The 103,434-nt window shown below is 34.2% G+C and carries 86 protein-coding genes and 1 tRNA gene (1 of these 87 cut by a window edge); 38 read left to right on the top strand and 49 right to left on the bottom strand.

Features of this window, described 5'->3' with window-relative positions:
• Positions 1–191 precede the first annotated feature (191 nt).
• Positions 192–2,321, bottom strand: a complete 2,130-nt coding sequence (gene scpA / locus HNP25_RS09115; protein WP_184133505.1) for a methylmalonyl-CoA mutase — start codon at positions 2,319–2,321, stop codon at positions 192–194.
• 11 nt (positions 2,322–2,332) lie between these two features.
• Positions 2,333–3,715 (bottom strand): methylmalonyl-CoA mutase family protein, encoded by a 1,383-nt coding sequence (locus tag HNP25_RS09110; protein WP_184133503.1) that lies wholly within the window; start codon positions 3,713–3,715, stop codon positions 2,333–2,335.
• A gap of 317 nt (positions 3,716–4,032) precedes the next feature.
• On the opposite strand from HNP25_RS09110, the gene dnaA reads away from it, so the two are divergent.
• Complete coding sequence (gene dnaA / locus HNP25_RS09105; protein WP_184133501.1) at positions 4,033–5,478, top strand: chromosomal replication initiator protein DnaA; 1,446 nt, start codon at positions 4,033–4,035, stop codon at positions 5,476–5,478.
• A 122-nt stretch (positions 5,479–5,600) separates the two neighbouring features.
• On the top strand, positions 5,601–5,894 hold the full coding sequence (locus HNP25_RS09100) for a hypothetical protein (protein ID WP_184133500.1): 294 nt from the start codon (positions 5,601–5,603) through the stop codon (positions 5,892–5,894).
• 36 nt (positions 5,895–5,930) lie between these two features.
• Here HNP25_RS09100 and HNP25_RS09095 read toward each other — a convergent pair whose 3' ends face one another.
• Both HNP25_RS09095 and recA read right to left on the bottom strand, forming a co-directional pair.
• Positions 5,931–7,544 (bottom strand): DUF3667 domain-containing protein, encoded by a 1,614-nt coding sequence (locus HNP25_RS09095; RefSeq protein ID WP_184133499.1) that lies wholly within the window; start codon positions 7,542–7,544, stop codon positions 5,931–5,933.
• 131 nt (positions 7,545–7,675) lie between these two features.
• Positions 7,676–8,752: a recombinase RecA gene (recA, locus tag HNP25_RS09090; RefSeq protein WP_184133498.1), complete on the bottom strand. Its 1,077-nt coding sequence runs from the start codon at positions 8,750–8,752 to the stop codon at positions 7,676–7,678.
• Between the two features lie 151 nt (positions 8,753–8,903).
• On the opposite strand from recA, the gene HNP25_RS09085 reads away from it, so the two are divergent.
• Together HNP25_RS09085 and HNP25_RS09080 are read left to right on the top strand one after the other, a co-directional pair.
• A complete protein-coding gene (locus HNP25_RS09085; protein ID WP_184133497.1) occupies positions 8,904–10,073 on the top strand; it encodes a hypothetical protein in 1,170 nt (389 codons plus the stop codon).
• Positions 10,074–10,118: 45 nt separating this feature from the next.
• Entirely contained in the window at positions 10,119–10,562 is a 444-nt protein-coding gene (locus HNP25_RS09080; protein ID WP_184133496.1) for a DUF4920 domain-containing protein, read from the top strand.
• A 62-nt stretch (positions 10,563–10,624) separates the two neighbouring features.
• Here the strand turns inward: HNP25_RS09080 and HNP25_RS09075 are convergent, their stop codons facing one another.
• Positions 10,625–11,398: an O-methyltransferase gene (locus tag HNP25_RS09075; RefSeq protein WP_184133495.1), complete on the bottom strand. Its 774-nt coding sequence runs from the start codon at positions 11,396–11,398 to the stop codon at positions 10,625–10,627.
• A 241-nt stretch (positions 11,399–11,639) separates the two neighbouring features.
• The gene (gene apaG / locus HNP25_RS09070) at positions 11,640–12,026 is read right to left on the bottom strand and encodes a Co2+/Mg2+ efflux protein ApaG (protein WP_184133494.1); all 387 of its coding nucleotides are present in this window, start codon (positions 12,024–12,026) and stop codon (positions 11,640–11,642) included.
• 98 nt (positions 12,027–12,124) lie between these two features.
• Here apaG and ung point away from each other — a divergent pair, with 98 nt between their 5' ends.
• The 4 genes from ung (at position 12,125) to HNP25_RS09050 (ending at position 16,140) form a co-directional block, all read left to right on the top strand.
• Positions 12,125–12,790, top strand: a complete 666-nt coding sequence (gene ung, locus HNP25_RS09065) for a uracil-DNA glycosylase (protein WP_184133493.1) — start codon at positions 12,125–12,127, stop codon at positions 12,788–12,790.
• 17 nt (positions 12,791–12,807) lie between these two features.
• Complete coding sequence (locus tag HNP25_RS09060; protein ID WP_184133491.1) at positions 12,808–13,461, top strand: GDSL-type esterase/lipase family protein; 654 nt, start codon at positions 12,808–12,810, stop codon at positions 13,459–13,461.
• A 4-nt stretch (positions 13,462–13,465) separates the two neighbouring features.
• A complete protein-coding gene (locus HNP25_RS09055; RefSeq protein ID WP_184133489.1) occupies positions 13,466–14,911 on the top strand; it encodes a TlpA disulfide reductase family protein in 1,446 nt (481 codons plus the stop codon).
• Positions 14,912–15,126: 215 nt separating this feature from the next.
• Positions 15,127–16,140, top strand: coding sequence for a nucleoside hydrolase (locus HNP25_RS09050; protein ID WP_184133487.1), 1,014 nt, complete (start codon positions 15,127–15,129; stop codon positions 16,138–16,140).
• A gap of 118 nt (positions 16,141–16,258) precedes the next feature.
• On the opposite strand, the gene HNP25_RS09045 is transcribed toward HNP25_RS09050, so the two are convergent.
• Entirely contained in the window at positions 16,259–16,621 is a 363-nt protein-coding gene (locus HNP25_RS09045) for a RagB/SusD family nutrient uptake outer membrane protein (RefSeq protein ID WP_229202825.1), read from the bottom strand.
• A 93-nt stretch (positions 16,622–16,714) separates the two neighbouring features.
• A complete protein-coding gene (locus HNP25_RS09040; protein WP_184133485.1) occupies positions 16,715–18,544 on the bottom strand; it encodes a DEAD/DEAH box helicase in 1,830 nt (609 codons plus the stop codon).
• Positions 18,545–19,174: 630 nt separating this feature from the next.
• Between HNP25_RS09040 and HNP25_RS09035 the strand changes: the two genes are divergently transcribed.
• Positions 19,175–20,398, top strand: a complete 1,224-nt coding sequence (locus HNP25_RS09035) for a hypothetical protein (protein WP_184133483.1) — start codon at positions 19,175–19,177, stop codon at positions 20,396–20,398.
• 96 nt (positions 20,399–20,494) lie between these two features.
• Positions 20,495–21,448 (top strand): MBL fold metallo-hydrolase, encoded by a 954-nt coding sequence (locus tag HNP25_RS09030; protein WP_184133481.1) that lies wholly within the window; start codon positions 20,495–20,497, stop codon positions 21,446–21,448.
• Between the two features lie 66 nt (positions 21,449–21,514).
• Here the strand turns inward: HNP25_RS09030 and HNP25_RS09025 are convergent, their stop codons facing one another.
• From HNP25_RS09025 to HNP25_RS09015, 3 genes are all read right to left on the bottom strand, one after another.
• Positions 21,515–22,195 carry a response regulator transcription factor gene (locus HNP25_RS09025; protein ID WP_184133479.1) on the bottom strand — a complete coding sequence of 227 codons (681 nt, stop codon included), beginning with the start codon at positions 22,193–22,195 and terminating at the stop codon, positions 21,515–21,517.
• Between the two features lie 51 nt (positions 22,196–22,246).
• The gene (locus HNP25_RS09020) at positions 22,247–23,065 is read right to left on the bottom strand and encodes a sensor histidine kinase (protein ID WP_184133477.1); all 819 of its coding nucleotides are present in this window, start codon (positions 23,063–23,065) and stop codon (positions 22,247–22,249) included.
• Positions 23,066–23,700: 635 nt separating this feature from the next.
• Entirely contained in the window at positions 23,701–24,258 is a 558-nt protein-coding gene (locus tag HNP25_RS09015) for a hypothetical protein (RefSeq protein ID WP_184133475.1), read from the bottom strand.
• Between the two features lie 375 nt (positions 24,259–24,633).
• Here HNP25_RS09015 and HNP25_RS09010 point away from each other — a divergent pair, with 375 nt between their 5' ends.
• Positions 24,634–25,155 (top strand): inclusion body family protein, encoded by a 522-nt coding sequence (locus HNP25_RS09010; protein WP_184133473.1) that lies wholly within the window; start codon positions 24,634–24,636, stop codon positions 25,153–25,155.
• 169 nt (positions 25,156–25,324) lie between these two features.
• Positions 25,325–25,846, top strand: a complete 522-nt coding sequence (locus HNP25_RS09005) for an AidA/PixA family protein (RefSeq protein WP_184133471.1) — start codon at positions 25,325–25,327, stop codon at positions 25,844–25,846.
• Positions 25,847–25,890: 44 nt separating this feature from the next.
• On the opposite strand, the gene HNP25_RS09000 is transcribed toward HNP25_RS09005, so the two are convergent.
• The 3 genes from HNP25_RS09000 to HNP25_RS08990 all read right to left on the bottom strand — a co-directional run bounded on the left by HNP25_RS09000 (position 25,891) and on the right by HNP25_RS08990 (position 28,398).
• Positions 25,891–26,502 (bottom strand): hypothetical protein, encoded by a 612-nt coding sequence (locus HNP25_RS09000; protein ID WP_184133469.1) that lies wholly within the window; start codon positions 26,500–26,502, stop codon positions 25,891–25,893.
• 231 nt (positions 26,503–26,733) lie between these two features.
• The gene (locus tag HNP25_RS08995) at positions 26,734–27,420 is read right to left on the bottom strand and encodes a hypothetical protein (RefSeq protein WP_184133467.1); all 687 of its coding nucleotides are present in this window, start codon (positions 27,418–27,420) and stop codon (positions 26,734–26,736) included.
• A 552-nt stretch (positions 27,421–27,972) separates the two neighbouring features.
• A complete protein-coding gene (locus HNP25_RS08990; RefSeq protein ID WP_184133465.1) occupies positions 27,973–28,398 on the bottom strand; it encodes a response regulator in 426 nt (141 codons plus the stop codon).
• A 198-nt stretch (positions 28,399–28,596) separates the two neighbouring features.
• On the opposite strand from HNP25_RS08990, the gene HNP25_RS08985 reads away from it, so the two are divergent.
• Together HNP25_RS08985 and HNP25_RS08980 are read left to right on the top strand one after the other, a co-directional pair.
• Complete coding sequence (locus HNP25_RS08985; protein WP_229202824.1) at positions 28,597–29,214, top strand: pseudouridine synthase; 618 nt, start codon at positions 28,597–28,599, stop codon at positions 29,212–29,214.
• A 265-nt stretch (positions 29,215–29,479) separates the two neighbouring features.
• Positions 29,480–31,654, top strand: a complete 2,175-nt coding sequence (locus tag HNP25_RS08980; protein ID WP_184133461.1) for a S9 family peptidase — start codon at positions 29,480–29,482, stop codon at positions 31,652–31,654.
• 335 nt (positions 31,655–31,989) lie between these two features.
• Here HNP25_RS08980 and HNP25_RS08975 read toward each other — a convergent pair whose 3' ends face one another.
• Positions 31,990–32,202 (bottom strand): hypothetical protein, encoded by a 213-nt coding sequence (locus tag HNP25_RS08975; protein WP_184133459.1) that lies wholly within the window; start codon positions 32,200–32,202, stop codon positions 31,990–31,992.
• A gap of 101 nt (positions 32,203–32,303) precedes the next feature.
• Positions 32,304–33,968, bottom strand: a complete 1,665-nt coding sequence (locus HNP25_RS08970; RefSeq protein WP_184133457.1) for a hypothetical protein — start codon at positions 33,966–33,968, stop codon at positions 32,304–32,306.
• 59 nt (positions 33,969–34,027) lie between these two features.
• On the opposite strand from HNP25_RS08970, the gene HNP25_RS08965 reads away from it, so the two are divergent.
• Together HNP25_RS08965 and ggt are read left to right on the top strand one after the other, a co-directional pair.
• Positions 34,028–34,186: a hypothetical protein gene (locus HNP25_RS08965; protein WP_184133455.1), complete on the top strand. Its 159-nt coding sequence runs from the start codon at positions 34,028–34,030 to the stop codon at positions 34,184–34,186.
• A 42-nt stretch (positions 34,187–34,228) separates the two neighbouring features.
• Entirely contained in the window at positions 34,229–36,025 is a 1,797-nt protein-coding gene (gene ggt / locus HNP25_RS08960) for a gamma-glutamyltransferase (RefSeq protein WP_184133453.1), read from the top strand.
• A 101-nt stretch (positions 36,026–36,126) separates the two neighbouring features.
• Here the strand turns inward: ggt and HNP25_RS08955 are convergent, their stop codons facing one another.
• The 7 genes from HNP25_RS08955 to HNP25_RS08925 all read right to left on the bottom strand — a co-directional run bounded on the left by HNP25_RS08955 (position 36,127) and on the right by HNP25_RS08925 (position 43,045).
• Complete coding sequence (locus tag HNP25_RS08955) at positions 36,127–36,603, bottom strand: hypothetical protein (RefSeq protein WP_184133451.1); 477 nt, start codon at positions 36,601–36,603, stop codon at positions 36,127–36,129.
• A gap of 86 nt (positions 36,604–36,689) precedes the next feature.
• Positions 36,690–38,063 carry a sensor histidine kinase gene (locus tag HNP25_RS08950; RefSeq protein ID WP_184133449.1) on the bottom strand — a complete coding sequence of 458 codons (1,374 nt, stop codon included), beginning with the start codon at positions 38,061–38,063 and terminating at the stop codon, positions 36,690–36,692.
• A complete protein-coding gene (locus tag HNP25_RS08945; protein WP_184133447.1) occupies positions 38,060–38,758 on the bottom strand; it encodes a response regulator transcription factor in 699 nt (232 codons plus the stop codon). Before HNP25_RS08945 ends, HNP25_RS08950 begins: the two co-directional genes overlap by 4 nt.
• A 49-nt stretch (positions 38,759–38,807) precedes the next feature.
• Complete coding sequence (locus tag HNP25_RS08940; protein ID WP_184133445.1) at positions 38,808–39,902, bottom strand: FUSC family protein; 1,095 nt, start codon at positions 39,900–39,902, stop codon at positions 38,808–38,810.
• 46 nt (positions 39,903–39,948) lie between these two features.
• Positions 39,949–40,692 (bottom strand): Dph6-related ATP pyrophosphatase, encoded by a 744-nt coding sequence (locus HNP25_RS08935; RefSeq protein WP_184133443.1) that lies wholly within the window; start codon positions 40,690–40,692, stop codon positions 39,949–39,951.
• 104 nt (positions 40,693–40,796) lie between these two features.
• Complete coding sequence (locus HNP25_RS08930; protein ID WP_184133441.1) at positions 40,797–41,480, bottom strand: VIT1/CCC1 transporter family protein; 684 nt, start codon at positions 41,478–41,480, stop codon at positions 40,797–40,799.
• Between the two features lie 119 nt (positions 41,481–41,599).
• Positions 41,600–43,045 (bottom strand): POT-type proton-dependent oligopeptide transporter, encoded by a 1,446-nt coding sequence (locus HNP25_RS08925; protein WP_184133439.1) that lies wholly within the window; start codon positions 43,043–43,045, stop codon positions 41,600–41,602.
• 506 nt (positions 43,046–43,551) lie between these two features.
• Between HNP25_RS08925 and HNP25_RS08920 the strand changes: the two genes are divergently transcribed.
• The 6 genes from HNP25_RS08920 to HNP25_RS08895 all read left to right on the top strand — a co-directional run bounded on the left by HNP25_RS08920 (position 43,552) and on the right by HNP25_RS08895 (position 49,961).
• Positions 43,552–44,331 (top strand): ParA family protein, encoded by a 780-nt coding sequence (locus tag HNP25_RS08920; protein WP_184133437.1) that lies wholly within the window; start codon positions 43,552–43,554, stop codon positions 44,329–44,331.
• A 58-nt stretch (positions 44,332–44,389) separates the two neighbouring features.
• Complete coding sequence (locus HNP25_RS08915; protein ID WP_184133435.1) at positions 44,390–45,331, top strand: ParB/RepB/Spo0J family partition protein; 942 nt, start codon at positions 44,390–44,392, stop codon at positions 45,329–45,331.
• Positions 45,332–45,449: 118 nt separating this feature from the next.
• The gene (locus tag HNP25_RS08910) at positions 45,450–46,079 is read left to right on the top strand and encodes a DUF5683 domain-containing protein (RefSeq protein ID WP_184133433.1); all 630 of its coding nucleotides are present in this window, start codon (positions 45,450–45,452) and stop codon (positions 46,077–46,079) included.
• 57 nt (positions 46,080–46,136) lie between these two features.
• The gene (dapB, locus tag HNP25_RS08905) at positions 46,137–46,853 is read left to right on the top strand and encodes a 4-hydroxy-tetrahydrodipicolinate reductase (RefSeq protein ID WP_184133431.1); all 717 of its coding nucleotides are present in this window, start codon (positions 46,137–46,139) and stop codon (positions 46,851–46,853) included.
• A gap of 153 nt (positions 46,854–47,006) precedes the next feature.
• Positions 47,007–48,212, top strand: a complete 1,206-nt coding sequence (gene lepB / locus HNP25_RS08900) for a signal peptidase I (RefSeq protein ID WP_184133430.1) — start codon at positions 47,007–47,009, stop codon at positions 48,210–48,212.
• A gap of 465 nt (positions 48,213–48,677) precedes the next feature.
• Positions 48,678–49,961 (top strand): M28 family metallopeptidase, encoded by a 1,284-nt coding sequence (locus HNP25_RS08895; protein ID WP_184133429.1) that lies wholly within the window; start codon positions 48,678–48,680, stop codon positions 49,959–49,961.
• 69 nt (positions 49,962–50,030) lie between these two features.
• On the opposite strand, the gene HNP25_RS08890 is transcribed toward HNP25_RS08895, so the two are convergent.
• The 14 genes from HNP25_RS08890 to HNP25_RS08825 all read right to left on the bottom strand — a co-directional run bounded on the left by HNP25_RS08890 (position 50,031) and on the right by HNP25_RS08825 (position 69,333).
• Positions 50,031–51,500, bottom strand: a complete 1,470-nt coding sequence (locus HNP25_RS08890; protein ID WP_184133428.1) for a Gfo/Idh/MocA family protein — start codon at positions 51,498–51,500, stop codon at positions 50,031–50,033.
• A gap of 86 nt (positions 51,501–51,586) precedes the next feature.
• Complete coding sequence (locus tag HNP25_RS08885; protein WP_184133427.1) at positions 51,587–52,462, bottom strand: hypothetical protein; 876 nt, start codon at positions 52,460–52,462, stop codon at positions 51,587–51,589.
• Between the two features lie 33 nt (positions 52,463–52,495).
• Complete coding sequence (locus HNP25_RS08880; RefSeq protein WP_184133426.1) at positions 52,496–52,801, bottom strand: DUF4286 family protein; 306 nt, start codon at positions 52,799–52,801, stop codon at positions 52,496–52,498.
• 228 nt (positions 52,802–53,029) lie between these two features.
• Positions 53,030–53,755, bottom strand: a complete 726-nt coding sequence (gene gldF, locus HNP25_RS08875) for a gliding motility-associated ABC transporter permease subunit GldF (RefSeq protein ID WP_184133425.1) — start codon at positions 53,753–53,755, stop codon at positions 53,030–53,032.
• Positions 53,756–53,820: 65 nt separating this feature from the next.
• Entirely contained in the window at positions 53,821–54,354 is a 534-nt protein-coding gene (locus tag HNP25_RS08870) for a DUF4199 domain-containing protein (RefSeq protein WP_184133423.1), read from the bottom strand.
• A 10-nt stretch (positions 54,355–54,364) separates the two neighbouring features.
• On the bottom strand, positions 54,365–54,916 hold the full coding sequence (locus HNP25_RS08865; protein ID WP_184133421.1) for a DUF4199 domain-containing protein: 552 nt from the start codon (positions 54,914–54,916) through the stop codon (positions 54,365–54,367).
• A gap of 100 nt (positions 54,917–55,016) precedes the next feature.
• Positions 55,017–56,285, bottom strand: coding sequence for a dihydroorotase (locus tag HNP25_RS08860; RefSeq protein ID WP_184133419.1), 1,269 nt, complete (start codon positions 56,283–56,285; stop codon positions 55,017–55,019).
• A gap of 106 nt (positions 56,286–56,391) precedes the next feature.
• On the bottom strand, positions 56,392–56,772 hold the full coding sequence (gene gcvH / locus HNP25_RS08855; protein WP_184133417.1) for a glycine cleavage system protein GcvH: 381 nt from the start codon (positions 56,770–56,772) through the stop codon (positions 56,392–56,394).
• Between the two features lie 93 nt (positions 56,773–56,865).
• Positions 56,866–64,050, bottom strand: a complete 7,185-nt coding sequence (gene sov / locus HNP25_RS08850) for a T9SS outer membrane translocon Sov/SprA (protein WP_221432434.1) — start codon at positions 64,048–64,050, stop codon at positions 56,866–56,868.
• A gap of 342 nt (positions 64,051–64,392) precedes the next feature.
• Positions 64,393–64,986, bottom strand: coding sequence for a Holliday junction branch migration protein RuvA (gene ruvA / locus HNP25_RS08845; protein ID WP_184133414.1), 594 nt, complete (start codon positions 64,984–64,986; stop codon positions 64,393–64,395).
• Positions 64,987–65,141: 155 nt separating this feature from the next.
• Positions 65,142–66,683 (bottom strand): lytic transglycosylase domain-containing protein, encoded by a 1,542-nt coding sequence (locus tag HNP25_RS08840; protein WP_184133412.1) that lies wholly within the window; start codon positions 66,681–66,683, stop codon positions 65,142–65,144.
• Between the two features lie 306 nt (positions 66,684–66,989).
• Positions 66,990–68,408, bottom strand: coding sequence for an Asp-tRNA(Asn)/Glu-tRNA(Gln) amidotransferase subunit GatA (gene gatA, locus HNP25_RS08835; protein ID WP_184133410.1), 1,419 nt, complete (start codon positions 68,406–68,408; stop codon positions 66,990–66,992).
• A 165-nt stretch (positions 68,409–68,573) separates the two neighbouring features.
• On the bottom strand, positions 68,574–68,789 hold the full coding sequence (locus tag HNP25_RS08830; RefSeq protein WP_184133408.1) for a Sec-independent protein translocase subunit TatA/TatB: 216 nt from the start codon (positions 68,787–68,789) through the stop codon (positions 68,574–68,576).
• Positions 68,790–68,898: 109 nt separating this feature from the next.
• On the bottom strand, positions 68,899–69,333 hold the full coding sequence (locus tag HNP25_RS08825; protein ID WP_184133406.1) for a YkvA family protein: 435 nt from the start codon (positions 69,331–69,333) through the stop codon (positions 68,899–68,901).
• Between the two features lie 193 nt (positions 69,334–69,526).
• On the opposite strand from HNP25_RS08825, the gene mdh reads away from it, so the two are divergent.
• The gene (mdh, locus tag HNP25_RS08820; protein WP_184133404.1) at positions 69,527–70,465 is read left to right on the top strand and encodes a malate dehydrogenase; all 939 of its coding nucleotides are present in this window, start codon (positions 69,527–69,529) and stop codon (positions 70,463–70,465) included.
• A 53-nt stretch (positions 70,466–70,518) separates the two neighbouring features.
• On the opposite strand, the gene HNP25_RS08815 is transcribed toward mdh, so the two are convergent.
• The 3 genes from HNP25_RS08815 to HNP25_RS08805 all read right to left on the bottom strand — a co-directional run bounded on the left by HNP25_RS08815 (position 70,519) and on the right by HNP25_RS08805 (position 73,340).
• Positions 70,519–70,944, bottom strand: coding sequence for a hypothetical protein (locus tag HNP25_RS08815; RefSeq protein WP_184133402.1), 426 nt, complete (start codon positions 70,942–70,944; stop codon positions 70,519–70,521).
• 31 nt (positions 70,945–70,975) lie between these two features.
• Positions 70,976–71,998: an acyltransferase family protein gene (locus HNP25_RS08810; protein ID WP_184133400.1), complete on the bottom strand. Its 1,023-nt coding sequence runs from the start codon at positions 71,996–71,998 to the stop codon at positions 70,976–70,978.
• A gap of 100 nt (positions 71,999–72,098) precedes the next feature.
• On the bottom strand, positions 72,099–73,340 hold the full coding sequence (locus tag HNP25_RS08805) for an ABC transporter permease (protein WP_184133398.1): 1,242 nt from the start codon (positions 73,338–73,340) through the stop codon (positions 72,099–72,101).
• A gap of 188 nt (positions 73,341–73,528) precedes the next feature.
• On the opposite strand from HNP25_RS08805, the gene HNP25_RS08800 reads away from it, so the two are divergent.
• The 5 genes from HNP25_RS08800 to HNP25_RS08780 all read left to right on the top strand — a co-directional run bounded on the left by HNP25_RS08800 (position 73,529) and on the right by HNP25_RS08780 (position 78,579).
• A complete protein-coding gene (locus HNP25_RS08800; protein ID WP_184133396.1) occupies positions 73,529–76,474 on the top strand; it encodes an FAD-binding and (Fe-S)-binding domain-containing protein in 2,946 nt (981 codons plus the stop codon).
• A gap of 243 nt (positions 76,475–76,717) precedes the next feature.
• Positions 76,718–76,948, top strand: coding sequence for a hypothetical protein (locus HNP25_RS08795; protein ID WP_184133394.1), 231 nt, complete (start codon positions 76,718–76,720; stop codon positions 76,946–76,948).
• A 31-nt stretch (positions 76,949–76,979) separates the two neighbouring features.
• Positions 76,980–77,174, top strand: coding sequence for a hypothetical protein (locus HNP25_RS08790; RefSeq protein ID WP_184133392.1), 195 nt, complete (start codon positions 76,980–76,982; stop codon positions 77,172–77,174).
• 86 nt (positions 77,175–77,260) lie between these two features.
• A complete protein-coding gene (locus HNP25_RS08785) occupies positions 77,261–77,764 on the top strand; it encodes a PA2169 family four-helix-bundle protein (RefSeq protein WP_184133390.1) in 504 nt (167 codons plus the stop codon).
• 98 nt (positions 77,765–77,862) lie between these two features.
• Complete coding sequence (locus tag HNP25_RS08780) at positions 77,863–78,579, top strand: YiaD family glycine zipper/OmpA-like lipoprotein (RefSeq protein ID WP_184133388.1); 717 nt, start codon at positions 77,863–77,865, stop codon at positions 78,577–78,579.
• A 106-nt stretch (positions 78,580–78,685) separates the two neighbouring features.
• On the opposite strand, the gene HNP25_RS08775 is transcribed toward HNP25_RS08780, so the two are convergent.
• From HNP25_RS08775 to HNP25_RS08765, 3 genes are all read right to left on the bottom strand, one after another.
• Positions 78,686–79,750 carry a TlpA disulfide reductase family protein gene (locus HNP25_RS08775; RefSeq protein WP_184133386.1) on the bottom strand — a complete coding sequence of 355 codons (1,065 nt, stop codon included), beginning with the start codon at positions 79,748–79,750 and terminating at the stop codon, positions 78,686–78,688.
• A gap of 133 nt (positions 79,751–79,883) precedes the next feature.
• Complete coding sequence (locus HNP25_RS08770) at positions 79,884–80,285, bottom strand: hypothetical protein (protein ID WP_184133384.1); 402 nt, start codon at positions 80,283–80,285, stop codon at positions 79,884–79,886.
• A complete protein-coding gene (locus HNP25_RS08765) occupies positions 80,260–83,550 on the bottom strand; it encodes a UvrD-helicase domain-containing protein (RefSeq protein ID WP_184133382.1) in 3,291 nt (1,096 codons plus the stop codon). The genes HNP25_RS08770 and HNP25_RS08765 overlap by 26 nt, the downstream gene beginning before the upstream one ends.
• A 434-nt stretch (positions 83,551–83,984) precedes the next feature.
• Between HNP25_RS08765 and HNP25_RS08760 the strand changes: the two genes are divergently transcribed.
• Positions 83,985–85,220 carry a DUF819 family protein gene (locus HNP25_RS08760; protein ID WP_184133380.1) on the top strand — a complete coding sequence of 412 codons (1,236 nt, stop codon included), beginning with the start codon at positions 83,985–83,987 and terminating at the stop codon, positions 85,218–85,220.
• A gap of 372 nt (positions 85,221–85,592) precedes the next feature.
• Here the strand turns inward: HNP25_RS08760 and HNP25_RS08755 are convergent, their stop codons facing one another.
• The gene (locus tag HNP25_RS08755) at positions 85,593–86,177 is read right to left on the bottom strand and encodes a Crp/Fnr family transcriptional regulator (RefSeq protein WP_184133378.1); all 585 of its coding nucleotides are present in this window, start codon (positions 86,175–86,177) and stop codon (positions 85,593–85,595) included.
• 204 nt (positions 86,178–86,381) lie between these two features.
• On the opposite strand from HNP25_RS08755, the gene lepA reads away from it, so the two are divergent.
• Positions 86,382–88,169 carry a translation elongation factor 4 gene (gene lepA / locus HNP25_RS08750; RefSeq protein ID WP_184133376.1) on the top strand — a complete coding sequence of 596 codons (1,788 nt, stop codon included), beginning with the start codon at positions 86,382–86,384 and terminating at the stop codon, positions 88,167–88,169.
• A gap of 135 nt (positions 88,170–88,304) precedes the next feature.
• Here the strand turns inward: lepA and dacB are convergent, their stop codons facing one another.
• The 4 genes from dacB to HNP25_RS08730 form a co-directional block, all read right to left on the bottom strand.
• Complete coding sequence (gene dacB, locus HNP25_RS08745) at positions 88,305–89,786, bottom strand: D-alanyl-D-alanine carboxypeptidase/D-alanyl-D-alanine endopeptidase (protein WP_184133374.1); 1,482 nt, start codon at positions 89,784–89,786, stop codon at positions 88,305–88,307.
• 198 nt (positions 89,787–89,984) lie between these two features.
• The gene (gene sufB, locus HNP25_RS08740; RefSeq protein WP_184133372.1) at positions 89,985–91,433 is read right to left on the bottom strand and encodes a Fe-S cluster assembly protein SufB; all 1,449 of its coding nucleotides are present in this window, start codon (positions 91,431–91,433) and stop codon (positions 89,985–89,987) included.
• A gap of 103 nt (positions 91,434–91,536) precedes the next feature.
• Complete coding sequence (locus HNP25_RS08735) at positions 91,537–92,010, bottom strand: Lrp/AsnC ligand binding domain-containing protein (RefSeq protein WP_184133370.1); 474 nt, start codon at positions 92,008–92,010, stop codon at positions 91,537–91,539.
• Positions 92,011–92,636: 626 nt separating this feature from the next.
• Entirely contained in the window at positions 92,637–94,520 is a 1,884-nt protein-coding gene (locus tag HNP25_RS08730; RefSeq protein WP_184133368.1) for a CocE/NonD family hydrolase, read from the bottom strand.
• A 181-nt stretch (positions 94,521–94,701) separates the two neighbouring features.
• Here HNP25_RS08730 and hisG point away from each other — a divergent pair, with 181 nt between their 5' ends.
• The 7 genes from hisG to HNP25_RS08695 all read left to right on the top strand — a co-directional run bounded on the left by hisG (position 94,702) and on the right by HNP25_RS08695 (position 101,687).
• Positions 94,702–95,562, top strand: a complete 861-nt coding sequence (gene hisG, locus HNP25_RS08725) for an ATP phosphoribosyltransferase (protein WP_184133366.1) — start codon at positions 94,702–94,704, stop codon at positions 95,560–95,562.
• A 5-nt stretch (positions 95,563–95,567) separates the two neighbouring features.
• Positions 95,568–96,824 carry a histidinol dehydrogenase gene (gene hisD, locus HNP25_RS08720; RefSeq protein ID WP_184133364.1) on the top strand — a complete coding sequence of 419 codons (1,257 nt, stop codon included), beginning with the start codon at positions 95,568–95,570 and terminating at the stop codon, positions 96,822–96,824.
• An 11-nt stretch (positions 96,825–96,835) separates the two neighbouring features.
• Positions 96,836–97,891, top strand: coding sequence for a histidinol-phosphate transaminase (hisC, locus tag HNP25_RS08715; RefSeq protein ID WP_184133362.1), 1,056 nt, complete (start codon positions 96,836–96,838; stop codon positions 97,889–97,891).
• 11 nt (positions 97,892–97,902) lie between these two features.
• Positions 97,903–98,409: a hypothetical protein gene (locus HNP25_RS08710; RefSeq protein WP_184133360.1), complete on the top strand. Its 507-nt coding sequence runs from the start codon at positions 97,903–97,905 to the stop codon at positions 98,407–98,409.
• A gap of 59 nt (positions 98,410–98,468) precedes the next feature.
• A tRNA-Ala gene (locus HNP25_RS08705) sits at positions 98,469–98,542 on the top strand.
• Positions 98,543–98,711: 169 nt separating this feature from the next.
• Positions 98,712–99,728, top strand: a complete 1,017-nt coding sequence (locus HNP25_RS08700) for a sensor histidine kinase (RefSeq protein WP_184133358.1) — start codon at positions 98,712–98,714, stop codon at positions 99,726–99,728.
• 72 nt (positions 99,729–99,800) lie between these two features.
• Positions 99,801–101,687 (top strand): CocE/NonD family hydrolase, encoded by a 1,887-nt coding sequence (locus tag HNP25_RS08695; protein WP_184133356.1) that lies wholly within the window; start codon positions 99,801–99,803, stop codon positions 101,685–101,687.
• Between the two features lie 94 nt (positions 101,688–101,781).
• Here HNP25_RS08695 and HNP25_RS08690 read toward each other — a convergent pair whose 3' ends face one another.
• Positions 101,782–102,960 (bottom strand): TlpA disulfide reductase family protein, encoded by a 1,179-nt coding sequence (locus HNP25_RS08690; RefSeq protein ID WP_184133355.1) that lies wholly within the window; start codon positions 102,958–102,960, stop codon positions 101,782–101,784.
• Between the two features lie 418 nt (positions 102,961–103,378).
• On the opposite strand from HNP25_RS08690, the gene HNP25_RS08685 reads away from it, so the two are divergent.
• Positions 103,379–103,434 carry the 5' end (the start) of an alpha/beta fold hydrolase gene (locus HNP25_RS08685; RefSeq protein WP_184133354.1) on the top strand. 724 nt of this gene lie beyond the right edge of the window, so only the first 56 of its 780 coding nucleotides appear in the window; its start codon is at positions 103,379–103,381; its stop codon lies off the right edge, out of view.

Below are 103,434 nucleotides of genomic sequence, written 5' to 3'. Positions count from 1 at the left end.
AGTAAATCACCTCAAATAAAATGAAAAATCCACCCAGAATATGAGTGGATTTTATTATGAATGAATATTGAAAAACAATTTTCAAGGAAAGCCAATATTGAGTGAGGAGTTTTGAGATGTTAAGTACTGAACAATTTGGAATTTAAAATACTATTTTTCAAACAAACTCCTCACTCAACATTCATCATTCATCACTCAATTAGTTCTTTTAAAATTTTCTGAGCAGCGATAGAAATTACAGTTCCTGGACCAAAAACACCTGAAACACCTGCATCGTACAAAAATTGATAATCTTGTGCAGGAATAACTCCGCCAGCAATTACCATAATATCTTCTCGACCGTATTTTTTTAGTTCTTCAATCAATTGAGGAATTAAAGTTTTATGTCCAGCCGCTAAACTTGAAGCTCCAACTACATGTACATCATTTTCAACGGCTTGTTTGGCTACTTCTTCAGGCGTTTGAAAGAGTGGTGTAATATCTACATCAAAACCTAAATCGGCAAAACTCGTTGCAATTACCTTTGCACCACGGTCATGACCGTCTTGTCCCATTTTAGCGACCATTATTCTAGGTCTTCTTCCTTCTAGATTAGCAAATTCATTTGCCATTTCTCGGGCAATTCTGAAATTTTCGTCGTCTGTCACTTCTGCTGAATAGACTCCTGAAATGGAGCGGATGATAGCTTTATGTCTGCTAAATACAATTTCCAAGGCATCTGAAATTTCACCTAAAGTAGCTCTTAATCGTGCAGCCTCAACAGCCAATTGAAGTAAATTACCTTCTCCAGTTTTAGCTGATTGAGTCAATTTTTCTAAAGCATTCTGAACTGCAATCGTATTTCTGCTTGCTTTTATATTATTTAATCTTTCAATTTGTGAAAGTCTCACCGCTTGGTTATCAACATCACGTACTTCTAAAGCTGTTTCTGTATCAATTTTAAAGCGATTTACGCCTACAATAATATCTTTCCCAGAATCGATTCTAGCTTGTTTTCTTGCTGCTGCTTCTTCGATTCTCATTTTAGGTAAACCTGTTTCAATCGCTTTTGCCATTCCGCCCAATTCTTCTACTTCTTCAATGAGTTTCCAAGCTTTTTTAACTAATTCTTGGGTCAAATATTCAACATAATATGAACCACCCCAAGGGTCAATTACTTTGGTGATATTGGTTTCATACTGAATATATAATTGCGTATTACGGGCAATTCTGGCAGAAAAATCTGTCGGTAAAGCGATGGCTTCATCCAAAGAATTAGTATGCAAACTTTGAGTATGCCCTAAAGTTGCCGCCATGGCTTCTATACAAGTACGAGTAACGTTATTGAATGGGTCTTGTTCAGTAAGCGACCAGCCAGAAGTTTGACAATGCGTTCTTAGCATCAAAGATTTATCGTTTTTAGGGTTAAACTTCTTGACAATTTTCGCCCATAATAATCTTCCAGCACGCATTTTAGCAATTTCCATGAAGTGATTCATACCAATTGCCCAGAAAAATGATAATCTTGGAGCAAAATTATCAATATCCAAACCCGCTTTAATCCCCGTTCTTAAATATTCTAATCCGTCGGCTAATGTGTAGGCTAATTCTAAATCTGCGGTTGCACCAGCTTCTTGCATGTGGTAGCCCGATATGGAAATAGAATTGAATTTAGGCATATTTTTAGCCGTGTAAGCAAAAATATCAGCAATGATTCGCATCGAAGGAATTGGCGGATAGATATAAGTATTCCGAACCATAAATTCCTTTAAAATATCATTCTGAATTGTTCCAGATAGTTTTTCAGGCGATACTCCTTGTTCTTCAGCCGCAACAATATAAAATGCCATAATGGGCAAAACAGCGCCATTCATCGTCATCGAAACCGACATTTCATCTAATGGAATCTGGTCGAAAAGTATTTTCATATCTTCAACAGAATCAATGGCTACTCCCGCTTTTCCGACATCGCCAGTTACTCTTGGATGGTCAGAATCATAACCTCTGTGCGTTGCCAAATCGAAAGCGACAGACAGTCCTTTTTGTCCAGCAGCTAAATTTTTTTGATAAAAAGCATTTGATTCTTCTGCTGTAGAAAACCCAGCATACTGGCGAATCGTCCAAGGTTGTTGCGTGTACATTGTGGCATAAGGCCCTCGGAGAAAAGGAGACAAGCCAGCTCCAAAACCAAGATGTTCTGCTTCTTTTATATCATCGAAAGTAAAGTATGATTTAACAGAAATTCCTTCAGGTGAACGCCAATTTTGTTTAGCTGAGGATGTTTTACTTTCCTCTTCTTTACTTGCTTTAGTTAGTTTTATCTTGGATATGTTTGGTCTCATGGTTTTGGCTTTTAAACTTCAAAGCTTTCAGATAAACGTAAGTTTGGTAATAATTCCAAATCAGAATGTTTTATTGGAGTACTTTCAAGTGTTTTAAGAAACGGTTTTTCATCTAATCTGAATTTATTCACCCCAACCATGATGTATTTATTTGCCTGTAAATCGTCCTGTTTTTGGCTATTTTCAGCACGGATTTCTTTTTGAATAAAACCTTGCTTGAAGGCTTCTATTATTCCTCCAATTGCTTCTACTTCTTCTAATATTTTTAAAGCTTCTTCCGCAATTTCTAGTGTCAGACTTTCTATAAAATAGCTACCTGCTGATGGATCAGTTACTTTATCGAAATAGCTTTCTTCTTTTAAAATGATAGAAATATTTCGGGCAATTCGCTGTCCAAAATCATCATTATTTTTATCGAAAGGTAGAATACTGATAGCATCACAGCCTCCAATAATGGCAGACATTGCTTCAGTAGTTGTTCTCAGTAAATTGCAATGTGGTGTAATCTCTGAATGATAATATGAGGATGTTTGACAATGAAATGAAGTAGTATTTGTCAAAGAAATATCAAAACCATAAGCCTCTAAAAGTATTTTTTCCCAGAGAAATTTTAAGGCTCTTAACTTTGCGATTTCAACAAAATAATTGGTGCCAATCGAAATAGAAAATTCAATATTTTTGAGAATGTCTTTTACTTCTATTCCTTCTTGACTCAATTTGTCAATCGTTTCAATGGCTTGTGCTAATACAAAAGCTAATTCTTGAGCCACATTTGCTCCTGAATTATGGAAGTGATGGCTAGAAAAATGGAGTACTTTGAATTGAGGTGAATTTTGTACTTTTCTAATAAGTTCGGCACTGTCTTGCCAATGGTTTTCGTCCCAATTTCCAGTGTTCATCCATCTTCCAAAAGCATCGTTAATGATTCCTCCTTTCCATTGATAAGGTGCAAAATTTTGTAACTCATTTACTAAATCTAAAGCTTGATTTTCTACTTTAAAAAAAAAGGGTGTATCAGATAGTTTGAAATTGTGCAACAATTTCTTAATTTCAACATTATAAAATAACACGTCGCTTAAGTCAATCAGAAAAGAATCAACACCCTGTCTTAATAGTTTGTAAATCAATGAATTAGTCTCTTTTTCTGATGAATATCTAACAATTTCTCGATAGTTCCAATTAGAGTTAACTCTTTGGTTTTGAGCTTGTTGTATGTTTTTCGTAGATTGTAAATCAATCTCTTCAGAAGCATAGTATGGTTCAATCTGGATATTCTTGTCAATATTCCAGACCATCATTTCGTCAAAGTTTTTACCTTTTAATTCTTTGACGGCCTGTTGTTTCCATTGCTCTTTTGTATGAGCATGAAATTCATTAAAAAGTTGATTCGCCATAATAGTATTTTCTGAAATATTTAACTTTTCAAAGTTAGTCAAATTTATGAATTTAGATTTTTCAAAACAAAAAAACAAGGAAAGTTACCAAATAGGCTTATCTTGTTGGATTATCCCAAGAAAAAAGCTGATATATTATTTTTTAAATTATTTTAATTGAGAATGAAACGAAATTGGTTTTTCTCTCCAATAAAATTCACTATTTTTGCCATCCTTTTGGGGAAATGAAATATAGATTTTCAGCTAAATAGCTAATCGTTTGAAAATCAAATATTTAGTAAAAGTGCTTTTCTTGAGCCGCCAATATAGATTATAACATGCATTCAACATCTCAACTTCAAGCAAGGCAAGTTTGGTCAAAGTGCCTTGAGATTATACATAACGATATCAACGAACAAAGTTTTAAAACTTGGTTTGAACCTATCATACCCCTGAATGTAAGTAATCAAACTCTTTCTATACAGGTGCCAAGCCAATTCTTTTATGAATGGCTTGAGGAAAACTATATCCATGTGCTTCGTAAAGCAATTGATTTTACTTTAGGAAAAAATGGAATGCTAGAGTACTCAATTATAGTTGATAAAGGAGACAAGAAAAACCCACCGATAACTTATAATATTCCAAATCAAAAATCATCCGTTCCAGTAGCAGCTCAACAACGCAAACCAGAACCAACTTTATACGAAAGTCCATTTCAATTAAAAGATTTGGATTCTTTGGATTTGGATTCTTATTTAAACGCACATTATACCTTCGATAATTTTGTAGAAGGAGATTGTAATCGTTTAGGACGTTCAGCGGGTTTAGCGGTAGCACAAAGACCAGGTGTTACTTCATTCAACCCTTTGATGATTTACGGAAGTGTAGGTTTGGGTAAAACGCACTTGATTCAAGCTATTGGAAACTATATCAAAAATACGCAAGCCAATAAGTTTGTTTTATACGTTACTTCTGAAAAATTCTGTAATCAATTTATCAACGCTATCAAAAATAATACGCTACAGGCATTTACCAATTTTTATATGCAAGTAGATTGTTTAATTATTGATGATGTACAGTTTTTAGCAGGAAAAGAAAAAACGCAAGAATCATTCTTCCATATTTTTAACCATTTACATCAGTCGGGTAAGCAAATTATTATGTCGTCTGATAGAGCACCAAGAGAATTGGCAGGTATGCAAGATCGTTTACTTTCACGTTTTAAATGGGGATTAACTGCTGACGTTCAGCAACCAGATTTTGAAACAAGAATTGCTATCTTACAGAAGAAACTTCAAGCTGATGGTATTTATATTGAAGATAAAGTAATTGAATATTTAGCCCACAGTATTGATACCAACGTGCGTGAAATGGAAGGTGTTATTGTTTCATTAATGGCACACGCTTCGCTGAACCGAAAGGAAATTGATATGGATTTGGCTAGAACTACTTTGAAAAATATCGTTGTCGATAATGAAAAAGAAGTAACGGTTGATTCTATTTTAGATGCAGTAACAAGCCATTTTGACGTAAATATGTCGGATTTGAAAAGTAAAAGTCGTAAAAAAGAAACGGTTTTCCCACGTCAAATTGCGATGTACTTAATGAAAGAATTTACCAATTTGCCTTTAAAATCAATTGGTTATCATTTCGGTGGGAGAGACCACAGTACGGTAATTCATGCGGTACAAACAATCAGTATCATGCTTGAGACTGACAAAGAAGTAGAGAAAACGATGCAGAAGTTATATAAATATTTTAACAGAGTGAGAGTTAAAAACTAAAAATATAACAAAAAAGCCCGAAGATTTTTTCAATTTCTTCGGGCTTTTTTGTTGGATTACCTTGTAAAATAGTCTTCAAATCGTATTTTTGTTTTACTATTCAGCTCTTCAACTTCAGTTTTATGAAAAGAAATATACTCTTGGCTTTATTGTTTATAATTTCGTTTTGTACAAGTACTTTGGCAGATGATATTAATCCTATTGAACTGATGCCTCTGAAACAAAAAAATTTGATGTTAGATAATCCAAAAGGAAAACTGAAAATCAAATTTGTGATGAATGATTTCAAATCTTCTGGCGATACTACTAAACCCAAAAGTCTTTTTGCAAAAATTAAGAATGTTGTAAATTCTTTGCTAGATGCTTCTGATAATCCACCGTTTAAATTACAAGTGGTTCGAGAGAAGAAAAACTAAAAGGGTTGAGATTCAAAATCTCAACCCTTTTAGTTTTTATGATAAGGCAAATTTAATTGCTCCAGTAATACTCAGAATTGTAAAGAATGAAATGATATAAAGAACGAATAAAATGAAAGATTTAAAAATTGTTTTGATGATTCTTTGTCGATAAACCACTTTCAGTGCTACAATAAAGTAAATAAAGAAGCCGAGCATTGTGGCTGATAAAGCTTCTTTCCAATATCCGAAAAATACGCCCCCACCTACAAAAATAACAATCATTAAAAATAGCACGCTGTGAATGTGAATCGAAAAAATGAGATGTTCATAATAATAGCGAGTGTGTCCTTCTAAAATATTGGGAATCTTTTGATACCTTCTTATTTTTCTGAAACTAATTAAATACAGTACAAAATCCAATAAGTAACGCAAAAGTCTAAATGGATAAGTGAAAAAACTATGCGAACGTTTGCTGTAAAGAAACTTTAATAGAATTGCTACAATTGGCATTAAAATAAACATCATTAATGAGAATACTCCAATCCCAAAATGAGTAATCTCTTGAATTGCTGCTTCAGCATCTTCTTCAAAAGCTAATTCATAATGTGTTACATTTCTCAAAAAACCTCTTTCTAGTGCAATCAAACCAAAAAAGTTGTTGTTTTCTCTTCCTGCTTTTTTTCTATGAGTAATCAGACTATCTAATTCAGTGTCTGACATTTTTAAGATTCTTTGTTTATACGCTTTATTTTCCACGCCACCATCACTTCCTTTTATGGTAATAATAGTATCCTGAAAATATTGGACTTTCAGCAAAGCATTATTTTTCAAAGAATGAAGCCTCAATACGTACTTTAATTGACTTTTAGTACCAATCGTTTCTGTGAAATATTGACTCATTTCGTTAGTAACATCACTCAATTCTACTGTATTTACAGTATCCAGAACAATTTGCTTTTGAATGGCAATCAATCTTTGGCGTTGTTTATTTTCTGGTAACTTTTCTATTAACTTTCTTAAAGTATCGTCATTTTGAATGTTCATTTCATCCAAAATTTCATCAGCATCAATATCCACAAAGTCTATCCAACCATTTGTTTTCTTTTGTATATCTTTAGTTTGTTCATCCAGATCCTCCAAATCTTTTATATCACTTCTTACATCTTTTAATTCTTGTTCAGCATTATATAAACCATTGGTATCGGCTGATGATTTTATATCTTTTAAGGCTTTTTTAGCTTTCTTCAATCTTTTTTGACTTTCTTTTTCACCCTTACTTTTTGATTCAGAAACGCCATCAATTACACCATCAAAAAAGCCATTTTGCCCTTTTTCAATAGCAGTATCAATCATAAAACCTAAGAGTAAGAAAAAAAGAAATGAAGCCAAAAAGTAAAGGCGGATAGGAGGAATGTATCTTCCTCTTCTTCCTTCAAGAAAATCTTTTGTAATTTTTCCCGGATGAAGAAAGATAGCATGTAAGGTATTAAATAGTTTTGTATCAAGATGAGTGAAGCCTTCAACTACTTCAAAAATTAAATGACCAACTGGTACTTTCAAATCATGATTTTCTTGCCCACAATTGGGACAAAAATTGTCTTCAGGTTTTAAAATTGTATGGCAGTTATGGCAAATTTCTACTTTTCTACGTTTTTTGTGTTCAGACATTCTAATGGTTAGTGTTAAATAATGAAGTGCGATTTAGAATTTCTAATGAAAGTAATAAAAAAAAGGAGAAAATCAGCTGATTTTCTCCTTTTTAATGCAAAACAATGATTGTTTTAGCTGAAAAATGAAATTTATTCTAATTCGCCATCATCAGCGATATTAGGTTCTTGGGTATCGAGTAATGCTTTTTCGTCGCCTTTGATTTTTTCCTTGATTTTGTTTTCAAGTTCTTCCAATAAATCTGGATTATCTTTTAGCATTTCTTTCACGCCGTCACGACCTTGTCCTAAACGGTTTGTGCCATAGCTAAACCATGAACCTGATTTTTTCACCACTTCCATGTCAACCGCTAAATCAAGTACTTCACCAGCTTTAGAAATTCCTTCGCCATACATGATGTCGAATTCAACTACTTTGAACGGAGGAGCAACTTTGTTTTTAACAACTTTTACACGAGTACGGTTACCGATTACGTTGTCACCGTCTTTGATTTGACCAATTCTACGAATATCCAAACGAACAGAAGCATAGAATTTCAAAGCGTTACCACCTGTAGTTGTTTCTGGGCTACCAAACATTACGCCGATTTTATCACGCAATTGGTTGATAAAAATACAGCAACAGCCAGTTCTGTTAATAACCCCAGTTAATTTACGAAGTGCTTGTGACATTAAACGAGCTTGCAGACCCATTTTAGAATCGCCCATGTCGCCTTCTAGTTCAGCTTTTGGAACAAGTGCAGCCACAGAGTCAATCACACAAATATCAATCGCACCTGATGAAATTAATTGTTCAGCAATTTCCAAAGCTTGTTCACCACTATCAGGTTGTGAAATCAATAAATTCGCCGTATCAATGCCTAATTTTTCAGCATAACCTTTATCAAAAGCATGTTCCGCATCAATAAAAGCAGCTAAACCACCTGCTTTTTGTGCTTCGGCGATGCAGTGCATCGTTAAAGTAGTTTTACCAGAAGATTCTGGGCCGTAGATTTCGATGACTCTTCCACGGGGTACACCACCAACACCAAGTGCTAAGTCTAGCCCTAATGATCCTGTCGAAATCACGGGAACGTCAAGTACTTTAGTATCCGACAAACGCATTACTGTACCTTTTCCGTATGCTTTGTCTAATTTTTCGAGTGTTGTTTGTAATGCTTTTAATTTTTCGTTGACAGGATTTGTTGCCTCCGCTTGTTGTTTTGCCATGTTGGATTTTTAGGTTAAATTTTGGTTTTAATTCGGGGAATCAAGCTGAGTTATTGAAATTTTGTTGAAAAACAATTAGCAATAGGGAATCAAAGACTATTTTTTTCTGTCATTGATTAGTAGAACTCAATACCCGAATTCAAAATTTTTAATGGTGAAATTACCAAATTTTCAGCAATTTAAAGTACTTTGCTCACAAATGTTCAGACGATTTTTTCAAATATTACTTGCCCTCTTTTTGTTTACAGCTCAGTATTGCTTTGCTCAGTTAAACAATACTCATCTGGAAACTTTCCAGCACATTGATTCCACCAAAAATCAACAGCTTTATTTTCAATTCAATAGCTTTAGTTTTCTGAAGAACAATGAATACTTCGGGAAAATTGCTGATGGATTTACGCTTTTTGGGAATCAATTTTCTCCAAAATTTATTTATCAGCCAGCACCCAATGTAAGTATTGAAGCAGGGATTTATGCTTGGAAAGATTTCGGAAATGATAAGTTCACGAGTGTAAAACCAATTTTTACCATCAAAGTTCAAAAAGATTCTTCGCAGTTTTTATTTGGAAATTTAGATGGACAACTGAATCACCATTTGGTTGAACCAATGTTAAATTTTGAAAGAGTAATCTTGAACCGCCAAGAATTTGGTATTCAATATACAAAACGGACTTCAAAAACGTTTTTTGATAGCTGGATAGACTGGCAACAAATGATTTATAAAGGTTCTGATTTTCAAGAAAAAATCTTTGCAGGATTTTCTTGGAATAAGCGTTTGATTCAACATAAAAACTTTAGGCTTTCATTGCCCGTTCAGTTGACTTTACAGCATCATGGCGGACAAATAACGAGTTCAAAAGATACTAATCAAGTAGTTACTTATACCAATGTGGCTCTTGGAGTAGAAGCTGAATTGAAAACTGAAGGCTTTTTTCAACGTTTCAAAACCCAGAATTATTGGTTAGGTTATCGCCAAAATTCGGGTTATAATCCATACTTCTCAGAAGGGTCAGGAATTTATTTGAATTTATTGGCTGAAACGAAAGTGATAAATTTGATGCTGAGTTATTGGCAGTCGAGCGGCTTTTTTGCCGAAGCGGGTGGAGATTTGTACCAATCAATTGGAAGGGTTTACCGAAATCCGAATCAATTAGAAAAAGAACGTAAACTATTGTTTTTCAGATTTATGAAAGACTGGAAACTGATTGATAATTTATGGCTTACTTTTAGGTTTGAACCTTATTTCGATTTGAATAATCACTCGTTTGAACATTCCGAAGGTTTATTTTTAACTTACCGTCAAGGATTTAAAGTTAAGTAATTGAAATTTAATAAATTTGTACAATTCATTAAATAAATAGAAAACATGAAAAAGTTAATACTTGTATTTTCATTAATGTTTGCTGCATTTTCAATCAATGCACAAAGCAAATTTGGACAAGAAATTACCGAAGAAGGAGCAATTCCTACTACAGAATTATTGAAAAAAGCAGATGGAAAAGAAGAAATCACGGCTAAAGTTTCGGGCGTTGTAGAATCTGTTTGCCAAGTAAAAGGTTGTTGGATGAAAGTAAAATTAGACGACGGACAAACCATGCGTGTTACTTTCAAAGACTATGGTTTTTTTGTGCCAAAAGACATCGCAGGTAAAACGGTAGTTATCGACGGAACGGCGAAAGTAAAAACCACATCAGTAGCAGATTTAAAACATTATGCAGAAGATGCAGGCAAGAGTAAAGATGAAATTGCTAAAATCAAAAAGCCAGAAAAAGCTTTAGGTTTTGTAGCAAATGGAGTAATTGTAAAATAAATTGCATGAAAAAAGGCTAAGAAATTTAAAATTCTTAGCCTTTTTTCTTTCGATGATTTTGATTAAAATCTCAAGATAAAATGTTGTTTAGGTTGATTTTTTCTGAAAAAAACTAAGCCAATAAAGAATAAATCTATTGTAATCATCACGCTTGGATGCGATTTAATATATTGCCATGCTTCTTGCATTTCTTCTGACCAATGAATATCGTCAAAAATAAATAAAGATGATTCGTTGGCTTTTGCTAAACACATTTCAAAATACTTCACTGTAGGCTCGTAGCGATGATTGGCATCAAAAAAAGCAAAATCAATTGTTTCTGCTTTAGCAATTTGTGTCGCCAACGTTTCATCTAAATTTCCTACAACAATTTCAATATTATTGGCAGACAACTCGTCAAAATTTTCTTGAGCAATTTTTGCTGTTGTCGGGCAACCTTCAAAAGTAATGACTTTGGCATTTTGCAAAGCCTTCGCTTCGTACAAAGTTGTAATTCCTAAAGAAGTGCCCAAATCAAAAATTACTTTGGGTTCAAAATGTTGAATAAGTCTGAAAAGTAATTTGCCAAATTTAGAAGGTTTTTCGGCACTTTTAGCAATTTGTTTGATTTGCCTTGAATTGGATGAATGAATCTTTGAACCTGCTCCGAAATCTGTAATTTCTATTACTTTATCATTTTTCTTCAGTCTTTTTCGCAAAGCTTCAATGTTCTTGAAATGTGGTGACTGAAAGCTTTTTGCAAGAATTATTTTGGTATAAAGTTGAAAAACAAAAGGCGAATGAATAGCGTGTTCGTTCTTGGAAGCAAGTAAATATTGAAAATATCTTTTAATCAAAATGTGATTTTTATTTTGTGAATGAGCAACAATAACAAAGGAAGAGAAACCAATAAGGAATATTGAACTAAATATTCCTTGTGCGTAAGCAATTTTTCGAAATTCCGCTGTTTGAGCGAAGCGAGTTTCGGAATTTCTTGATTTTCTTTTGTTACTTTTCTTGTATCAAGACAAGAAAAGTAAGGTCTTTGGAAACATAGTATTATATTTTTTGATGTAAATCAAACTTCTAAATATTCATTTAATTCATCCTAAAAGGAGCAACCATCGTAAAATCTGGAATAACAACATTGAAAAACTTACCATCAAAAATACGTTCCATCTGATAAGTACCCGCCATTTTACCGAGCGAAGTATTCAAATTACAACCGCTAGTATATTCATAAGTTTGTCCGGGTTCTAAAGTTGGCTGCTGCCCAACCACACCTTCGCCTTCTACTTCACGCACTAAACCATTAGCATCATGGATATACCAATGACGACGCAAGAGTTTCACCGTATAATCGCTTCCATTATGAATTTTGATATGATATGAAAAAACAAAATTTCCTTGAAATGGATTAGAATATTCAGGTTGAAAGTGGGTCAAAACGCTTACCTTTACACCATTTGTGATAGCTGAGACCATTTTTTTAATTAGTTTTTTACAATATATTTTAGCGAAAATTACATTACATTGTCTGAAAAATCAACGTAATTGATAAATTTATTAAAACCCATTGAAGAATGAACGTAAAAATTGAAGATTCTTGGAGAGAAAGATTGAGTCCTGAATTTGAAAAACCTTATTTTAAAACCTTAGTTGACTTTGTTAAAAACGAATATACTGCTGGAACGGTATATCCACCCGGAAAACTAATTTTTAATGCTTTCGATAAATGCCCTTTTAACGAAACGAAAGTGGTAATTCTGGGGCAAGATCCTTATCATGGAGCAGGACAAGCGATGGGACTTTCCTTTTCTGTAAACGATGGAATTTCTGCACCACCTTCGTTAATCAATATTTTTAAAGAAATTAAAGATGATTTAGGAATTCCGATTCCAAAATCTGGCAATTTGGAACGCTGGGCAAACCAAGGCGTATTATTATTAAATGCTACTTTAACAGTTAGGGCTTCTGAGGCGGGTTCACATCAGAAAAAAGGTTGGGAAACCTTTACCGATGCTGTAATTAAATGTATTTCGGAAGAGAAAGAAGGAGTAGTTTTTATGCTTTGGGGAAAGTATGCTCAGGACAAAGGAGCGGTAATTAATGCCTCAAAACACTTAGTTTTGAAGTCTAAACATCCTTCGCCAATGGCGGCAAATGCTGGAGGTTGGTTTGGAAATCATCATTTTTCAAAAGCTAATGAATATTTAGCAAGTAATGGACTTGCAGGTATTCAATGGTAAAAAAATAAAAATCTTCTATGAAAAATTTACTTTTTCTAATAGTTCTTTTTGCTAATCAGTTTTGTTCTGGTCAAAATCACTTTGAAAATGAAATCAAAGCTTTTGAAAAAAGCGATTCACTTTCGATGCCAGCACCAAAACAAATTTTATTGGTTGGAAGCTCTTCATTCCGATTGTGGACTACTTATAAAGAAGATTTAGCAGGATATTCCGTTATCAATCGTGGTTTTGGTGGCTCTTCGATGAGCGATGCGAATGAGTATTTCGAAAGAATTGTTTCGAAATATCAACCAAAATATATATTAGTCTATGAAGGCGATAATGATTTAGCTTCTGGAAAGAGTCCAGAAACTGTATTGGAAGACTTCAAAATATTTGTCGAGAAAGTAAAAAAACAAATACCCAAAGCAACGGTTGCTTATATTGCTATTCGACCAAGTATTGCTAGACAAAACATAGTTGAGCAGCAAAGAAAGACGAATCAACTAATTGAGAACTATTGTAAATCTGCTAAGAAACTTCATTTCATTGATGTTCAAAAGCATTTTTATTTACCCGATGGAAAATTAATGCAAGATATTTTTGTTGCGGATAAGCTACATTTAAATGAAAAGGGGTATCAGATTTGGACAAATGCTATCAGAAAATATTTGGCAAAACACGTGAAGTAATCCTATGAAAAAAATCTTTTCAGTACTTCTTATTTTATCATACACTTTCACTTTTGCTCAAGAAGTAAGTATTTCTGGCAAAGTAGAAAATCTTTCAAAAGGTGATACACTTGCTTTGATGTATGACCCTTTGTTACTAGGAGTAAATCCATCAATTCAAAAACTGGTTATCAATTCTGACAATCAATTTAAATTTAAACTCAATATTCCAAATCAAGCTATCGTTGAGCTTAAATTGAAGGAGCAAAGCGTTTTACTTTTTGTAGAAAAGGGAAATCAAATTACTTTAGAAATTGATGGAAAAGATTTTAGTAATAGCCTGAAAGTAAATGGTAATAATGCTTTAGAAAACGATTTTCTCATAAAATTTTATCAGCAATTCAAGTCAGATTTTACGACTTCGTTGATGCTGAAAAAAGTAAATAGCATGTCAATTGATGTACTGGAAATGGATTTATTTGAAGCAAAAAAGGTGCAATCTGACTTTTACAAAAATTATCCTGAGCAAAGTAAGTTTTCGGAAGTATTCAAGAAGTACATCGAAAATCAAATCCGTTGGAATTACTGGTCATACATTTTAGCGTATCCGATTATCAGAGGAAACGCTAATCAAGCCCAAACACAAGTAATATCGTTACCAAATTCTGTTTTAGAGACTTTAGACGAAAAAAAGATTCAGGATGAATCGGCTTTACTTTCTTTATCTTACCGCAATTTTCTGATTCATTACATTACTTATTTCAACTCAAAAGCACATGGATTTGTAAAATATGCGGATGTCAATAAGGCAATGGAAGATAAACATCTTTTTGCCAGAGAGCATTTGCCAACCAAACCGTATCAATATTATTTGGCTTATTTATTGGATACTCAGTGTCAGTTTTGTTTGCCTTCTGTGGTAAGAAATACTTTTTCAGCTTTAAGTGCCACGCCCAATTCAGAAGCATATACCAATTTGGTTAAAGCAAAATGTGGCGAGATAATGAGTAAAAACGATGAAGCCATTAAAGCGAAAGAAGAAGAAGGGAAATGGTTTAAAGCGATTACTCCAGATGGTAAAGAATTATCTTTAGCAAGCCTGAAAGGCAAAGTTATTTATCTTGATTTTTGGGCTTCTTGGTGTGGACCTTGTCGAAAAGAGTTTCCATTTTCTAAGCTTTTACAAGAAAAATTAAGCGAGAAACAAAGAAAGGAAGTAGTGTTTTTATACATTTCTATTGATGAAGTGGAGGAGAATTGGCGAAAAGGAATGAAAGATTTACAAATAGAAAACCAGAAAAATGTTTATTCAAAGGGTGGTTGGGAATCTGGTGCAGCTAAATTCTTTAAGCTGGAGTCAATTCCAAGATATATGCTGATGGACAAAAAAGGAAACATCGTTGATAGCGATGCCAAACGCCCAAGCGACCCTAAAATTTTGTCGGATATTTTGAAGTTACTTGGCGAGTAATTTTAATAAAGTTGTTTAATCTGTTCTGTAAAGGTATTTGAACACTAGATGAGGTATTAGTAGGGAATGAAATATAATCCTGTCAGATGATTTTAAATCTTAACGTTGATAACTGACAGTAGATATAAAAAAGAAAACCTTTTCATGGATTTAATTTAGTTGGAAAAGCAATGTAAATTTGATTTTCCATAAATTCTGTTAAACCATGAAAAACAATGCTTAAAAAACACAATCTTTTACTATTAATACTTCTGTTAATAGAACCCGCTTTGCTATTCGCACAACATAATAACAATGCAGTAATTCCCCGAATGCGTGTGATTGTCGATAATGATTTCAGTGGTGACCCTGACGGACTCTTTCAGCTTGCACATCTTTTACTTTCTCCTTCTGTAGAAATAAGAGGAATTATTGGCTCGCATTTAAGTGTGGGAGATGGCTTCGATCCTTCTAAAACACAAGCAGACAATGCGGCAAATAAAGCAAAAGAATTATTAGAAGTAATGGCTGTTAAAAACAATATTCCTGTTTTTGCAGGTTCAAATTCTGCTATGCTGAATGATAGTACGCCTGTAAAAGATGAAGCAGTGAATTTTATTATTCAAGAAGCTTTACGGACTGATACTAAATTGCCTTTGTATGTACTTTGTGGAGCAGGTTTAACCGAAATAGCTTCGGCAGTTTTAACGAACCCACAAATTGCGAACAAATTAACGTTAGTTTGGATTGGTGGACCAGAATATAACGATTTAGCATTACCTCCTCCCAATTACTCTTCTCCTGAATACAATCTTAAAATTGATATTTCGGCAGCAGTAGTTGTTTTCAATAAATCCAATATTCCCATCTGGCAAGTACCAAGAAATGCTTATCGTCAATGTCTAGTTTCATATAATCAGTTGCTGACCAAAGTGAAGTCAAAAGGAAAAGTCGGAAATTATTTGACTACAATTTTAGAGAATTTGATGAAGAGAATCCAACCATATTATAATATTGGCGAAGCTTATGTATTGGGTGATAGTCCTTTGGTATTATTAACAGCTCTTCAATCATCCTTTGAAGCTGACCCATCATCCAGTAATTATGTTATTAAATTAGCTCCAAAAATCAATAAGCAAGGAGCTTACGAGTATAATCATAAAGGCAGAAACATTAGGGTTTACAATCATTTAGATACTTACTTAATGTTTGAAGACTTTTTTGCCAAATTAGAATTAGCGAATAAATAGTTTTTTTTGAAATTAAATAGGCTCCAAAACAAAAAAGGTCAGCTGACAAAATTCAGCTGACCTTTTTCATTAAGTAAGTATTATTAATTTGGATTTTGAACACAATCCTTGTTAACATTTATTTCTGTTTGTGGAATTTGCCAAATATAAGCAGCTGAAGTGTTGGGATTGCTGCGATATTAGCTTTAGCAGGAAGTGGTAAATTATTACGTTGCAAATCAATAGAACGGAAACCTTCACCTAAGAATTCAATTCTTCTTTCTGTTAAAATTGCATTAACTAGTGCTGTGCTATTAGCAAAGTCAGCAGCAGTATAAGCAGTAGTTGAACGACCTCTAACAGCATTCAATAAAGCTAATGCCGAAGCGTCAACACTTGCACCAGCTAATCTAGCTTTTGCTTCAGCAAGGTTAAGCAATACTTCTGCATAACGCAACACAGGCACAAAATCTTTGTGAACTGGACCAGTTGGGAATTGCATACTTAAATTGAAAATATTAATCAGTGATGGCTCAAAAGCATAAAAGCCACTGTGAATTTCACAGTGGCTTTTATGCTTATATATTTGCTAAGATTAATTGCTTGGTTTAGCAATCTCAACATTTACTCTTTTACCCTTAATAGAAGCACCTTCCATACGGTTCAAAACAGTAGTTGCATATTCTTTTGGAACATCAACAAATGAATATTTATCAAAAATATTGATTTGACCTAAAGTATTTCCCGGAATTCCAGATTCTCCAGCGAAAGCACCAACGATATTAGCAGGAGAGATTTTTTCGTCAAAACCGATGTTTACGAACATTCTTACCATGTTGGCATCCTGACGGTATGGTTTACCAGCTTTGTCTGTACGAGGACCACGGTCTTCAAAAGAACGAGGCTGACGGTCATTTGACCGACCACCAGAAGGACGGTCATCACGTGAATTACCACGGTCAAAACGGCTATTACTTCCACCATCTCTGCTTCCGAAACGATTTCCTGATTCACGATTTCCACCACGACCAGCATCTCTACTTCCGAAACGTTCTGTACCACGATCATTTCTACGTGCGTTGCGGTCAGCTTCTCCGTCTAAGTTTTCATCAGCGAATTCATTTTTAGCAACACCCATATTCATTTTTACTAAAGCAGCAATAATTTGCTCAGCAGTAAATCCTGAATGCTCTAATGAAGCATATACATCACCGAACAATTCTAAATCACCAGCTTGGATAGTATTTTGAAGACGTTCAATGAACATTCCTTTTTTCACACCTACTACATCAGAGAACGATGGAATAACGCCTTTGTCAATTTTAACTTTAGTGTAATTCATAATGTCACGTAAACGGTTGCGTTCAGAACCTACTACTAAAGTAAATGCTTTACCAGATTTACCAGCACGTCCAGTTCTACCGATACGGTGTACATAATATTCTTCATCTAATGGAATATCATAGTTGAATACAGCATCCACATCACTTACATCAATACCACGTGCAGCAACGTCTGTAGCTACTAGTATAGTTACTACGCCTGAACGGAATTTAGCCATTACATTTGTACGTTGTGCTTGGCGTAAATCTCCATGAAGACCTTCAGCTGCATAACCACGTAATACTAATTCTTCCACTACTTCGTCCACTTTTTTCTTCTGATTACAGAATACTAAAGCTAATTTCACAGCGTGTAAATCCATTAAACGAGTCATTACTTCTAATTTCGCTTTTCCTTTAACATCGAAGTACAATTGTTCGATATTAGCATTAGTAATTTCGTTTTTCACTACTTTCACTAATTTAGGATTGTTCTGGTAGCGAGAAGTCAATGCCATAATAGGCTTAGACATCGTTGCAGAGAAGAAAACAGTTTGACGGTCTTCGTTAGTTTCTTGTAAGATACTTTCGATATCTTCACGGAAGCCCATGTCTAGCATTTCATCTGCTTCGTCAAGAACAGCCATTTTAACATTTTCAAGTTTCAACGCACGTCTTTCGATTAAATCGATAACACGTCCTGGCGTACCAACAACAATGTTTGCACCTGCTTTTAAAGACTTGATTTGACGTTCGATTGAATCACCACCGAATACAGTAGTTACCCAAACGCCTTTTTTGTATTTTGATAATTTTTTAATTTCTTCAGTTACTTGTACAGCCAACTCACGTGTTGGGCAAAGTACTAAACCTTGTACGTATTTATCGAAAGCGATAACTTTGTCAATCATCGGGATACCAAACGCAGCAGTCTTACCTGTACCTGTTTGTGCTTGTCCGATTACGTCACGACCTTCTAATAAATAAGGAATTGCTTCTGATTGGATTGGTGAAGCAGTTTCGAACCCCATGTCCTTTACTGCATTTTTGATGTCTTCCGACACGGAAAGTTCATCGAATCTTAATCTTGTGATTTCACTCATGATTTTTCTTTAACGATTTCAAAGACGCAAACAAGCCGAGAGAAATAGTTTTGATAAACCAATTTCTTTTGTATGTTGCTTTCAAAGATTTCGTTGCCTTTGTTTGTATAGCCTATCAAACGACATGAAGAAGATTGAGGGCATCGACCTGATGCTCCACTCGTTCCTGAGACTAAATTTGTAATTGATTTGAAATAACTGCTTTAATGATGCCCGAACATCCGTTAAAGCTCTGGGAGACCGACTTAGAACTGTTAAAAAGTTCCTGAGAAGAATAGTTTCGTATCCAACGAAACGTACACAGAGACGTGCGGATGTTTTTTGTACTAATTTTCCACAAAGGTACGTCAATCTTTTTTATATGCAAGTGTTTCTTGCATTTTTTTTAGAAAATAAATTTTTCGTTACCATTCATTTTGCATGAATATGGTCTATCTTTCACTAAAAGCCCTTTTTTAAAAAAATAGTAAATTGTAAATACCGAAGATTTTGCTGAAAATAATTGTACTTATATTCTCTTTTCAAAAAATATTACAGAACCAAATAGATTTTCAAGAAATAAGTGAAAACTTTAACCAATAATTCACAAGACCTAAGCGTTTAATTAAAAATAACATTTTGTATTATTTCATGAAAAAAACAATCTTATTAACTGCTATCAGCTATCTGTTTTGTACTTATGCAGGATTCTCTCAAGTATTTTCAGATTCAGTATTCATTAATATTCAAGGTTCACTTGGTAAACTACAAAGTGAAAATGAAAATTTGAAAAGCCGTTTAGAAATGCAAAGTCGTTCTTTAACTGACATTTCAAAGAGTCAATCAATAAGCGACAAAACAAAATGGGAAAAAATTAGAACAAACTTGGTAAAAAGTGCCGAGGTTTATAAAATTTTGAGTGATGATATTATTGATTTAAAATCTCAAGTAATTAATCAAGACTATCAAGGTTATATAAAGAAGTTGAGTTCGGTTGAAAAAGGTCCTTTAGGTTTTTCTTTTGAAGAAGTAATTATGAAGACGGCTCAAAGTAAAGCTATTTTTACCAAAAAAGAGAAAAACGAACGTTTCATGACGGTACTGAAAAGCTTGAAAGATAGCCCAATTGTAGGTTTAATTCCTTATGCTTCACAGGCTGTCAATCTTTCTACGGCAGCGGTAAATGTAGCTTATGCGGCTGGTGTGCAAGATAAAAAGGTGAATTTTGATAAAATTCGTGAATTTGAAAAGGAGCTTCAACGCTACACAGGTTTTTATAACGCTTTGGATAAAGCCAATTTAACCAATACCAATGCTAGTTCACAAACAGTTACTTTGTTAGAAGCATTACAGTTGGATTTACTTGAGAAATTCAAAAAAGATGTGCAGAAAATTGGATATAATCCTAGGGATATAAGGAACGAAGAGTCGTTAGATGATTACTTCAACTACATGGTGAATGAATTTACAACTGATTATGTCAAGAAAAGAATTAGCGACATTGAAAGTAAATACACTCAAAAGGATGGGAAAACGAACTTGACAGATATGCTACAAACAGAATTAGATATTCGTCATGTCAACAATAATTTAGATTATTTACAGGCACTGTGTAACCGTTTTATAGGTATTCATGACCAATATTTTGATTTAGAAAATCGTTATTTTGATTTGGTAAAGCAGTCAATCAATGTTGCCAAAACCAATAATATCATTGAAGCTGTTGGCGAAAAACCAGCACAAATGGTTTATGATGATTTAATTAAAGAATTGGGAGCTAAGAAGAAAAAGAAAGATTCAGCCATTAAATCAAGTATCAATATCAAAGAGTTGAAAGATAAAATTGATGCTGTTGATATTTACAAAATACTATAGTGCAAAATCTTAATCCATAAAATACCTCTTTCTGAAAAGAAGGAGGTATTTTTATGTTTAAATCTCTTCAATTATTCAGCAAACCAATTTTCAAACATGTATTATCGTCTTTTAATTTGCTTCCTATTATTTTCAGCAAAGCTTTTTGCTCAACAAAAGCAACCAGCTGCCTTTCAAGTTGTGCCTTTAGGCGTAAAAGGGGGGACTGATGAGAAAAATCTTTCAGCTTACCTTCTCGCTCCTGTTTCCACAAACGATTATGTTTGTTTAGATGCAGGAACCGTTTATGCAGGGATAGAAAAAGCAGTTAACAATAAAGTATTTAAAGTTTCTGCCAGTGAAGTACTTAGGAAATATATTAAAGGCTATTTTATCTCACATGCTCATCTCGACCACGTTTCTGGTTTAATCATTAATTCTCCAGGAGATTCTTCCAAAACCGTTTATGCCACCCAAAAATGTATGGAAATGATGCAAAATCATTATTTCAATGATGAAACTTGGGCTAATTTTGGAGATGAAGGAAAAGGTTTTCCATTGAAAAAATATCATTTTCAAACGTTAAAAACAGGCGAAGAAAGTGCTATCACGAATACTTCTATGACGGTGAAGGCTTTACCATTAAGTCACGTAAATCCATATCAGAGTACCGCTTTTCTGATTAAAAATCAAAATAATTATGCTTTGTATTTGGGCGATACTGGGCCAGATGAAGTAGAGAGAAGTGATAAATTGGCTTTACTTTGGAAAGAAATTGCACCGCTCATTCAGCAAAAACAATTGAAAGGTATTTTTATTGAAGTATCATTTCCAAACGAACAACCTGATAAGTTTTTATTCGGACATCTTACGCCTAACTGGTTGATGAAGGAAATGAATAAATTAAGTGAATTGACAGGCAAAGAAGCATTGACAGGTTTTAACGTTATCATTACACACCTAAAACCACCAGCAGTGAATGAAGTAAAAATTAAAAAACAGTTAACCGAACAAAATACTTTAGGATTAAATCTAATTTTTCCAGAACAAGGAAAACGATTTGAATTATAAATTCGTATTCTATAATTTAATACTTCTACTTATGCTGACTGGTAAGTAGAAGTATTAAATTTCTCATCAAATCAACGAAAAAATACTGTTTTTAATAGCATATAATACTAAACCTGTAACATTTCTAGAACCAGTTTTTTGGAGTAAATTATTTCTATGTCCATTGACAGTTTTTACGCTGATGTAAAGTTTTTCTGCAATTTCTTCGGCAGTATATTGTTGACAGACAAGCTGTAAGATTTCTTCTTCTCTTTTGGTGATAGTAACATTCATTTTTTTACTCTTCACTTTTTTGCCCATTCTACTTTGGATTGCCTTCAAAGTGAGTTCGTTAATGTAAGAACCTTTGCTGTAAACAGATTGAATAGCATCGAATACTTCTTGTGGGTCGCTGTCTTTTACCAAATAGCCGTGTGCACCATGTTCGATTAAATTTGTTATAAAATTCTCGTCTTCATGAACAGATAGTATTAGAATTCGTACGTTAGGGAAAGTCGTTAGTAACACATTGGTAACATCCAAACCGCTAAATTCTTTTTTGTCGGGTCTGGCTGGTAAAGAAATATCTACCAACATTACATCGGGAATGGATTGACTATTTTTTAACTTGTCAATTACGGAGTAGCCATCTCCGCACTCAAAAACTACTTCAAACTTATTGTTGCTGGCGTGATTGAGAATACCTTTCATTCCCTCTCTAAAAAGTACTTGATCTTCCACTAACCCAACTCTTATTTTTTCTTCCATAATAACATATGTTTAGATAATGTTCTTTCCTGAAAATTGATAAAATAATTGTTATGGGTTATTATGGGTTGTATTGTCAATTGGTATTTCAATAAAGGCATAAAATCCATTTTCATTTTCGTTATTGCCCCATTTTAATGTTCCGTTTAGGGCTGTTACTCTACCTTCAATACTTTTGAGTCCTAAACCTGTAGCACTATTTTCAATGTTAATACCACAACCGTTATCGGTGTATTTACATTGTATGTCAAAAGTATTACATAAAATGTTTAAATCAATCACTGAGGCATTGGCATGTTTAATGGTGTTGTTAATTAATTCCATAATAATTCTGTAATAACCTAAACTGATTGCCCAAGTAAGAATAGGCGTATCGTCGCAAGAGGTAGTTAAGTGAATCTGTATTTTACCTGTTTTATTGATTTGATTGGTAACAGACTCTAATGTTTTTATTAATCCAAATTTCTCTAATTGTGGTGGCATTAATTGGTGACTAATACTCCGAATACTACTGAGGGCAGATTCTGAAAGTTGACGGACATTTTCAACATCTGCCAGCACATTGGCATTATCTTTTATGATTTTTTTTTCTAATACTATCAAGTGCATACGCATGATAGAAAGCACTGCACCCAACTCATCATGTAAATCTTGAGCAATCCTTTTACGTTCTTCTTCCTGAATAAGTATGCTGGAACGGAGTAGCTCGTTTCGATAAAGTATTTTTAGGGATTCTTGTTTAAGCTTTTGTTCAAATAAATTTTTGTGAAAATGCTGATTCAAAAGTACTACACCTATCGCTATTATAAACACAATAACCGTCATAGGTAATATGGTTTCAACAATACTCAACTGCGTGACCGTTTCCATAAGCTAATAAAAAAGCAACAATACATGATAATAGAGAAAAAAGCATGCAGTATCCATGTATAAAGATTGGTGTCCACTGAAAACTTACTTACAATAGTAGCACCAAAATAGAATATCAACAAATTGGAAGTGTGATAAATAAATAATCCGGAATTTATCCAGTTAAGACTGATGATATCATTGTAAGAATTTTGCTTAACAATATCATTCAAGAAAACCATAAAAGAGAAAAGAGCGAGGATGATAATTAGAATAGATTCAACGGTTAAGGCATTTGAATTGAAAGTGAAAACTTTTTGGAGTGTTAGTGAATTAATGATACTAAAAATAGAGAATAATATGGATGAAAACCATATTATTCTCTTGTTAATAAAATCGCCTAAGATGGTTCTATAAAACCAAGCCAATAGTACAAAGCCAACTGGTACGTACAGGTGAAGTAAAGGCAAGTTGTTCATGCGATATAGCCAAAACACCAAAGAAAGCAATTGTATAAAGCTTGAGAAGAATATAAAGTAGGCAAATACTCTTAATGCTTTATTCAACTTTTTAAAGCAAACAATGGTGTATATAAGTGTTAACAGTACCGGTAAATCCGATAACAGTAATATTATCTTGGCTATATTCATTATCAATTACAACTTTTTCTTCGTTAAAAGGTCTTCATTAATGGCACAAGTATTGGGGCATGGTGTGTTTAAATCTAATACATATTGGTCACCATCTGAATAATTACCTAGTAGCTCTGGTTTAATGCCTTTTCCATTCTTATCAAGCATTACATCTTTTCCCCCAATCGGTGGATAGGCATCTAAATTGGCACCAATTACAGGTACAATATACAATTTATAACCTGGTGTTCCTTCTTTTTCACCATTTGGTTGATAAGCTAAATACACACGGACATTATTATAAATGACTTTACTGATTAATGATGAATCTAAACCCATCGCAATTAATAATTCTTGTGATCTAATGGTATATGCCTTAATAGGAATGTCTGATAATTGCTTGCTACTTACAGAATCAAAATAAGCGATATTCAACATGGCTTGTCCTCTGGATACAAGTAAAGAATCAACTGGTACAGGTGCTGGGCGACCTTCATTCAATGCTTCATCTTTTGAATTATTACAGGCAATCATCGTGATTACACACAAAATAGTGGCGATTTTTAAGCTTATACTTTTCATGGTTATTTTTATTATTAAAGGTTTAATACAACAATCTCTTATTTAGCAGGCCCGCTCAATAGTATCATGTTTAATACGACACAATAATAAGTAAAGCATAGTTAGAAACTATCAAGAACAACCAATCTATTCTTAAAAACAGGTATTTATACCCGTGCTTTTTAGTAAATCAGGTATAAATAACTGATTACAAAAAGGGCTATTTATCATCTTTTATAGCCTTGTGTTTAGAGTCAACTTTGTATCATCAAAAATTTCTGATGAGTGGAGTTCAGCGACCACTTTAATAAACGAACTTACTTATAGAAGCATTTACTATAAGGGCGTATTCTGAAAAGCCATACGAGTAGGAACAATCTCAAAACTTTTATAACCATGTCAAAGAACAAAATCATCAATGTCAATATCATTATTGATACGACTCGATTAATGAAAACCTTCACGAGTCCAAGTACAGACCAAAACAAACCTACGGGTATTGACCATACCTATCAATACATGGTAGTAGCAGATGGAACTGATATTAGTGGACAAGGAACAGGAGACCTTAGCTTTACTGCAACTCAGGGAGATGTAGTTCGTTTTTACGCAGTTTCTGAATACAACAACTACGACTGTCCTGTCATTTTGTATAACCTGTTTAAATATGGTGGTGACGATGTTTTTTCAAACCCTAATTTTGAATTGCAACAATTCCCTGATGTAGAAACCGTTGCTCCAGCAAGTTTCAATCCAATGGTATTACAAAGCCCAAATCCTACACAAAACTTTTGGTTTGCTCAAAACACAGTAAACAAAAAAGGTACTGAAAATTATGGATTACAATTTGCCGTGTATAATTCTGATTTAAGTCTTTACGGATACTTCTCTTGGGATCCTCAGATTATCGCAAAATAACGTTTGATTTTCCTAAAGTATTGGAGCAATTTGTTATATCAAAACAGATAGATTGTTCCAATATTTAGTTTCAATTACTTTAACCTCTTTACCTTTTTAACTCCTGTAAATCAGTGAATTATTGAGAGAATCTATCTAGTGTATATTCATTCCTTTAAATCATACAATTATGAATTCGGTCGTAAATATTACTATTATAGTATTCACAGAACAGTTGATAAGGGATTTTCTGAACCCCAGTAAAGACCCTTTAAATCCAACTAAAATACCTAATTCTTACAGCTATTTGGTAAAATCTGGACAAAAGAATGAAGCTATTAAAGGATTTTCAGGCAAGAATATCAACATTCTTAAATCAAAAAATACATCGGTAGAAGTAAATTTTTTCACCTATTCTGAAACCTCTAATTATGATAATCCAGTAATCCTTTATCAAATTAATCAACTTAAAGCTAATGCTATTTCAAGTAAATCACTAAAGCTAAAGTTCTTTTCGGATGTCAAAACGATTGTTCCCGAAAGTTTCAATCCACTTACTTGTCAATACGTGAAGAAAGATTTTTGGTACTGCTCCGACTTTTTAGTGGGACACGAAACAAAAGAGTATGCCCTAAACATTGCCTTATATGATGGTAATGAATTAAATATTCTGGGTTATTTTCAGTTTAATCAAACCTTGTCTGTTTCTTAATATTGTGGCTAAGGTTTGTCGCTTCTTCGCTAAATTTCACTTACCTATTTTATGTGTTGGAAATCTTCTTTTTTGGTAAAATACTCTAAGCCTAAAATTAAAATTATGGTATTAGCGAACAAAATTTTCTGCATTATCGGTAAAAACTCCCAAAAATAACCAGAGCCATAAAGGAATAAAGTACCATAAAAATCAATAAGGAATACTGTGCAAAGGAATTTGAATAGATGTAGCCTTGTTTTGAATACAAATACAGTAATGTAAAATAAACTTAGCAGGAACATTGTGCTTGCGATGGTAATCATGGTGTCATGCAAGGGAGTAGCTATTAAAAAAGTAAATATCATACCGATAGCCCCAAAGTATTTTATAACATTTGCAGCACCTTTGGCTGGTATTCTCTTAGAGAACCCGATGAAGAAGTTGGCAAAACTAGCAGCAAGAAAAATCATTCCTCCAACAGCCCAAAAGCGAGATGGATTATCTGAACCATTCACGGCTTTCTCGCCAAAAAGATTACTGATAAAGTTATTTTTCCAGTCGTAGCCGATAGCATTTTTATCAAATTGTGAACCACCCGGATAGTACAAGGTAGCAATCACTAGCAGTGATATTGAAATAATTAATCCGATAAGAGTTGAATGTTTACGTAGCATCCCATCTTTATTTTAAGGTAATATTTAATTTCCTTCCTTCTACTGAGTGAATCTCAAAGCCTCCAATAATTTTTTTGTAAATAGTCTATTGGGAATTATTACTGAGGTGATTGATTAAATAATATTCGACTTTGGTGGTAAGTACTTGCAGATTGTGTCTGCATTTTATTTATTGTTTCAAGTCAGAAAAGACTTGTGATAGCTAGGGCAAAAAAACTTTGTTACTTGGTGTTATGTTTTGGGACGTCCGTTAAGTCTGTAAATGTTTTGTTTTAAGATTTCCAGACCTTCATTAAGGTCATCAATATTAATTTGAATATTTTTATTATCTGATGTTATAAAGACGAAATATTTTTCATTTATTGATTTCCAGTGTGTCGGGGCGATGCACAAATAATTAGAAAACCCATTTGCACGGTCACTAAAACATAATTTTCCGAGACTGATATAAGGATACATTTTTGATAGAGTTGTGTCCTTTTTTGCATCTTCAAGAATTTTTATACAGATGTCATAATGAAATGTGGAGGAGGAATATTGGTCTTTGAAAAAAGCATTTTTTACTTCGTTCCATTTCTTCAGTAATCTTTTACCTTTTTTATCCTCTGGAAACCCTTCAAACAATTCTACTTCTTGAAAACGTGATTTCAGTTCTTCTATGAATAAACCCTTTCCCAACCATAAATCAATCAAATGGGCTATGGTTTCAATATCTGATGTCAAAACCCTTGCATAGCAAAAGTCTTTTTCAGACATAGAAAGCTCTATGCCATCTTTGCAAAGTCCAGCAGAAATGTTCCGCTTTTTTGAATGTGCAAATGCACAATAATCAGGCATTATATTTCCTTCCCACCGTCCTAGTGAAACAGAGGATTTTATATTTTCAAGATGCTGTTGTATGTCGTAAGAAAGGTTCATTGATAATTGAATGTTTCTCAAAATGTATGTGTATTTACGTTTTTCCTTAAAAATAAAAAAAATAGACTATAAAAACCAAAGTTTTACCTGAATTGCTTCATAATCAACTAATTATCATTAGCTAATAAGTCAATACAACTTACTGTTTTTTTAAACCATTAATAATCACGATTCCCTCTATTTTAATCAACTGAGAAGGCTTTTTGGATAGTGCAATGCACCATCTTCATTTGAGTTTTGCGTGAAGGGATAAGCAATAGGAGCATTTTTTCAAGGGTGAAAATATATTTTTCTACCCTACAAAATACTTTTTCAAGGGTGAAAATATATTTTTCTACCCTACAAAATACTTTTTCAGGGGTGAAAATATATTTTTCTACCCTACAAAATACTTTTTCAAGGGTGAAAATATATTTTTCTACCCTACAAAATATTTTTTCAAGGGTGAAAATATATTTTTCTACCCTACAAAATACTTTTTCAAGGGTTAAAATATATATTTCTACCTTACAAAATAATTTTTCAAGGGTTTTTACTTCCTAAAAAAGGTAATTATTTAATGTAATTCGGTGATTCGCATTCTAACCAATATTCTACAATTATTTTTATCGTGCGTTTTAGCTTTTCAAAAGTATTCGGCTTAACAAAAAAGCCTTGAACCGACTTTGAATACGCATCAACAACGTGCTTTTGTTCCCCACTTGTTGTAAAGAATAAGTAAGGGATACATTTTATTCTTAAATCTTCATTTGTATTAATTTTTTCTCTTAATTCTATGCCGTTTAATTTGGGCATATTAATATCTGAAAGAATAAGGAATGGCTCTAAAGCAGTTTTAGTCAAATAATCAAGTGCTTTTTCTCCTTCTTTGAAATAGATAATTTCATTTTTGAAATCAAGTTCTTTAAAAATTTCATCTAAAATTTCTTGATCGTCGCTATCGTCCTCAATTACTATTATTGGTCCTGTTTTATTCATTTTTATGGTATTTTATTAAAAAGCATAATGCTCATTATTCAGTAAATATACTCAACTTTAAATGCTACTTTATAAAAACCTCTTACATGTCACATTAAAAAAACTCCCGTATCTTGCAAACAAAATATTAATTCCCCAATGACTTTCAGAAATCGTCTTCAATATCTACTCGTTAAACGGCTCCAAATTTCTAATAAAATGGCTTTATCGCTGATTCAATCAGGAGAGATGATGGTTAATGGTGTGGTGGTCAATGAGAATATCATTATTGAAATGGAAGATGAAGTAATCTACAACCATTCAATCATTAAAGAAGGGAAAAAGATGATTTATTTGGCTTTCTACAAAGCTCGTGGCATCGAAACAACACTCAATACAGATATTCCAGATAACTTAAAAGCTCTTTTACCTTTTGAAGATATTTTCCCCGTGGGCAGATTAGACAAAGAATCAGAAGGATTATTATTATTGACTAATGACGGTCGCCTTTTTGATAAAACCCTTCGTAAAGAACATCAAACCGAAAAAGAGTATTTGGTGACAGTCGATAAAGTAATTGATGAAGAATTTATCGACAGAATGTCTGGTGGCATTAAAATCATGGGTAAAACTACTTTGCCTTGTCAGGTTGAAAAAATCAGTGATTTTACCTTTAAAATTATTTTGGTACAAGGCTTGAATCGACAAATCAGAAGGATGTGTTACCAATTGCATTATGAAGTACTAGAACTTATCAGAATCAGAATTGGAAATGTTACTTTAGGAGATTTACGTCCTAATGAATATAGAATGTTAGATAGGAGTTATGAATTATGAATTAGATTCATAAAGGATTTAATAGTGTTCAAATTTCTTATGTTAATATTTTTTGTAGCGGCAAACCCTTGCGGTTGCCGTTTTAAGAGCGGTAACCGCAAGGGTTTACCGCTACAACTTCCGTTTTGAAGATAAATCTAAACCATAGTACTTTAAAAGTATAAATAATGAGATTAAAAACACCACTAAGTAAAATGATTCAGCAATTCTCACCATAAGCAAAATGTTTTTCTTATTTTCGTCTTTCATTCATCAATCACAAATCATGAACAAAAAACACTTTACTAAACTATTGCTCATCCTGATACTTATTCCAGCAGGATTGTTCGCACAAGGCATTAATTGGGATACCGACGGTACTTCTTACACGCTTTTGGAAGGTAGCCAAATCTCAAGAGTAAGTCTTCCCTCTTTACAAAAAACTACTATTGTTACTGCTGATTTATTGATTCCTAAAGGACAAACACAAGCTTTACCCATCAGAAGTTATACTTTTTCGGAAGATGCAAAAAAAGTATTGATTTACACCAACAGCAAAAGAGTATGGCGACAAGATACTCGTGGTGATTATTGGGTGCTTAATTTGGCTACCAAAGAATTCAAACAGTTGGGTAAAACAATGCCAGAATCATCATTGATGTTTGCGAAATTCTCGCCAGATGGTTCAAAAGTAGCGTATGTTTCAAAACATAATATTTATGTAGAAGACCTTGCTACCAACAAAATAAAAGCTTTGACCAAAGACGGAACAACGAAGTTAATCAACGGTACTTTCGACTGGGTTTATGAAGAAGAATTTGATTGTAGAGACGGTTTCCGTTGGAGTCCAGATAGTAAATCAGTTGCTTATTGGCAAATTGATGCCAATACCATTCGTGATTATTTTATGTTGAACACTACAGATTCTACTTATTCGCAAATCATTCCTGTAGAATATCCAAAAGTAGGAGAGAAGCCTTCGGCTTGTAAAGTAGGAGTAGTTGATATTGCAACAGCCAAAACAACTTGGATGAAAGTACCAGGCGAATCTACCAACAATTATATTCCTAAAATGGAATGGGCTGGTAATTCATCTGAAATCATTATTCAACAATTACCAAGAAAGCAAAATGAAACAAAATTGATGCTTTGTAACATTAAAACAGGAGAAGCAAAAACATTTTATAGTGAATCTGACAAAGCTTGGGTAAATGTAAATAATCGTGGCGGTGAATCTGTAGGTTGGGATTGGTTGAAAAATGGTAAAGATTTTATCTGGCAATCAGAAAAAGATGGTTGGAACCATTTATACATTGTTGGAAAAGATGGTAAAGAAAAGTTGATTACTGTAGGCGACTATGATGTGATTAATTTATTGGCTTTCGATGAAACAGCTAATGTTATTTACTTCACGGCTTCGCCAGAAAATGCTACGCAACAGTATTTATACAAAACAACTTTAGACGGAAAAGGTAAAGCTGAAAGAGTATCACCTTTGAACCAAGCAGGAACGCATAGTTATAATATTTCACCAACAGGGAAATTTGCTCAACATCGTTTTACAAGTTCAACAGTTAGTCCAGTAAGTGAAATGATTTCTTTGCCAGAACATAAACCATTGAACGAAGCTGAGAGTATTGATGCGAAAATTGCTAAACAAAAACCAAGAAAAAATAAAGTAGAGTTTTTGAAAATCAAGACGGAAGATAACATCACAGTAGATGCTTGGATGGTAAAACCTTATGATTTTGATTCTACTAAAAAGTATCCAATTGTATTTATGGTTTATACAGAACCAGCTTCTGCAACGGTGAAAGATACTTATTCGGCAGGTTCAAATGGTTTGTATAGTGGCGATATGGCGAAAGATGGTTATATCTATGTTTCGATTGATGGACGTGGAACGCCTTCACCAAAAGGACGTGAGTGGAGAAAAGCGATTTATCGTAAAATTGGTCAAATCAATATCCGTGACCAAGCGATGGCTGCCAAAGAATTATTGAAAAATAAATATATCGACCCAACAAGAGTAGCGGTTCATGGTTGGAGTGGTGGAGGTTCAACTACTTTGAATTTACTTTTCCAATATCCAGAAATTTATCAAACAGGTATTGCAGTAGCAGCAGTAGCGAATCAACTTTCGTATGATAATATTTATCAAGAAAGATACATGGGCATTCCACAAGAAAACCGTGAAGATTTTGTCAATGGCTCGCCGATTACTCATGCTAAAAACTTGAAAGGAAATTTATTGTATATCCACGGAACAGGAGATGATAACGTTCACTATCAAAATGCAGAACAATTGGTTAATGAATTAATTAAGTATAACAAACAATTTCAGTTCATGGCATATCCAAACCGTTCGCATGGAATTTATGAAGGCGAAGGTACTCGTGCCCATTTGAATACTTTGTTTACTAATTATTTAAAACAATATTGCCCTCCGGGAGGAAGATAAGGTCTCTATTGATAATTGTCCAAACATGAGTTATCCCGATTTTTCTTTTGAAAGGGCAATTTTTATAAGGTTTCAATATTTTTTTGATTTATTCTCGTCCTTACTTTTCTTTTCTTGATAAAAGAAAAGTAACAAAAGCGTCGGTCGCAAAAGAAAATCAAGAATTCCTAATCGCAGCGGCGAACCGCCTCGCTCCGCTCAAACAGTAGGAATTCATTACTCATCAATCATAAAAAAGCGGTTGAAATTAGTTTTTCAACCGCTTTTTTATGATTTTAAATTCGTTAAGACTCATGTTTATTAATCTTTAAATATATAATAGTTTACTAATTTCATTATTTATCTTCATTAAGCCATTTGTCCATTAATTCGTCAGAGTAAGTATTTTCTTCCCAAACTTTGTCAGCTTCGTCAATAGCTTTTTGCATAAAAAACTGAGCTAAATAGTTTTTTATCTTTAATAAGTCTGCTTCCTCTATATCCATGGCATATAAATTCAATAATTCCATTTGAATATTAGAGAATGGTTTTTGGTTTACTGTCATCATTTTATCTCAAAAGGTTTGTAAATAAAACATATTTTAATAAATCAAAGATACAAAAACTACACATACGAACTTCTTAATTGTTTTTGTGAACAAACCCAAACCTAAATCACCGAACCTTTAATTCCTTCCAGTAAACCTTTCCAAAGCGTATAAAAAAAAGGTTTATTCGGTAGTCTTCTATAATTGATAGTAGCAATTCTTGCAGGCTTTTTTCTGATAGGATTACTTTCTTTGATGACAAAAGTATTGGCGATAAAAGAAAGTAATTTGCGTTTTTTGAAGATACCTTTCTTCGGTGGAAACTTATAAATCATTACATTCAAATCTTGATACAACATCGTTGTCGAACCTGTTAATCCAAATTTATTACCTTTCATCTCAAACGCAAAATACGAAATGAAACCTTGTTGTGCTTTTGCCATCACCAAAGCTTCAGTTACTTGATTTACATTGGCTATTGCCATATTTATTACTTTACCGTTACAACTAAAATCTCCTTTGGATGCTGCTACATTAAAGTTAAAGTTGATATTTACTTTTGCTTTGTCCATTAGTTTACCTTGTAGAAAAACCAAGCAAAGCGGATTTTTTAGTAATGGAATAGAATCATTCGTGAAGTTGAATACTTTACCATTCGTTTGGGCAAATATTACATTGCCAACTAATCTGGTTTCTGGATTATATTCTGAATAAGTTATTTTAAAATGACTCAATTTGATGGTATCAATCATAAATTTAAGTTGCCATTTCCTAAAAGCTTCATGGGGAAAAGGACGATACTTTGCCTTTGGAGGTACTTTAAAAATACGAGTATCGGTGAACACATTAATCTTCCCTTGATTTATAAAAAGGTTACTGGCATAAATCTTTTTTTCTTCAAAAAGTTTGAGTAAATCAATTGAGTCCAGCTTTATATCCTGACAAATAATTTTGATTCTATCGTCGCCATGAGTTTTGTTACCGTAAGCTATTGGTTTAAAAAGTGGGTCAAATTCCAGATGTTGAATTGATAATAAGCGTGATTTTGTAGAGAAAAGTAATTCACTGATTTTAAATTTATTCAATGAATCTTCAGTGAGTATTTCCAGTTTTTCTAACTTGAAAATACATTCTTTCATGTAGTAAAAGCGACTCTTATCATTATGAGATACCGAATCTATTTGTAAATCAGAGAGTTCAACGAATAAATGTTCTACTTTACTGGTTCGAGGGATTTCAGGTTTAGAGCGGTCGATATAAGTAAAGTTGATATTGTCTAAACTTACTTTTTCAACTGAAAATGATTTAATGAATTTTGAAAGAATCACATAAAAAGGCGTAACTGTTTTAAATGAATTATAAACCTGTTTCTGATGATTAATCTGTATAATTGGCTCTTTGATACTGATAGATTCAAGGTTTAGTTTTGAAGAGAAAATGATTTTCCAAGGTTTTACTCCTTTCAGATGGATTTCTTTTATTTGGGCTTGATAAATATTATCAGGCATCTGTTTTTTACTTCTCAGTTGATTGTACAAGGTTGAGTCAGCCCGACAAGTTACTCCTGATAATTTAGCTTCACCAGTTGTGAAATCATACTGAAGATTTTTGAAATCGAGATAATATAAATTGTTGGTAGCTGTCAAAACAGCATATTGAATTCGTTTTGATAATAGCGGTTTTAATCCCCATAATCCGATAATTGTTAGTAAAACCAAAAGACCAATCACACCATAAAGGCTAATGATTAGGACTTTTTTGAAATAGCTATTTGAGGTTAGTTTCATCGGAAGTTGTGTAAAAATCGAATAAACTAAATAGCAAATTTTCATGCCAGTAAACAATATTGCAAAAGCTATTATTGTTTGAGCAAATAGCACCACAACAAAGTGATACATCAGCAAATAACTTTGATATTTTGATTGAAAATTATGGTGTATTGTTAGGAATAAGCAAGTTTAAAAAAGGTCTTGTCTCTCAGCATTCTGATATTTTAATTGCTTAAATTCCTTGAATTCTGTAAATTGAGAATAAAAAATCAACAAATATGAATTCAAAATATTTACTTACTTTATCAATATGCTTTTTAGGTTTAGTTGCTTGTAAAACTACTCAGCCCAACTCGCAGCATAACGCTCTTCAAAAACCTGCCGAAAATCAAGGCTTTTATCAATTCACAAACGAAGACCCAAATGCCTCGCCATTTTTTGCCAAAAAAGCATCTGTTTATGGTAAAAATGGAATGATAACAGCTACACATCCTGTAGCCTCGCAAGTAGGTGCTGATATTTTAAAACAAGGAGGTAATGCGATTGATGCCGCCGTGGCTACACAATTTGCTTTGGCTGTAGTTCACCCAGCTGCTGGAAATATCGGTGGTGGCGGTTTCTTGGTTTATCGTGATAAAACAGGGAAAAGCTATACACTTGATTATCGTGAGAAAGCACCAGAAAATGCCAGCAGAGATATGTATTTAGATGAAAATAAGAATATAAAAGCTGGTCAGCCAAGCTGGTTGGGGCATTTAGCCAGTGGAACGCCCGGTTCTGTTGATGGTTTAGAACAAGCACATAAACGTTTTGGTAAACTTTCTTGGAAACAAGTAATGCAACCAGCGATTGATTTAGCCGAAAATGGCGTAAAACTAACAGCCAGAGAAGCCAGAGGATTGAATAATGTAAAAGCAGATTTGTTGAAATTTAATCCAACGAAAACATACTTTATGAAAACCGATACAGCTAAATGGCAAGAAGGTGAAGTATTGATTCAGAAAGATTTAGCCAAAACGCTTCGATTGATTCAAGAGCAAGGAAGAAAAGGTTTCTATGAAGGTGAAACGGCTAAATTACTCTTAGCAGAAATGAAAAGAGGAGGAGGGATTATCACTCAAAAAGATTTAGATAATTATCATGCAGTTTGGCGTGATGCGGTAATTGGGCATTATAAAAAATTGAAAGTAATTTCTATGCCACCGCCATCAAGCGGAGGAATAGCTCTTTTACAATTATTGAAATTTGTAGAACCTTATCCGCTCCAAAAATGGGGCTGGCATAGTGATTCAACAACCCAAGTAATGATTGAAGCGGAGCGTCGTGTGTATGCAGACCGTTCTAAATGGTTGGGCGACCCAGATTTTGTGAAAGTACCTCAGAAAGAATTATTAGAGGCTGAATACTTAAAGAAACGTTGGCAAGATTTTCAATTCGCTCAAGCTACAGATAGTAAAATTGTAAAAGGCGGAGATATTATCGGTTATGAAAGTCCAGAAACAACGCATTCCTCTTTTGTAGATAAAGAAGGAAACGCAGTATCAATTACTACAACTTTGAATGGTTCGTATGGAAGTAAAGTAGTAGTGGACGGAGCAGGGTTTTTAATGAATGATGAAATGGATGATTTTTCAATCAAGCCTGGTGTTCCTAATGTGTATGGATTAATCGGAAACGAAGCCAATGCCATTGCTGCCAATAAAAGAATGCTTTCTTCAATGACGCCAACGATTGTAGAGAAAGATGGTAAATTATTGATGATTTTGGGTACTCCGGGTGGCTCAACCATTATTACTTCTGTTTTTCAAGTATTTTTAAATGTTGCAGAACATCAAATGTCAATGCAACAGGCTGTTGATGCACTCCGTTTTCATCATCAATGGATGCCCGATAGAACTACTTTTGAAGAAGGAGCATTCACCGAAAAAACCTTAATCAGAATGCGTGAAAGAGGTTATAAACTAGATTCACAAAAAAATACGATTGGTAGAATGGACTGTATTTTGGTTTTACCAGATGGCACTTACGAAGGCGGAGCCGATGTAAGAGCAGACGATACTGCCGTGGGTTATTAATATGAAATAATCATTTAACAGTCAGCAAACAAAAAAAGTACGCTTTATAAAAGCATACTTTTTTACATTAATTTTCTATTTTTAAACCTATAGCCTTTGAGTTAGTTGAACAATGAAAAGATTTGTTCTTGAATTGTTAATTCAAAATCGGTTTCAATGTTTACTTCAATAATATGATAGTTTGATTTCCTTATAAGTGGAATTGGACTGAAAGTTTTCTTTGGAGTTTTTAATTGATAATTACTTGGAATGTAAATCTCATCTACATGATTAGCTTCTAAAAATGTACGCAGTGCATTTTGGTTGTGTCCATGAAATGTTTCTATGTGGAGACACTTAATTTTACCATCGAATCTATTTATTATTATTTCAAGTGCATCTTTGAAATCTGGAGTAATAAGATTTGAAACCGTTTTGTTGGATGTATGAAATAATAATTCTGTGATAGAATCATCCAAATACTCAGAGTACATGAGGATTACCTCGATAGGCTCTTCGCTGTATGGTTCCAGTGCGATTTTTAGGGTGTTGAGCGATGCAACACTAAAATCAATCGGGACTAAAATAGTTTTTGTCATCACTTATTGCTTAAGTATTATAACAAAACTATTTTGAACAGATTATAAACCTTTAAGAGTGAGATTAGAATTCGATAAGAGTAGATTTATATTTTTATCAATGGAATTCTTATTTGAACTTTTGTGCCAATATTTACTTGTGAACTTACAATTAAGTCACCTTTGTGTAGAGAAACGATATTACGGGTTAGAGGTAGCCCGATACCATGACCTTCAAAAAGATTGGTATTGGAAGCTCTGAAGAATGGGTCGTAAATAAAGTCGATTTCAGATTCAGGAATGCCAATTCCTTGGTCTTCAACGATAATAATTACTTGAGAATTACTAGATGCAATATGTACAGTTACAGGTTTATTATTAGAATATTTACAAGCATTATTCAGAATATTGGCAAAGGCTAAATGCAATAATTGTTGAATGCCATTTACTTTTAGTTTTTTAGGGTCTTCAGGTAGGAGGCGTAAATCAACTAATATTTTATTATTGGGATTTAGTTTATCTATTAAGCTTTTGGTTTGCCAAATAACTTCATCTATTCTCACCATTTCAAAAGTAATGGCTTTTCCTTTATAGCCAGTTTGAGCCAAAAAGAGTAATGACTTCGTGATTTCGTTCAAACGTTCAGCTTGTTGAAGTATATTTTTAATGGCAATAGTGTACTCTTCAGAGCTTCTGGGCTTTAATAATGAAAAATCGGCTTCGCCAATAATAGTTGTTAACGGAGTACCAAGTTCATGCGAAGCATTACTGATAAAGTTTTTTTGGATTTCAAAAGCCGTTTCGATACGATTGAGCAGTTCGTTGAAAGTATTGGTTAACTCACTGATTTCAATGCTTTTATTGATATTGTTTTCTAGTCGAAGATGAATGTTTTCAGTACTGATTTGTTTTACTTTATCGGTGATGTCCTTAATTGGGTCGAAAATATGTTTAGAGAAATAAAACGAGAAAATTGCAACGATTAAAATCACCATCGAAATACCGCCAATTAATACTGTTCTCAAAAAAATTAAGTGATTGGAAACGTAGTAATTTTCTGCCGAAACAATGACAAAGTAGCGTTTATTCCCTTTTTTATAGTGCGAACCTGCTATAAATAAATTACCTTGTTTTTCATTGTAAGTTCCCACTTTTGAGAGTGAAATAAGAAAATTGACGGGTAAATTGTTTTTTTGAGCAATTTCTTGAAACGATGTTTTAGGCGAAACTTCTATCAGATATTCTTTTTCTTTTTCAAGTGCTTCTAAATGCTGTTCTCTTAAACTTTTTAAGTATTTTGCATTTAACGTTCCTGAATTTAAACTGTATTGTGTCGCAATACTTACCCTTGCTTCTAGCCTTTTATAAAAATCTACATAAGAGTATTTATCCAGAAAATAATAAACAGAAATACCAAACACCACCACAAGAGTAGTACTCAGAAAACCAAGTATGATGGCTAGTTTAGTTTGTGTTTTCATTTTTCTTTTAGTACATATCCCATTCCAACAACAGTATGGATAAGCTTGTTTTCTAAATCACCATCAATTTTTTTTCTTAGGTAATTGATATAAACATCCACAACGTTTGTCCCCATGTTGAAATTAATGTCCCAAGCACTTTCTAAAATATCTATTCTTGAAAGTACTCTTCCTTTATTTTTCATTAAAACTAGTAATAAACGATATTCCGTGGCTGTTAATGAAATTTTTTGTTCTCCTCTCATTACTGTTTTAGCATCGTCATCAATCACTAAATCGCTGATGATAAATGTATTTTTTACTTTTTCATCTGAAAGGTTGTCAGTATAAGAAGTCCTTCTCAAAAGAGCATTGATTCTGGCATACAATTCAATGAATTTGAAAGGTTTTACCAGATAATCGTCTGCTCCAGTATTTAAACCCAAAGCGATGTTTTCGGAAGTACCAAGTGCCGTCAGAAAAAGAATGGGCGTTTTAACGCCCTGAGAACGCAATGTGCTACATACTTCAATACCATTTTTATCGGGCAACATGATGTCTAAAAGGATAATATCAAAAGAAGATTCAGATGCCATACTGATGGCTGAATTTCCATTTAGGGCGACGGATACTTCAAAATTAGCTTCGTCTAGCCCTTTTTTTAAAAATTCAACAACGCTAAAATCGTCTTCTACTAAAAGTATTTTTTTATTCATGATAGTCTGTCTCTATAGATTTCAAAAAATCAGCGTAAATATATTTTTCCTATTTCCCCATTAATACCAATTTGGCTTTTCTGATTTTCATGATAGTATAAAAACGAATTTTTTCATTGTGAACAAACCAACCACCAATTGCACCAATTAAACTGCCTATTGAAATATCTAAAAAACGAGTAGCAATTAATAAATCAGGGTCAAGGATTAGTGGATTGGCAGCCTCGGCGAGCAGTATCGTCATGGGCGTAATAAAAATAACAGCTAAAGCATAATGCCGAACAATTAGTATTTCAATGATAAATTGTAATATAATAATTGTAATACAAATACTGAAAGGCGTGTGGATAATCGATAGAAAAAGCCAACATAAACCTAAGCCCAAGAAAGTCCCCAAAATGCGATGAATAACTCTTTGCCAAATATGATAAAGATTTACGCCTTGCATCACAGCCAAACAGGAAATCGGAATCCAATAAGGATTTTGGAATTTCAAAACATGTCCGATAAGCATTGACGTAAACATAAATGAACCGACAATCATGGCTTCAACTAAATCCGCATATTTACTTTTTACCAATAATTCAGAAATGATAATAGCGTCTTTTTTGTAAATTTTACGCTGTACGAAAAAACTGTAAAGTAAAGCCAAAGTACAAGCCAACATGGTTCCCATGGCAATTAAACCAATTCTTTGAGGAATACTTGATAAGTCATGAGGCATCCCACTTGCCAAAGAGCCAATCATAATAAAGAAAAAACTTGCTGGCGGTTTAGTCTTAAAATAGAGGTTAATCCAATAAACCATCGTTGAAAAAATGCCGAAAACGATAGTAGAAACAAATGGGTTAAAACTAAAAATTAAACCTATTGCATAAGACACCATGAAGCCAAAAGAGCAAATTAGCATGGTTGCCATTCTGCTAACGATTGAATTGGCAGTAGGAATGTATAAAATGACAAGTCCTGAAAGGCTTGCTAATAAACCCGATTTTACATTGTCAAAAGCCAAGCCAATCAATAACGGAATTCCTATACAGAGTGAAGCCAGTACAGGAATATGCCAAAGTCTATCCGACTTTTTAAGTTTAAAGAAGGCTTTAATCTCTTGAGATAAAAATTCTTTGATGGATAGCTCTTCCATATTGTTTTTGGATTTTCGATATACTTTGCTTTAGCTATTTACAAGATTATTTATTTAGTAAATCACAATACCAGAAACCATTATCAAATGGATTTTCTTGTGTTGAATCATCGCAATCATAACTAGCATCGTCTTTTTGTTTTGTAGGAGTATATTTTCGATAAACGATTTCTCCTTTTTCAAATGGAATTGCTTCTTTAAAAATCGGCCCATCGAAAACAAAAGTATGAAATTCTCCATTTTCACCGCAAGGATCAACATTCTCGGGTAAATCATTTAAAAAGGATTCATCAATGATTCTTCCAACAAAGCTTTTGTCCAGATACTTATCGTTTACACAAGTAGTGATGGTTTTAAAGCCTAAATCGAGAAATTCTTTGATAATATCTTTCGTAGAGATTTTCCACAGAGGAAAAACACCTTTTAAATCCAGTTCTGCTAATTTGTTTTCACGGTATTGTCGTAAATCTTCTAAAAAAATATCGCCGAAAATAGAGGCTGTAGCTCCTTTACTTTGTAAATCCAGCAAAGTACTTCTCATCACATTTTCATAAGCTTCCATCGTAGGCATTTCTGGCAGATACATTTTTACTAAAGGAATACCGATACTTTCTGCTTGTTGAATTAACAATTCTTCTCTAACGCCGTGCATTGAAATTCTACGAAATTGTTCATTGATACTTGTCAGTAAACAATCCACTTGATATTCTTCCGAATGAAGGATTTTATATAAACTCAAAGCAGAATCTTTTCCTCCACTCCAATTAAAAATTGCTTGTTTTTTAGTCATTTGTAATAAATCTAGGTTTATCTGATAGGTTTTTCGATGTTAGAAATTTTGATTTTACTTTATAACAATAAATCACTAATAAATTAACTTACAAGTCATAACTGCTATCCTCCAAACATCTTCGCAACAAAGAAAGCTGCACCCGCAGCGGCTGCACCAATTAATGTTACTTTAATAGCACCAGTCAAAGGATTTTGTCCTGTTACTTTACTTTTAAAATAGCCAAAAACAAAAAGCGTCATCAAAGTTACTGCCATAGAATAAAGTAATCCTTGATGAGCATCCTCTACAAAAAAATAAGGAGCAAGCGGAATAATACCACCAACGATGTAGGCAGTACCAATCGTTAAAGCAGAATTTCTAGCTCGGTTAATATCTGGTTTTTCTAAACCTAATTCAAATTTCATCATAAAATCCACCCATTTCTTTTTGTCTTTTGAAAGAGCTTCAACTACGATAATCTGTGCTTCTTCGTCCAAACCGTAGTCAGCAAATATTTCTCTTACTTCTTCTTTTTCACGTTCGGGTACTTTTTCTACTTCTTCGTATTCTCGTTTTAGTTCAGCATCGTAATGTTCTACTTCAGTTTGTCCTGCAAGAAAACCACCCAAGCCCATCGCAATTGAACCAGCTACAATTTCAGCAATTCCAGCCGTCGTAATGATAGAAGTATTCGCTACGGCTCCCGAAAGCCCAGCCGCCAAAGCGAATGGGACGGTCAGTCCGTCAGACATACCAATAACAATATCTTTAATAAAATCCGAGCTTTCTAAGTGTTGTTCTTCCATGGGGTGTTAATTTTGAAGATGAAAGAAGTAAGACTTTAGATACAAGACACAATATTTTTTTTAGTTTTACTTTTAAAAAATCTTTCTTCTTGTATCTAAAGTCTTGCTTCTTTTAAAATTTACTCCGCTACTCCAACATAACGAGTTTCTTTCATTCTTGAAGCAATAGAAATATAAACAAGGAATGAAGCAAACATCAATGCTGCAAAAAACCAGAAATATTTAGCACCATCTAATTGAGCAAAGAAGCCTTTGTTAGCAATATTTTCGTTGATAAGCGAAACGGCTAAATTTCCAATAGAAACAGTTGAATAGAAAATAGCAGTCATCGTCGATTTCATAGATTTTGGCGAATTGGTATAAGCATATTCTAAACCAGTAATTGAAACCAAGATTTCACCCCAAGCCAAAATCAAATAAGCCAATACTTGCCACCACACAGAAGGCTTACCACCAGCATCAATACTTTCTTGAATCAAGGCTATAATCACGAAAGATAAAGCTGTTAAGAAAAAGCCAACACCTAAACGACGTAATGGCGTTGTTTTGATACCCAATTTTTCGAAGAAAGGATACACAAAATAGGTAAAAATAGGAATAAAGCTTACTAAAAAGAAAGGGTTGAATACTTGAACTTGTTCTGGTAATAAAGCGAAGCCTAATCCTGTGTTTAAATCGATTTTTTGAGCTTGCAAAACCCATTCCGACAAATTTTGATCCCATAAAGCCCAGAAAATTGGAATAAATGCAAATACGATGATTAAACGATAAACGGCTTTTATGTCATCAACTTTTTGTGGGTCATAATTTGCTTTAGCGACATCTAGCCAATGTTCACCTTTTACTTTCTTGCCCATATTTACCAGTGCATTGAAAGAAATGAAAATGAAATTATTTCTATTAATACCCATTGGAGGCACTTTTACATATTTATTTCTACCTAAAAAGAAAATAATTGTAGCCAAAGCCATTAAAATACCTGGAATACCAAATGCCCAAGCAGCACCATATTTTGCATAAACAATTGGAATACAAAGATTTGATACGACAGAACCAGCATTGATAGAGAAGTAAAACCATCCATATACTTTAGACATGAAATGCTCATTGGTTTTGTCGAATTGGTCGCCCACATTGGCTGAAACGTTAGATTTAATTCCACCTGCACCCGCTGCGATAACCGTCATACCTAATGAAAATAAAGCAAGGTCAGTATCAAACATCGCTAACATTAAATGTCCAAAACAATATAAAATAGAGACATATAATATCACTTTATACTTTCCGAAAAACCAGTCAGCCGCAATACCACCTACAATAGGCATAATGTATGCCAAGGCAACAAACATGTGTACTTTTTGGTTGGACTGAGCTTCGGCTGTTTGTTGAAGAAGCGGATTGAAAGTTGGATTGAAAAACTGTGCAATCAAAAAAGTAGGAAGGATAGAACGCATCCCATAAAAACTAAAACGCTCTGCGGCTTCATTTCCAATAATATAGGGAACAGCCTTGGGATAGCTATTAGATTTTTGAACCCCTTCGGTTTCAATAGATTTTGATGTCATAAAATAAATTTGTTAATAAAGTATATGAATGAAATGTAAATAAAATGTTAAGATTAAATACTCCAAAATTATGCTAAAATACATTTTCTGAATTTTAGAAACAATTTTCGCTATAGCTCTAAAAATATGTCGAATGTCTATTATTTGTACTTTGTTGCTATTTATATCTAAAAATCATCATTTTTATTGTCTTAATCTAATTTTTTGCAAAATAAAAATAATCATTTTAGCTCATAAAATTGTCAAGCTAATTGATTGTTAATACTGAATCATTTATTGTATTATACTTATAAATCAGCAATCGTGAAACATTTTGTGGAACACTCTTTGCTTATGTGATCGGAATGGACGATATTTGAAGTCTGTTATTTGAGGTACTGGGAATTGTGAATCAGCTTGTAGGAATAAAGGAGTAAGATTTGTCTTTTTTAGTTTTTACTTCTTTTACCTGTTTGTCTGTTCGTGAATGCCTAGCTTAAAAAAACTGTAACTCAGAAAAATCCAAGATGGGGAAAATAATTGCCATAGCCAACCAAAAAGGAGGAGTTGGAAAAACGACAACCACTATTAACTTGGCGGCAAGTTTGGCCGCTCTCGAATTCAGAACACTCATTGTTGATGCTGACCCTCAGGCAAACTCTACTTCAGGTTTAGGGTTTAATCCAAAGGAAATTGAAAATTCAATTTATGAATGTATGGTTGATGGAGTAAACGTCCAAGATATTATCATTGCGACAGATTTACCTTATCTGCATATTATTCCTTCACACATTGATTTGGTTGGTGCTGAAATTGAGATGATTAACCTTCGTGACCGTGAACAAAAAATGAAAGAATCATTAAGTGTTATTCTTGATAACTATGATTTTATCATTATCGACTGTTCACCTTCTTTGGGTTTAATCACCATTAATGCCCTTACAGCCGCTGATTCTGTGATAATTCCTGTACAATGTGAATATTTTGCATTAGAAGGACTTGGAAAGTTATTGAATACCGTGAAAATTATTCAATCTCGTTTGAATACCAATTTGGCGATTGAAGGTATTTTATTGACAATGTATGATTTAAGAGTACGTTTGTCGAACCAAGTTGTAGCAGAAGTAACAGCCCATTTTCATAACATGGTATTCAATACCATCATTCCTAGAAATATTCGTCTTTCAGAATCTCCAAGTTTTGGTGTTCCAGCCATTGCACACGATTCGGAAAGTAAAGGTGCAATTAGTTACTTGAACCTCGCTCGTGAGGTTTTGGCTAAAAATGGATATGTAACACAAGAGTAGATTTTTCCTTTTGGAAATTTCCATCCCGAAAAATCTGTTCTATATCATCGTATAAGAAATGAGTAAAGTAGAAATCCCAGCAGTAAAAAAACGTGTCGGACTTGGTAGAGGCTTAGGAGCTTTACTTCAAGATTCGGACGAAGTAAATAACACGCAGCCTCGTCAACCTGCAACGCCCATCGAACGCCCTACACGTTTAGAGCAAATTAGTTCGATGAACGAAATTTCGGTTGATTTAATTGAAACCAATCCGTATCAACCAAGAACACATTTTGATGAAGAAGCGTTGAATGAATTGGCTGATTCAATTAGAGTTCAAGGTATTATTCAGCCGATTACCGTTCGTCAAATTGCACCCAATAAATTTCAGTTAATTTCTGGTGAGCGTCGTTTGCAAGCTTCTAAAAGAGCGGGCTTGAAAAGCATTCCAGCTTATGTACGTACTGCTGACGATCAACAAATGCTAGAAATGGCATTAATCGAAAACATTCAACGTGAAAACTTGAATGCTATAGAAATTGCATTGAGCTACCAAAGGTTGATTACAGAATGTTCTTTGAAACAAGAAGAATTAGGCGATAGAGTAGGAAAGAACCGCACAACAGTTAATAACTATATCCGTTTGTTGAAATTGCCTGATGTGATTCAAGTAGCATTAAGAGATACGAGAATTTCGATGGGTCATGCTCGTGCGATTATTAATATTCCAGATAGAGAACAACAATTAGATATTTTTCAGAAAACTATTGCGGACGATTGGTCGGTAAGAAAAGTTGAAGAAGCCGTTCGTGAATTAGCAAATGCCTCTTTGGTAAATACAGCAAAAAAAGCAATCGGCGGAGGAGTAAAACAGGAAATTAGAAGTTTGCAATTCCGTTTACAAGCCTATTTTGGGGCGAAAGTAACTGTAAAAGCAGATGATAAAGGAAAAGGTGAAATTAAAATTCCATTTACTTCTCAAGAAGAATTAGATAAAATCTTATTAGCCATCAAAGCTTAGTTGAAAATCCAGTCCTTCTATCATGAAAAGGACTGGATTTTTCTCTTAAAAAATCTTAATTACCCTTCACCAGACGGAATATTAGCGGTAATTTTGCGTTGAAGTTCAAAAAACTAAAATGAAGAAATTACTTATAGCTTTATTTTTTTTCATAGGAAGTTTGCTACCTACGCAAGCTCAGGTATTGAAAGAAAGTAATATTGTTAGTCTAAAAGACTCCGTGACAAATACCATCGCTAAGAAAGATTCTGTAAAAACGCCTTATAAAATCATTCCAAGAGTAGCAACGTTACGCTCGGCAATGGTACCAGGTTGGGGACAAATTTACAATCGTCAGTATTGGAAATTACCTTTAGTATATGGTGGTTTTGCTGTGAATATTTACTATATCATTACCAACCAAGCTAAATATTCATATTACAAACAGCAATACATTAATAATTTTCAAGTGACAAGTCCGCCGTCAAGCGCTAAAATCACACTTTATGGAGACGAAAGCGGAACGCAACGAGAAGTTACATCTTCACAACTCAATACTTTTGTGAATGGGTATCGTAGAAACAGAGACGGCTCATATTTATTCATTGCCGTGGTTTGGGTTGCCAACATCATTGATGCGAATGTAACAGCACATTTAAAAACCTTTGACTTGACTGACGACATTTCATTTAAAATTCAGCCAACGCTCATAAGTCCTGATATGATGAATGCTGTTTACGGTGCTAAACTTACTTTTGCTTTTAAATAAAAATCAAACATAATTAATCCTTCGGGAAATATTCAATTACACAATCAATTTATTACTATGAATATTGTTTTACTCGGTTATGGCAAAATGGGAAAGGTTATTGAGAAAATTGCCTTAGACCGAGGTCATACTATTGTTGCCCGCATTGATGTTAATAATCGTCAAGATTTTGAAGCATTAACCACTGCACAAGTAGATGCAGTCATTGAATTTAGCCATCCTTCTTCTGCTTTTGAAAATGTAAAAGCCTGTATCAAGAAAGGTTTTCCTGTAGTGTGTGGAACAACTGGTTGGCTTGAAAATAAGCCTGAAGTTGAAGCACTTGCTATTGAAAAAAATGGAGCTTTCTTTTGGTCATCTAATTATTCAATTGGCGTAAATATCTTTTTTCAATTGAACAAGATGTTAGCTAAATTGATAAGTCCTCAGAAACAATATACTGTTTCAACAACTGAAATCCATCATACAGAAAAGAAAGATTCTCCATCAGGTACTGCAATTACCATTGCAGAAGGATTGATTGAAAACCTTGAAGGAAAAAGTAAATGGATTAATAACGAAATTCCAGCTGAAAACGAAGTAGCCATTTGGTCTGCTCGTGAAGGCAAAGTTCCCGGAACACATATTGTAAAATACATTTCAGACATTGATCAAATTGAAATCTCGCACGTAGCACATGGTCGTGAAGGTTTTGCTTTAGGAGCGGTTGTTGCAGCTGAATGGATTGTAGGTAAGAAAGGTGTTTTTGGCATGAATGATTTGTTAGCTTTGTAGTTTTAAGCTAACAGCTTTGAGCCTTTAGCTATGAGCTTTAGCCTTTACTGATTTTCAAAAGCTCATAGCTCATCACTCACAGCTCACAGCTAAACTGTAATTCTTTTATCAACTTTACGACTAACCATTGGAAACATTTCCAACAATATAAAAATGTCAGAAAAAAAACAACCTAAACAAAAATCACCTTTCCGTGAATGGATTGATTCTGTAGTATTTGCGGTAGTAGCGGCAACTTTAATACGTTTCTTCTTCTTTGAAGCTTATACCATTCCAACGCCTTCAATGGAAAGCTCATTGATGGTTGGCGATTTCCTTTTTGTAAGTAAATTACATTATGGGGTTAGAACTCCCAAAACGCCTCTTCAAGTACCACTTACTCACCAAAAAATTTGGGGAACAGATATTCCTTCTTATTTGCGTTGGTTAGATTTACCTATCAAACGTTTACCAGGTTTTTCAGAGGTAAAACAAGGCGATGCGGTTGTATTCAATGTGCCAAATTATACGCCAGATGGTGATGCTCCAGTTGATTTAAGAACTTACTACATCAAACGTTGTATTGGAACGCCGGGGAAAACGTTGGAAATTCGTGATACGCAGGTGTATATCGACGGAAAACCAATGGAAAATCCTGTAAAGATGCAGCATAAGTATTTGCTATATGCCAAACAAGATTTGCAAACCTTGGGCGAACAAGAAATAGCTACCTTTGAAGAAATGGGCATTACCAATGGTTTTGATGCGACAGGTGGACCTAATGATAATATAACATTACCCATGGGTGATGATGAAATTCGTAGTCTTGATTCTACAAAGAGTAGCTTTAGGTACATTATTAATACCTCTCAGGATAATATCGACGAGTTGAAAAAGAAAGTTTGGGTACAAGATATTAAAAAAGTCTTTATGCCAAAAGGTATACAAGATGGACAAGAGGGTAATACTAACGATGATGGTGACACACCAATGTTTGGAACTTCGTATTCATACGCTTGGAATAGAGATAATTACGGGCCATTACTGATTCCTAATAAAGGTTTGACAATCAAGTTGGATTCAGGCAATGTAGATAAATACAAATACATCATTAAGTATTACGAAGGAAATCAAAATGTTGTCATCGATGGACATAGAATTATGGTTGATGGCAAAACGATTACTTCTTATACTTTCAAACAAGATTATTACTTTATGATGGGCGATAACCGCCATCATTCAGCGGATTCTCGTTATTGGGGTTTTGTTCCTGCTGACCACATTGTTGGAAAAGCAGTATTTATTTGGATGTCTTTAGATCCTAATAAAAACTTCTTGAGTAAAATTCGTTGGAATAGAATTTTTAGATTTGTTGACTAAAGAATAAACGCTTCAAATTTTAATCGGGCTAAGTAAATGCTATCAACATTTACTTAGCCCGATTTTTTTAGTAAGTAATAGGGGAAATTTTCTTCCTCCAAGTTGGAGTGACAAATTTACAAGTGATATTTGCTTGCTCCAAGTTGGAGCGACGCATTTACGAGTGATATATGCTTGCTCCGAATTGGAGCGACGCATTTACGAGTGATATATGCTTGCTCCGAATTGGAGCGACGCATTTACGAGTGATATTTCTTTGCTCCGATTTGGAGCGACGAATTATTGAGTGATATTTCCTTCCTGCACGATGCAGCGACAAAAAATCAGAAAATTTTATCTCACCATTGACCTATTTAAAAAGCTTTTGTTTTTGATAGATGCCGTTCAGCTAATTTTTTGAAATTAATAATTGAATCACATTATTTGAAAATGGATTCGGCTATTTTTGTAAGAAAAAATGCAAATATGAAAAGAGTAATTACATTGATTTTATCGCTAATGGTTTCTCATTATGGATTCGCACAATCAAGCATCAAACAGACAGAAGTAGAAAGAATTGTTAAGACTTTGAGTGCTGATGACATGATGGGTAGAAGAACTTTTACACCTGGTATTGAAAAGGCTTCTATTTTCTTACAAGCTGAGTTCAAAAGAATCGGATTAAAACCTTTAACTGGATTGAATTCTTTCGAACAAAAATTTAGTATGTATTCGCTCAAACCAGAGCAATCTACTGTTGTGTTAAACGATACTGAAATTGGTAAAGACAAGTATTTCTTTATGACTGGTCACGAAAGCATTGCTTGGACTAGCCCGAAACAAGTATTTTATATTGGCGAAAATGCTAATTATAGAAAGGCTTTTGGCGAGATTTTAAGCAAGAAAGTAGATGCTGTGGTACTGGTAAATCCTAAGCATCAGAAAACATTTGCAAATTATCACCGTCGTTTTAATAGCAGTTCGATGAAGGAAAGTCTTGGAAAAGGGGAATCGCAACTCTTTATTTTAGCCGATTCGGTACAAGTAAATGACATCAAAGCTGAGTTGACTAATAAAGTAGAGACGCTTCCATTAGCGAATGTTGCAGGAGTAATTCCTGGAAAAAGAGCGAATGAATATGTAGTTTTCTCAGGACATTACGATCATCTTGGCTATCAAAAGGCCGTTGAAGGTGATTCAATTGCTAATGGTGCCGATGACGATGCCTCTGGAACAACGGCAGTTGTTGCTTTAGCAGATTACTTCAAAAAGCAAGGGAAACCAGAACGTACTTTGATTTTTGTATGCTTTACTGCGGAAGAAATTGGTGGTTATGGTTCACAATATTTTTCAAAACAATTGAATCCTGATGAAATTGTAGCGATGTTCAACATTGAAATGATTGGTAAGGCTTCTAAATTTGGAGCAAATTCAGCTTTTATTACAGGTTTTGAACGCTCTGATTTTGGAACAATTTTGCAAGAAGCCGTAAAAGGAAGTCCTTATAGTTTTCATCCAGACCCTTACACTGAACAGAATTTATTTTACCGTTCAGACAATGCTACATTGGCTAGATTGGGCGTACCTGCACATTCTATTTCTTCAGATCAAATTGATATTGATAAATTATATCATTCAGTAGATGATGAATTTGAAAGTCTTGATATGAAACACATGACCAACATGATTCGTGCCATAGCAGTAGGAGCGAAGTCGATGGTTGATGGCAAGGCTACTCCAAAAAGAGTAAATAAGGCGGAAGTAGATTAATGATGATTCTTCTTAAAATCAAAAAGACAACCCAATTGGATTGTCTTTTTGATTTTAAGAACTGGGAAATTATAAATCTGCAATTTTCCAACCTTGACGATATTCACGACCAACGAATTGGTTTGCATCTTCTAAATTCGTAATCTTCATATCTGCACCATTCCAAATCAATTTATTTCTTCCGTAGAAATCAAAATTACCTCTTTCATTCTTTTTACGAAGCATATAACTACGGATGGCTAAGTTACCCATTAAAACTGTTTCAGTCAGTGGACCAGAATAATCGAATGAAGAAGTCAATGCTTTATGTGCTTTACTGTCGTAACCCGCTTTACAAGCTTCTGTCCAACTAACTTGATGACCATATTCTGGTAAAGATTTTACTTCAGTAGTAGTTTTTGGCATTTCAATTCTTTCACCTGAATTCAAGTAAATTTTAGGGTCGTTTCCGTACATGCCGATAGTCATGATGCCTTTTGTTCCCGTCAGAATAATACCATTTGCTCCACCATCGTTACTGATGGCTTCATTGGCTGGAATTAAATCTGGGTGCATTGGTCTGATACCTCCATCCATCCAAATCATTTTCATCGGTGATTTATTCTTTTTGGTAGCAGGGAATTTAATCTCCACGTGCGATGATGGCGGACAACCTTCAGGAATATATTCAGGCGTCCAATCTTTGATGAATACTGCACCAACACTACATTCTACTTCTGTAGGATAACCTAATCCAAGGATTCTGAAAGCAGAGTCGATTGTATGACAACCAATATCGCCCAAAGCACCAGTACCAAAATTCCACCAACCACGCCATTTGAATGGGTGATAAAGCGGATGATAATCTACCCACTGTGCAGGCCCAACCCAAGTATCCCAATCTTTTGGAGACATTGATTCTACTAAAGGTGGTTTGTCGGTAGGAACAGGAATTCCTTGAGGCCAAACTGGGCGGTTTGTCCAGATATTTACAGTATGAACATTACCGATTTTTCCTTCTTCAAACCATTTAACAGCAACATTTTGTGCTGGATTTGAAGAACCCTGATTACCCATTTGTGTAACTACTTTATATTTTCTAGCAGCATTTGTTAGCAATCGTGCCTCAGCGATATTATGTGTCAAAGGTTTTTGAACATATACATGTTTCCCCATTTGCATACATTGCATTGCTGCATAGGCATGGAAATGATCGGGAGTAGAAATCGTTACTGCATCAATATCCGAACGCATTTCATCTAACATTACTCTGAAATCACGGTATTTTTTTGCATTGGGGAATTTATCAAAAGCAGTTTTAGTTCTTGCAAAATCTACATCACATAGAGCAACTACATTAGAAGTTCCGTTATTATAAGCATTGATAATATCTGAAGTGCCTTTACCTCCCGCACCAATGGCTGCGATATTGAGCTTGTCACTTGGAGCAATAAAGCCTTTGCCAAGTACATGGCGAGGTACAATAAAAAAACTACCCAAGGCCAATGAACCCGTTTTGAGGAAATCCCGTCTTGAGTTTTGTTGTTTAGTATCTGACATAATTAAATTGGATTTTGTTTGAGAATAATGACACAAATTAGCTTTATTCTCTCAAAGAATTATCCTGATTTAACGATAAAATAGTATTATTTACTCAGTTTTAAATGGTAGCCTACACTCGGGAATAAATAGATATTATTATCATTGTCAGAGAGACCTGTAGGAACAAGAATGTTTATATCAAAAGCATGTCTTGGTCTATCAAAACGCAAGCCAGCTGAAAAGACAAAGCCGTCTTCAACACTTAATCCGTTACCCAGTGCAAAGAAATTTTCGGTAAAAAAAGTAAGATTAGGCGAGGCTTTTTTCATGTATCCTAATGATAGTCCGAAACCACCATTAGTATCTTCTGTGAAGAAAACAGGACTGACATTAAAAAAGCTTTCTTTTTTGCCAAAACTAAATGATGGAATAATGATAGAAGTACTTCCAATTTCTTTTCCACCCATGTGATTTCCTGTGACTGAGAAATTGAATCTTTCCTTTGAAATGATATTTACTTTGGCTTTTATGGAATAGAATTGCGTAGGAATAACGGTAAAAAAACCAAAACCCAAACTTAATCTTTCGCCTAAAGCTGCTGCAAATTCGCTGTAATAGAACAGAATATTATGATATTCTATAGCTTCTTTTTCCATAGCAAAACCAGTAGGAGCAACAAGAAGTCGATTTGCAAAACGGTTGGGATAATAAGGCTTATTACTTGTAGGTTTGTTTTTATCGTAGAATTCAACACTTAAAATCTGAGCAACATCAACTGTGACTAAACCCAAATTATCCGTTTGAATTTTACTTTGAACAGTGTTTTGTTCAATAATTCTGCCTATCAATTGAGTTCCATCTTTCAAGCGAATGATGTATAAATTAGGAGTAGTTTTTGTGCTATCAGCTTTGTAAAAATCTTGTGCATTTACAGTAAAACAGGCTGAAAGAAGTGTCAATAAGAGTAATAATGTTTTCATCGTTTAGGTTTTTAGAGGTTTTAAGCATACAAACTAAGAAATATCTTGAAGTAAACTTGGGAAGAAAACGTATTTGCCTCGATAGCGTTTATCGACAGCATCGTTCAAATCGTCTAAATAATCATTTTCAAAAACTTCAAAGCCTTCGATACTGTCGAAAAAATATTGAAACGAATACGTAACACCACCGTTATCAATTTCCGTTAATAACTTCAAAATTTTGAAGCTTTTCGGAAATCCAGTCATCATTACATTTGGGACATGCGTACTTCTCATCCAATCCAAAAAATCCTGTTCTGAATTGACGTCGATATTGTAAGTAATATTGTGAAATAACATAAGGTTGAATAGTTGTGAATGAGTGATTTAGTGAGTTGTGGTTTTATCCTCTTAGGATATTTATATCAAATAGTTCACTCCTAAAATCTTGTAACTAAAATCTTTAAATTTTGTAATTCTCAAGTCTTGATTCTAAAATCTTGTTTCTTGCATCTTTAATCTTTAAGTCCTCAAGTCTCAAAATCCTCAAGTCTTAACTCTAAAATCTTGCTTCTTGTTTCTTGTATCTTAAAGTCTAATCGTTGATAATTTCAACTTCGTTCCCCAAAGAGCTAAGAAAATGACTGAGATAAAATAAATAACATTTCTGGAATCAATCAAACCTCTACCGAGTGCATCATATTGGTAATCTAAACCAATTTGTGCAAAAATATATGCAAAGTCGCCCAAGAGAGGTAATTGAGCTAATTGACCAATTCCATAGTAAAGAATAAGACAAAGTGTAAATGCTAAGATAAATGCTGTTACTTGGTTATCGGTCAAAGAAGAAGTAAATATACCAATTGCTGCAAAAACACAAGCCAAAAAGAATAAACCCAAATACGAACTAAGCACTGCGGCAGAATCTATATTTCCTTGCGGATTACCTAGTTGATAGACCGAATAATAGTATAAAGTAGTAGGTAAAAGTGCTAGAAAAACCAAGTAACAACTTGCAAAGTATTTGCCTAAAATGATTTGCCAAGTTGAAAGCGGTTTGGTAAAGAGTAATTCAATCGTGCCAGATTTTACTTCCTCGGCAAAAGCCCGCATCGTAGTAGCGGGAATCAAAAACAAGAAAATAAAAGGAGCAATTTGAAAGAATGAAGATAAATCTGCAAAGCCATAATCAAGAATATTATCTTTAAAAAACCATACGAACAATCCTGTTGCGGTAAAAAAAACACCGATAACAATATAACCAACAATAGAACTAAGGAAAGTATTTACTTCTTTTTTGAAGATTTGATACATGGTAATTTAAAATTTGAAAATGAATTCTGTGCTTTGCTATCAATAACTCTGTAGCTTGGGAAAGATTATTCAAAAATTGATTTTTCTTTTTTTAGAATGGCTGAAATGACCAGAGAAACGATTAAACCACCAATAAAACCTATTATAACGGTGAAAATAAAAGTAAGGCTTGGGTCAGTAGCATAAGAAATGATTTTTTCATTCAATTCCATTTGTTCATCCGTAGCACCTTGTTCTTCCATTTTTTGTCTCATTAGGTTAGCTTGTTTTACCATTTCAGAATTATCAATATATTTCACATAAATAATATTGAAACCACCTGAAACTACGCCCCAAATAGTGCCAGAAAGTAAACCAATGCCCAAACCTTCACTGTAGCTCATGAAGCCATTGTTTTGACTTTTATAGTCGTTCATGGCTAGTACTTGTATCAAACAAGTAAAGGCAAAAGCGATTAAAAATAAAAAGAAACCGATGGATATATTTTCACTGTTTTTAACCCCTAAAAGTTGTGTAGCAACTGATAAAATGATGGAGATAATCCCTGCGATAAGTCCCCATTTTAGGGCAATTCTGGTGGTTGTAGTTTGGCTTTCCATTGTTTGAAGTTTAAGGTTTTTTTATGTATTGATATTGTCTTCTAAAATACAAAGAAATCATAATAGAAACGAGTATTCCAAGAGGCATTTTTCCTTTTAAGCCAAATATTTCATCAATAGCAATGTCTTTAGGCGATAAGATTTTAAATGCTTCAACAATTGTATTAAAAGAAGCAATTCCCATCTCTTTTACATAGCCATTTTTTACTGCTGGAACATTCAGCATATCAATTGTTTGTTTGATATAATCTGCCAAAATAGTATTTCCATTTGCACTTAACCAAAAATATAAACCCAGTGCACTCACACAAGCTCCGAAAATATTGGTCAGATTGGCTACGGCAAATCCTTCCCAAAAATGAAGTGTTTCATCAGGATTATGCTTGCGGTAATTTTTTACAGCCAAAACCATCATCAAAATGCTGAAAAACATTGAAGGGGCTTTTTTGCCATCAAGTGGAATTTGTCCAATGTTATTAATCAACAGACAGTACGCCAAAGTAAGTAGCCCAGCAATAAAACCGTATATGATAATTGTTTTTGTAAACGATTTATTAAACATTTTTGTGTTGGTAAAATGATGATTTAGCTGTGAGCTTTGAGCTTTGAGTTTTTGTATAATACAATTAAATAAGCTCACAGCTCAAGGCTATAGCTCACAGCTAAACAATTACTCTTATCGCTTTTCCTCTTAATGTTTTGCCGATAAAAGGAGAGTTTTTGGAAGCTGAAATGATTTTTTTCTCACGATAAACCCATTCTTCATCTTCAGAGAAAACAGTCAAGTTGGCTTTTTCTCCTACAGCAATGCTTGGAATAGGCAATTGAAGTATTTTGCGAGGATTCACGGTGATTTTTTCTATCAATTCTTCTAGCGAAATTTTTTCGTTAAAAGTATTAATCGCTGCAAAAAGGGTTTCTAAACCAATTACGCCAAATTCAGCCATATCGAATTCTAATTTTTTAGATTCTTCGTCTTGTGGATTATGATCAGAAGCGATGGCATCAATTGTTCCATCTTCCAAACCTTCCCAAAGTGCGTCAAGGTCTTCTTGTGTACGAAACGGAGGATTTACTTTGAAATTGGTATTGAAATCTGCCAAATCATTTTCGGTAAAGCAAAGCTGATGCGCATAAACATCACAAGTAATTGGCAAGCCAATGTCTTTCCCCATTCTGATTAAGTTGACAGATTCGGCAGAAGAGATTCCAGAGAAATGTAAAATACTTTTATCAACTGGTAATTCAGTAAAAGGCGTATTCAAAACATATTCCAGTAGCTTTAAATCACGCATCAACATAATTTCTTCTGCCATTTGTGGCATTCCTTTCATGCCTAAAAAAGTACTCATGATACCATCGTGCATTTGTCCGAAATGAGTAAGGTTACTGTCTTCGGGACGATTGATAAGTACTCCGCCAAATTGTGAAAGATATTGTAATGTTTTTAAGAAAATATCAGGATTTTGGATTGGATGTTCACCATCCGTAAAAGCTACTGCACCCGCTTGGTGAAGGTCAATCATTTCTGTGAAATCTTTCCCTTCACATTTTAACGTCACGGCAGCCATTGGGTGAAATTTTACTTTTTCACCAGCTCTTTTTAAATAATTGACACTCTCACGAGATTGAACGACAGGCTTGGTATTCGGCAATAAAGCAATTTCAGAAAAACCACCTGCTAAGGCTGCGGCTTCCATAGATTGAAAACTTTCTTTGTATTCGTTGCCAGGTTCTTTTGGATGAACTCGCAAATCGAACCAACCAATTGATACGCAAATATTTTTACCTTCAATAACTTCATCGGCTTCTAAATGGATGTCATTTTCAATGTGAAGAATGTTACCATTTTCGACAAAAATATCTTTCACCTGACCGTTGAGGTCGCTGTTTTTACTAACTATTTTAACGGAACGAATAAGAGTTTTCATATTTATGTTTTACCACAGATTGAAAAAAGAGATTGTTTTGGTCTTGGGCTTTTTGTATCAAAAAAAAGCCCTGATTGTCAGGGCTTTATAAAGTATCTGTTTTGGATTAATGTCCAACGTGTTCTTTGTAAGTATCTGTATCCATCAAAGCTTCAACATCAGCGATGTTAGCAACCTTCATTTTAATCATCCAACCTTCACCATAAGGGTCAGAATTTACTAATTCAGGGGCATTAACTAAAGCCTCATTCACTTCCAAAATTTCACCAGCGATTGGTAAAAATAAATCAGAAACAGTTTTAACGGCTTCTACTGAACCAAAAATTTCGTCTTGTGCTAAGGTTTGTCCTGCTGTTTCAATTTCTACATATACAATATCACCTAATTCACTTTGTGCAAAATCTGTGATGCCTACTATAGCGATATCACCTTCTAATTTTACCCATTCATGTTCTTTTGTATAACGAAGCTCTGCTGGAAAATTCATCTCTGTTGGTTTTTTGTTGATATTTGAATTGGGGTGCAAGTTAAATTAAAATTAGTAAAGTTCAAAAAGCTTCCGAATCAATCTGTCGATGATTTATTCGGATAAACTGAATCTTACTTGGAAACCTGCCGCAATTGTTGAGCGATAATAAGAGTTTGAAACAAATGGATTATTGAACATTTTATCGAAGTAAACATTCACACTCAGCCTTTTATTGACATTATAACTTGCTTGTGGACGAAACTGAAAATTCATAAATCCTTGCGTCACTACCGTTTCAGCATCTAGTTTTCTTTGAATCGTTCTTGTATCTCGAATCGTCATGTTGGCACTAAATTTCAAATCGTTTGGTAATCTTACTCTTCGTCCATTTACTCTGAAAGGTATTAGCATATTGGCTCTGGTAAAGCCCATTCCAACCGTTAAATCTTTATTTGAAAGTTCGTTTACTTGTGAATTCGCCAAGTTCAACCCTACGTTTCTATCTTGATTATATTCGATTTTTAAAGAAATTTTACTTTTTGTAATGGCATTAAAACCAATGAATGGTGCAAAACGCTCTTCAAATTTTATCGTACTCATTACAAAAACTGGAATCAAAGTACCATCCGAATTTACTTTCGATGAAAGTGGATACATCAAATTATTCAAATTCAATTGGAATGGGTCGGTATATTCTAAAGATGATACAAAATTTCCAACACTATAAGTTGAAGTATAAGCATGACTGATAGAAATGTTAGAGAATGTTCTTTTAAACCAACCAATATTTGCCAAACCGTTATAATCAACTCGCCAGTTTGGAAGCGGTAAATTCACAAAAGGAGAGAAGCTTACTTTGTTGGGCGAAACACCACTATATGCTGCAAAAAAAGCTGGAATCAATACATCTTGAGAATTGATATTATATTCGCCAGAACCTGCTTTTTGTGCATTTAAACGGTCTAAAATAACTTGTCGGTTACTTCTGAAACGGTTAAAAATAACGGAATTATTATCTGGAGAATTACTGTCGAATGTTGTCAAAAATGATAAAAATGACATACTATAATTCCCTGAACGAACAGGGCTTTGACTTTGATATTCACCCCCAACGGTGGCTGGTCTGAAAAATTCTTGATAATTATCAGATCTACTCCATTTCCCTTCTAACTGAATTTTAAAATCTCTGAAAGGCTCTAAAGCACTTCTATAAGTCAAATTTTGTGTTCTAGTTTGTAAAAAAGGTACATTTTGCACTGTACTTTTAGTAAGCCAACCATTTTCTGCTGCTCTGAAACGAATGTCTCCATCTTGGCTACCCGTGATAAACCCAATACCCGGTGCAGAGCTTTGGTTGTTCATTCCTAATAATCCTGGATTTGGCATAAAACCAGCCAAAGTAGTTGATTCGTCGATATTATAATTGATATTAATACCACGAATCGTCATTAACAAACGAGTAATACTTTTCAGAATATTCGCTTGTGGTTTTACAATATCTTCATCATCACCGGGGCTTCTTGCAATATTCTTGCGCTCAATTCTTGGTTGATTGGCAATGCGTAAGGCACGAACTCTGTTATAAAGTGCTACTAAATCTATCTTGCCAGTAATGCCTCGGTTTCTGGTATTTTTAATGATATTTCCAAAAGGTAAATCCAAAGAATCCTTAATGTTGAACGAATTGGCTGCATAAGTATATCCGAATTTATGATTATAATCGGCAGTCATCCAGTCTGTTAACGGTGATTTATTCAAAGGTAAACGCCAAACAGTATTCATCTGCTGGTCATAGTTTTTTGTTCTACCGAATCGTCTTAAATTAGCCGCAACAGAATCTCTGTCTTTCTGTGTTTCCAAACCGCCATAAGGCTCATCAATGATGGCGTTGGCAGTAGCATTATAGTTTACAGTAACATTTTTAGTTAAATTCCAACCTAGATTATAGTAGCGATTAAACAACCAATATTTTTCAAAAAGTGGTGCAACACCATCCGTGGTCAATGTCGGAATTCCACTGCTTCCAGCTTGTGTTACTTCGGCATTTCTTAATTGTGTTTTTACAAAACTTCTGTCCATATCTGCTCTGAAAGTAATAGAATTTGGCAAAGGAGATAAGTTGAAATCTTTCACCCAACGCAATAAAGGATGATTGCTTTTCATTCCTTTAAAGGGTTCAATCGACTTTGGATTTCCTGTGAAAGTATAAGTAAGTCCACCACGATGAGAGGTTTGTCTGTACTCATCAATCGTTGTATTACTTCTTTTTAATTCTGCAAAAGCATAAGTAAAAGTCAGATTTTCAACATCCCAAGCATGAGATTTTGCTGTAGGGTTTGTCTTTACTTTCCTAATATTGGTTAGGTTCAAGCCTTTTCGTTCAGAATTATCTTGCACCATTCTTTTGTATTTTTCCCGTTCTATGGGGTCAGTAATGGTGGCGAGTGTGCTATCTAATAAAATATCAGGGTCGAGCGGATTGAAAGTTGGACTTACATTTCTTCTGTCATAACTCACATACAAAGGAATTTTTAAACCCCATTTTTCAGGCAAAAGTTTATCGACATTGATATTCGCCGCAATGCCATATTCTACGGTTGTTTCTCTGGCACGTTCAGAAATTTTAGATTGTACTCCGCCAAAACCATAGTTTTTAAATGAACCATTCATGGTTACATTGGCGAAATCTGCTAGTTTTAATCCTAATTTTCCGATGGCGGCTTGTCCAGAAGTTTGGTCGAAACCAGATGCTCTTAATTCATCTACCCAAATACAAAATGTTTTTGCTTGTTCATCTGTCGATTTTGGATTTCGTACACCAATCATTGTAGTTAGAATGGCACTTTGGTCTGGACGACCTACAACCGTCACAAAATAAGTATGTCCATTATTCCCGATTACTTCTTTACGATATGGGCTATTCAAACTAATTCCTAATCGGTCTCTTTCTGTTTTTACACTTTTAATAATAGCGAATGGAATATCAATTTCGTTTTCTTCTCGCCAAACTTCTTCTGAAGTAACCGAACTTGCGTAGCGAGTTTGCTTTAAACCTTTGGTTTCAATTTCGTAATAATTATCTGTTAAATCAGTACCAATTCTGATGAAAGCAGATACTTTATCTTCCACATCATTATTTGGGCTGTTCATGTGGACAAACATTCTTAAGTTTTTGTAATTGATAAAATCAAACAAAGTATTTTTGAAACCTGCTCTTGAATCGCCATCTCTCAAACCATCAACACATAAACTCAAAGACTGTTCATTCAATTGAGAATTACTAATGGTGGTAATATCTCTGTCACGAACAAAGCCTGGAGGAACTGCGTAAGGAACAGTATTTGCACCTTTGTTGGCGGGGCCATTTTCTTCAATATTTACCGTGGTAATTCTAAAATTAGCATCATAAGGTTCTGGAACATCCTGCAAACCTCTTGGCGTAAGTTCGCCAGTATATTTACGGTATTGGAAGCCAGAAAGCTGGAAAGCTGCAAAACGGAAAACAACGGGTTGTTCCCAACCTGTTAGGAAAGTACGGATAAATCTCATTGATTTGAAGCCATTTACATTTCCTACTTTAGAAGTATAATCTTTAATTGGAATTCTAAATAAAAACCAATCTACGCCATTTTCAGTGATTTTATCAACGATATAATTCTGACCAACCACCATTTTTTCTTGCTTAATATCAAGTTCATATTGGTAATAAGCTTGGTTATCGTTTACAGTATTATCGTTATTCAAATCCTCACGGTCTGGCTGCTGATTACTTGATTCTGTATAACCAGAATTGGTATTGGCAGTTGCCGCAGTGGTAGGAGAGTTGTTTTCAAGACCCATGTAATTTTTATAACGCAAAATTACACTTGAAGTATTATTGTATTTTTCGTTCAAGTAATGCACGAAGTCATCACCAGCAGGGTCAGTTTCAAATTCCAACAAAGCTGTTTGGTCAGTTACTTTGGTACGAACTTCGTTAAGATAAGTACTAAAAAAACGTTGCTCGTCAAATTCATCTGTTGAAGCAGAGGCTTTGTTTGGTAAACCATCTAAACCTATATCTTGCAAACTTCTATCGCTATTATTTGAAAATGCGTTTGTTACAAATTGCTGTTTCGGTGCTAAACCCCAAGTAGTTCTTTCAACGTTTGCGGAAGTACCCGTTACAATTTTTTCGCCAGCTGGAATACCATTTTCAAAGTTTGAGAAACCATCTGGAATCACATCTTCAGAAATATCACCTAAGTTGAAAATCAATTTTCCTCCAGTTTGATTTCGTCTTTGGCTATTTTGGCGGTCGAGTTCTAAATCGCCGCTGGCTCTAACAACACCCGTTTCGCCATCTACTAATGGATTCATCATCCAGAATTCAAGCGTTTCAATATTGGCATTGTCGAAATCTGTGTCAGAAGTAATGGCACGAGTAATTGCTCCAAAATTTTGAGTTGGATTATTCAAAAAACCTCTATCAGTTAAACTGGTCGAGAAGTTATAGATACCTCTTTCAGATGGAAAATAGGCTACATCAAGTACGCCCAAAGGAATGCCTGTAATATTATTGGCTAACTGACGATTTGGGAATAAACCAGTAATTGAAACAGCTCTTTCATAAGCATATTTACCAGATTCTTCTGCATTTAAGCCCGGTACATTAATGTTTGAGCCATTATTTCCATACAAACTGAAATCTGCAATGTAAGCAGAAATTTTTGCTCTTCTAAAACTACTTTCCAAACTATTAGGTGAACCTTGCGGGAACATCAAAGGTGTTGCTCCTGGTTTCCAAGCGGTTGCTTGGTTGCTCAAACTGAATACATTTCTGGCTACTTCAAAATCATCAATAAAGGCATTTCCTTGTACATCGTTGTTAACAGAAGGAATTAATTGTGCAAACTCTCCTTGAAAATCAATACCAGAAGTTTCTTTGGTAGAAATCAAAGGCAAAGCATCCACTAATCTTGTTAAAAATTTTGAAGGACGTTGAATGGCTGCATCAAAACCGAAAATGGTATTATTTACTGGTTCATTTCCGATTTGTACTCTTGTTAAAAAGTTTGGCGGACTTTCCTTCATGTGTTGGATTGTAGCACCCAAATGGAAGTTTTGTCCAACGGTATAATCCAAATGTGTTCCTAGAAGTGTTCTGATTTGATTATTGAACAAATCAGGTTTTTCGTAACAAATTTTAATTTCTCGTCCAGAATTTGAAACGCCAACATTTAGAATTCTTACTCTTCCAGATTGTGGCTCAACGATATAATCAGTTCCAGCCGCTAAAGGCACGCCACCTGCTGACACTTGTACCGATTTTGCATCAACACCAATTGGTAAAGAAACATCGCCACCGCCAGCAGATTGATAACTTCCTTTCAAGAAAAATTTATCTTTACTTGTTAACTGTGCTGCATCTGTTTGAGTACTTCTATAAAGTTTATCAAATACGTATTTGTCAACTAATTGTACTTCATCAACATCAAATTGCTTTTGTAAGCTTGAACCGAAAGGCTCTAACACAGGGAAAATTACTTTGGCATTTTTACTATCAATAGTTACTCCTTCTACAAAGTCAAAATTTCCATCCACTTGGGCATCGCCATTTTGGTTGAGTTTATCAAGCCCTAATACTCTAATTAATGGAATGTCTTTTAATTTTCTACCTTCTTGTAAATTCGGATTATCAACTCCCGTTTGGTCGTCTTTATAAACCACTCTTAATTGAAAAGCTTGTTTTGATAATTGTTGTGTATTAAGCGAATATACGTTTTTCATCATCAAGTCCCACATCGGATGCTCCAAATTATTACGGACTGTTGATGATTTCAACATTTTTAAAATCAATACTTTATCGTCAGCTTGATCTTGGTAATCTTCTGTCAATTCACCAACTTGATGTCTTTGTCCATTTAAAGTATATTCATAAGAAACCGCCAACACTTCATCATTACGCAATGGCGTAATTAATGAAATATATCCTAATTCTGGACTGAATTTATACTCTCTATCCGACAATCGTTTTGCTCCACGAAGCAAATCGAAGTCAGTTCCTTTCGATAAACCAAATTCATTTTGCAATCTAAATGTAGCTTGGTCGGCTTTTCTTACTTCTGCATCGGCTCTAGTAGCGGCATACAATCCGTTGTTAGCATTATCAACTGGCGTTTGGTTACTTCCATTAAAAGGCTGAATGTTTTTACTTGTTTTGTTATATGGATTGGCTTCACCCAAATCAGAAAAAGCTACTAAATTTCTCAGTGTTTCAGGGCTTTGCGTTCTGTTCGTAACATATACTTCTACACGAGTAATGGTAATACCCGAAGTAATAATTGGAAGATTTTTTAAAGAACGTTCGTAATTGTTTCTAAAAAAAGTAGAAAGGAAAAAGTGTCTGTTTTCATCATAAGCACTTGCTTTGATTTCAAAGTTTTTACCTTGACTTCCACCTCTGAGCGTGATACAATCTTGTTTTGAACGTTGTTGAGCCAAAACAGTTGTCACATCCAAATTACCAAAACGCATTAAGGTTTTTAAGCCAAAAAGATTTTGTACACCCGGAATAAGTTGACTATTTAGTTGCCATGAAGTATTTCCAACTTCTATATTTTGTAAAATGTCTTCTTCGTTAGTTCTCCAGTTTAATTTAAGTTGATTCTGAAAATTGAAACTTGCCTTGGTATCGAAATTGGTATTGATATTTAATTTATCGCCAATTTTTCCTTGAAAATTTATCTGAGCTTGTTCTGTAAAATTAAGATTTCCAATGTATCGTTGCTGAACAGGAATCGCTGGATTATCAATGAATTGTCCAATGTAACCGATGTCAAGTAAAATATTTCCATTGGGTTTAAAGTCAACTTGAGTACCTCCAAAAATTCTATCGATAGCAGGAGGGAGTTCTATTTTTGGTAATAACCCTCGTCCTTTCGTATCGTCTTTGCCATCTTGTGCGGCTGCATATTTCCGCCAGTAATCTCGCATAAAACGATTTTCTTGTAAGGTAGAATAATCTTTAATGCTGATTTGTTCGGCTGGTCGATATTGGGTATTGTCTGAAAGTCCTCTAATTTTTTCGTAAACAGAAATTTTCCCAGACGAATCTAACCTGAATTCTGTATTTAACGCTTTGGAATCTTTAGGGCTAAAAGGAGAAGTTACCGTTTTATTTGTGAAACGGTTAGCGTAACGGTCTTTTAATTTGTAACGAGGACGCCTCCCAGATTTTTTTAACGTATCCGCTAAGTAAGAAGAAAATATAGATCTTGCGTTTCTATTTGTCAGTTGATAAGCGGTGCCTCGCATGGGTGAAACCCATGCAAGTGAAGCAAAGACTGATAATATGAACCCTCCAGAAAGTAAGTAAAACTTTTTTCGTTGCACAGTTAAGTAGCTTGATATTCAAATACCTAAGTATTTTAATTGATGTGGTATTTTTTAAGAATAATTTGTCAAAGAGTAAACGCAATGTTATTCGTTTAAATTTTTCTTAAAACAACATTAAATTTTAAAAGTGAAGTACAGCAAGGGAATTTATGTTAGAGGAATAAAAGCTTCTTGCTGAACTTCAAACGAGAAATAGCCACTCAATATTTTTAAATAATATTATTTTTTGAAGTATTGAGTGTTAGCACTCATGTTCAAAGTTTATCGTAAAGCCATTTTGATTAATTGTTCTACGGTAATTTCTGTTCCTTCTTTCTTCAAAATTGCATCGATACTTTTCTCTGCCACATTTTTAGGAATACCTAAAGTAACTAAGGCTGCTAATGCTTCGTTTCTTACTTTGTTGTTTTGTGTCGGGAAAATTGAAGGAGAAGAAGTACCTAACATTTGTTCTTTTCTAAGCTTATCTTTCAATTCGATAATGGCTCTTTGTGCTGTTTTTGCACCAATACCTTTTATACTCTGAATCGTTTTCACATCTTCGTTCATCAAAGCATGACGAATTTCTGCCGAAGACATCGAAGAAAGCATTACCAAAGCAGTGTTTGGCCCAATACCCGATACGCTTAGTAAATCAAGAAAAAGTATTTTCTCTTCAGGGTCTTTAAAACCATACAAAACATGAGCATCCTCACGAATATTTAAATAGGTGAAAAGTTTACAACGCTCGGTTCCGTCTTCTAAAGCAGCGTAAGTTTGTAGCGAAATCTTAATTTCATAACCAACACCATTTACATCAATTATAACGTAAGCAGGGTCTTTATAAGTTAATTTACCGTCAATGTAGGCGATCATTTAATGTGTTGAATTATTGGAAAAAGAGCAACGAAAATCAATTTTGTCGTGCTTCAATTACCTTTATGAATAGAATTGATAGGTTCAAAAATACGCAAAAGTCCGCATAACTCAAATGTCATGCGGACTTTTAAATATCTTGTCTCTTGGAATTATTATGAAACTCTTAGTTTCATCCCTGCTTTTACAACATTGTTTTTAATTCCATTTAATTTTTTCAGTTTATCGATTGAAATTCCTCCGTAACGTTGAGAGATATTCCAAAGTGTGTCGCCATCTTGAACATTATGAAAACGTGCTTTTCCTTTGCCTACATTTTCTTTTTCTTTCTGGTTTGAACGAGCATACTTTACTGTTGACGAAACCGCTGATTCTTTAAAAATAATTAGTTTTTGACCTGGTTGGATGGTCGTATTAGCAAGATGATTCCAGTGTTTGATGTCGTACACATCTACATCAAAATGCTCGGCGATTTGGTGTAAATTATCTTTTTTCTTTACGATGTAAGTCGTTTTCTTAGGCTTTTTATTAATCACAACGTCCTCCATGTCATCTTCCACAATTTCTCTTGTGAAAACTGTTCTGGTTTCGTTAGGAATCGAAGCTAAAGTTTGTTGAAAAGTATTTGTAGTATCTTCGTTTTTGTTACTTGCTAAAACAACTCCTGGCGTTTGCATTACTTTTTCAATTAAAGTAGAAGGTAATTTAGTGGCAGAATCAAGAATTGACTGACGGTTTTCTCTGAAAAAAGCCATTTCACTTTTTGGCAATTTTAATTGAAAATTACGAGTACGAGCAGGTAAAATATGCGTTAAAATTTGCGGATTTAATTTTTGAATTTCTTCTAAATGAATATTACTCAAGGTCGCAAATTTATTCAAATCAATATAAGAATTTAAAACAATTGTATCATGAGGAATCGCTGTTTCAATATTCTCAGCATAAATATCATGTGAATCAGCATGGTGCATCATGTAAAGAATCCCAATATATTGAGGCACATAAGCTCTGGTTTCACGAGGCAAACAATTGTAGATAGACCAAAAAGTTTGTCCGCCATTACATTTACGAATTGCTCTACGAACGTTTCCCGGGCCCGTATTATAAGCTGCTAATACCAAATGCCAATCACCAAAAATATTATATAATTGACGCATGTATTTACAAGCGGCTTCAGTTGCTTTTTCAGGATCAAAACGTTCATCAACATACTCATCCATTTTCAAACCAAAGTCTAACTTGGCGGTTTTAGGCATAAATTGCCAAAGTCCGCCAGCACCAGCTCTTGAAATTACTTTAGGATTTAATCCTGATTCAATTAATGATAAATATTTTAATTCATCTGGAAGACCGTATTTTTTTAAGTATTTTTCATAAAGTGGGAAAAACACACCTTTGCGTTCAAGCATCGTTTTAGTAAACGAAGGTTTGCGGTAAGCAAAGTATTCTACAAATTGATGAGTGACAGTATTATAAGTAAGAGGAATCTCTTTTTGTAAAGCTCCTAGACGTGGTTCTACCGTTTTGGGGTCAATTAGCCAAGTAGGTTCTGGCGTCACGACTTGTTGAATAGTTACCGTAGCGGTGTCAGTGGTAGCAGTTTGCTGTTCCGAACCTGCAGTTATTTGGGCATTTGTATAAGTGCTTACAAAAAGTAAACAACCGATACAGAATGTTCTAAAAGTGGCGAGTATCATACGGTAAAGATTAGTCTATCTCTAAAAAAGGGTTAACACAAAAAAATACAATTACAAAGCTAAATATTTTTAACTAAAAAAACGAACGATTTATTGTGTTTATAAAAGAATGTATTGTCTTATTGTAAGAAAGGAGTGGTATTCTTTTTTGTAAAATAAACATTAATAATGTCGATATAATCTATAACTTGTTCAAAATAATTCAAAAAAAATGTATCGCTTGTCCTTATTTATAAAGGTTGATAAGCGATACATTTTTATAATGCTTAATAAATCAGCATGTTAAGTTTTGACAACAATTAATCGCTATGAGATTAATTGTGCAAAAGTTAATAATTCGGCTTCCTCGAAAGCACCTGCCATGATTTGAAAACCAATTGGCATTCCATCATTATCTAAGCCATTTGGAATTGAAATAGCTGGTAAACCCACCACATTCGCTTGAACAGTAAACAAATCTCCTAAGTACATTTGGATAGGGTCAGCTGTTTTTTCTCCTAATTTATAGGCTGTTGTTGGCGTAGTTGGACAAACCAAAAAGTCGTATTCAGTTAATAAATTATCTGTAAATTCTTTGATTAATCTTCTGATTTTTTGTGCTTTCGTATAATACGCATCGTAATAACTTGCACTTAAAACGAATGTTCCAAGCATAATTCTTTTACGTGTTTCTTTCCCAAAACCTTCAAACCTAGATTTTTTATAGAGAGACATCAAGTCTGTCGCTTCAGTGCTTCTATGTCCGTAACGAACACCATCAAATCTTGATAAATTTGAACTTGCTTCAGCTGTTGTAAGGGTATAATATGTTGGCAAGAAGTACTTAATCAACGGAAAATCCACCGCTTCAACTTCATGACCTTGTGCTTTTAAATACGCTAATTTAGCTAAAGTTGCAGCTTTTACTTCAGGTTGTAAACCTTCACTTTCTACTGCTTCTTTCAAGTAGCCAATTTTATATGTTTTCTTTTCTGTTTGAAAAGCCGTGTACTCAGGTACTTTTTCGTTAGAAACAGTACTGTCTTGTTCATCTTTTCCAGCAATTATTTCTAATAAAATGGCGGCATCTTCAACTGATTTTGTGATTGGTCCAATACAGTCGAACGAAGAAGCGTATGCAATCAAACCCCAACGAGAAACTCTTGTATAAGTAGGTTTTAAACCAACCAAACCACAAAAACCAGCAGGCATTCTCACAGAACCACCAGTATCAGTACCCAGTGAAGCCAAACACATATCTGCTTGAACAGCTACAGCAGAGCCTCCAGAGGAACCACCAGCTACACGATTTTCACCTACAGCATTTAAACATGGGCCAAAAGCAGAGTTCTCATTAGTCGAACCCATTCCAAATTCATCACAATTTTGTCTGCCTATGATAATGGCATCTTCATCAATTACTCTTTGAACAGCAGTTGCTGTAAACTGAGATTCAAAACCATCTAAAATTCTACTTCCAGCTTGTGAAGTATGGTCTTTATAGCAAAGTAAATCTTTGATGCCCAAAACCATTCCTGCTAATTTCTTGGCTGTTCCTGCTTTGATTTTAGCATCAATTTCATCGGCTTTCTCCAAGGCTTCTTGGTCAAAAACAGACAAAAAAGCATTTAGTGTGTTGTTCTTCTCCTCAATATTTTTCAAATAGAACTCCACTAACTGACGACAAGTAATGCTACCAGCGTAAAGGTCTGTTTGGATATCTTTTAAGGTTGAATATACTTTCATGAATGATTTAATTTAGTGTAATTACAATAGCTCATCTGGAAAGAGTTACTATCGAACTGTTGATTTTTGAAAAAAAACTTTCAAAAACCAATCTATTAACAAAACAAAAGCATAGTCGAGACAAGAAAATTATCTCAACTATGCCTTTACTATGATACTTTAATACTATTTTTTTGTATTTGTTGAATCGTCTTCTAAGCCTTTAGTAATCTGGTCAGTTACGTCCTTTTGTGCTTCTTTGAATTCTTTGATGCCTTTGCCCAAGCCTTTCATTAATTCTGGTAATTTTTTACCACCGAAAAATAACAACACCGCTAAACCAACCAAAATTAATTCTGGACCGCCCATGTTGAAAATTAGATAAATTGAAGTCAGTATCATGTCCTTAGTTATTAAATATTTGCGTAAAGATAAGCAATGATTTTAGATTTTAGATTTTACGATTTAGTTTTTCTTTGTATGTAAAAGCATACAGAGCCTTGTAAAGGCTTCATTCAGGAATTAATTCTCCTTTTTCCCAAGCAATAAAATTATCAATGTCAGTTTTTAAAGAAGTAAACAACCACATTACCAAAGCTAAATCGTCAGATAAGCCAATTAAAGGTAAGAAATCAGGAATTAAGTCGAAAGGAGAAATAAAGTAAATTAAGCTTGCAATAATTTTCAGAATACTAGCCCAAGGAATAATTTTATATCTACCCGTAGCATAAGCCTTCACCATTCTACTTAACGTAGTAATGCGGTCAGCAAGTACTTGTCCGATACCTTTATTTTCTTTTTGAGCAATATCTTTAGCTTTAATGAGTGCTTCTCTTAATAGTTCAAGTACAGCTAAACCTGTACCAGCATACTTACCAGCCTTTTTGGTAGCATTTTTATAGAAAACAGATTTCAGAATTTTACCAACTAAGTTTTCATTATTCATAATTTATGGGATTAATTTTAAAACTTCGATGAATGAACATATCCTTAAAATATAGAAATATACAATTTACCAAACTTTTACTAAGAATTCTACAAAAAATACTTGTAATAAACCGTTAGTGAATAATCAAATGGTTTACATTTGCGTTAGATTATAAACGTATTTTACTAAAACAATTAATTTACAATCGATTATGTCAAAAATAACTGTAGTAGGTGCAGGAGCAGTGGGTGCAACCACAGCTGATAACATTGCCAGAAAAGAATTAGCCTCTGAAGTAGTATTACTTGACATCAAGGAAGGCTTTGCAGAAGGGAAAGCATTGGATATGTTCCAAACTGCTGCCATTTTAGGTTGGGATACTAAATTGACGGGTGTAACAAACGATTATTCAAAAACGGCTAATTCTGATGTCGTTGTAATTACTTCTGGTCTTCCACGTAAACCGGGGATGACACGTGAAGAACTAATAGGCGTAAATGCAGGAATTGTAAAATCGGTAGTTGATAATATTCTAAAGTATTCGCCAGATGCCATTTTTGTAATTGTATCGAATCCGATGGATACTATGACTTACTTGGCATTGAAAGCTTCTGGATTACCTAAAAACCGTATTATTGGTATGGGCGGTGCTTTAGATTCAGCTCGTTTCAAATGCTATTTATCTTTAGCAATGAATGTTTCTCCAAACGATTTACATGGCTCGGTAATTGGTGGTCATGGCGATACAACGATGATTCCTTTAACTCGCTTAGCTACTTGGAACGGAACACCTGTTACTGATTATTTAGACGAAGCTACTTTAACGAAAGTTGCTGCTGATACAATGGTTGGTGGTGCTACGTTAACGGGTTTATTAGGTACTTCGGCTTGGTATGCACCAGGTGCTGCAAGTTTATCAGTTGTTGAATCAATTATTCGTGATGAAAAACGTGTAATTCCTTGTTCGGTTTTCTTAGAAGGAGAGTACGGACAATCAGATATTTGTTTAGGCGTTCCAGTAGTGTTAGGAAAAACTGGATGGGAAAAAATAATTGATTATAAATTGAATGATGCGGAGCAAGCTTTATTTGCTAAATCTGCTGATGCTGTTCGTAACATGAACAATGTATTAACAACATTGAATCTATAATCAATAATGATAGCTCAATAAAATAGAGAATAGCCTCAAAACTATTCTCTATTTTATTTTAAAGGAGCTTCTTCTACTTCAGTGACAAAATACTCAGTATCGCCCATCCAAGAAAATTTCATATAGCGTTGTTCATAATGCACTTTAATGCGTCGTCCAGTTAGCATTGCGTCTTCTAATCTTTGAACAACAGCTGGGTCGTCTGAATCTACTGTAAAAGCCCAAAGACGGTTCACCATATTACCCATTTGTCCCTGAGCACCCTCATTCAATTCTCCTTCAAAAGTTTTAAAAAGTACTCCTTTCTTAGAGAATTTAGAAATTACCCCAGCCCTGTCTCCAACTGAATAAGCCACTTTGGTCATCAGAAAACTAAACATTAACACAAGTACTCCTAGTGTGATTATTCCAATGAATAATCGTCTGATAAAAATCATTGTTACTTGTTTTGCTGAATTTATTTGGTCGTTGAAAGCCATAATCAAAGCTGTTTTAATTTGTGTTACAAGACTATTTTTGTTTTAACAGAACATTTTCTAATTTTTGTTTTATTGGTTTTTCCAACCATTCGTAAGCAAGTAAGCTTAATAAACATAAGGTAATGTAAAAAACCATGAAATCTTTAAATGAACTCAAATGAATATTATTCTCAGAAAGTACTTTCCTAAACCACATTTTTAATGGAAACTGAATAATGTAGATTGAATAGCTTATTTCTCCTAATTTCACAAATATTGGTAAACTCATGAATTTAGTAAAATTAGATTGCAAGCTGGACATTAAATATAAGAGAGATCCTACTCCAAAACAATAGATAGCAATATTTTTCCAAAAGTTTACTATACCAAAACTTACTGATAGTATCAATGATAATCCAACGAATGTTAGAAGTAAAGAGGAATTATACTGTTTTTTAAGATATATTAACCCCCAAATTATCCCAATTGAAAAAGTGAAAATCCAAGATAAAGCATAAGGGATAGCATAAATAAATTCACTCACACAAAATATTTGCCAAATGCTAGTGATTAATGTTAAAATGATAAGGTTTGTTTTTAAATCTCTATTTTTTTTGAAAATGAAAATCAGCAATGGGAAAATTAAATAAAGAAAAAACTCTATTGATAAGCTCCATGATGGATGATTGATGATAGGTTCAAAAGAATTTGTTAACCATGACTGAACCAAAATGATATTAATGAAAATTTTAAAGAAATTACTTGGTTGATGATTTAGTATTTCTAAATATAAAGTAAAAAGAATTGAAACAAAATAAATGGGATAGATTCTGAACAACCTTTTAGCTATATAAACCTTAATATCTTTCCAATTATTTAGTTTATCTGCATAATTAATAGCTAATACAAAACCAGATAAGGTAAAGAAAAATGGCACAGCGACATTACCATTTCCTAAAAAGGTATCAATTTTAGAGTCTGGACGCACATATTTTCTAAGCGATTCCCAATCGTGAAAAATAACAACCCAAGTAGCTACAATAAATCTTAAAAAAGTAAGGTGTTTTAAATTCATTATTATTTTTTGCTGGCTTTATGAGATTGCGTATAATCTAAATTAATATTTCCAGCAAAAATAGTTTATTTTGGTTGTTATGTGAAATAGATTCTTTAATCTACTTTGAACGAATTGCAGTTACAGGATCTAATCTTGCAGCCACCCAAGCAGGAACAATGCCAGATAATACACCAATAAATGTAGCGGTAAGTAACCCAAACATTACATTGCCAACTGTAAGAACTAATTTGAGAGAACCAAAATTAATAAATGACATCATCCAGACTAAAAATATTCCTACTGCACCACCGATTAAACTTAGAAAAACTGCTTCAAATAAAAATTGAAATAATATAAAGTAATTTTTTGCACCTAAAGATTTTTGAATACCAATAATATTTGTTCGTTCTTTTACGGAAACAAACATGATATTTGCAATACCAAAACCACCTACTAACAAAGAGAAAAGAGCAATAATTCCGCCACCAACATTCATACTTGCGAAGATTGATTCAAAGAATTTTACAGCACCATCAAGTCTATTGATTGAAAAATTATTGTCTTGCGTAGGTTTCAAACCTCTTCTACTTCTCATTAATCCAGTTACTTCGCCTTCTAAAGTTTCTTGCCCTTTGTCCCAATCATAAGCTTTAACAGCAATGTCAGGTTCGGGCTGGTCTTTTTGGAATAAACTAGCGTAAGTAGTGTAGGGAATAAAAGCTTGTTCATCAGGCGAACCACCTAAACTAATCAAATCTTCTCCTTTTTTCTTCATCATGGCAATTACCTTGAATTTGATGCCATTTATTTTAATCGTTTCACCAATGACATCGCCTCTGTTTGGGAAAAGAGCTTCTTTGACGGAGGCTCCTAAAATTACCACGAAGGCCGAATTGTCGGTTTCGTTACTTAAGAAATATCTTCCGCTTTCTACGAGTACATCTGAAATTTTGTTATAATCTTGACTTACTCCCATAAGCCTAGTTTCCATACTATTATTCTCGTTTTTTAGTGTAGTTTGTCTGCCATCAATGATAGAAATGGCTTGAGAATTTTCAAGATTATCAGATAAATATTTGAATTCATTGTACTTCATAGTTGGGCGATTGATGTATTTCCACCAAGGATAATTATTGCTCATTACCCAAGGCCATTTGCCCACATAAACAACTCCTTTACCAAATGAATCGATTTGTTCACGAATTCCCATGTTCATCGAATCAACAAAAGTAAAAACAGCAACAATCGAAAAAATACCGATAGTTACGCCCAAAAGCGATAAAACAGTACGTAATAAATTAGTTCGAAGGGCTTGCCATGCGAAACGAATGCTTTCAAGTAGTTGTCTGAGGAATTTCATACAATAAGATTAATATTTAACAAGATAAATTTAAAGCCACAAATTTTGACAAACAACTACGATATGACAAGTGGAGTTTATTAATGGGTTGAATGGCAAAATCTGGGTAAGACTGGAAAAAAGTTTTCATCAAAGCATTTTATGGAGGTTGAATGCTTTAATTTTACAGGCAAATTACTCTCAACGATATGTCTTCTAAAATTACTATTTCTGATTTCAAGTTTTTCCACGAATCTTTTTCTGGCGAAATTTATTACGATAATTCTGCTCTCCACAATGCTCAAAAAATATTGTATTCTACCGATGCTTCGGTGTATCAAGAAAAACCATTAGCAGTAGCTCTTCCGAAAAACACTGCCGACATCAAGGCTTTAATAAAATTGGCAAGAGAATTTAACCTTACCCTTATTCCACGTTCAGCAGGTACTTCTTTGGCAGGGCAAGTAGTCGGAAAAGGCATTGTGGTTGATATTTCAAAATACTTTACCAATGTATTAGAAATTAATCAAGAAGAGCGTTGGGTACGTGTACAACCGGGCGTTATCAGAGATGATTTGAATGTGATTCTCAAACCATTCGGTTTACTTTTCGGACCAGAAACTTCTACTTCAAACAGAGCGATGATTGGCGGAATGATTGGAAATAATTCTTGCGGATTACATTCAATCGTTTGGGGAACTACTCGTGACCATCTGATTTCAGCAAAAGTATTATTAAGTGATGGTTCGGAAGTAGAATTTGGAGCATTGACAAAAGCCGAATACTTTAAAAAAGTAAATGCTAAAACCTTAGAAGGAAAATTATACGGTGATATTTTTAGAACGCTCAACAATCCATTCAACCAAGAAGCGATTGAAAAAGGCTATCCAAAGAAAACTTTAAAACGCAGAAATACAGGTTATGCTTTAGATATGTTGGTGGACAGCGAAATGTTTTTGCCCGACAGCGAAAAGCCTTTTAATTTCTGTAAATTATTGGCAGGTTCAGAAGGAACACTGGCTTTTGTGACCGAAGCCAAACTAAATTTATTGCCCTTACCTCCGCAAGAAACCGCTTTAGTTTGTATTCACTGTAATACTATTCAAGATTCTTTACAAGCCAATTTGGTTGCCCTGAAACATCAACCAATGGCTTCTGAATTGGTGGATAAGTACATTTTAGATTTTACCAAAGGACATCCAGTTTATGAAAAAAATCGCTTTTTTATCGAAGGCGACCCAGCAGCGATATTGATGGTAGAGTTTATGGAAGAAAGCGACGAAGTCTTGAATCAAAAAATTTCTGCCTTGATTGCCGACCTCAAAAAAGCGAATATCGGTTACGCATTTCCTGTCGTGAAAGGAGCAGAAACTACGCCCGCTTGGGATGTACGCAAAGCAGGTTTGGGATTAATCCGTAATTTAAAAGGTGATATTCAGCCTGTGAATTTGATTGAAGACTGTGCAGTTGCTCCAGAAGATTTACCAGCTTATATCGGTGATTTGCAAGCACTTTTGAAGAAACATCAAATCAATGCTTCGTATTATGCTCATGCAGGAGCAGGAGAATTGCACGTTGAGCCGATGATAAATCTCAAAACGCAAGAAGGGAAAACTTTATTCAGAACAGTGTTGAAAGAAACGGCTGAATTGGTAAAAAAATATAATGGTTCATTGAGTGGCGAGCATGGCGATGGACGATTGAGAGGTGAATTTATCGAAAGTGTTTTGGGCAAAGAAGTTTTTACCTTGTTGAAAGAAGTAAAAACACTTTTCGACCCAAAAAGTATTTTCAATGCCAATAAAATTGTGAATACACCACCGATGAATGAATTTTTGCGTTATGAAGCAGGCAAAGAAAACCCTACAATTGATACTTATTTTGATTTTAGTAATCAAGAAGGTATTTTACGTTTGGCAGAAAAATGTTCAGGTTCGGGTGATTGTCGCAAAACAGAAGTAACAGGCGGAACGATGTGTCCGAGTTACATGGCAACTAAAAACGAAAAAGACACCACTCGTGCAAGAGCGAATATTTTACGCCAGTTTTTAACCAATTCAGAACAAGAAAACCGTTTCGACCATCAGGAAATTAAGGAAGTAATGGATTTATGTTTGTCGTGCAAAGGCTGTAAATCTGAATGTCCTTCAAAAGTAGATGTGGGTAAAATGAAAGCAGAGTTTTTACAACATTATTATGATGTTCATGGCGTGCCTTTCCGTACAAAAATGATAGGCAATTTTACCAAATCACAGGCATTGGCATCGAATTTTCCTGCCTTATATAATTTTATTGTAAAAACACCACTTACCGCCAGCATTACCAAAAAAGTACTGGGTTTTGCTCAAGAAAGGTCGATACCAACTTTAGGAAAAACTACATTAAGAGCTTGGGATAAAAAACGAGTTTCGACAAAAACGGACAAAAAAGTATATTTATTCTGTGATGAATTTACCAATTATAACGATGTAGAAATTGGTAAAACAGCCATTTCGTTACTTACAGCTTTAGGCTATGAAGTAATTCTTCCCGAACATTTAGAAAGTGGAAGAACCTATTTATCAAAAGGTTTGGTGAAAGAAGCCAAACAAATTGCGATTGAAAATGTAAAAAGTTTATCAAAAATCGTTAGCGATAATATGCCAATTTTGGGCATTGAACCTTCTGCCATTTTGACTTTGAGAGATGAGTACTTGGAATTAGTTCCAGCAGCATTGTTAGCAGATGCCGAAAAAGTAGCCAAAAATGCCTTTTTGATAGATGAATTTATTGCACAAGAAATTGATAAAAAAGTACTGAGTAAATCATTATTTACGCAAGAAAAGAAACGGATAAAACTGCATGGACATTGTCATCAAAAAGCCTTATCGTCTTTAGTTGCCACGAAAAAAATGCTTTCATTGCCAGTCAATTATGAAGTACAATTAATTCCTTCGGGCTGTTGTGGAATGGCAGGGTCGTTTGGTTATGAAGAAGAACATTATGAAGTTTCGATGAAAGTAGGCGAATTAGTACTTTTCCCGACCATCAGAAAACAATCAGCTGAAGTAATTATTGCCGCACCTGGCACAAGTTGTCGACATCAAATTAAAGACGGTACTGGCAGAATCGCCCAGCATCCCGTAGAGATTTTGTGGGAGGCATTAGTGAAGTAATTTTAAATACCAAAGTTAAATAGGCGTTCAAACTCATGATAGAGTTGAACGCTTTTTTTTTGAAGGACTAGATATCCGAAAGCTCCAAGTATTTACTTCAAGATGTTGATTATTCATCATTTATTATAATTCTGTCGCCCATCTTGTAGAGCTATTTGCTCAATTGTACGCTTAATTTTTAGCTATTTGTTACTGGTATAAATCTTTTAAGTGCTTGATTGTAAACCTATAAACAACAATGACATGGAGAGAGCGAATAAAGTAGATAAAGAAATGCGTTCTGAATTGAAAGTACAAAAAAGAACAAAAGCAGGGAATATGATTCTCTACACGGTTTTGATTGGAATGGCTTTGATGCTTATTTCAATAGTAGGAGGATACTGGGCTACTTCTGACAATGAAGGTCAACATAATATGGGAAAAGTAACCCCACAAGACACATTAATTTTAAATAAATCAGACACTGTTAAATAAACTTTATTATAAATCCTTAAATAATTGAATTATGGAAACTACAAAAGAGCAAATCGAGAAAGAAGCAGCTAAACACAAAGCTGAAACCTTCGCTAAAAAAGCAGAAGTATTGAAAGCAGAAGCGACAGAGAAAATTGATGAAGCAAAATTGGCCGCTTTAGATTTAGCGGAAAAAGCAGCGGATAAGTTTGAAGAAATAAAAGAGAAGGTAAAAAAAGCACTTTGATGAATAAGGTTTTTCAATATCGAAATTCATTCAACCATCTAAACAGAATCGGGAGTTTTAATTACAACTGGTTTTATCCTTTAATAATGCAAAATCAATATGATGTTCTCTTGAAGGCACTTAATGAGCTGATTGAGATTAATTACAATCGTATAGAAAATTATAAGAAAGCGGAACAAAATATGGATGGAGGTGATTTGAAAAACCTTTTTCATGGAATGTTGAACGAAAGCGAGTATTTTGCTACATTACTGACTGAACACGTGGTGAAGTTTGGTGGAGAACCTGCAAAGTCAAGTACGCTAATTGGCAAGGCTCATCAAATTTGGGTAGATTTCAAAGCTTCTATCATTTCTAATAATCGTGAATTGATTCTTAATGCCAGTGAATTTGGTGATAAAGATACCCTTGAAGCTTACGAAGCTGTTTTGGTTTTAGATAAAGTACAAGCTTCGCCAGATTTAACCCAATTATTGACGTCACAAATGTCTTCTATTGCTGAATCCTTGAAAATTATTCAATCATTGAAGCAATCAGAACATGATGGAAAAGCTGAACATGAAGTTTTAGAAAACCGATTGCCAGTATAAAAATCACTATTCAAAGGTTAATTAAAGGTGTCATAACAAGATGTTGTGACACCTTTCTTGAAATCTTTTACTTCTCATTTACTCAAATTATTCATATTATGAAAACGAATTCCTTTTTAGTGAATATTACGAGTAAAGTAGTATTACTTGTAATATTAATTAGCACCAATTTCTATTCTTGCAATTCATTCAAAAAATTAAACAATACACAACGAGGTACTATCATTGGTGTTGGCACTGGTGCTGCAATGGGTGCAGTTATTGGTAGAAAATCCAATAATCCTGCTATTTATGCAATTGTTGGTTCAGCAGTTGGCGGTATTGCTGGTACATTCGTAGGAAAATACATGGATAAGCAAGCAGAAAAACTCAAGAAGGATTTAGAGGTTGTAGCTGATGTAGAAAGAGTAGGAGAGGGTATCAAAATTACAATGAAGTCAGGTGTTTTATTTGATTTTAATTCCTCTAAAATTAATCCAACTGTCAACGAAAATTTAATTAAATTTTCAGAAACATTAAAGCAATATCCTGATACAGAGATTTTAGTAGCTGGGCATACTGATAATGTAGGAACAGAAGCTTATAATATGAAATTATCTCAGCAAAGAGCAGACGCTGTTGCGGCAATATTGAAGGCAAACAATGTTTCAAAAAGTCGTTTAACAGTACTTGGTTATGGAGAAAAAGATGCTGTGGCAGACAACACTTTAGAGTCGGGCAGAGAACAAAATAGAAGAGTAGAATTTGCCATTGTTGCCAATGATAAATTGAAAAAAGAAGCGACTAAGGCTACTGGGGAAACGAGTTTGAAATAGTATTATCAACATCAAAACAAAAATGCTTAGAAAATGAAGTTATCACATTTTCTAAGCATTTTTGTTTATACCAATTCCTTCTTTATCCTAAAATAAGAATCATGGATTATTTATAGACTTGTTTTCTTAGATTAACCAAGATACTTTGGTAGTCATTCTCCAGAATCCTCATTTTATCATCCACTAAAATCATAAATGGAACGCTTGTTATTTTAAAAATTTGTGCTGTTTTACTATCAAATCCTCCTTTTAAATCCGAAAGATTTGTCCACCAGTTAATATTATCGGTTTTGATAGCCTTTAACCATTTTTGTTGGTCATCATCCAAAGAAATACCAATAATTTTGATAGATTTATCTTCAAAAAGTTTTTGATTTTTAACCATGTCTTTATGTTTTTCTCTACAAGGCCCACACCATGAAGCCCAAAAACTAATAATGGTTTTACCTTTTATTAGCGAACTAAGCATGACTGAATCACCTGTTTGGTTGGGGATTTTAATGTTTGGAATTCGATTACCAACTGTGTTCTTTCTGTACTTAGCAAGTTTCTTCTTAAAGTATTTACCACTGTCAGATAGTTTTACTTCTTCGGAGAGCTTCTCATACAAATCTTCTATACTGGATAAATCACATCCTCCAAAACTAATTTCGTTTGAAAGATTTTGCAAAGATAAATATGAATCCTTATGCTCATTTACATATTTTTCAAGGAATTGAAATACCATCTTCTTTCTTTGAGCATCAGAGAATTTTTTACTTTGCATGGCATTTCTGGGGGCAATTCGAGTGGTAAAGTCTATTGATTCTTGGCTTCCACTAACTTTTTTAGTATGTAAATACAAAGAACCTGTTTTTCGCTTTTTTACTTCAAAGTCAACTTGAATCGTATCATTAACCAACCAAACCCCAAATTCTTGGCGTATCATATCAGTTGAAATAAGGGCTAAAGTTGGATGTTCTAATCCACCTTCAAAAACAAATTTTTGATTGATGACTTTTGCTTTTTCAGAAGAAATTGTATGTTCCCAAAATATAGAAATATTAACTTCTTTAATAGTATCAGAATTTAATATTGTACCCTCCAAACGGAAAGGTTTCATTGTTGGTTTTTGTGCGAGAGCAGTAATAGAAGTGGTGGCTAAAATGAAGAATAAGATTAGTTTTTTCATGAATGTAAAAGATTTTGGAGTTGGTAGATTTATTGATAACACACATCTTTTACCTCTTATTTAATGAGTTAGATGTAGTATTGAGTATGTAACGAATATTCTTTTTATTTGTTTTGGGATGGGACAAAACAACTTACACAAAATAAGGGCTAATGTCTTTATGCTCTTTGATGAGGTGGTTACATTCTCCGAGAAGGTGGTTACATTCTCCGAGAGTAAGCCTATATTCTCTAAGCGGATGCTCTAACACTAAATTCGTAAGCCTATATTCTTTTTGCGGATGCTCTAATACTAAATGCGTAAGCCTATATTCTTTTTGCGGATGCTCTAACACTAAATGCGGAAGCCTATATTCTTTTTGCGGATGCTCCAACACTAAATGCGTAAGCCTATATTCCTTTTGCGGATGCTCCAACACTAAATGCGTAAGCCTATATTCCTTTTGCGGATGCTCCAACACTAAATGCGGAAGACTGTACTCCTTTTCGGCAACCCCAAGGATTATCCCATCAATCCACTTCCACCACCTGCTCATCTTTTGCTTTTTCTTCTAAATACACTAATATTCCTTCTACTTTGGCATGACCCATCGCTCGATAGATATTCATGTATTGTCGCACTTGTGTTTTGTGTGAATCTGATTTTGAACCTGTTTTATAATCCAAAATCACGATTTTATCTTTGAATCTGACTACTCTATCCGGACGCAATGGCTTGCCTTTGGGCATCAAAATCTCTCTTTCGTTTTTAATGGCTTCTTCTGCTACTTCAAAAAGTGGTTTGATGGCTGGCAAGCTCATAATATTTTCTAAAGTATGCTTTAATCCTGCTACTTCCGAAGCTGTTATCAAACCTTCTCGTAAAATCTCTTGTAAAGCATAATCAGTATCATGATATGTCTTGATTTTCGCAAAAGCTGCATGGACTTTATTACCATAATCTTTACTTTTTTCAAAAGTTTTTAAGTCAAAAAGGCGTTCAGCACTTTGTCTGAGTTTTACTTTATTGCTTCTTTCAAAACTGGTGATAGCACTGATTTCTATCAAATCCTTTACTTTTTCTTTTTTATCTTTTTGCTTTTTGGCTTCTCCTTGATAAATGATTTCAAAATGGTTTTCGTCTTCTGCAATCGGCGGACAATTGATAAATTGATACAATTGATTACCAACGGTTTTGTTAAAATCTTTGATATTTTTCTTTACAATTAAATACAATCTATCTGTTGGGCGAGTAAGTCCCACATAAAGCATATTCAAACTTTCTAAAAAAGTCTTTTCTTTTTCTTCTTTATATTGCTTTACTACGGCTGTTTGTTCTAAAGCTTTTGCTACTTTTAAAGGAGCATTTTGTAAAATTTTATCTGCTTTTTCCGAAGATTGACTGACAATCCTTAGCTCGTCTTCTATCGGTAAATTTGCCCAAATTTCTGTTCTTAGTCCTGTATCTGTCGTCCAGTGACAATAAGGAATAATTACCACAGGGAACTCTAAACCTTTAGACTTGTGAATACTCATTACATTTACGGCTTCTTGTCCTTCGGGCGTAGAAATAGAAAGTGTTTCTTTTTTAGTTTCCCAAAATTGCAAGAAATCGGTAAGGTGCGTACTTTTCTTGGTCTGAAACTCAAGGATAACATCCAAAAAGCGAAAGAGGAAATCTAATTCTTTATGATGTTCAAAAAGAAAGAAAGTATTGATAATCTTTTCGGCAATTTCATACAAAGCCATTTGCTGTAAATCAAAAGAAGCTAAAGCGTAGCCTTCGTCTTCTATCAATTCATAAAACAAAGCAATATCGCCAGACTCGATGGCTTCTTTGATAAAGTGATTATCTTGTGTATCGGGGATTCTATGTAAAACTACTCGGTAGAATAAATAAATGGCTTCGTACTTAGACAAAGTATTTTCTGGATTTTGCACGACTTTCATCAAAGAAATCACCAAATTGACGGCATCAGAAGCACTTAAATTTAGAGAATCCGAAGAAACAACGTCGATATTATTTTCTTTCAAAGCATTCGCTACGATGCGTCCATGCTTATTTTTTCTACATAAAATAGCAATGTCTGAGTAATTGTAACCTGCATCACGTACTTCATCAATAATTGCCATGATACGCTCGAACATGATTTCATCTTCTACTTCTCCTTGTAAAAAATCAATTTCTACATGACCGCCTTCTTTGGGTTTTGGCGGTACTTGTTGAGCAAAGAATTCATCATAAACAAAAGAAAGGCTTGGGGCAATACTCTCGTTTTCGCCAGAAGCTTTAATAAAACCAAACAAATCGTTATTAAAAGTGATAACCTCTTTAGTACTTCTGTAATTGGTACTTAGGTTTTCGGGCTTTAAGTATGGACGAATGCTGGCATATCTTTCTGTCAAGAAATCATTTTCTTCGTTTCCTTCCACCAATCTTTCTAAATTGTTTTTGTGTAAATGCACAATCAATTCCATTTCGCCACCTCTGAAACGATAAATAGATTGCTTGGCATCGCCCACGGCTAAATTGAAATGTCCGTTTGCTAAAGCGTTTTCTACCAAAGGCAAGAAATTATGCCATTGTAGCGTAGAAGTATCTTGAAATTCATCAATCAGAATATGATTATATTTTTCGCCCAAACGCTCATAGACAAAAGGAATGGGTTCTTTCATCACAATTTCAAAAATTTTGCGGTTAAATTCTGAAATATGAATTTGTCCCGTTTCATTTTGAATGGCGGCAATTTCCTTTTTCAATTGACTCAACAAAGCTAATTTTTTTGTCTGTTTAAGAATCTCTTTGAAGAGTATATATTTTGATTTTTCTGTCTCCTGAATAGAAAAAATATTAGTTAAATAAATACTTAACTCATCCGCAATACTATCAATCGCCGCCTTAATTCCTCCTTTTTGTGTTTTAGAATACCATTGATTTTCCTCAACGGCTTTCATCACATAAGAATTTGGCGAGGCAAAGACATCATTTTGTAATTTATGGAAATAAACTCCCACACCCGAACGACTTTGGAAGAAATCGCCAATCGTTACGCCAGCCGAATCTATACTTTCTAAAGCTATTTGTGAGATAGTTTTGATTTTAGTTTCTACATATTCGCAATAAGCCTTCGTTTGTTTTTCTATTTGCAGGAAATCCTCTGCTTCTAAATTTGCAATATTGTCGATAGCCTTTTGATGTTGGTCATACAAAAGGTTTTTTCCAAAACCAGCCAATTCTCCAGCCAAACCATTCCATGATTTTCCTTCATCCGCTTTTTCCATCGCAAAGCTTTTAATCGCTAAAGTAATTTGCTCGAAGTGTTCTGTATTTACTTTTTGCAATAATTGCTCAACAGCCGCATCCAAGAGTACTTCCGCATCAAGATTTACTTCAAAATTGAAAGGAAAGTCTAAGTCTTCCGTAAAAGCCGACACAATTTTCTGAACAAATGAATCTATCGTAGAAACAGAGAAATTGGCATACTCGTGAATGATATGTTTAAAAGTCTTAGACGCTCTTGCACGCAATTCTTCCTCATCTATTTCAATGCCTTCTTCTTGCAATTCCTCCAAAATTTGCTTTAAAAGTAATTCAGAATCTTTGCGGTCTTGTAAATCATCAGAAGCAAATTGATGCAAGTATTTCAAGATTCTTTCTTTCATTTCACCAGCGGCTTTATTGGTAAAAGTCACTGCCAAAATATGGTTGAAATAATAAGGCGAAGTAGTTTTAAGGGCTAATTTGATGTACTCCTTTGCCAAAGTATAGGTTTTTCCAGAACCAGCAGAAGAAGAATATATTTTAAATTTCGGGCTTTGCATTTTTTTTGATTTCGGGTTTCAGATGTCGGATTTCGGATTTATTTAGATGAAAGAAGCAAGACAAAAGACAAAAGAGAAAAAGGTTTAGAATAGCATTTCAAAAGAAATGACAGACACTCTATCTTTTGTTTAGTGCTTGTCACTTTTATCAAAATCATGTCAAATGTCAGGTTCAGTGTGTCCACTGAACATTTCGGCTGGTGGTTTGTGAGACACAAACCACGGCAAGACACTATCCCTTATTTTACCATTATTAAAATGTTTACTTTTTACGTATTATTTTCTCTTATGTCTAATGTCTCACTTTTTGCGTCTTTTATCTTGCATCTTATATCTCAACTCTTGCGTCTTTTCTCTTGCTTCTTGTCTCTTTCTTCTAAATCTTATTGCAAATTACAAAAAGCCTGTAAATTTGTTTATCATAATCCCTCATCATGCAACAAACATTTATTACAAACGACGCTGTTATCTTTGGAATACTGCTTGGTATTATTTATTTTACCTTTTATACTTCTTCATTAGAGAATCGTTTTTGGAAACGTTTCTATACTTTCTTTCCCAGTATTTTAGTTTGTTATTTCGTTCCTGGTTTATTGAATGCTTTTCATATTGTGGATGGTGAAAACTCTAAATTATACGATGTTGCCTCTAAATACTTATTGCCAGCTTGTCTTTTGTACTTTACCATTAATATTGATTTTCAAGCATTGAAGCAATTGGGCGGTAAAGCCATTATTGTTTTTTTAGCAGGAGCTTTGGGCATAATGGTTGGCGGGCCAGCTTCACTTTGGATTGTAAAGATGATTAGTCCAGAAACAGTTTCGGGAGAAACTTGGCGAGGTTTGGCAACCATCGCAGGCAGTTGGATTGGAGGAAGTGCCAATCAGACGGCTTTAAGAGAAGTTTTTAATCCTTCAGCAGAGATTTTCTCTCAAGCCATTGCCGTTGATGTACTGACGGCAGAACTTTGGTTAGCTTTATTATTGTATGGCGTTGGTCACGCTACAAAAATTGATAAATTCTTTCGAGCAGACACGAGTACAGTAGATGAAGTACGCCAGAAAATTGAAAAAAGAGCTAAAGAAAATGCCCGAAATCCAAATGTAGAAGACATTTTAAAAATTCTATTTATTGGTTTTGGAGCAACAGCTATCGCTCACGCTTGTTCAGATATGATTGTTCCTTTTATTGAAAACAATTATCCAAATCTCAAAAAGTTTAGTCTTACTTCCTCTTCTTTTTGGGTGATTTCCTTAGTAACTATTTTTGGATTACTCCTCTCTCAAACCAAAGCAAAACAAATTGAAGATGTAGGAGCATCAAAATTTGGCACCATATTCTTGTTTATCCTCATTGCCACCATCGGCATGAAAATGGACATTTTTGCAGCTTTAGAAAAACCACAGCTTTTTTTAGTAGGAATTATCTGGATGATGTTTCATGCCAGCTTTACTTTAATAGCTGCCTATTTAACCAAAGCTCCCTACTTTTTTACAGCGGTAGGCTCGCAGGCAAATGTAGGCGGAGCAGCCTCTGCCTCGGTAGTTGCGGCAGCATTTCATCCTTCATTGGCTTCTGTGGGTGTTTTATTGGCTATTCTGGGCTATGCTCTTGGTACTTATTGTGGTTACTTGACGGGTTTGATGATGCAATGGGTGGTTTCTTTGTGAGTTTATGAGTTTAAAGTTTATGAGTCTAAAATCTATTAGTTTATGAGTTTAAAGTCTATGAGTTGATGGTTTATTAGTTAAAAGTTCCAAGTTTGTAGTAGATTTGAGCTTACTTCTTAATCTCATAAACCTTTAACTCATATACTTTCAACTCATATACCTTTAACTCATAAACCTTTAACTCATAAACCTTTAACTCATATACTTTAAACTAATATACTTTCGACTCAAAAACTTTTAACTCAAAAACTTTCAACTCATAAACCTTTAACTCATAAACCTTTAACTCATATACTTTCAACTCATAGACTTTCAACTCATAAATCGTCAACTCATAAACCTTTAACTCATATACTTTCAACTCATAAACTTCTAAAGTCCTTTCTTCAATCTACTCAACGATTGTGGTGTGATGTTGAGATAAGAAGCAATAATATGCTGAGGGATTTTCTTCTCTACTGCTGGGAATTCAATCAGTAATTTCTTGTAGCGCAATGTGGCGTCATCGAGCATAAAAGAACGTACTCTATTTCTTTCATCGCAAAAATAAAATTGATTAATGAGTCTCCCCGCTCGTTCCCAACCGTGGAATTTGTCGAAAAGCCATTGTAAACGCTCATGCGTGATGTACAATAACTTACAATCTTCGAGGGCATCTAAATAATCCGTTGAAGGTTGTTGAGACGCAAAACTTACTTGTTCAGTGAAGACAGTTCCATCAAAAGCGAAATTGAAGGTTCTATTTTGTTCACCATCTACTTTGGTATAAGCTCTCAGCGTTCCTTGCAGAATAAAATAAATTTCATTACAAACATCACCTTCTTTTAGCAGAATATCTCCTTTCTTGCAGGTTTTGTATTGTAACTTACTAACGAATGATTTTACCTCCCTTTCAGACAGTACCACGAATTTGCTCAGGTACTCAACGATGGGGTAAACTTCAGGGGTTAATTTCATGGCGGTAATGAAGTTTAAATGAATTTTTGTTTAGTTTAGATAAAATATAGCCATATCGACCTTTATTCTTATCTCTTTTCTAATTACTTATTATCTTTTTCAAAGTTAAGGACGTAATTTTGCAAGAAGTATAAGTAAATCCTGTATTAGAACTGGTAAGTTATACAGCAACTTGAAATAAATCAATACCGTAAAATAAATAACGTGAAAAACATACGTAACTTTTGTATTATTGCCCACATTGACCACGGAAAGAGTACGCTCGCTGACCGATTGATTGAATTTACAAATACCGTACAGAAACGGGATATGCAAGCTCAGTTATTGGACGACATGGACTTGGAAAGAGAGCGTGGTATTACTATCAAATCACATGCAATACAAATGAATTTTCCTTATAAAGGAGAAGAATATGTATTTAATTTGATTGATACGCCCGGTCACGTGGACTTTTCTTATGAGGTTTCACGCTCAATTGCTGCTTGTGAGGGTGCTTTGTTAATTGTAGATGCAGCTCAAGGAATTGAAGCACAAACAATTTCTAACCTTTTCTTAGCTTTAGGACATGACTTAGAAATCATTCCTGTTTTGAATAAAATCGACCTTCCGGGAGCGATGCCAGAAGAAGTAAAAGACCAAATTGTTGACTTATTAGGTTGTGAGCGTGATTCTATCATTCATGCTTCTGGTAAAGAAGGCATTGGTATTGAAGATATTTTGATTGCCGTTGTTGAAAGAATCCCTGCTCCGAAAGGCGACCCCGCTGCTGAATTACAAGCTTTAATTTTTGACTCTGAATTTAATTCATACCGTGGTATCGAAGTTATGTTTAGAGTATTCAATGGTGAAATCAAAAAAGGAGATAAAGTAAAATTCATCGCTACAGGTAAAGAATATTTTGCAGATGAAATCGGTACTTTACGTTTAGAAAAAGAACCAAGATTATCCATCAAAGCTGGTGACGTAGGTTATTTGATTTCGGGTATCAAAGAAGCAAAAGAAGTAAAAGTAGGGGATACGATTACGCATCGTGACCGTCCTTGTAAAGATTCTATTCATGGTTTTGAAGAAGTAAAACCAATGGTTTTTGCAGGAATTTATCCAGTAGAAACGACTGAATTTGAAGATTTGCGTGATGCCATGGGCAAATTGCAGTTGAATGATGCTTCCCTTGTTTGGGAACCAGAAACTTCAATGGCATTAGGCTTTGGTTTTCGCTGCGGTTTCTTAGGAATGCTACACATGGAAATCGTTCAAGAACGTTTAGAACGTGAATTTAACATGACGGTAATTACAACAGTTCCTTCTGTGAAATTCAATGTTAAATTAACGAATGGCGAAGAACTTTGGGTTTCTGCTCCTTCTGAATTGCCAGAACCTAACTTGATTGACCATGTTGAAGAACCAATCATCAAAGCACAAATCATTACGAAATCTGATTATGTTGGTGGTATTATGAAATTGTGTTTGGATAAACGTGGCGTACTTTCAAACCAAATTTATTTAACTTCTGATAGAGTTGAATTACAATTCGATTTACCACTTTCAGAAGTAGTATTCGATTTCTTCGATAAATTAAAAACGATTTCTCGTGGTTATGCTTCTTTGGATTATGAATACAAAGGCTATCAAGAAGGAGAAATGGTGAAATTGGACGTAATGTTGAATGGTGAAAAAGTAGATGCACTTTCGGCAATCGTTCACCGTGATAAAGCCTATGAATGGGGAAAACGTCTTTGTGAAAAATTACGTGAACTATTACCAAGACAGCAATTTGACATTGCGATTCAAGCGGCAATCGGACAAAAAATCATTGCTCGTGAAACGGTGAAAGCTTTAAGAAAAGACGTAACCGCAAAATGTTATGGTGGTGATATTTCTCGTAAAAGAAAATTATTAGAGAAACAGAAAAAAGGTAAGAAAAGAATGCGTCAAGTAGGAAACGTAGAAATTCCTCAAGAAGCATTTATGGCTGTTTTGAAGTTAGACTAAGCATTTTATTAAAAAATCCGTTATCAATTAATTGTTATCTGTTTGGACAAGCAATTAATTGATAACGGATTTTTCTTTTAATATCAGTAATGCAAAATTCACTCAATCACAATTCACTAACTCACAATTGAATATTCACAACTCCACCATCATCGTCATCAATTTTTCAAGTTCTTTTGTCGCAGAACCAAAATCTGAATTGTATTTATTAAGCATGAATGAGAAACACATCAATTCTCCATTTTGTGCAGTAAAGTATCCAGCATAAGCTCTAACGCCTTCTATTGAACCACTTTTTGCTCTGACATTCCCAACCGCTTTCGATTTCTTTCCTAAATGTGCCACTGTACCCGATTCACCAACTACTGGTATTGATTCATAAAAGGCTTTAAATGACTTTTCTGAGTACATCACTTTTAAAATATCTGTCATATTATCTGCCGTAATGCTATTGGAAGGTGAAAGTCCGCTACCATCTTTGATGTTAAAACCCGTTAGATTAACCCCTTTACTTTGCCAAATTTGTTTTAAGCCTTTTACAGCATCTTTAGTAGAATTTCCAAAAGATGAAATTACCGAAAATGTTTTCAGAAAAGCTTCTGCATAGAGATTGATACTCTGGTAATTACAAGCTTTTGCAAGTTCTCCAAGTGATGGCGAGGTATATACGGCAATATTCATGGTTTGTAAAGGTGTTTGATAAACCATTTTCTTTTTACTTACTTCCAAAGACGAAAGCGGACTATCTTGTACTTTGATGCCATTTTCCACTAACTTCTTTTGTAAGTAATAAGCCGCAAATAAAGCAGGATCAGGAATAGAACCTTTTACCGAAAAGGAATCACCAGCAGGAACAAAGCCTTGCATCACCAAAATATCTTGATAAGGAGTACTGTAAATATTTACTTGGTCGCCAGTTCTAGGTTTATCAGTTAATACTTTATTGTTTTTTTGATAATAGGGAAGGTCTGGAATTGTTTTTACCAAAGTTGCTTCCCCTAAATAATGTGAAGGTTTAAAAACAGCGTAATATAGATTTTCATGAATGTTTAAACCATAAGCACCAGCACCATAATAATTGCCCATGTCTGTCCAAATCCAAGTATCAGGTAAAGCATTTTCTTCAAAAAGGCTAGCATCGGCAAATACTCTTCCTTTAATTTCTTTTATTCCTAAAGCTTTTACTTTTTGTATCCAAGAATCAAATAAAGTTTTATAATCCATTTGTTTTTCGATACGCCAAGAACCTAGTGAAGGGTCACCTGAACCTTTGATAATAATATCGCCAGTCAATACCGAATCCGCAATTTGTCCACTATAATTCAATTGAGTAGCATAAGTATAATTTTCACCTAAAGTAGATAATGCCGTAGCGGAAGAAATCAATTTTAAAGTCGAAGCAGGAGCGAGGCTTTTTTGTGTATTATAGCTGACCAATACTTTATTCGTTGTCACTGATTTAATACTTACTCCTATCATTCCATTTGCCATAAAAGGAGTATTGGCTAAGCCTTCAACATACTTTTGAAACTGTATTTGTTTTGCTTTATTGTCAAGAGAATCGGGTGTTTTTGATAAAGTAAGGACATGGAAAATACTTAACAAAAATAGTTTCATATAAATAAGAAGGATTATTGATGAATGTTGATACTTAACAAAGATAATTAAAAGCAAAAAATAACCTAATCCTTTCTAGGGTAACCAACTAGAGTTTTGCCACTAAAACAAGTAATACTATTAAGAAAGTAGAGGATATAAAAAAGGCTACCATTTTCATAGTAGCCTTTTCTTGAATGATAAAATCCATTTTTGAATCTATCCAACCGAACCTTCTAATGATACTGCCAGCAATTTTTGTGCTTCAACAGCAAACTCCATTGGTAATTGATTTAACACTTCTTTAGCATAACCGTTTACAATTAATGCTACAGCTGCTTCAGTAGAAATACCACGTTGGTTACAGTAGAATAATTGGTCTTCACCGATTTTTGAAGTTGTCGCTTCGTGTTCTACAGTAGCAGTTTTATTTTTTACTTCAATGTATGGGAAAGTATGTGCTCCACAACGGTCGCCCATTAATAAAGAATCACATTGCGAGAAGTTACGAGCATTATCTGCACGTTTCATAACTTCTACTAAACCACGATATGAATTATGAGATTTACCAGCTGAAATACCTTTAGAAACAATTCTTGATTTAGTATTCTTACCGATATGAACCATCTTAGTACCAGTATCAGCTTGTTGCATATTGTTAGTAACTGCAACAGAATAGAATTCACCGATAGAATTATCTCCTTTTAAAATAACAGAAGGATATTTCCAAGTAATGGCTGAACCAGTTTCTACTTGTGTCCAAGAAATTTTAGAATTAGCTCCGTCGCAAATACCACGTTTCGTTACGAAGTTGTAAATTCCTCCTTTTCCTTCTTTGTCGCCCGGATACCAGTTTTGTACAGTAGAGTATTTTACTTCAGCATTTTCGTGAGCAAAAATTTCAACTACCGCTGCGTGTAATTGGTTTTCATCACGCTGAGGTGCTGTACAACCTTCTAAGTAACTCACATAAGATCCTGCATCAGCAACAATCAACGTACGTTCAAACTGTCCAGTTCCTGCGGCATTAATACGGAAATATGTAGAAAGTTCCATTGGGCAACGAACACCTTTTGGAATATAACAGAAAGAACCATCAGTAAATACAGCGGCATTTAACGCAGAAAAGAAATTATCTTTCACTGGTACAACTGAACCTAAATATTTTTTGATTAATTCTGGATGATCTTGAATCGCTTCAGACATTGAGCAGAAGATAATACCTCTTTTCGCTAAATCGCCTTTAAAAGTAGTTGCAACTGAAACGGAGTCAATAACTGCATCGACAGCAACATTTGATAAACGTTTCTGTTCGTTCAATGAAATACCTAATTTCTCAAAAGTAGCACGTAGTTCTGGGTCAATATCATCTAAAGATTCCAGTACTTTAGCTTGCTTAGGAGCTGAATAATATTTGATTGACTGATAATCAACTGGTTTGTAATGAACGTTAGACCATTTTGGTTCTTCCATCGTCAACCAAGTACGATAAGCACTTAGTCTTAAATCAAGCATCCATTCTGGTTCATTCTTTTTTGTTGAAATCAATCTGATTACGTCTTCACTCAAACCTGCTGGCACTTCGTCAGTTTCGAAGTGACTTTGAAAACCATATTTGTACTCCGAGGAGGTAACTTCCTCTAATATATCAATTTCTTCTTTTGCCATTGCTTTAGGTAGTAATTATCCTACAAAAATAAGCCAAAAAAACGAAGAATAGTTCGCCTGTTTAGATTTTTTCTAAAAAGGCTATTCAGAAAGTGTTAAAAATTTAACCTTTATAGCTAAAAGGCACTGAACGATTAATACTTTCCTCTAAAGAAATAAAGGTTTCTGTTCTTTGAATTCCCTGTACTTTTTGAATTTTATCATGAAGTACTTCTCTTAAATGAACAGTATCACGACAAACAATTTTAGCAAAAATCGAATAAATACCTGTTGTGTAATTAATACTTACTACTTCTGGAATTTTGATAAGTTGTTCGGCAACTTCTGCATACAATGAACTTTTATCTAAATAAATACCTAAAAAGGCAGCAATGTCCCAACCCAACTTGGTATGATCTATTACCAATTGTGAACCTTTAACAATACCAGCTTGCTCCATTTTCCCCATTCTTACATGAACAGTTCCGCCCGAAACATTGATTTTTTTACCAATTTCTGTGTAAGGCATGGTGGCATCTTGCATCAAAAGTCCTAAAATTTTCAAATCGGTTTCGTCGATTTCGACATTCTTTTCCATAACATAAGTATTTAGACTCAAATAAAATTTAAAATTTTACAAAAAACAACTCTTTTGAAAAGAAATTATTAACAAATTTTAAATAAATTCACTATATAATTGTGTATAATGTAAATATTGAGTTTTTTTTATGTAAAATTTGCAAAATAATAAAAGCTGTCCTAACTTTGCATTGTCAAGTTAAAAGAAACAAAGACAACCACACTGTAGGGTGATGAAATTTGGCAGACGTACCCTCCTGTCTCGGGGGTGGTGAACATGAAATAAAGTAAGTGTAATGCCCATCGCAAGATGGACTGGGGTTGACCACCAGACTTTGTACTTTACCTAATCACACCGTGGAGGTTCGAATCCTTCTCCTACAGCCAATTATTTGATATATTTTGAGGATAAATTTTTGTCAAAGCACAATTTTATTATTACCTTTATTCTCAGATTATCAGATTGACTACAAGATATCAAGTAGTTTTATTTGGTTTTTAGTTTGTTGATGAAGTGTAATTCAAAAAAGCAGTCTTTGTAAGTCTGCTTTTTTTGTTTATAGCCCTTTCCAATAAAAAGCCTTAGTATTTCAGGAATACTAAGGCTTTTTGGTTTAAGTATATATACTTATATGTTTTTAGGAGTTACTCCAAAATTCCCACTTTCAGAGAACTTGCTGCTGATTTTTGATGAAAAACTTTCTGGGTAGCTTTTTGGTAATCTTTTTCTTCAGCTTTAAAAATATCCATAAACTTTTGCGGATTTCTGTCAGCAAAAGGGAAGCATGAGCTTTGAATTTGCACCATAATTTTATGACCTTTCTTAAAGGTGTGTAAAACATCTTGCAATTCTATATTTACACTCGTTACTTGGTTTGGCACAAAAGGTTTTGGCTTTGAAATATCATCACGGTATTTCCCTCTGAAAATTTCAGAACGTACTAATTGTTGATAATTTCCATAAATTACTTCTGGTCTTTTTGGATGCTCTGGAGCATCTACTGGATAAACATCGATTACTTTTACAACCCAATCTGCATCTGTTCCAGAAGTAGCTACTTTTAACATCGCTTTGATTTCACCTGAAAGTGTAATATCGTTCTCTAAAACATCTGTTGAAAACGATAAAACATCAGGACGAGCGTAAGCAAAGCGTTGGTCTTCTACCATATAATCTGCTGAAAACCCATCATTGATTTTAGAAGAAAAAGGAACAGGACGATTTGGGTCTGAAATATAATCAGAGAACGACTTTTCATTTGTTGGTGCATTAAAAGATAATTTACCATTTGCATGAAAATATAGATTTTTCTCTTTTGTTCCTTTTGCTGGATAAGTATCAAACGAACGCCATTTGTTTGTTCCCGTTTCAAAAAGTGTTGCTTCTGGTAAATCAAGTGGTTTTGAATCATCAATTAAGTAATGATTGAAAAATTTAGCTTCAATGTTTTCTTGATAATATGGCGATACTTTTGAACCAAAATCTACATCAGCAAGCATTTGTCCAGATGAACCAGCCCATCCTCCATGAACCCAAGGACCAACCACAAAAATATTTTTGATATTCGGATTCTGTTTTTCAATGGCTTTATAAGTATTGAATGTTCCAAATAAATCTTGCTCATCATACCAGCCTCCCACTACCATTACAGCGTGTTTGATGCCTTTTAAGTGTGGGAGAATATTTCTTTTTTTCCAGTGTTCATCGTAGTCTGGATGTTCAAAATTTTCATGATAATAAACGTTTCTACCTTTATAAAAACCGTCTTCAGAATTTTTAGTCGTTTTAACTTCATTCAAGTAAAAATCATAACCATCTGGATTGTTGTTTTGGAAATATGCAGGCGGGCGAGTAATCGTTGGTTTGGTTTGCTCCTGAAAGAAATTATAAAAACCAAAATTAGCGGCAATCATAAACGCTCCGTTATGAAAAGCATCATCTCTCCAAAGGTCAGCCATTGGTGCCTGGGGTGAAGAAGCCTTCAAAGCGGGATGTTCTGAGACTGCACCAGCAGAGGTAAAAAAGCCAGGATAAGAAATTCCCCATTGACCAACTTTCCCATTGTTATTTGTAATATTTTTAATCAGCCAATCAATAGTATCATAAGTATCTGTAGATTCGTCAATATCAGTTTTAGCTTTCTTTATATCAAGATGAGGTGTCATTTCGACAAATTTTCCCTCTGAAGCCCATCTTCCTCTTACATCTTGATAGACAACGATGTAATTATTTCTCAACATAAACGGATTTGGACCGATTCTCTTTTTATACTTATCGGTTCCGTACGGCGAGCAAGTATAAGGTGTTCTTTGCATCAAGATTGGATACTTTTTACTTTGGTCTTTGGGAGCATAAACTTGTGTGAAAAGCTTGATTCCGTCACGCATTTGAACCATAAATTCCATTTTCTGATAATTTTCACGGATGTAAGCGCTGTCTTGAGCAACAGAAAAAGGATAAGGAGATTCAGTTTTTTGGGCATAACTACAAACAGGTATTAGAAGTAGCCACAAGAGAAGTTTTTTCATAATTGAATTTGTTGATTAATAAATATCAATGATTTCTTGACAATTTACGAAAAAGCCGTCAAAACCTAAATTGGATTGCGTAATTTTGCAGTCCGCTAGCGATTTACCTAAATAGACAAAAACAATCGTCATTAATCATTTTAGGAAATCTTAGTATCGTGGACTAATAAATAACTGACAAGTGACTCAAAATTTAAGAATTGCCGTTCAGAAATCTGGACGCTTAAGTGAGGATTCCCTCAATCTTTTTAAGGAATGCGGAATCAAGTTTGATAATGGTGCAGGAAAGTTAAAAGCAACTTCTTCAAACTTCCCAGCAGAATTTTTGTTTCTTAGAGACGACGATATTCCCGGCTATGTAGAAGATGGCGTTGCGGATATTGGTATTGTCGGACAAAATGTTCATGTAGAGAGCAATAAAAATGTTTCAGAAGTGAAATTATTGGGCTTTTCAAAATGCAGATTATCAATTGCTATTCCAAGAAGTGATGCTTATAATGGTATTGAAGATTTAGAAGGAAAAGACATTGCTACTTCATATCCAATTATTTTAGGAAACTACCTAAAAGATAATGGCGTTACTTCTCATATTCACGAAATATCAGGTTCAGTAGAAATTGCACCAAGTATTGGTTTAGCTCATGCTGTTTGTGATATTGTTTCGTCTGGCGGTACTTTATTGAGTAATGGTCTTAAAGAAGTAGAAGTGATTTTCCGTTCGGAAGCAATTATGATTGGTTGTCCAACCATGTCGGCTGAAAAACAAGATATTCTAAAACAAATTTTATTTAGAATTGACGCTGTTCAAAGAGCAAAAAATAACAAGTATGTAGTGCTGAATACCAAAAATGAAAACATACAAGCCATCAGTAAATTATTGCCAGGAATGCAATCACCATCGGTGATTCCTTTGGCACAAGAAGGCTGGTCGGCAATGAGTTCAGTAATTAACGAAAATGACTTTTGGCAAAATATTGAAAAATTACGTGAGGCAGGTGCTGAAGGTATTTTAGTAATGCCAATTGAAAAAATGATTTATTAGTTTCCATGAAAATTATAAAATATCCCAAACAATCCGATTATAAAGCCTTATTAACACGCCCTACACAGGATATTGCTGTGATTGAACAGCGTGTTGCACCCATCTTGTATAGAGTAAAAACAGAAGGCGATATTGCTCTTCGTGATTTTGCTTTGAGCTTCGATAAAGTCCATTTAGAATCTATTGAAATGCCTTCTACAGCAATTGAAGAGGCAGCATCATTACTTTCAGAAGATTTAAAACAAGCGATACATCAAGCATACAAGAACATCCATAAATTTCATGAAGCTCAAAAGAGTACTCCTGAAAAAATTGAAACGATGTCGGGTGTTACTTGTTGGCGAAAAACAGTCGGAATTGATAAAGTTGGGGTATATATTCCTGGTGGAACAGCACCATTATTTTCAACCGTTTTGATGTTAGGCATTCCAGCACAAATTGCTGGTTGTAGAGAAGTAGTTTTATGTACGCCATCAAACCATCCAGCAATTTTGTACGCAGCTTCGCTTTGTGGAATCACCAAAATTTATAGAATTGGTGGTGCTCAGGCCATCGCAGCGATGGCTTATGGCACAGAAACTGTTCCACAAGTATATAAAATTTTTGGCCCAGGAAATCAGTATGTTACTGCTGCCAAAATGTTGGTTAACAAAGAAGGAATTGCGATTGATATGCCTGCTGGTCCATCAGAAGTAGCCGTTTATGCAGATGATTCTGCCAATCCAGCTTTTGTGGCGGCAGATTTATTATCACAAGCAGAACATGGTGTTGACTCACAAGTATTACTAGTTTCAACTTCTGAAAAAATGATTGAAGCAGTAAACGAAGAACTTGAAACACAATTAGCGGTTTTACCAAGAGCAGAATTTGCTTCAAAAGCACTTGAAAATAGCCAGGCTATTTTGGTAGAAAATCAGCAGATAGCTTTAGCCCTTTTGAACGATTACGCTGCCGAACACTTGATTTTATCCATAGAAAATGCGGAAGAAGTATCAGAAAAAATTTACCAAGCAGGCTCAATTTTCTTAGGAAATTACACACCTGAATCTGCTGGTGACTATGCTTCAGGTACAAACCATACTTTGCCAACAAATGGTTATGCAAGAGCTTATTCTGGTGTAAGTTTAGATAGCTTCGTAAAGAAAATAACAGTTCAGCATATTACCAAAGAAGGCATTCAAAACCTCGGAAAAACAATTATTGAAATGGCAGAAGCGGAGTCATTAGATGCTCATGCTAATGCAGTGAAAATTAGAATGTAAATTATTTAATTATGACTTTCAACTTACAAAGTATCGTTCGTAAACATATTCTTAGTCTTGCTCCTTACTCTTCTGCTCGTGATGAATATACAGGTAAAGAAGGGATTTTTTTAGATGCAAATGAAAACCCAATTGGTTCGGCAACGCCTGAAAACTGGAACAGATACCCAGACCCATATCAAGCTGCCATTAAAGAAAAAATTGCACCAATCAAAGGCTGCCGCCCAACGCAAATATTCTTAGGAAATGGCTCTGACGAACCGATTGATTTAATTATTAGATTGACTTGCGAACCCAAAGAAGATAATATTATTATCCTTCCGCCAACTTACGGAATGTATGAAGTAAGTGCTTCGGTGAATAATGTTCAGGTTCAGAAGATTGATTTGACGGAAGATTATCAATTGGATGTTGATGCGATTATTGAAGCTATCAATCCAAAAACGAAATTGATTTTCATTTGTTCGCCGAACAACCCAACTGGGAATATTATCAATCGTGAAGCAATTTTAACCATCATTGATAATTTTGAGCATGGTTTGGTAATTATTGATGAAGCTTACAATGATTTTTCAGATGAGCCATCTTTCATTCCTGAATTAGATAATTTCCCGAATGTAATGGTACTTCAAACGTTCTCAAAAGCTTGGGGTTTAGCGGCTTTAAGATTGGGAATGGCTTTTGCCAATGAGGAATTAATCAAGCTTTTGAATAAGATTAAATATCCATATAACATTAATGGTTTGACACAAAAATTATTAATTGAAAATATTGCTAATACTGATTTTGTGGTAAATTCCGTTAATACGCTGAACAATAACCGTAAGCTATTGGCAGAATCATTATCTGAATTATCAATCGTTGAAAAGATTTTTCCATCGGATGCTAATTTTCTGTTGGTTAAATTTCAAGATGCAAAAGCAGTTTTTGATTATTTAATTGAGCAAAAAACCATCGTTCGTGACCGCTCTAAAGTAAAACTTTGCGATAATTCTTTAAGAATTTCGATTGGTACGACAGAAGAAAATACTCATTTAATGAATCTAGTGAAAGCTTACAAATCATAATCTTATTCCTTATGAAAAAAATTGCTTTTATCTTTTCTTTAATGTTATTAAGTTTTTCTGGGTTTTCGCAGTACAAAACTTGGGCTGTTGGTGCCAAATTGGGTGACCCATCTGGTTTAACAATTCGTCATTATTTAAGTAATGATAAAAATGCTTTAGAACTAAATGTTGGTGTTTATGGTGCACTTTGGGGGTTAAGAAGCCCTTACAGAGATGGTAATTTTGATGGAGCTGGGATTTCTTTTAGTGGAATTTATCTTTGGCATCAGCAATTAGGCAATTCTCCTTTGAGATGTTATTATGGTTTTGGGGGGCAAATTACTTCTCGTTCATATATTTTGGCGAGTAAACAAACACCCAACACTGGAATTGGCGGCGTTGGACAAGCTGGACTAGAGTATGGTGTTCCAGATTCACCTTTATCAGTTTTTGGAGAATTAGGACTATACTTAGAACTTGTTCCTTCATTCTTTTATACACATCCTCAGGGTGGTTTGGGAGTAAGATACAATTTCTAAGAAATTCATACTTCAATTTTGCTTACTAATTCATATTGAATACTTTTGTAAGTATTCTTGGGGGCTTAGCTCAGTTGGCTAGAGTGCTACGCTGGCAGCGTAGAGGTCATGGGTTCGAATCCCATAGTCTCCACTTAAAAACCTTTGTACAAGCTAGTACAAAGGTTTTTTTATGTTTTGTGGTATTAATCAGAAAAAAAGTTCATTTTTGTTTGCTAAACAAAGCCTAAGAACCTTTTACATCTGATTAAATATTATTTACGCTATTTTCTTATATGAATCTCAGACAAATTTATTGGTTAATGCAAGTTTCTAGCTGGTTACTCATCGCCATGATGGCCTCGAAATATACCATCAAAGAGGATGCAACCTACAATCTTTTATTTCAATACTTTTCTTCAGTATTCATATTTGGGCTTTTTACAACACATACTTACAAACTGTTTGTAGATAAATACGAACCTGAAGAATCCTCTATTCAAACATTTCTTTTATTCCCACTCATCGGGAATATTATACTGGGTTTTCTATTTTTTATTTTAGATATTAAATTCACTTCAAGTGAAATATTAAAAAGTAATTATACTGCTTTTGGCGATTATTTCGGTCTGTTTGTTGATGATATTTGGGTAACTACTCCTTGGTTTTTCTTTTTTCATATTCTTAGGTATGTTACACAGAAACAAATGATAAATGAGAAAATGATTTCGATGGAAAAAATGCTTATCAAATCGGAATTAGATGCTCTCAAAACACAATTACATCCTCACTTTTTCTTTAATGCACTCAATAGTATCAAAGCTTTAATGGTGATAGACCATCACGAAGCCCGTGAAGCGGTAGATCAACTCTCAGATTTACTACGTTTATCTCTCAACATTGGGGAATCTCAAACAGTACGAGTGGAAGAAGAACTAAAACTCACCAAAGCTTATCTTTTCCTAGAAAAAATCAGGTTTGATAAAAGGCTCATGTATTACTTTGACATCGATGAAAAGCTTATTAATAAAATGATAATTCCAATTTCGTTGAGTACTCTTATTGAAAATGCTATCAAACATGGTATTGCTAAACTAAAAAATGGGGGAGAAGTTAACGTAAAAATTTTTGAAGAAGATGATAACCTAATGATGCAAGTAATCAATACGGGAAATTTTGTGAAGCAGGATGAAACCAAACGATATGATGGTGGCATTGGTTTGGTGAATCTCAAGAAACGTTTAGAGTTACAATACAGCGGAGAAGCTTCCTTGAAAATTGAAGAAATTGAAGATAAAGTAGTTTCTACCATTATCATTCCTCTTGCTAAAACTTGGTAAACACAAATCATTATATCAATCCTTAATTTACTTTATAAATTGCATTTTACTCAATAAATATTCATCAATAACATGAAAAAATTATTACTCTTATTTGCTCTTTGTTGCTTTTCATTTTATAATCAAGCTCAAAAGCTAACGGTTGCTCAATTAGATTCTGTCTTTGTTCACGAAAACTATGTCAAGACGCAATACGAAATCGAAATGCGAGATGGTGTTAAACTTTTCACAAATGTTTATACGCCTAAGGATGCCTCTGCCAACAAAAAATATCCAATTATTCTCAAAAGAACTTGTTACAGCGTCGCTCCTTATGGTAAAGACCAATTACCTAATCTGATTTCGAACTCAAGATACTTGATGCGTGAGAAATTTATTTTTGTTGACCAAGACGTGCGTGGACGCTGGATGTCGGAAGGCAATTTTACAAACATGACTCCGCATATTGCAAACAAAAACAGTAATAAAGATATTGATGAAGCTTCTGATACTTATGACAGCATTGATTGGTTAGTGAAAAACTTACCTAATAATAATGGAAACGTTGGTCAATTCGGTACTTCATATCCTGGTTTTTATACGATTGCTGGTGCTTTGTGTGGTCATCCAGCATTAAAAGCCGCTTCACCACAAGCACCTATTGCAGATTTTTTCTTTGATGATTTTCATCATAATGGAGCTTTTACAATGGGTTATGGTTTAACATTTCCAGTCTTTGGTGTTCAGCATCCAAAACCTACAACTAATTCTTGGTATGATGAGCAATTTCCAAGAATCAAAACTTTTGATGGTTTTGAATGGTATAAAACAATGTCTCCACTCAAAAATTTCGGAGAAAACTATGCCAACAATTTCTTTTGGCAAGAACATGTAGAACATCCTAATTATGATGAATTCTGGCAAAAAAGAAATATTCTTCCACATCTAAAAAATATCAAGAATGCACCTGCCATCATGGTTGTTGGTGGTTGGTTTGATGCTGAAGATTTATACGGTCCGCTTTCTATTTATAAAACACTTGAGAAAAATAATCCAAATATTTACAATTCAATTGTTATGGGACCTTTCGGTCATGGTGATTGGTCTCGTGAAAATGGACACCATTTCCATTCAAATATTTACTTTGGCGATAGTATTGCTACGCATTATCAGAAAAACATTGAATTAAAATTCTTTAAACATTTCTTGAAAGAAGCAGGCGATGGCAACAGCAAATTAGCAGAAGCAACATTATTTGATACTGGAAAAAAAGAATGGAAAGAATTTGCTGAATATCCTGTTAAAACAGCTCAAAAAATAGACTTTTACTTGAATCCAAATGGAAAAATTGCCACAGGAACTCCAGCAAAAGGCTTTGCAGAATTTGTTTCTGACCCATCAAAACCTGTTCCTTACACAGAAGACCCAAAACAGATTTTAGGATTTAGTCCAAGAAATTACATGAGTGAAGACCAACGTTTTGCAGGAAGTAGAACTGATGTTTTGACTTTTGAAACAGATGTGTTGACGGAGGATATTACTTTGGGTGGAGAAATCATGGCGAAATTAAAAATTTCAACAACAGGAACTGATGCCGACTGGTTTGTGAAATTGGTTGATGTATATCCGGGTGATGAAAAGAATAGCCCTTACACGCCAACACATATTACTTTAGGTGGTTATCAGCAAATGGTAAGAAGTGAAATTATGCGTTCACGTTTCAGAAATTCATTTAGCAAGCCAGAACCTTTAGTTGCCAATAAAGTAACAGACATCAATTTCCGTTTGCAAGATGTATTGCATACTTTCAAAAAAGGACATAAAATCATGATTCAGGTGCAATCTACTGTATTTCCATTATTTGATATTAACCCACAGAAATACGTAGAAAATATCTATAAAGCTAAAGAAAGTGATTTCCAAAAAGCGACTCACAGAGTATATGGTGACAGTAAGATTTCTGTTGAGGTATTGAAGTAATATCAAATCCAACATCCATAAAAAAAGCGGTCGAAATTAGTTTTTCGACCGCTTTTTTGTTGATTTTAATTTTCAAAGAATATGTTTTTACGCTTTATTTTCCTTTAGATTGAACTTCGCTCTTTACATTAGTTTGCTTACTGAAAATTGATTCCAATTTCTTTCCTAAAGCTTCTCCTCTTAGATTTTTAGCAATGATTTTACCGTCTGGATCTAATAATAAGTTTTGTGGAATAGCTTGAATACCGTAAAGTTTGGCTACTTCATTATCCCAATATTTTAAATCAGAAACTTGTGTCCAAGTTAATTGGTCGTCATGAATGGCTTTTAACCATTTTTCTTTGGCATTTGGTTGGTCTAAAGAAACACCGATGATATGAAAACCTTGGTCTTTGAATTGATTAAATACTTTTACAACATTTGGATTTTCTCTTCTACAAGGGCCACACCAACTTGCCCAAAAGTCAATTAATAAATATTTACCTCTTAAAGAAGATAACTTAACAGCTACGCCTAAAGTATCATTTTGCGTAAAATCTAACGCTTCTCTGCCAATGCCAGTAAGTTTAGCCGTTTCAATTTTAGCTTTAAACTCTAGTCCAGCAGGAGAAGATTTAACAGTGCTTGATAATAAATTAAAAAGAGGTTCTACTTTATCAACTAGCAATTCATAACCTGAATATGTTTTTAAAGTATATAAAGCTATCGGAGAGTTTGGATTTTTCTTCAAATAAGTTCCATAAACATTTTCTCTTTGTATTTCATCCAACGAATCAATTGATGCTTCAACTCTATCGGTAGCAACTTTGTCTTTGTTTTTACTGTATGCTGAATATTGCTTATATAATTCTTGCATTTGGCTTTCATAAGGTTTTGAAGCCAGATTCAATTTCTCAAATTCAATATGAGCTTTAGAACCTTTTACGCTAACATTGGTAAATGAATCTACACTAGCAACATTAATAATACCCGGTTCGATAAACACACTAGCAACATTTCTTTGAGTAAGTCTAGCTTTTTTATTAGCCGCATTTTTAGCAGAAAACTGTACTCTTACAGGTTCAGTGACGTTGATATTAAAGGCATATTGTTCATTAACTACGTTGGCGCTATCTACTACTCTTTTACCATTAGCGGAATAATTGGCATAGATAATAGAAAGAGTATCTTTAATGTTTTTTAGTGTTCCTTTTACATGAACATTAGGTTTTACTTTTTGTGCATGAACAGCCATTGGAAGTGCAAGCAGAACGATTGCAAATAGTTTTTTCATTGAATAAGGATTTTTAGTTTAATAATTGATGGTTGACTCTCAACAAATATACGTAGTTGTAAAAAAAAATCCTATTGGTTGAATAGAGTAATTTTGTGCTTATGCTATCGCCATTGTTTGTGTCTTGAAAATAATATTCCATTGTAAACAAACAAAATTCTGATGTAATAAAGAGTTTTTTTATAAGTAGCTCATTAATAGTTAATTAGTTTATTTTTTAAAATATATAACTTTATTTAAAAGAGGTCAATCGGTAGAAAATCGTCAATTATTTCAATATCTTTTTTCTTACAGTTTTGATGTTGTTTTTACGCTTTTCAGCATAGTTTTTCTATTAAATATTTCATCTAAGTATATTTGTAGAAACGATGCTTTTTGTTCGTAAAACCCTTTAATTAACTTCATTTTCCTCAAACCCATGTACAAGAAAATCTGTAGTTTTCTACTTTGTTCGGTAGTTCTTTTCAATTGTGT

The organism is Arcicella rosea, from assembly GCF_014204325.1.
Classification (GTDB): domain Bacteria; phylum Bacteroidota; class Bacteroidia; order Cytophagales; family Spirosomataceae; genus Arcicella; species Arcicella rosea_A.
This window is presented reverse-complemented; position numbering and strand designations above follow the sequence as displayed.

Bases quoted from the DNA above. Each gene is read 5' to 3' on its own strand.
- scpA (WP_184133505.1), bottom strand. From the start codon at position 2,321: ATGAGACCAAACATATCCAAGATAAAACTAACTAAAGCAAGTAAAGAA.
- HNP25_RS09110 (WP_184133503.1), bottom strand. From the start codon at position 3,715: ATGGCGAATCAACTTTTTAATGAATTTCATGCTCATACAAAAGAGCAA.
- dnaA (WP_184133501.1), top strand. From the start codon at position 4,033: ATGCATTCAACATCTCAACTTCAAGCAAGGCAAGTTTGGTCAAAGTGC.
- HNP25_RS09100 (WP_184133500.1), top strand. From the start codon at position 5,601: ATGAAAAGAAATATACTCTTGGCTTTATTGTTTATAATTTCGTTTTGT.
- HNP25_RS09095 (WP_184133499.1), bottom strand. From the start codon at position 7,544: ATGTCTGAACACAAAAAACGTAGAAAAGTAGAAATTTGCCATAACTGC.
- recA (WP_184133498.1), bottom strand. From the start codon at position 8,752: ATGGCAAAACAACAAGCGGAGGCAACAAATCCTGTCAACGAAAAATTA.
- HNP25_RS09085 (WP_184133497.1), top strand. From the start codon at position 8,904: ATGGTGAAATTACCAAATTTTCAGCAATTTAAAGTACTTTGCTCACAA.
- HNP25_RS09080 (WP_184133496.1), top strand. From the start codon at position 10,119: ATGAAAAAGTTAATACTTGTATTTTCATTAATGTTTGCTGCATTTTCA.
- apaG (WP_184133494.1), bottom strand. From the start codon at position 12,026: ATGGTCTCAGCTATCACAAATGGTGTAAAGGTAAGCGTTTTGACCCAC.
- ung (WP_184133493.1), top strand. From the start codon at position 12,125: ATGAACGTAAAAATTGAAGATTCTTGGAGAGAAAGATTGAGTCCTGAA.
- HNP25_RS09060 (WP_184133491.1), top strand. From the start codon at position 12,808: ATGAAAAATTTACTTTTTCTAATAGTTCTTTTTGCTAATCAGTTTTGT.
- HNP25_RS09055 (WP_184133489.1), top strand. From the start codon at position 13,466: ATGAAAAAAATCTTTTCAGTACTTCTTATTTTATCATACACTTTCACT.
- HNP25_RS09050 (WP_184133487.1), top strand. From the start codon at position 15,127: ATGCTTAAAAAACACAATCTTTTACTATTAATACTTCTGTTAATAGAA.
- HNP25_RS09045 (WP_229202825.1), bottom strand. From the start codon at position 16,621: ATGCAATTCCCAACTGGTCCAGTTCACAAAGATTTTGTGCCTGTGTTG.
- HNP25_RS09040 (WP_184133485.1), bottom strand. From the start codon at position 18,544: ATGAGTGAAATCACAAGATTAAGATTCGATGAACTTTCCGTGTCGGAA.
- HNP25_RS09035 (WP_184133483.1), top strand. From the start codon at position 19,175: ATGAAAAAAACAATCTTATTAACTGCTATCAGCTATCTGTTTTGTACT.
- HNP25_RS09030 (WP_184133481.1), top strand. From the start codon at position 20,495: ATGTATTATCGTCTTTTAATTTGCTTCCTATTATTTTCAGCAAAGCTT.
- HNP25_RS09025 (WP_184133479.1), bottom strand. From the start codon at position 22,195: ATGGAAGAAAAAATAAGAGTTGGGTTAGTGGAAGATCAAGTACTTTTT.
- HNP25_RS09020 (WP_184133477.1), bottom strand. From the start codon at position 23,065: ATGGAAACGGTCACGCAGTTGAGTATTGTTGAAACCATATTACCTATG.
- HNP25_RS09015 (WP_184133475.1), bottom strand. From the start codon at position 24,258: ATGAAAAGTATAAGCTTAAAAATCGCCACTATTTTGTGTGTAATCACG.
- HNP25_RS09010 (WP_184133473.1), top strand. From the start codon at position 24,634: ATGTCAAAGAACAAAATCATCAATGTCAATATCATTATTGATACGACT.
- HNP25_RS09005 (WP_184133471.1), top strand. From the start codon at position 25,325: ATGAATTCGGTCGTAAATATTACTATTATAGTATTCACAGAACAGTTG.
- HNP25_RS09000 (WP_184133469.1), bottom strand. From the start codon at position 26,502: ATGCTACGTAAACATTCAACTCTTATCGGATTAATTATTTCAATATCA.
- HNP25_RS08995 (WP_184133467.1), bottom strand. From the start codon at position 27,420: ATGAACCTTTCTTACGACATACAACAGCATCTTGAAAATATAAAATCC.
- HNP25_RS08990 (WP_184133465.1), bottom strand. From the start codon at position 28,398: ATGAATAAAACAGGACCAATAATAGTAATTGAGGACGATAGCGACGAT.
- HNP25_RS08985 (WP_229202824.1), top strand. From the start codon at position 28,597: ATGGCTTTATCGCTGATTCAATCAGGAGAGATGATGGTTAATGGTGTG.
- HNP25_RS08980 (WP_184133461.1), top strand. From the start codon at position 29,480: ATGAACAAAAAACACTTTACTAAACTATTGCTCATCCTGATACTTATT.
- HNP25_RS08975 (WP_184133459.1), bottom strand. From the start codon at position 32,202: ATGATGACAGTAAACCAAAAACCATTCTCTAATATTCAAATGGAATTA.
- HNP25_RS08970 (WP_184133457.1), bottom strand. From the start codon at position 33,968: ATGAAACTAACCTCAAATAGCTATTTCAAAAAAGTCCTAATCATTAGC.
- ggt (WP_184133453.1), top strand. From the start codon at position 34,229: ATGAATTCAAAATATTTACTTACTTTATCAATATGCTTTTTAGGTTTA.
- HNP25_RS08955 (WP_184133451.1), bottom strand. From the start codon at position 36,603: ATGACAAAAACTATTTTAGTCCCGATTGATTTTAGTGTTGCATCGCTC.
- HNP25_RS08950 (WP_184133449.1), bottom strand. From the start codon at position 38,063: ATGAAAACACAAACTAAACTAGCCATCATACTTGGTTTTCTGAGTACT.
- HNP25_RS08945 (WP_184133447.1), bottom strand. From the start codon at position 38,758: ATGAATAAAAAAATACTTTTAGTAGAAGACGATTTTAGCGTTGTTGAA.
- HNP25_RS08940 (WP_184133445.1), bottom strand. From the start codon at position 39,902: ATGGAAGAGCTATCCATCAAAGAATTTTTATCTCAAGAGATTAAAGCC.
- HNP25_RS08935 (WP_184133443.1), bottom strand. From the start codon at position 40,692: ATGACTAAAAAACAAGCAATTTTTAATTGGAGTGGAGGAAAAGATTCT.
- HNP25_RS08930 (WP_184133441.1), bottom strand. From the start codon at position 41,480: ATGGAAGAACAACACTTAGAAAGCTCGGATTTTATTAAAGATATTGTT.
- HNP25_RS08925 (WP_184133439.1), bottom strand. From the start codon at position 43,045: ATGACATCAAAATCTATTGAAACCGAAGGGGTTCAAAAATCTAATAGC.
- HNP25_RS08920 (WP_184133437.1), top strand. From the start codon at position 43,552: ATGGGGAAAATAATTGCCATAGCCAACCAAAAAGGAGGAGTTGGAAAA.
- HNP25_RS08915 (WP_184133435.1), top strand. From the start codon at position 44,390: ATGAGTAAAGTAGAAATCCCAGCAGTAAAAAAACGTGTCGGACTTGGT.
- HNP25_RS08910 (WP_184133433.1), top strand. From the start codon at position 45,450: ATGAAGAAATTACTTATAGCTTTATTTTTTTTCATAGGAAGTTTGCTA.
- dapB (WP_184133431.1), top strand. From the start codon at position 46,137: ATGAATATTGTTTTACTCGGTTATGGCAAAATGGGAAAGGTTATTGAG.
- lepB (WP_184133430.1), top strand. From the start codon at position 47,007: ATGTCAGAAAAAAAACAACCTAAACAAAAATCACCTTTCCGTGAATGG.
- HNP25_RS08895 (WP_184133429.1), top strand. From the start codon at position 48,678: ATGAAAAGAGTAATTACATTGATTTTATCGCTAATGGTTTCTCATTAT.
- HNP25_RS08890 (WP_184133428.1), bottom strand. From the start codon at position 51,500: ATGTCAGATACTAAACAACAAAACTCAAGACGGGATTTCCTCAAAACG.
- HNP25_RS08885 (WP_184133427.1), bottom strand. From the start codon at position 52,462: ATGAAAACATTATTACTCTTATTGACACTTCTTTCAGCCTGTTTTACT.
- HNP25_RS08880 (WP_184133426.1), bottom strand. From the start codon at position 52,801: ATGTTATTTCACAATATTACTTACAATATCGACGTCAATTCAGAACAG.
- gldF (WP_184133425.1), bottom strand. From the start codon at position 53,755: ATGTATCAAATCTTCAAAAAAGAAGTAAATACTTTCCTTAGTTCTATT.
- HNP25_RS08870 (WP_184133423.1), bottom strand. From the start codon at position 54,354: ATGGAAAGCCAAACTACAACCACCAGAATTGCCCTAAAATGGGGACTT.
- HNP25_RS08865 (WP_184133421.1), bottom strand. From the start codon at position 54,916: ATGTTTAATAAATCGTTTACAAAAACAATTATCATATACGGTTTTATT.
- HNP25_RS08860 (WP_184133419.1), bottom strand. From the start codon at position 56,285: ATGAAAACTCTTATTCGTTCCGTTAAAATAGTTAGTAAAAACAGCGAC.
- gcvH (WP_184133417.1), bottom strand. From the start codon at position 56,772: ATGAATTTTCCAGCAGAGCTTCGTTATACAAAAGAACATGAATGGGTA.
- sov (WP_221432434.1), bottom strand. From the start codon at position 64,050: ATGCGAGGCACCGCTTATCAACTGACAAATAGAAACGCAAGATCTATA.
- ruvA (WP_184133414.1), bottom strand. From the start codon at position 64,986: ATGATCGCCTACATTGACGGTAAATTAACTTATAAAGACCCTGCTTAC.
- HNP25_RS08840 (WP_184133412.1), bottom strand. From the start codon at position 66,683: ATGATACTCGCCACTTTTAGAACATTCTGTATCGGTTGTTTACTTTTT.
- gatA (WP_184133410.1), bottom strand. From the start codon at position 68,408: ATGAAAGTATATTCAACCTTAAAAGATATCCAAACAGACCTTTACGCT.
- HNP25_RS08830 (WP_184133408.1), bottom strand. From the start codon at position 68,789: ATGATACTGACTTCAATTTATCTAATTTTCAACATGGGCGGTCCAGAA.
- HNP25_RS08825 (WP_184133406.1), bottom strand. From the start codon at position 69,333: ATGAATAATGAAAACTTAGTTGGTAAAATTCTGAAATCTGTTTTCTAT.
- mdh (WP_184133404.1), top strand. From the start codon at position 69,527: ATGTCAAAAATAACTGTAGTAGGTGCAGGAGCAGTGGGTGCAACCACA.
- HNP25_RS08815 (WP_184133402.1), bottom strand. From the start codon at position 70,944: ATGGCTTTCAACGACCAAATAAATTCAGCAAAACAAGTAACAATGATT.
- HNP25_RS08810 (WP_184133400.1), bottom strand. From the start codon at position 71,998: ATGAATTTAAAACACCTTACTTTTTTAAGATTTATTGTAGCTACTTGG.
- HNP25_RS08805 (WP_184133398.1), bottom strand. From the start codon at position 73,340: ATGAAATTCCTCAGACAACTACTTGAAAGCATTCGTTTCGCATGGCAA.
- HNP25_RS08800 (WP_184133396.1), top strand. From the start codon at position 73,529: ATGTCTTCTAAAATTACTATTTCTGATTTCAAGTTTTTCCACGAATCT.
- HNP25_RS08795 (WP_184133394.1), top strand. From the start codon at position 76,718: ATGGAGAGAGCGAATAAAGTAGATAAAGAAATGCGTTCTGAATTGAAA.
- HNP25_RS08790 (WP_184133392.1), top strand. From the start codon at position 76,980: ATGGAAACTACAAAAGAGCAAATCGAGAAAGAAGCAGCTAAACACAAA.
- HNP25_RS08785 (WP_184133390.1), top strand. From the start codon at position 77,261: ATGCAAAATCAATATGATGTTCTCTTGAAGGCACTTAATGAGCTGATT.
- HNP25_RS08780 (WP_184133388.1), top strand. From the start codon at position 77,863: ATGAAAACGAATTCCTTTTTAGTGAATATTACGAGTAAAGTAGTATTA.
- HNP25_RS08775 (WP_184133386.1), bottom strand. From the start codon at position 79,750: ATGAAAAAACTAATCTTATTCTTCATTTTAGCCACCACTTCTATTACT.
- HNP25_RS08770 (WP_184133384.1), bottom strand. From the start codon at position 80,285: ATGAGCAGGTGGTGGAAGTGGATTGATGGGATAATCCTTGGGGTTGCC.
- HNP25_RS08765 (WP_184133382.1), bottom strand. From the start codon at position 83,550: ATGCAAAGCCCGAAATTTAAAATATATTCTTCTTCTGCTGGTTCTGGA.
- HNP25_RS08760 (WP_184133380.1), top strand. From the start codon at position 83,985: ATGCAACAAACATTTATTACAAACGACGCTGTTATCTTTGGAATACTG.
- HNP25_RS08755 (WP_184133378.1), bottom strand. From the start codon at position 86,177: ATGAAATTAACCCCTGAAGTTTACCCCATCGTTGAGTACCTGAGCAAA.
- dacB (WP_184133374.1), bottom strand. From the start codon at position 89,786: ATGAAACTATTTTTGTTAAGTATTTTCCATGTCCTTACTTTATCAAAA.
- sufB (WP_184133372.1), bottom strand. From the start codon at position 91,433: ATGGCAAAAGAAGAAATTGATATATTAGAGGAAGTTACCTCCTCGGAG.
- HNP25_RS08735 (WP_184133370.1), bottom strand. From the start codon at position 92,010: ATGGAAAAGAATGTCGAAATCGACGAAACCGATTTGAAAATTTTAGGA.
- HNP25_RS08730 (WP_184133368.1), bottom strand. From the start codon at position 94,520: ATGAAAAAACTTCTCTTGTGGCTACTTCTAATACCTGTTTGTAGTTAT.
- hisD (WP_184133364.1), top strand. From the start codon at position 95,568: ATGAAAATTATAAAATATCCCAAACAATCCGATTATAAAGCCTTATTA.
- hisC (WP_184133362.1), top strand. From the start codon at position 96,836: ATGACTTTCAACTTACAAAGTATCGTTCGTAAACATATTCTTAGTCTT.
- HNP25_RS08710 (WP_184133360.1), top strand. From the start codon at position 97,903: ATGAAAAAAATTGCTTTTATCTTTTCTTTAATGTTATTAAGTTTTTCT.
- HNP25_RS08700 (WP_184133358.1), top strand. From the start codon at position 98,712: ATGCAAGTTTCTAGCTGGTTACTCATCGCCATGATGGCCTCGAAATAT.
- HNP25_RS08695 (WP_184133356.1), top strand. From the start codon at position 99,801: ATGAAAAAATTATTACTCTTATTTGCTCTTTGTTGCTTTTCATTTTAT.
- HNP25_RS08690 (WP_184133355.1), bottom strand. From the start codon at position 102,960: ATGAAAAAACTATTTGCAATCGTTCTGCTTGCACTTCCAATGGCTGTT.